Origin of the sequence: Spirosoma endophyticum (assembly GCF_900112365.1) — a bacterium.
Classification (GTDB): domain Bacteria; phylum Bacteroidota; class Bacteroidia; order Cytophagales; family Spirosomataceae; genus Spirosoma; species Spirosoma endophyticum.
Genome location: NZ_FOLQ01000010.1, coordinates 1 through 115,343 on the forward strand (window position 1 = coordinate 1; position 115,343 = coordinate 115,343).

General features: G+C 49.4%; 97 protein-coding genes, 1 tRNA gene and 1 pseudogene. 36 read left to right on the plus strand and 63 right to left on the minus strand.

All coding sequences use genetic code 11. The annotated features are described in order from the left end of the window. Positions 1-319, plus strand: a 319-nt coding sequence (locus BM202_RS22065; RefSeq protein ID WP_143100726.1) for an integrase core domain-containing protein, incomplete at its 5' end; no start/stop codon positions are given. A 554-nt stretch (positions 320-873) separates the two neighbouring features. Here the strand turns inward: BM202_RS22065 and BM202_RS22070 are convergent. From BM202_RS22070 to BM202_RS22130, 13 genes are all read right to left on the minus strand, one after another. Beyond that, positions 874-1,677, minus strand: a complete 804-nt coding sequence (locus BM202_RS22070; RefSeq protein ID WP_093830186.1) for a helix-turn-helix domain-containing protein — start codon at positions 1,675-1,677, stop codon at positions 874-876. 452 nt (positions 1,678-2,129) lie between these two features. Beyond that, complete coding sequence (locus BM202_RS22075; RefSeq protein ID WP_093830188.1) at positions 2,130-2,597, minus strand: hypothetical protein; 468 nt, start codon at positions 2,595-2,597, stop codon at positions 2,130-2,132. Between the two features lie 534 nt (positions 2,598-3,131). Further along, positions 3,132-3,950, minus strand: coding sequence for a DUF4595 domain-containing protein (locus BM202_RS22080; protein ID WP_093830190.1), 819 nt, complete (start codon positions 3,948-3,950; stop codon positions 3,132-3,134). 97 nt (positions 3,951-4,047) lie between these two features. Continuing rightward, complete coding sequence (locus tag BM202_RS22085; RefSeq protein WP_093830192.1) at positions 4,048-4,458, minus strand: hypothetical protein; 411 nt, start codon at positions 4,456-4,458, stop codon at positions 4,048-4,050. Between the two features lie 163 nt (positions 4,459-4,621). Beyond that, positions 4,622-4,987 (minus strand): hypothetical protein, encoded by a 366-nt coding sequence (locus BM202_RS22090; RefSeq protein ID WP_143100727.1) that lies wholly within the window; start codon positions 4,985-4,987, stop codon positions 4,622-4,624. Positions 4,988-5,125: 138 nt separating this feature from the next. Further along, the gene (locus BM202_RS22095; RefSeq protein WP_093830196.1) at positions 5,126-5,662 is read right to left on the minus strand and encodes a DinB family protein; all 537 of its coding nucleotides are present in this window, start codon (positions 5,660-5,662) and stop codon (positions 5,126-5,128) included. Between the two features lie 150 nt (positions 5,663-5,812). Further along, on the minus strand, positions 5,813-6,559 hold the full coding sequence (locus BM202_RS22100; RefSeq protein ID WP_093830198.1) for a hypothetical protein: 747 nt from the start codon (positions 6,557-6,559) through the stop codon (positions 5,813-5,815). After that, positions 6,559-7,074: a GNAT family N-acetyltransferase gene (locus tag BM202_RS22105; protein ID WP_093830200.1), complete on the minus strand. Its 516-nt coding sequence runs from the start codon at positions 7,072-7,074 to the stop codon at positions 6,559-6,561. The genes BM202_RS22100 and BM202_RS22105 overlap by 1 nt, the downstream gene beginning before the upstream one ends. A gap of 9 nt (positions 7,075-7,083) precedes the next feature. Beyond that, positions 7,084-8,049: a cytochrome-c peroxidase gene (locus BM202_RS22110; protein ID WP_093830202.1), complete on the minus strand. Its 966-nt coding sequence runs from the start codon at positions 8,047-8,049 to the stop codon at positions 7,084-7,086. After that, positions 8,046-8,426: a hypothetical protein gene (locus tag BM202_RS22115; protein ID WP_093830204.1), complete on the minus strand. Its 381-nt coding sequence runs from the start codon at positions 8,424-8,426 to the stop codon at positions 8,046-8,048. The genes BM202_RS22110 and BM202_RS22115 overlap by 4 nt, the downstream gene beginning before the upstream one ends. A gap of 44 nt (positions 8,427-8,470) precedes the next feature. Beyond that, positions 8,471-8,860, minus strand: a complete 390-nt coding sequence (locus tag BM202_RS22120; RefSeq protein ID WP_093830206.1) for a hypothetical protein — start codon at positions 8,858-8,860, stop codon at positions 8,471-8,473. 51 nt (positions 8,861-8,911) lie between these two features. After that, positions 8,912-9,301 (minus strand): hypothetical protein, encoded by a 390-nt coding sequence (locus BM202_RS22125; RefSeq protein WP_093830208.1) that lies wholly within the window; start codon positions 9,299-9,301, stop codon positions 8,912-8,914. A 242-nt stretch (positions 9,302-9,543) separates the two neighbouring features. Further along, positions 9,544-10,062 carry a hypothetical protein gene (locus BM202_RS22130; RefSeq protein WP_093830210.1) on the minus strand — a complete coding sequence of 173 codons (519 nt, stop codon included), beginning with the start codon at positions 10,060-10,062 and terminating at the stop codon, positions 9,544-9,546. Positions 10,063-10,065: 3 nt separating this feature from the next. Between BM202_RS22130 and BM202_RS37330 the strand changes: the two genes are divergently transcribed. Beyond that, positions 10,066-10,281, plus strand: coding sequence for a hypothetical protein (locus BM202_RS37330; RefSeq protein WP_177236650.1), 216 nt, complete (start codon positions 10,066-10,068; stop codon positions 10,279-10,281). Here the strand turns inward: BM202_RS37330 and BM202_RS22135 are convergent. The 6 genes from BM202_RS22135 to BM202_RS22160 all read right to left on the minus strand — a co-directional run bounded on the left by BM202_RS22135 (position 10,233) and on the right by BM202_RS22160 (position 18,354). After that, positions 10,233-13,256 (minus strand): ATP-binding protein, encoded by a 3,024-nt coding sequence (locus tag BM202_RS22135; protein WP_093830212.1) that lies wholly within the window; start codon positions 13,254-13,256, stop codon positions 10,233-10,235. The two genes, BM202_RS37330 and BM202_RS22135, sit on opposite strands and share 49 nt — an antisense overlap. 562 nt (positions 13,257-13,818) lie before the next feature. After that, a complete protein-coding gene (locus tag BM202_RS22140) occupies positions 13,819-14,187 on the minus strand; it encodes a M48 family metallopeptidase (protein WP_093830214.1) in 369 nt (122 codons plus the stop codon). A gap of 38 nt (positions 14,188-14,225) precedes the next feature. Further along, positions 14,226-14,933 (minus strand): hypothetical protein, encoded by a 708-nt coding sequence (locus BM202_RS22145; protein WP_177236651.1) that lies wholly within the window; start codon positions 14,931-14,933, stop codon positions 14,226-14,228. 430 nt (positions 14,934-15,363) lie between these two features. After that, positions 15,364-15,438: transfer RNA gene (locus tag BM202_RS22150), tRNA-Arg, on the minus strand. 58 nt (positions 15,439-15,496) lie between these two features. Continuing rightward, positions 15,497-16,780 carry a GTPase HflX gene (gene hflX, locus BM202_RS22155; RefSeq protein WP_093830218.1) on the minus strand — a complete coding sequence of 428 codons (1,284 nt, stop codon included), beginning with the start codon at positions 16,778-16,780 and terminating at the stop codon, positions 15,497-15,499. 188 nt (positions 16,781-16,968) lie between these two features. Beyond that, positions 16,969-18,354: an MATE family efflux transporter gene (locus BM202_RS22160; protein WP_093830220.1), complete on the minus strand. Its 1,386-nt coding sequence runs from the start codon at positions 18,352-18,354 to the stop codon at positions 16,969-16,971. A 428-nt stretch (positions 18,355-18,782) separates the two neighbouring features. Here BM202_RS22160 and BM202_RS22165 point away from each other — a divergent pair, with 428 nt between their 5' ends. Beyond that, on the plus strand, positions 18,783-19,562 hold the full coding sequence (locus tag BM202_RS22165) for a Nif3-like dinuclear metal center hexameric protein (RefSeq protein ID WP_093830222.1): 780 nt from the start codon (positions 18,783-18,785) through the stop codon (positions 19,560-19,562). On the opposite strand, the gene BM202_RS22170 is transcribed toward BM202_RS22165, so the two are convergent. Next, complete coding sequence (locus tag BM202_RS22170) at positions 19,559-20,377, minus strand: aldo/keto reductase (RefSeq protein ID WP_093830226.1); 819 nt, start codon at positions 20,375-20,377, stop codon at positions 19,559-19,561. The two genes, BM202_RS22165 and BM202_RS22170, sit on opposite strands and share 4 nt — an antisense overlap. A gap of 235 nt (positions 20,378-20,612) precedes the next feature. Here BM202_RS22170 and BM202_RS22175 point away from each other — a divergent pair, with 235 nt between their 5' ends. After that, positions 20,613-22,154, plus strand: coding sequence for a DUF4394 domain-containing protein (locus tag BM202_RS22175; RefSeq protein ID WP_245776743.1), 1,542 nt, complete (start codon positions 20,613-20,615; stop codon positions 22,152-22,154). Positions 22,155-22,242: 88 nt separating this feature from the next. On the opposite strand, the gene carB is transcribed toward BM202_RS22175, so the two are convergent. After that, on the minus strand, positions 22,243-25,119 hold the full coding sequence (gene carB, locus BM202_RS22180; RefSeq protein WP_093830231.1) for a carbamoyl-phosphate synthase large subunit: 2,877 nt from the start codon (positions 25,117-25,119) through the stop codon (positions 22,243-22,245). 467 nt (positions 25,120-25,586) lie between these two features. Here carB and BM202_RS22185 point away from each other — a divergent pair, with 467 nt between their 5' ends. After that, the gene (locus BM202_RS22185; RefSeq protein ID WP_093830233.1) at positions 25,587-25,985 is read left to right on the plus strand and encodes a DUF983 domain-containing protein; all 399 of its coding nucleotides are present in this window, start codon (positions 25,587-25,589) and stop codon (positions 25,983-25,985) included. 146 nt (positions 25,986-26,131) lie between these two features. Here the strand turns inward: BM202_RS22185 and BM202_RS22190 are convergent, their stop codons facing one another. Beyond that, complete coding sequence (locus BM202_RS22190) at positions 26,132-26,947, minus strand: ferritin-like domain-containing protein (protein WP_093830235.1); 816 nt, start codon at positions 26,945-26,947, stop codon at positions 26,132-26,134. Positions 26,948-26,971: 24 nt separating this feature from the next. Further along, positions 26,972-27,637 (minus strand): ferritin-like domain-containing protein, encoded by a 666-nt coding sequence (locus BM202_RS22195; protein ID WP_245776744.1) that lies wholly within the window; start codon positions 27,635-27,637, stop codon positions 26,972-26,974. A gap of 447 nt (positions 27,638-28,084) precedes the next feature. On the opposite strand from BM202_RS22195, the gene BM202_RS22200 reads away from it, so the two are divergent. After that, a complete protein-coding gene (locus BM202_RS22200; protein ID WP_093830239.1) occupies positions 28,085-28,540 on the plus strand; it encodes a ferritin-like domain-containing protein in 456 nt (151 codons plus the stop codon). A 62-nt stretch (positions 28,541-28,602) separates the two neighbouring features. Here the strand turns inward: BM202_RS22200 and BM202_RS22205 are convergent, their stop codons facing one another. The 6 genes from BM202_RS22205 to BM202_RS22230 all read right to left on the minus strand — a co-directional run bounded on the left by BM202_RS22205 (position 28,603) and on the right by BM202_RS22230 (position 34,194). After that, a complete protein-coding gene (locus BM202_RS22205; protein WP_093830241.1) occupies positions 28,603-29,469 on the minus strand; it encodes an aldo/keto reductase in 867 nt (288 codons plus the stop codon). A gap of 109 nt (positions 29,470-29,578) precedes the next feature. Continuing rightward, on the minus strand, positions 29,579-30,436 hold the full coding sequence (locus BM202_RS22210; protein WP_093830243.1) for a prephenate dehydrogenase: 858 nt from the start codon (positions 30,434-30,436) through the stop codon (positions 29,579-29,581). Between the two features lie 56 nt (positions 30,437-30,492). Continuing rightward, complete coding sequence (locus BM202_RS22215) at positions 30,493-30,891, minus strand: GxxExxY protein (RefSeq protein WP_093830245.1); 399 nt, start codon at positions 30,889-30,891, stop codon at positions 30,493-30,495. 81 nt (positions 30,892-30,972) lie between these two features. Beyond that, positions 30,973-32,181 carry a pyridoxal phosphate-dependent aminotransferase gene (locus BM202_RS22220; RefSeq protein WP_093830247.1) on the minus strand — a complete coding sequence of 403 codons (1,209 nt, stop codon included), beginning with the start codon at positions 32,179-32,181 and terminating at the stop codon, positions 30,973-30,975. 131 nt (positions 32,182-32,312) lie between these two features. Next, positions 32,313-32,891 (minus strand): NUDIX hydrolase, encoded by a 579-nt coding sequence (locus BM202_RS22225; RefSeq protein ID WP_093830249.1) that lies wholly within the window; start codon positions 32,889-32,891, stop codon positions 32,313-32,315. A gap of 19 nt (positions 32,892-32,910) precedes the next feature. Further along, the gene (locus BM202_RS22230) at positions 32,911-34,194 is read right to left on the minus strand and encodes a glucuronyl esterase domain-containing protein (protein WP_093830251.1); all 1,284 of its coding nucleotides are present in this window, start codon (positions 34,192-34,194) and stop codon (positions 32,911-32,913) included. Positions 34,195-34,330: 136 nt separating this feature from the next. Here BM202_RS22230 and BM202_RS22235 point away from each other — a divergent pair, with 136 nt between their 5' ends. Beyond that, entirely contained in the window at positions 34,331-34,756 is a 426-nt protein-coding gene (locus tag BM202_RS22235) for a hypothetical protein (protein WP_093830253.1), read from the plus strand. Between the two features lie 200 nt (positions 34,757-34,956). Continuing rightward, positions 34,957-35,538, plus strand: a complete 582-nt coding sequence (locus BM202_RS22240) for a hypothetical protein (protein WP_093830255.1) — start codon at positions 34,957-34,959, stop codon at positions 35,536-35,538. Between the two features lie 60 nt (positions 35,539-35,598). Here the strand turns inward: BM202_RS22240 and BM202_RS22245 are convergent, their stop codons facing one another. Continuing rightward, positions 35,599-36,528 carry a nucleoside hydrolase gene (locus BM202_RS22245; protein ID WP_093830257.1) on the minus strand — a complete coding sequence of 310 codons (930 nt, stop codon included), beginning with the start codon at positions 36,526-36,528 and terminating at the stop codon, positions 35,599-35,601. Positions 36,529-36,713: 185 nt separating this feature from the next. Here BM202_RS22245 and BM202_RS22250 point away from each other — a divergent pair, with 185 nt between their 5' ends. After that, a complete protein-coding gene (locus BM202_RS22250) occupies positions 36,714-38,381 on the plus strand; it encodes a M28 family metallopeptidase (protein WP_093830259.1) in 1,668 nt (555 codons plus the stop codon). A 13-nt stretch (positions 38,382-38,394) separates the two neighbouring features. Here the strand turns inward: BM202_RS22250 and BM202_RS22255 are convergent, their stop codons facing one another. From BM202_RS22255 to BM202_RS22270, 4 genes are all read right to left on the minus strand, one after another. Continuing rightward, positions 38,395-39,243 carry a peptidoglycan recognition protein family protein gene (locus BM202_RS22255; protein WP_317039710.1) on the minus strand — a complete coding sequence of 283 codons (849 nt, stop codon included), beginning with the start codon at positions 39,241-39,243 and terminating at the stop codon, positions 38,395-38,397. A gap of 75 nt (positions 39,244-39,318) precedes the next feature. Next, positions 39,319-40,875, minus strand: a complete 1,557-nt coding sequence (locus BM202_RS22260) for a SusD/RagB family nutrient-binding outer membrane lipoprotein (RefSeq protein ID WP_093830261.1) — start codon at positions 40,873-40,875, stop codon at positions 39,319-39,321. 12 nt (positions 40,876-40,887) lie between these two features. After that, positions 40,888-43,320 carry a SusC/RagA family TonB-linked outer membrane protein gene (locus tag BM202_RS22265; protein ID WP_177236652.1) on the minus strand — a complete coding sequence of 811 codons (2,433 nt, stop codon included), beginning with the start codon at positions 43,318-43,320 and terminating at the stop codon, positions 40,888-40,890. Next, positions 43,271-43,930 carry a carboxypeptidase-like regulatory domain-containing protein gene (locus BM202_RS22270; protein WP_093830265.1) on the minus strand — a complete coding sequence of 220 codons (660 nt, stop codon included), beginning with the start codon at positions 43,928-43,930 and terminating at the stop codon, positions 43,271-43,273. Before BM202_RS22270 ends, BM202_RS22265 begins: the two co-directional genes overlap by 50 nt. Before the next feature lie 282 nt (positions 43,931-44,212). On the opposite strand from BM202_RS22270, the gene BM202_RS22275 reads away from it, so the two are divergent. The 3 genes from BM202_RS22275 (at position 44,213) to BM202_RS22285 (ending at position 49,689) form a co-directional block, all read left to right on the plus strand. Next, on the plus strand, positions 44,213-45,457 hold the full coding sequence (locus BM202_RS22275) for a TolC family protein (protein ID WP_245776745.1): 1,245 nt from the start codon (positions 44,213-44,215) through the stop codon (positions 45,455-45,457). A 2-nt stretch (positions 45,458-45,459) separates the two neighbouring features. Next, positions 45,460-46,416: an efflux RND transporter periplasmic adaptor subunit gene (locus BM202_RS22280; protein ID WP_093830269.1), complete on the plus strand. Its 957-nt coding sequence runs from the start codon at positions 45,460-45,462 to the stop codon at positions 46,414-46,416. A 90-nt stretch (positions 46,417-46,506) separates the two neighbouring features. Continuing rightward, positions 46,507-49,689 carry an efflux RND transporter permease subunit gene (locus BM202_RS22285; protein WP_093830271.1) on the plus strand — a complete coding sequence of 1,061 codons (3,183 nt, stop codon included), beginning with the start codon at positions 46,507-46,509 and terminating at the stop codon, positions 49,687-49,689. A 147-nt stretch (positions 49,690-49,836) separates the two neighbouring features. Here the strand turns inward: BM202_RS22285 and BM202_RS22290 are convergent, their stop codons facing one another. Together BM202_RS22290 and BM202_RS22295 are read right to left on the minus strand one after the other, a co-directional pair. Further along, the gene (locus BM202_RS22290; RefSeq protein ID WP_093830565.1) at positions 49,837-51,411 is read right to left on the minus strand and encodes a Na+/H+ antiporter; all 1,575 of its coding nucleotides are present in this window, start codon (positions 51,409-51,411) and stop codon (positions 49,837-49,839) included. Positions 51,412-51,741: 330 nt separating this feature from the next. Then, a complete protein-coding gene (locus tag BM202_RS22295) occupies positions 51,742-52,605 on the minus strand; it encodes a restriction endonuclease (RefSeq protein ID WP_093830273.1) in 864 nt (287 codons plus the stop codon). A 139-nt stretch (positions 52,606-52,744) separates the two neighbouring features. On the opposite strand from BM202_RS22295, the gene BM202_RS38275 reads away from it, so the two are divergent. Both BM202_RS38275 and BM202_RS22305 read left to right on the plus strand, forming a co-directional pair. Next, positions 52,745-53,194: a helix-turn-helix domain-containing protein gene (locus tag BM202_RS38275; RefSeq protein WP_093830275.1), complete on the plus strand. Its 450-nt coding sequence runs from the start codon at positions 52,745-52,747 to the stop codon at positions 53,192-53,194. After that, entirely contained in the window at positions 53,191-53,790 is a 600-nt protein-coding gene (locus tag BM202_RS22305) for a PIN domain-containing protein (protein ID WP_093830277.1), read from the plus strand. The genes BM202_RS38275 and BM202_RS22305 overlap by 4 nt, the downstream gene beginning before the upstream one ends. Positions 53,791-53,929: 139 nt before the next feature. On the opposite strand, the gene BM202_RS22310 is transcribed toward BM202_RS22305, so the two are convergent. The 3 genes from BM202_RS22310 to BM202_RS38280 form a co-directional block, all read right to left on the minus strand. Further along, positions 53,930-54,652: an RluA family pseudouridine synthase gene (locus BM202_RS22310; protein WP_093830279.1), complete on the minus strand. Its 723-nt coding sequence runs from the start codon at positions 54,650-54,652 to the stop codon at positions 53,930-53,932. Positions 54,653-54,803: 151 nt separating this feature from the next. After that, positions 54,804-55,043: a 50S ribosomal protein L28 gene (gene rpmB / locus BM202_RS22315; RefSeq protein ID WP_093830281.1), complete on the minus strand. Its 240-nt coding sequence runs from the start codon at positions 55,041-55,043 to the stop codon at positions 54,804-54,806. 60 nt (positions 55,044-55,103) lie between these two features. Then, on the minus strand, positions 55,104-55,373 hold the full coding sequence (locus BM202_RS38280; protein ID WP_143100728.1) for a C1orf53 family protein: 270 nt from the start codon (positions 55,371-55,373) through the stop codon (positions 55,104-55,106). Between the two features lie 17 nt (positions 55,374-55,390). Between BM202_RS38280 and rocD the strand changes: the two genes are divergently transcribed. Continuing rightward, positions 55,391-56,644 (plus strand): ornithine--oxo-acid transaminase, encoded by a 1,254-nt coding sequence (gene rocD / locus BM202_RS22320; RefSeq protein ID WP_093830283.1) that lies wholly within the window; start codon positions 55,391-55,393, stop codon positions 56,642-56,644. Positions 56,645-56,720: 76 nt separating this feature from the next. Here the strand turns inward: rocD and BM202_RS22325 are convergent, their stop codons facing one another. The 6 genes from BM202_RS22325 to BM202_RS22350 all read right to left on the minus strand — a co-directional run bounded on the left by BM202_RS22325 (position 56,721) and on the right by BM202_RS22350 (position 62,193). After that, positions 56,721-57,785, minus strand: a complete 1,065-nt coding sequence (locus BM202_RS22325) for a M48 family metalloprotease (RefSeq protein WP_093830285.1) — start codon at positions 57,783-57,785, stop codon at positions 56,721-56,723. Between the two features lie 117 nt (positions 57,786-57,902). After that, positions 57,903-59,018: a glycosyltransferase family 4 protein gene (locus BM202_RS22330; RefSeq protein WP_093830567.1), complete on the minus strand. Its 1,116-nt coding sequence runs from the start codon at positions 59,016-59,018 to the stop codon at positions 57,903-57,905. Between the two features lie 47 nt (positions 59,019-59,065). Next, positions 59,066-60,091, minus strand: a complete 1,026-nt coding sequence (locus tag BM202_RS22335; RefSeq protein WP_093830287.1) for a WD40/YVTN/BNR-like repeat-containing protein — start codon at positions 60,089-60,091, stop codon at positions 59,066-59,068. A 79-nt stretch (positions 60,092-60,170) separates the two neighbouring features. Then, entirely contained in the window at positions 60,171-60,668 is a 498-nt protein-coding gene (locus BM202_RS22340; protein ID WP_093830289.1) for a hypothetical protein, read from the minus strand. An 11-nt stretch (positions 60,669-60,679) separates the two neighbouring features. Beyond that, positions 60,680-61,084, minus strand: a complete 405-nt coding sequence (locus BM202_RS22345) for an RNA polymerase sigma factor (RefSeq protein ID WP_245776746.1) — start codon at positions 61,082-61,084, stop codon at positions 60,680-60,682. Between the two features lie 308 nt (positions 61,085-61,392). Then, complete coding sequence (locus BM202_RS22350; protein WP_093830293.1) at positions 61,393-62,193, minus strand: Rossmann-like and DUF2520 domain-containing protein; 801 nt, start codon at positions 62,191-62,193, stop codon at positions 61,393-61,395. A gap of 200 nt (positions 62,194-62,393) precedes the next feature. On the opposite strand from BM202_RS22350, the gene BM202_RS22355 reads away from it, so the two are divergent. From BM202_RS22355 to BM202_RS22405, 11 genes are all read left to right on the plus strand, one after another. Next, positions 62,394-63,884: a cellulose synthase family protein gene (locus BM202_RS22355; protein WP_093830295.1), complete on the plus strand. Its 1,491-nt coding sequence runs from the start codon at positions 62,394-62,396 to the stop codon at positions 63,882-63,884. A 314-nt stretch (positions 63,885-64,198) separates the two neighbouring features. Beyond that, positions 64,199-71,785: a T9SS outer membrane translocon Sov/SprA gene (gene sov, locus BM202_RS22360; RefSeq protein WP_093830297.1), complete on the plus strand. Its 7,587-nt coding sequence runs from the start codon at positions 64,199-64,201 to the stop codon at positions 71,783-71,785. A gap of 89 nt (positions 71,786-71,874) precedes the next feature. Next, positions 71,875-72,933: an aldo/keto reductase gene (locus tag BM202_RS22365; protein ID WP_093830299.1), complete on the plus strand. Its 1,059-nt coding sequence runs from the start codon at positions 71,875-71,877 to the stop codon at positions 72,931-72,933. 88 nt (positions 72,934-73,021) lie between these two features. Next, the gene (gene gcvH, locus BM202_RS22370; RefSeq protein ID WP_093830301.1) at positions 73,022-73,405 is read left to right on the plus strand and encodes a glycine cleavage system protein GcvH; all 384 of its coding nucleotides are present in this window, start codon (positions 73,022-73,024) and stop codon (positions 73,403-73,405) included. A gap of 84 nt (positions 73,406-73,489) precedes the next feature. Then, on the plus strand, positions 73,490-74,845 hold the full coding sequence (locus tag BM202_RS22375; protein ID WP_093830569.1) for a dihydroorotase: 1,356 nt from the start codon (positions 73,490-73,492) through the stop codon (positions 74,843-74,845). Then, a complete protein-coding gene (locus BM202_RS22380; protein WP_093830303.1) occupies positions 74,842-75,393 on the plus strand; it encodes a DUF4199 domain-containing protein in 552 nt (183 codons plus the stop codon). The genes BM202_RS22375 and BM202_RS22380 overlap by 4 nt, the downstream gene beginning before the upstream one ends. Before the next feature lie 28 nt (positions 75,394-75,421). Beyond that, the gene (locus BM202_RS22385; protein ID WP_177236653.1) at positions 75,422-75,958 is read left to right on the plus strand and encodes a DUF4199 domain-containing protein; all 537 of its coding nucleotides are present in this window, start codon (positions 75,422-75,424) and stop codon (positions 75,956-75,958) included. A 46-nt stretch (positions 75,959-76,004) separates the two neighbouring features. Further along, entirely contained in the window at positions 76,005-76,730 is a 726-nt protein-coding gene (gene gldF / locus BM202_RS22390; RefSeq protein WP_093830305.1) for a gliding motility-associated ABC transporter permease subunit GldF, read from the plus strand. Next, a complete protein-coding gene (locus tag BM202_RS22395) occupies positions 76,727-77,086 on the plus strand; it encodes a VanZ family protein (protein ID WP_093830307.1) in 360 nt (119 codons plus the stop codon). The genes gldF and BM202_RS22395 overlap by 4 nt, the downstream gene beginning before the upstream one ends. 70 nt (positions 77,087-77,156) lie before the next feature. Further along, a complete protein-coding gene (gene gnd / locus BM202_RS22400) occupies positions 77,157-78,053 on the plus strand; it encodes a phosphogluconate dehydrogenase (NAD(+)-dependent, decarboxylating) (RefSeq protein WP_093830309.1) in 897 nt (298 codons plus the stop codon). 151 nt (positions 78,054-78,204) lie between these two features. After that, positions 78,205-79,287 carry a fatty acid desaturase family protein gene (locus BM202_RS22405; RefSeq protein ID WP_093830573.1) on the plus strand — a complete coding sequence of 361 codons (1,083 nt, stop codon included), beginning with the start codon at positions 78,205-78,207 and terminating at the stop codon, positions 79,285-79,287. Positions 79,288-79,357: 70 nt separating this feature from the next. Here BM202_RS22405 and BM202_RS22410 read toward each other — a convergent pair whose 3' ends face one another. After that, on the minus strand, positions 79,358-80,230 hold the full coding sequence (locus tag BM202_RS22410) for a DNA/RNA non-specific endonuclease (RefSeq protein ID WP_245776747.1): 873 nt from the start codon (positions 80,228-80,230) through the stop codon (positions 79,358-79,360). Positions 80,231-80,334: 104 nt separating this feature from the next. On the opposite strand from BM202_RS22410, the gene BM202_RS22415 reads away from it, so the two are divergent. Further along, positions 80,335-82,359 (plus strand): hypothetical protein, encoded by a 2,025-nt coding sequence (locus tag BM202_RS22415; RefSeq protein WP_093830311.1) that lies wholly within the window; start codon positions 80,335-80,337, stop codon positions 82,357-82,359. A gap of 269 nt (positions 82,360-82,628) precedes the next feature. Continuing rightward, positions 82,629-83,702 carry an NHL repeat-containing protein gene (locus BM202_RS22420; RefSeq protein ID WP_093830313.1) on the plus strand — a complete coding sequence of 358 codons (1,074 nt, stop codon included), beginning with the start codon at positions 82,629-82,631 and terminating at the stop codon, positions 83,700-83,702. A gap of 181 nt (positions 83,703-83,883) precedes the next feature. Here the strand turns inward: BM202_RS22420 and scpA are convergent, their stop codons facing one another. Together scpA and BM202_RS22430 are read right to left on the minus strand one after the other, a co-directional pair. After that, positions 83,884-86,121: a methylmalonyl-CoA mutase gene (scpA, locus tag BM202_RS22425; RefSeq protein ID WP_093830315.1), complete on the minus strand. Its 2,238-nt coding sequence runs from the start codon at positions 86,119-86,121 to the stop codon at positions 83,884-83,886. A gap of 74 nt (positions 86,122-86,195) precedes the next feature. Further along, positions 86,196-87,527, minus strand: a complete 1,332-nt coding sequence (locus BM202_RS22430; RefSeq protein ID WP_093830317.1) for a methylmalonyl-CoA mutase family protein — start codon at positions 87,525-87,527, stop codon at positions 86,196-86,198. 314 nt (positions 87,528-87,841) lie between these two features. Between BM202_RS22430 and dnaA the strand changes: the two genes are divergently transcribed. Continuing rightward, on the plus strand, positions 87,842-89,251 hold the full coding sequence (dnaA, locus tag BM202_RS22435) for a chromosomal replication initiator protein DnaA (RefSeq protein WP_093830319.1): 1,410 nt from the start codon (positions 87,842-87,844) through the stop codon (positions 89,249-89,251). A 71-nt stretch (positions 89,252-89,322) separates the two neighbouring features. Then, positions 89,323-90,297 (plus strand): GNAT family N-acetyltransferase, encoded by a 975-nt coding sequence (locus tag BM202_RS22440; protein WP_093830321.1) that lies wholly within the window; start codon positions 89,323-89,325, stop codon positions 90,295-90,297. Positions 90,298-90,386: 89 nt separating this feature from the next. On the opposite strand, the gene BM202_RS22445 is transcribed toward BM202_RS22440, so the two are convergent. The 10 genes and pseudogenes from BM202_RS22445 to BM202_RS22485 form a co-directional block, all read right to left on the minus strand. Further along, entirely contained in the window at positions 90,387-91,178 is a 792-nt protein-coding gene (locus tag BM202_RS22445) for a DUF3108 domain-containing protein (protein WP_093830323.1), read from the minus strand. A gap of 29 nt (positions 91,179-91,207) precedes the next feature. After that, positions 91,208-92,254 carry an aminopeptidase gene (locus BM202_RS22450; RefSeq protein WP_093830325.1) on the minus strand — a complete coding sequence of 349 codons (1,047 nt, stop codon included), beginning with the start codon at positions 92,252-92,254 and terminating at the stop codon, positions 91,208-91,210. A gap of 142 nt (positions 92,255-92,396) precedes the next feature. Further along, positions 92,397-93,038: a cysteine hydrolase family protein gene (locus BM202_RS22455; RefSeq protein WP_093830327.1), complete on the minus strand. Its 642-nt coding sequence runs from the start codon at positions 93,036-93,038 to the stop codon at positions 92,397-92,399. Positions 93,039-93,091: 53 nt separating this feature from the next. Next, positions 93,092-93,430 (minus strand): annotated as a pseudogene (locus BM202_RS38760) (serine hydrolase domain-containing protein); the annotation flags it as partial. Between the two features lie 26 nt (positions 93,431-93,456). Continuing rightward, complete coding sequence (locus BM202_RS22460) at positions 93,457-94,374, minus strand: serine hydrolase domain-containing protein (RefSeq protein WP_262507701.1); 918 nt, start codon at positions 94,372-94,374, stop codon at positions 93,457-93,459. A gap of 86 nt (positions 94,375-94,460) precedes the next feature. Beyond that, a complete protein-coding gene (locus BM202_RS22465; protein WP_093830329.1) occupies positions 94,461-95,021 on the minus strand; it encodes a GNAT family N-acetyltransferase in 561 nt (186 codons plus the stop codon). Positions 95,022-95,025: 4 nt separating this feature from the next. Beyond that, entirely contained in the window at positions 95,026-96,126 is a 1,101-nt protein-coding gene (locus tag BM202_RS22470; RefSeq protein ID WP_093830331.1) for a mandelate racemase/muconate lactonizing enzyme family protein, read from the minus strand. 96 nt (positions 96,127-96,222) lie between these two features. Beyond that, the gene (locus BM202_RS22475; RefSeq protein WP_093830333.1) at positions 96,223-97,353 is read right to left on the minus strand and encodes an amidohydrolase family protein; all 1,131 of its coding nucleotides are present in this window, start codon (positions 97,351-97,353) and stop codon (positions 96,223-96,225) included. A 19-nt stretch (positions 97,354-97,372) separates the two neighbouring features. Further along, positions 97,373-97,852 (minus strand): 2-C-methyl-D-erythritol 2,4-cyclodiphosphate synthase, encoded by a 480-nt coding sequence (ispF, locus tag BM202_RS22480; RefSeq protein WP_093830335.1) that lies wholly within the window; start codon positions 97,850-97,852, stop codon positions 97,373-97,375. Then, a complete protein-coding gene (locus BM202_RS22485; protein ID WP_093830337.1) occupies positions 97,849-99,084 on the minus strand; it encodes a M16 family metallopeptidase in 1,236 nt (411 codons plus the stop codon). The genes ispF and BM202_RS22485 overlap by 4 nt, the downstream gene beginning before the upstream one ends. A gap of 100 nt (positions 99,085-99,184) precedes the next feature. On the opposite strand from BM202_RS22485, the gene BM202_RS22490 reads away from it, so the two are divergent. Next, a complete protein-coding gene (locus BM202_RS22490; protein ID WP_093830339.1) occupies positions 99,185-100,303 on the plus strand; it encodes a tetratricopeptide repeat protein in 1,119 nt (372 codons plus the stop codon). A gap of 149 nt (positions 100,304-100,452) precedes the next feature. Beyond that, the gene (locus tag BM202_RS22495; protein ID WP_177236654.1) at positions 100,453-101,019 is read left to right on the plus strand and encodes a DoxX family membrane protein; all 567 of its coding nucleotides are present in this window, start codon (positions 100,453-100,455) and stop codon (positions 101,017-101,019) included. 11 nt (positions 101,020-101,030) lie between these two features. Here BM202_RS22495 and BM202_RS22500 read toward each other — a convergent pair whose 3' ends face one another. Beyond that, entirely contained in the window at positions 101,031-102,974 is a 1,944-nt protein-coding gene (locus BM202_RS22500) for a DNA polymerase III subunit gamma/tau (protein WP_093830341.1), read from the minus strand. A 263-nt stretch (positions 102,975-103,237) separates the two neighbouring features. Further along, the gene (locus BM202_RS22505) at positions 103,238-104,560 is read right to left on the minus strand and encodes an MFS transporter (RefSeq protein WP_093830343.1); all 1,323 of its coding nucleotides are present in this window, start codon (positions 104,558-104,560) and stop codon (positions 103,238-103,240) included. A gap of 366 nt (positions 104,561-104,926) precedes the next feature. Here BM202_RS22505 and BM202_RS22510 point away from each other — a divergent pair, with 366 nt between their 5' ends. The 4 genes from BM202_RS22510 (at position 104,927) to BM202_RS22525 (ending at position 110,565) form a co-directional block, all read left to right on the plus strand. Next, positions 104,927-105,637: a GNAT family N-acetyltransferase gene (locus tag BM202_RS22510; protein WP_093830345.1), complete on the plus strand. Its 711-nt coding sequence runs from the start codon at positions 104,927-104,929 to the stop codon at positions 105,635-105,637. A gap of 101 nt (positions 105,638-105,738) precedes the next feature. Next, entirely contained in the window at positions 105,739-107,055 is a 1,317-nt protein-coding gene (locus BM202_RS22515; RefSeq protein WP_093830347.1) for a cryptochrome/photolyase family protein, read from the plus strand. 112 nt (positions 107,056-107,167) lie between these two features. Then, positions 107,168-109,528 carry a TonB-dependent receptor gene (locus tag BM202_RS22520; protein ID WP_093830348.1) on the plus strand — a complete coding sequence of 787 codons (2,361 nt, stop codon included), beginning with the start codon at positions 107,168-107,170 and terminating at the stop codon, positions 109,526-109,528. 2 nt (positions 109,529-109,530) lie between these two features. After that, the gene (locus BM202_RS22525) at positions 109,531-110,565 is read left to right on the plus strand and encodes a DUF4249 domain-containing protein (protein WP_093830350.1); all 1,035 of its coding nucleotides are present in this window, start codon (positions 109,531-109,533) and stop codon (positions 110,563-110,565) included. Here the strand turns inward: BM202_RS22525 and BM202_RS22530 are convergent, their stop codons facing one another. From BM202_RS22530 to recQ, 3 genes are all read right to left on the minus strand, one after another. Beyond that, positions 110,566-111,696, minus strand: coding sequence for a lytic transglycosylase domain-containing protein (locus tag BM202_RS22530; protein WP_245776748.1), 1,131 nt, complete (start codon positions 111,694-111,696; stop codon positions 110,566-110,568). It lies immediately after the preceding gene. Positions 111,697-111,953: 257 nt separating this feature from the next. Further along, positions 111,954-113,018 carry a lytic transglycosylase domain-containing protein gene (locus BM202_RS22535; protein ID WP_093830354.1) on the minus strand — a complete coding sequence of 355 codons (1,065 nt, stop codon included), beginning with the start codon at positions 113,016-113,018 and terminating at the stop codon, positions 111,954-111,956. Positions 113,019-113,199: 181 nt separating this feature from the next. Continuing rightward, positions 113,200-115,332 (minus strand): DNA helicase RecQ, encoded by a 2,133-nt coding sequence (recQ, locus tag BM202_RS22545; RefSeq protein ID WP_093830358.1) that lies wholly within the window; start codon positions 115,330-115,332, stop codon positions 113,200-113,202. Positions 115,333-115,343: the final 11 nt, after the last annotated feature.

Consider the following 115,343-nt stretch of genomic DNA (forward strand, 5'->3'; position numbering starts at 1 on the left):
TAAACTTCTATTTCATTCAGATCGTGGTGTCCAGTATGCCTGCACTGAATTTCGGGATCAGTTGAGAGGCCTGCCTGTCGTGCAAAGTATGAGTCGTAAAGGCAATTGCTGGGACAATGCAGTAGCTGAGAGCTTTTTCAAAACATTCAAAAGCGAATTAGTGAACCATACTGACTTTCCAACGCGGGCCGCTGCCCGGTTAGCCACCTTCGAGTATATTGAGGGCTGGTATAATCGTCGGCGGAGACATTCAAGCTTGAATTACCAAACTCCCGCTCAACAGGAATCTTATTTTTACACCTCTCAGATGGCTGCCTGAAAAATATCTCCAGTATACTATTGCAAGTCCACCGGATCAACTTGAATGGCCTCAATTTTCTGACTATTCTGTGTAGTCGGTTGACTACAGAATGCCTCGCGCATCTGTTTCTCGTAAGCCTCCTGTCACGTAACGAGTAGGCAGTTAGTTCTCTATCAGGTTGCACGATTTCGCCCCTTATGCTTCTGCTTTTGTGAGAGTCATTGAATTTCGGGCTAGACTCACCTCGGTTAGTCTCCAGTTGGGTGGCAAACTGACAGTATTTGTAGTCTATGGCTAACCCCTTCACCGGCTAGACAACCCTTATTAAAACCTGATCCCCTTAAATCCCTTTTTCAATGGGAAGCACGTTTAAAAGCGATACCAGACCTTTGGAAATTGGCGTTCAATTCGGCGTGGCTGTGCGTTTCTACCTTCTAGGTTTGGTTAAAATAGACAACCTAACAGCAGGCTACTGTTTATTTTCAAGATAAAAGATGATCGAGAGGTGTGCTTAAGACAATGAGGACTACGAAAGAGTATCCATAGCCTAATTAGTTTTCGTGTAAACGTATTTATACCTCTTCGCTCAGCGAGGGTGAGATTAGCTGTATGTCCGGTAAATTTTTCAGTAGAAAAGAAGCGTTACAGCCAAAAAGACGTCTGAAAATACGACCGAAATGGGACTGATCGGCAAAACCAAACCGAAGGGCGGCCTCCCCAAAATCCATTTTATCCCGCTTAACAGCGCAAACTACCGACTTGATACGCTTCCAAAGTACATACTCGCTAAAGGGGGCACCGACTTGTTCAATAAACAAATGACGCGTTCGCTCGGGCGATAAATTGATCAAGTCCGCAATCTCTTTTAGCATTATGGTTCGGTGCAGGTTGGCTTCGATATAACTCAGCGCTAAGTTGACCCGTCGGTCTAGCACCGGCGTTGGCTGACTGCGCAGCTTAGGAAAAAGGGTTAAGATAACTTCGTCAGCAAAATCAGCTATGGTTCCGGCCTGTAAAGCCGGGAAGCCGGTGGCCAGCAGGGGTTGAAACGGATCGGTAGCCAGCAAGGACGAAAGGTCGATGTATTTCGACTCGCCAAGCATGGATCGAATAGCCTGACCGATTCGGCCTTCCAGCTCAATAAAGTAGATGAGGACACTCGCTCCCCTGGCATCAGCGCTATGAGGAACATTACTCCCCAGCAAATAACCCGTCACATTGGACAATGCCTCCCCATTGACGACTGCGGAATAGCTTCCGTTAAAGCAGATGACTAGTTTATAACTGTGGAGAATTCGTTCCGGTATGACCGAATTATGATCGACGAAACAGATCGTTTCGGTTAAACTGATAAACCGTTCGGTCGTCGTGCTCATATAGTTCAAGTTGGTAAAGAGTTATGCATGGCAGATAAAGAAGATATTCGATTCAATATATAACCCGTATTAAATGTAGAACCGATTACTTATTAATCGGCTACTTAGACAGGACCACCCGAACTGCTTCGTTGAGATGAACACCTATATAGTCCACGCAACTTTACCAATGTTTTGGTTAGTCCATGCGCGTCTACAAAACAGATTGTTTATGGGTAACGTTAGAAAGTAGCCCACAGGGCTTAATGCCTCCCGCGCTTTGCTCGCCTTTTTAAACCACTTTTGGGCCTCTGTTCAGGGCTTGTATGAAGTGGTTGATCGTAGGATGTTCCCTTAACATATTACTCGTCAAACGTAGTCCCAATTTACTTCTTTATAATTTGACCCAAAGGAAAAGCAACCTGTGTTAGTCAGGCCGACGATCCTTACGACAACCACACCGGCGGACGGGCCTATGCTAAGTCGTTTTGAATCGATCGCTGAAACGGCCGCCCAGGTATTTTTGAACGTTGAAATACACGTACTGAAGTATTCGATTGCATGATAGCGTAGCTAATCGACAGGAATGCCTGCTTGTTGTGAACGTACGGCGCTGGCAGCCCGCTTGTCGCTGGGCTATAATAACACTGAACCCGTAGAACAAATTTAGTATACAAATCGGACAAATCCAGTGTGTCACAAAACTGTACCAGCTGGGTGGATTTAGGGAAATAGATTTCCTGTTGCAGATAGGTGCCATTGGTTTCGCTTTCAATCATCATGGTTGGGCAAACAGACAAGTAGTCGATATCTAGTGGGGCTACATGGGTGTACGATTCCCCGTGTTCGTCGCGTTGGTGTTTCAGAAATTCCGGCTGGCCAGGTAGGTCACGATGCAGGGTGTTGGGGTCATTCAGGGTAAGGCCCGAGTCGCTAATCAAAATCAGCCGCTGTGATGGGCTTACTACTTTGGCCAGTTAGTCTGGCCAGTAGAGCCACCACGTGGGTTGAATCGTTGGCCTACCGCCGATTTGTGGTGATAATCAGCAAAAAAAATTGTTCAGGTAAACCTCCGAATAAAAACAGGACAAGACAGTAAAATTTTAATTGGGGGCACACCCTTCAGTGTTGATAATCACGCCTAAATAGTGACTTGGTAGCCAAGCTCGGTTGGGCTGTTTTTATGTCGTTGTCACTTTTGGTCAAGTTTCGATTTAGTGAACTACCTAATCAGTTTGAGCACAAACGGTACAAACAGCTGTTTTTCAGGAAGAGAAATCATTTCGGGATAAAGAATTAGTGTTCTGGGTATGTTTGCCGATTCGGTGCGACTCGTTCAGTTGATCGTCCATTTCGATTGTGCCACCTGTCAATACCGTTTCGCTCTCTCAAGGGTCTACACTGACAACCGCTCTGATCGTTCAATAACATCACTCGCTAGTCCCTACACAGGTACCCGGCCGATTCGGATCAACTTAGGGGCAGTGATTCTCCAACGAACTGGTGATGGAATAGACGCCGGTACGGTTGACGCCGACTAGGTTCCCACTCGGGTCAACTTGGTAGGTGTAGGCCGTACTGTTCGTCGGCCGACCCGCTTGCTGGTTGTCCGAGGCCGTGAGCAGGCGCTGGGCAGGCTTGCCCAAAAAGGGTTGTAGATAGCGGGAGATGTTAAACCCAAACGGATTGAATTCCAGTAGAAAAGGAATTTTCAACGGATTGGCCTGTTGACCATACCGATTACTGATGGTGCTCACTGACGGAGCCGTTCCCGCTGTTGAAAGCGCGACCTCAATGGTAACTGGGTTGCCATCCTGATAGGTTAGATGCGCTGCTGAATGTTTGATAATTTTAACTCCTCCGGGCGGATAGGAAAATTCATCGGCCTGGTGATTAACCAGGTAGCCCTGGGCGTCGTAAGCAAAGGTGTGGGTGGCCGTCACGGATTCCTGGGTAGTGCCGTTGGCCAACTGGTTATACATCGTCTGCTGAGCCGTTACGGCGTATCCGTCCAGGTTCAGCGTTAAATCATACTGAATCCGAAGCCAGCTTGAGGATGGGTATGTCACATCGATCGTCGCTTTATTACCCTGATAGGTATAGCGGAAATCAGCAGAACCACCAGCCGTGATCGTTTGACTAGCGATCAATTTTCCCGCTTCATCGAACTGATACGTGTACGTGTCGGTATTCTCCCGGATGGTCAGCCGACAATCCGACGCCGGTTCCACGCGCGGTTGGCAGGTTATAAACAGGAGCGTGATCGCTACCCAAAGCTTGGCTAGGTTGGTCATGATGTTATGCGTTTATTACTTTGATCGTCTCCCAATCGGCTGACATCCCAACGGTAACGGGTACAAACAGCCGGTTAACCCGCTCACTAGTTTCCCGTTACTTCACCCGGAACGCTACTTTTTTGAACGTTACGCGCGCATGAGCACCCGCACGGGCTTCGCAGGCATCGTCAACCACATTGAGTGTCATTTCGTTACGGCTAATGGTGTATCGCCAGGTTCCGGGCGTCTCCGTATCACAGGGGCTACCGCCACTCACTTTCTTCCAGGTGAACGTATCACCCTTCGTGGTGTAGGTCATGGTTTCCAGCAATTTCGTCTCAGCCAGGACATTATCCGGAACCGAATACATCCGAATGGTGTCCTTGTCGAACTGCAAAACGATATCCATAACCCGATATAATTGAACCGTGCCTTGCCAGGCCGTACTGGCCAACGTATACTGCGCCTGCGCACCGACTATTACGCCTACACAGGTTAGGCAAGTCAGGATGATTTGTTTTTTCATCTGATATACTAGTACGAGTTTCCTGATCAGGTCAAATCTATTGCGTTAAAACGACTAAATTTGGTAAATAAATAGCTGAATAATAAATATTAAGAGTAATTAGTTGCGTGTTTACAAACTGACATTACCCGTACTATCTCGTTACCTTTAACGGGGACGTATGTTAGTCAACCCGACCCATCGTCACGCCGTCCATGCCCAGGCGTCGCTCGCGGCAAGTGTCCTCCAGAACGCTAAACTGAACCGAGTCATGGGCAAAAAAACTGAGCCGGTAGGTGCCGGTATAGGCCCCGTTGCACGAGGCATATGACAGGCCAAGCGTATCCTGTTGGACGTAATAGCGGCCACGGCCAGAGGCCTTCCAGTTGACAAAAAAGTCCAGCGTACTATCGGCCCGAAAGACGGCTAGTGCCCTTCGGCCATCAGAAAATTCCTGCTGCCAGCGGCCGATCATCGGGTTGGGCAGCAGACTGAACCCTACACGAAGGATCGCTACGCACAGGAGGGTTAGGATGGATGCGTTTGTCATCGATTTGTTAGGTCATGGACGGGTTCCTCCGCCCGCTCTTGGAGTTAGGTGGCTACCTGATTCATGGTTTTATGTTGCTAGTTGACTGGCTGTTGATTGACTAGCGTTGGCCTACGAAGCGGGACTGGTTCTCATTAGCTACAAGTCATTGGTGAAAAGCGCACCAATCTGCCGTCGGTGCCTGTCGATGTGAAAGCGCAGAAACGCAAACCGCTGCCCGATGTCCAGCGGGCCGGAAATGGGGTGGGGATGAATAATGGCGTCCAGATCTTCTCCGTCCACGGCGTAGCTGAACGCTTTCAACAGGGATTGTAAACTCGCCAGCGAAGCACACCAGAACGCCAGTGTCCCGCCCAGGCGCGGGGCGGCATTGGCCGGAACGGTTTCTTTGGGTTGCCAGGTCTGCTCAATCACGTCCTCAATAGAGCGTCCCCGGTTCGTGAGTTCCCCGGACCAGATGGGTGTGCCCTGGCGGTAAGCCTCCAGGGCCCGCCACATGCCCCAGATACCGCCCTGTTCGGCCCAGAACAGGTGTTCGGTGTTCTCCAGGGCGCTCCATACCTCAGGCGTGGGTTTATACTGCGCCTGCTGCTCGGTCAATTGTGTCACCGTGCTGATGTAGCGGGTGCGGGCCGTGGCGATCTCAGACAGAAGGGGTTTCAACTGGGGATGCATCGAAATGGGTTTATTGGCTGGGTTTAGCAGGATTGTTTGTGTTCAGCCGAAAGCGCCCCAACTTCTGCCATGTGTAGTTGGGAATCGGGTGAGAATAGTCATTGATAACGAGCCTTCATGAGTCGTTTGGCGTGTTTAAGCTAATCCTGTTCAAAATATAGACCCAATCAGCGTTAACAGCAGGACGATACCGATGAGCAGTCCCCATGCCCGCCAGAAACGTCGGCTTGTTCGTCGGCGTTGGTCGGGCGTCATCTGCCGAAGTTTCCGGATTGGTTTTTCCCGAAGGCGACCCAGGAAAAAGAGGCCGCCCGCCAGAAAACCTAAGCCCAGCAGGTAAACCACGGCTGCCAGAAATCCGTAACCCGAGCAGGCGATGCTACAGGCCAGGGCCATCGATCCGTACAACAGAACTAAGCTCAGTACAAACAACAGCACAAACCCGACCCGCTTGCCGGTCTGTCGCTCGGTCTGGCCCGTGTTCGCTGCAATTATCAACTGCCTGACTGGCCGCAGGGTGTCGGGCCGGATGAGCGTATCGGCCCGGCTCTCAATGATCCGACTCCCCCACGCGCTGGCCAGTACGTCGTGCGGCTGGGGGCGGGGGGTCATCAGTCCTGCTACTAGCCCGAATAAGAGAAAATTGCCCAGAAATGCCCCGAACAGGCAGCGTCGCCGAAACCAATAACCGCCCGCGCTGGTGTAATACAGCCACCGAACGGCCACGGCCCAACCAACCAGCACCGTAACACCAGCGAGCAGCCCGGCCGTTGGTACGTTGTCCAGCAGGGTAGCCCCCAGCACGAAGCCGTTGAGGGCGTTAGCTACGTCAAACAGGATGATTAGGGCAATGGCAAGCGGGGCGTGTCGGCTGGCCCATTGGGAGAGGTTCTTCATCAGATTAGTGGCTCAAACGGTGGTATCAATCGGTAATACACCGTGGTCTCGTCGGTTTCTAAGTGGCTCATGCCCAATCGATTCATTACCCGTACCGACGCCTGGTTTGGCAGGTCCGTTGCTGCGATAATCCCGGTAAACCCTACGGTTTCAAATCCGTAACTGAGCATAGCGCGGGCAGCTTCGGTGGCTAAACCCTGACCCCACCAGGCGGGCAGCAACCCATAGATAAGTTGCAGCGGGTATTTCAAGTGCTCGAATCGCCAGTAGCCACAAAAGCCGATAATGGGTCGTTGATCAGTTTGTCGAATGGCCCACAAGCCGTAACCTTGGTTCTGGAACATGCCCAGGCTTCCCTCGATCACAGACGCCGTCCAGGTCTCCTCCACGATCCGTTTATCCAGCAGGTAACGCCGGATGTCCGAATCGGTAAACAGGGCGTGCAGTTCAGCCAGATCGGTTTTGGCAAAAGGTGTCAGCGTCAGCCGGTTAGTTTGAAGAGTCAGTAAGGCCATGGTTATTGACTATGTTTTCTTCGTCGATGTAGCCTTCACCAGGAAGCGCTTGTCGGTCAGCGACCGCAAGAATTCTTTCAGATCCCCTTTCTCCTGTGGGGTGAGTCCTAACGGTTTGGCTAGCAGCGGGTCGCGGTTGATGGCGCCCGGCACCCGCTGGTCGGGGGCATTGTAATGATTGATGACCTCGGCCAGCGTTTTGAACATCCCGTTGTGCATATAAGGTGCCGTCAGGGCCACATTGCGTAAGGGGCCGATCTTGAACTTGCCCAAATCAGCCGTCCGCTTGGTGATTGCGGCCCGGCCACTGTCGGCCAGGGTTTTGCCATCGAAGAGGCCAATGTTGCGAAATTCCGAACTATTAAAGTCGGCCCCGAAATGACACTGCACGCAGTTGGCTTTGCCATTGAAGAGGGCAAAGCCCCGCTTGGCCGATTCACTCACGGCCGCTTCGTTATCGTTCATTCGCCAATCATCCAGGGGTGATTCGGCCGTTTCCAGGGTTTGCTCAAACTCGGACAGCGCTTTGGCCAGATTGGTTTTGGTGGGCAGCTCCCCAAATACCTGCTTAAAATAAGCCCGGTATTTTCGGTTAGCATTCAGGCGTTTGATGGCCAGATCAACGGGCAAATCCATTTCATCGGGATTAGCGATGGGGATCAGCGCCTGCTCTTCCAGGGTAGCGGCCCGCCCGTCCCAGAAGAAGTTCGCCTGCAAGCGCATATTCATGGCCGAAGGGGTATTGCGTTTACCTTGGCGGCCAAACACGCCCAGACTCAGCGCTGCCGTATCGGCAAAGGCGAATTCTTCCCGGTGGCAGCTCGCGCAACTGATGGTGCGGTTGCGCGAGAGAATGGGATCAAAAAACAAGCGCTTGCCCAAACTCATTTTGTCCATGGGCGGCTCGGTCACCAGCGTAGCGCCCACCAAAACGAAGGCGATAAGAGCGATTAGGAGATAGGGGTAGGTTTTCATGGCTTACCGGTAGTAACCCGACCAAGCGCCAGGGTGGGTACCGTCTCCCGGCGGTCCCGACAGGTATCCAGAATCGCGGTGAATCGAACCGAATCAGAGTTTAAAAACTGCAATCTATAGCTACCGAAGTAAGTCGGGTTACACTTACCGTCGGTGACCCCAATCGTATCCTGCCGGACGTAATAGCGACCCGTTAAATACGACTTCCCATTGACGAACCCGTCGTAGGTACCGTCAGGCCGGAAATTGAATCGTAGCGTTGCTCCGTCTATTTGCTGCCGCCAGCGCCCGACCACTGGGTTTGGAGGATCAATGACAAAAGACGACAGGACTACTAGCCCAATGAAGCCTACGGTGAGGGTTAATCTTTTTTTCATGATCGATGTGACTGTTTATCTCATTCATTTCCATACTGTTTCCGTCAGGGCTTGGCTGCTTTAACCGCATCGGCGGACCGCCTACCCACGGTAAAGTTGTGCAGATCACCGTTACGCCCCTTACAGGTATCCCGAATGGTAACGAACCGAACAGAATCAGGGGCATAAAAGCTAAGTTTGTAGGTACCATAGTAAGTCAGATTGCAACTGACGTCGGCCATCCCCAGGGTGTCCTTTCGGACGAAATAGTTTCCGTGTGTAAAGGCTTTGCCGTTAATGAACACATCAAACGTACTGTCGGCCCGAAAAACGAACAGCGCGGTTGCTCCTTTATAGAGCTGTTGCCAACGGCCTACCAGCGGGTTAGGCGGGCTGATCAACGATAGGGCGGTCAGGGCGATGCCCACCAGGGGTATGATGAATGCTTTTTTCATGGACCACTCGGGGAAAAACTGTATTGACAGGTTATGGATAGAGGTAGCTCGTCAGGGTTTGACTACAGGGACTGCATCGGTGGACCGCCGACCGGCAGTAAACTGGTGCATGTCACTCCGACGTCCGTTGCAGGTGTCGGCAATCGCCGTAAAGCGGACCGAATCGGGCGCGAAGAAATCAAGTTTGTACGTACCGTAGTAGTCCATATGGCAAGCCGGGTCAGCCAGGGCAAAGGTGTCCTGTCGAACCGTGTATTTGCCGCTGGTGAACACTTTATTATTGATGAAAATATCGAAGGTATTGTTCGCTCGAAAGACCAGTAACGCGGTAGCTCCTTTCACCGTTTGCTGCCAGCGTCCTACCAGGGTATTGGGCGGGGTGACAAATGATAGAGCAGTCAGGGCGATGAGGGACAGCAATAAGATACGTACTTTTTTCATGGATGGTTAGCTTGGGTTAAGTACTGGTTTTATACGTTTCGCTATTGACATACGCTTGTGAATTGGCTAGAAGCCTTGATCATTTACTTTAGTCGTTAAAGGCCCTGATTTGGGTAACAGTAGATACTCCATCACAGAGCCCCGACCCGTTCATTGCGAATGGGTACACCAATTCGTTCGTCTCCTCGCAGCTAAACAGCAGGAAATGGTTTATTACTACAGGGAATGAAGACGGTGACCGCTTACAAGACCGTAGAGACGGCATTAAGCGCTACTGGGCGAACGGCTACCGACTGGAAGAAACACGTAGCCATATATAGGACGACGCCAATCTCGACAAAGAAGGCTCCTTTACGAATCCAGTCGGTTTGCCACAAACGCTCCATCAGCGCTGGGGTATAGTTACCCTGATCAAACTGTGTTTCAATGGGCACCTGAAACAAGATAGTCGATGTCCAGGCTAGTATGGCGCATATCAGCGCAGCCCCAAGCGTCCATTTGGGAACGCTTGGTGGCCGGTTAAAAAATAAAGCGAGTAGGGCAATATTACCCAGTAGAATCGGCCCCACCAGGCACGGTAATACGTTTTGGCTGGTGGCCTGGTGCCAACGCGCAAAGTCGGCGGGAGGGATCGAGCGGCCCAGATCGGCGTAGCTGAGGTACTCGACAAATTCATTCATCATGCCCCCGCCGAAGCAGTAAAACGTTAGTAGTAAGTAGGCCAGAAAGACCCGATAAGGTGAATGCGACTTGGTTTCCATGTTGTGATTAAGAAAAGGGTACTGGTCGGATTAGGACCGGCGAAACGACACCACAAAGGAAAACAAGCCGCTCGTAAGTGGCTTTCGCGTACGTTGCAAATGCATTCGAAAACGTTGCAACGGCTGCTTTTTAGCCTGTTTAGCGCACTTTCGGGGCCTGGCGGAGGGAATCAGGATACGGATGTGTCTACGTTCTTTTTCACTTCGCTGGGGGCGTAGCCGAAGTGGCGGGAGAAACTGGTGGAAAAACTGGCCGGGTTGCTAAAGCCAACCAAGTAGGCTACTTCGGATATGGTTGCTACGTTGCGGGTCAATAAATCCAACGCTCGTTGCAGTCGAACGATGCGAATTAAATCGCCGGGCGACTGGTTGATGAGCGCTTTGAGTTTGCGGTGAAGCTGGGTACGACTCAGGCCCACTTCGTCGCTGAGTTGATCGACACTGAAGCTTTCATCGTCCAGACGTTCCAGGATCGCTGCTCGAACACGATCCAGGAACGCCTGCTCCATCGACGGTAAGGCCGAGTCTGTGGTAGGCCAAATATTGTCCTGGCTATATCGTTCCCGGAGTTGCCGACGAGTGGTGATTAAGTTCGTAATCTGAGCCAGTAGCTCCCGCTGGTGAAACGGCTTGGCCAGGTAACTATCGGCCCCTATTTGCAACCCCTCGATCCGGCTGTCCAGGTCGGCTTTGGCCGTTAACATCACGATGGGAATGTGGCTGGTGCGCTCGTCCTGCTTCAAGGCCTGGCACACCTGGTAGCCATCGAGTTTGGGCATCATCAGGTCGGTAATGACCAGATCCGGTATGTCCTGCTGGGCGAGTCGAAGGCCATCCTCCCCGTTAACGGCTTCGCTGATTCGGTACTGATGCGTTAGGGACGAGCGGATGAATTGACGCACCTCGTCATTATCTTCGATCAGCAGAAGTTGGGGCGCGTCGGCGACTTCGGGCGATGGGGGGAGCGGGGCGGGCACGGGTGGTATCTCGCCGTACGAAGCGGGCAAGACTGGCTCTTTACCCGTTTGAACGGGTTGCTCCTGACGGACAGGTAGCCGGACCGTGAGGGTGGTACCAACACCCTCGTCACTGTCGATGTGAATCCGGCCACCGTGCAACTCGACTAGTTCTTTGGTGAGGGCCAGCCCAATACCGAAACCTTCCTGCTCACGGGTGTTGGAGGCATCCACCTGGTAGAACTGATCGAACACGTAAGGAAGTTTAGCAGTCGGAATACCAACGCCTGAGTCCCGAACGACCAACGTAGCCCATGGTTCCTCTTCTCCGACAACTTCATGGGTTAGCCCCACAAATACCTCGCCCCCGGCTGAGGTGAACTTGATGGCATTAGAAAACAGGTTGTAGAGTATTTTTTCGATCTTGTCCCGGTCCAGGTCCATCGCCAACTGGTCGCGGTTGGCCGTCACGTGCAGCGCGATTTGTTTCTGATGGGCCAGTGACTCAAACGAAAGCAGGGTGCCCTTTACTAAACTCACCAGATCGACGGCTGTGGGGGTTAGCTGGGTTTTGCCCGCTTCTAACTTACTCAGATCGAGCAGTTGATTGATGAGTTGGAGCAACCGCTTGGCGTTTCGATGCAGGAGCCCCACCTGCAGTTTGGTTTGGGGTTCTTCTGTTTGGGCCAACACTTGTTCAGCCGGGCCAAGCATTAAGGTTAGGGGGGTGCGAAATTCATGAGTCAGGTTGGTAAAAAAGCGGGATTTGATGGTGTCGATCTCCCGGAGTTTGTCGGCCTGCTGCTGAATCTTTTCGGTTCGCTCCTGTACGGTTTGCTCCAGTACCTCATTCTGCTCGGCCACTAATTTCAGCTTTTCGGCTTCCTGGGCCAGGGTCTTTTGGGAGAGCGCTTGTATTTCGACCAGCTTGGTTTCCAGGGTTCGGCTCGTAAAGGCAAACTCAAGGCCCAGATACAAGGAGATGGCCACGGGAATACTCAGATACCCCACGTTGTAGGGGAGGTGGAGGTACAGATAATACACCCAGTTACCCGTCAGAAAGAGTTGCTGGTAAGCGGTTGATCGAAACGAGAAGGGAAGCGAAAAAGTATACATACTGGTGAACACCAAGGCAATGATTACACCCCGCATGATAATACTGGCTCCCCGTTGCTTTTGCCTGACCGCTAGCACGGCTAGGCGGATTGACTCGCCCAAACAAACCAGGTAATACAATTCGTGGCCAATTCTCAAACCCCAGGCGTAGGGCCAGACGGTTAGGGGAATATTCACCAGACACCAACCAAACAGCAACCAGTAGGAGAAACCTAGTGGTCGTTTAAACAAACTATACAGGGCATTCAGTTGGAGCAGGTGAAACAGATTGGTTAAAATAGCGATGGCGATGAGTCGGCCCTGCAGCGAGTCAACGGACTGGGCACCCAATTGGGTTTGCAGATAGTAGGTTACCATACTGCACAGCGAAAACAGGGTAAAATACAGATTGGCTCGCTGGACGGGATAGTAGAGGAAAAAAGCCAGGTGCAGGATGGCCAGGATGAAGAAGATACCCGTTTTCGCAAAATCAAGCGGTAATATGCTTAAACCGTAGATGCGATAGAATCTGACCGCGTTGGTGACATTATTGATGCGAGCCTGAAACAGCGCATTCTTTCCGATAAATTCAGTCGTGTAGAGCAAATCCTTGTCATAAGCAAACCGAACGGCCAACGTTTGCAGTGAATCTCCGCTTAATGACAAGGAAACTGGTTCATTTCTTGGATTATAGGTCTGGGTTGCCTGCCCATACTTATTAATTTGTCCGAAGCGATGCACAAGATGACCATTTAGGAAAACTTCAGAAGCTCCAGTCTGACTAATCAGACAAGCCAATGACTCAGTTAGCACCGTAGGCTTAATCACCAATTGCAATCGAAACCAGCCTACCCCTGCTTGCCGAACATCGGGCAGTTCCATAATGTCTTTAGTGGGGTCGATGCCTTGCCAGGAGCGATCATCATATGCTGGATTCGCCCAATTCGGGTTATCGCCCGCTTTCCACCGCCAGCCCTGATTGAGAAGCACGCCTTGTAGAGGCAGACTGTCAATCGTCATTCTGCCCGTTGCTACGCGTAAGGGTTGCGCCTGACTGAAGCTCACCGCTATGGCCATCCAGCCTAGGGTGCACCAAACGAGCCAAATTCTGTTTCGGTAGGTATCCACTAACTTGTCATTCATACTTGGCTAGAAACAAGTGGGGCAAGTCCGGGAAGTTGCCGAAATCAAGTTAGTTATTCTTGCTGGTAGTTCCCTCACTCATTTCCTTTGTGTTAGCCACCGGTACTCAGGGGTTCCCACTTAAAGCTAAATGGATGGCTATTTGAGCGTTGGATTTAGTTCAAAAAAAGACTAAATCGTCTTGGGCTGCATTTAGTTAGGTAGCTATGGAACGGACAAGAGATAGACCAATTATGACCAACTATTGGTTTTGTGCGAGCTCTGCGTTCGTCATCGTCATACATCATTCTAGAACGAACCGCTTCGTCCAATAAAAGGGTAGTTTATTTAAACTACATGGCCTGTAATATTTTGTCTATGAAGGACATAGTTGAAGTTTGCAGTCCATGAAAATCGTTCACAAAACCCTCCGTTAAAATACACCGATGCCTGTATAGTAGATCAGTTTGGCAGGATAGAAGAAACGAAAGGCCCTCGGGTAGATGGCTGCGTGCAGATAGCAATATGGCGAATTTGAGAAGCAAGGCGTATTTGGCTGGTTAGATCAAGGTCCTGAGTATTATTACACCCGATACCGACTAAGCCACTCGTCTAACTCTCTCCAGTTTGGCATATAGTGAGATAGCTCGGCCCAGAATTCTTTGGCGTGACTTTTCACCTTCGTGTGGCACAGTTCGTGCACGATTACGTAGTCGATGAGCGTGTAGGGAAGTTTGATCAGATCGGGGTTGAGGATAATGGCATTGGTACGGGTGCAACTGCCCCAGCGTTTGCTCATCTGTCGGAACTTCAGTTCCTGATAGGGGAGGACCGTCTTAGCAGACCACTGACGGACGCGTACCGTTAATTTCTCGTGCGCCGTGGCCCGAAAAAAGGCATCTAATGCCTGATGAATAATCGGTTGACTATTGAGCGTCGGGTTGACTTGTATTCGGAAGCGAGATTAATTTTAATCAATGTGGACTTTATCTAACGTAGCGTTAGTAACCACTTCGGTGTAATAATACTTGCCAACAAATTGTCCAGTCGTTGGGCCAATGGTTTAAAGAAATCGGGGTTGCGGTCCATGCCCACTTTAATGGTGTATTTGAGCTGGTTACGCATCTTCAATTCCTTCGTAGCCGGTGAAGCATTCAGGATGTCGGCCCGGAATTTGTCGCGGTCGATAATGGACACGGGTTCGGCCAGTAAGTTTTCGACTCCTTCGGCAATCAGGTGCTTGTTGATCAGGACCTGAAGCATTAGGCTCTCGTCGGCACTGACTTTCAATTCCTCGTCATCGGGGTAGGCATTGCGGGCTTTCAGTTTGATTTCGTTGAATAGCTTGAAATCCGCTTCGTACTTCATGGCCGCTACGTTGGGCAGCACAATTCTGCTCGACTTATTGAATGTCTTCAGCAACTCTTTGAACGTATCGTGGTGGTGAATTGGCTCAACGTAGCGGACAAACGCGTCGATGAACACATCGCGCTGGTAATGACGATCCACTTTGATGAGTTTGGCGAACGTAATAAGTTTGGCATGATTCAGTTCCAGCTTCGGAATTTCGTCGGGGCGGAGATCGCCCGAGAAGATGTCCAGGGCCTGCATCAGCGAGGCCGTGATGCCGAAATAGTCGATAATGAAGCCAGCGGCTTTGCTGCGGTACGTTCGGTTGACGTGGGAAATGGCCTGCAATAAGTTGTGCTCGCGAAGGGGTTTGTCTAGATAGAGGCTTCAGCTTCCTCGCGGGAATAATCTTCGCGCGCTATGATGGCTTCGACTTCCTCCTCGAACCACGTCATTGGCACGTTTAAGGAACAGCATCCCGAAGATGTAATTTTTTAAAATCGGAGCTATCAATGCTGCCCCGCAGGATATTGGCCGAATCCCAAAGCTAGGATTAGAGGGTTTGTAAGTCTAGTTTGGGCATAGTTGGAAACGAAGGAACCGTATGGATTACGTTGTTTAAAGCAACGTGTATTGTCCTTTTTAACGTATCGTTTTGAAATAGATCGTGAATACAGCCTAAAGATGGCTAAGGGTCGACTGTGCTAGCTGATCAATTAGAGACGAAATAAAAGTGAAAAAGCCCAATACGCTAGGTATGTGGGCTTTCTGTCAAAAGTGGTAGTCTCGACGGGAATCGAACCCGTATCAAGCGTTTAGGAAACGCTTATTCTATCCGTTGAACTACGAGACCAAAAAAGGAGCGGTCATGTTGACCGCTCGCTTATGAATGCAAAATTGCCGAAAATCTGTTAACCTGCCAAACCGTCGCTGTATTCAGCCGATTCGCTGAGCGGCACATGAACCCAGTTGGGATAAATGTAGTAGTGCTTCTCTTTTACCAGATCATAAAGCAACTCGCGGAGTTCGCCAATGTTCTCGCCCGTTTCGGCCGAAATAAACGCTACGTAGTCTGCCTTTTGGGCCAGATACGTTTTCTTGAGGTATTCCAGGGCCGTTTTCCGACGTACCGCTACCGGAATAATAACTTCCTCACGCAGGCCATCCTCCGTAAATTCGTCCTCAGCGCTTGTCTCGTCGGTCTCTGTCCACTCCTCTTTTGGCACAAACCGGTCCATTTTATTGAAAACCAGCACCATAGGCTTGTCGGCCGCTTTGATGTCGGCTAACGTAGCATTGACGACTTCAATCTGCTCTTCGAAATTCGGATGCGATACGTCCACTACGTGAACCAGAATATCGGCTTCCCGTACTTCGTCGAGCGTCGACTTAAACGACTCGATCAGCATTGTCGGTAATTTCCGGATAAAACCAACGGTATCGGTCAGCAAAAATGGAACGTTGCCAAGCGTTACTTTGCGAACGGTCGAATCGACTGTAGCAAACAACTTGTTTTCGGCAAAAACATCAGTTTTAGCCAGCGTCCGCATGAGCGTTGACTTGCCTACGTTGGTATAACCGACCAGCGCCACCCGTACCAGACGGTCGCGCTCTTTCCGGCGAGTAACACTCTGTTTATCGATCTTGGCCAGTTTCTCTTTTAAAAAAGAAATCCTGTCTTTCACAATCCGACGGTCCGTTTCAAGCTCTTTCTCCCCCGGTCCACGCATCCCCACACCCCCTTTCTGGCTGGTTAAGTGACTCCACATGCGGGTCAGACGGGGATACATGTACTGGTATTGGGCCAACTCGACTTGCACCCGCGATTGGGCCGTTTGCGCACGCATCGAGAAAATATTCAGGATGAGCAAGCTGCGGTCAAGCACTTTGACATCTTTGAAACTATCTTCCAGGTTTCGCACCTGCGACGGTGTCAGGTCATCATCGAAAATGATGGCATCAACCGGATTGTCAAGAATATAGGTCTGGATTTCCTCCAGCTTTCCCTTACCGACAAAGGTGCGGTTATCGGGATGTTCGAGCTTTTGGGTAAACGTTTTGATCGTTTTAACACCCGAGGTTTCGGCCAGAAACGCTAACTCGTCCAGGTACTCTTTTGTCTGATCGGCGGTCTGCTTCTGCGTAATCAGCGCGACCAGAACGGCGGTTTCTTCGGGTTTATGGGTATCGTTCATGTAAATTCTTAAGGATAATTAGGTAATTTATAGCTTTGTAATAAAGGACTCCGGGTTGCGTCAGGGCTAATAACCCGACTCCACTACGTCGAATGGCCTCTTACAGATTAACTATAAGCCTGTAAATAATAACGGGTCATTTCGGGTAAAAGTTTCGGCGGTAACGAAGCCTGAATGAACAGCTTACGTTACACCTGAACTGTTTTCCATCGGCCGCGCCGAAATACTAAAACGGCAATACCGGCCAGCAATGTTTCGCTGATCGCTACCGACCAGAATACACCCGGCGGTCCCCAGTTCAGGGTATGGGCGAGGGTATAGGCCAGCGGAATTTCAACGACCCAAAAGCACACAATGTTGATGATCGTAGGTGTGCGAGTATCGCCCGCTCCGTTGAGAGCCTGACTTAGCACCATACCATACGCCATAAACAGGTAGCCGAGGCAAAATACCTGGAGGCATTCGACCGCAATGGCCACAACGTTCGCATTGTTGTCGAAAAGGCCCACAATGGTTGCCGCGCCCAGGTAAAACCCAAGCCCAACGGCCGCCAGAAAAAGCATGTTGCAGAAAGCCGCCCGCCAGGCGGAGGTTGCTGCACGTTCGGGCTGACCAGCCCCCAAATTCTGCCCAACCAACGTAGCAGCGGCATTGGCCATGCCCCATGATGGCAGAATCGTGAACACAATAATTCGGATGGCGATGGTATAGCCCGCCACTACGTCACTGCCGAATGTCGACAGAATGCGCGTCAGGAATATCCAGCTGGCTGAACCCACCAGAAACTGACTTGTGCCGCCCACCGCCAGACCGAGCAGATGCCGGATAATTCCTGTATCGGGTGAAACGTCAGACCGGAGAACCTGTATGACACCTTTTACGCGGGTAAGCGCGTAGAGTTGGTAGAGGACACCGATGCTACGTCCCGCGGTTGTCGCAACGGCCGATCCCATGACGCCAAGTTCAGGAAACGGACCCAGTCCGAAAATGAATACCGGACAAAGCGCAATGTTTATGCCATTGGCGATCCATAATGATTGCATCGCTACAGAGGCATCGCCCGAACCGCGTAGGCAACCGCTTAATGTATACAGGAGCATGATGGCGGGTGCACTGGCAAAAATCATTCGGGTAAATCCTACACCGTTGGCAATGAGCCGTTCATCGCCACCCATTAGCCGGAGAATGTCTTCGGCAAACACAAAACCCACTACGCCCATAATCAGGCCGAGCCCAAGCGAAACCAGGATCACCTGCCCAACGGCCATACTAGCACCCCGCACATTTTTCTCGCCGATTCGACGGGATACTAAGGCAGTTGCCGCCGTACTGAGGCCAATGGCCACGGAGTAGACCAGCGTTAGTACCGATTCGGTGAGGCCCACGGTGGCGATGGCCTGCGTGCCGATTTTAGCCACAAAAAATACATCGACGACCGCGAACAGCGATTCCATTACCATTTCCAGAATCATCGGAACCGACAATAGGAAGATGGCCCGGTTAATACTGCCGGTTGTAAAATTGGTTTCTGTACCGCGCAATGCAGCCAGGAATAACCGAAAGAATTTGGTCATTGAAACAAAAAACTATGCCGTAGCCTTAGGGGCTACTGACAGCGTACTGGATACTATGAAAGTAAGTGTGGCTACCCGGCTGGTCCGATAGATCGGCGGGTGGCAGAAACCAGGAGAGGAAAAGAAAAACCTCCGAAGGGTTTTTAAGCGAGGAAAATCATGGGCTTTGACGGACCGCCGTTGCGGACGCAGTTAAGGTTGCAAATCTACGGATTTCTTTTAGCGAAATCCAAATTCGTTTGAGTAAACGGTAGTACTTTAAGGGTAACTTATTGATAATTAGATGGTTTATAATTGTTCGTTTACGCCAGCCCGGTTAGAAAGTCAAACGTGAACGTGCGACCAAAAATCCGTTTGAGCAAAAGAGTTTTACTACGTTTACTGACTACGGGCAGCAAACCATAATGAGCTTGTGTAGTTAACCAAGTATGAATACGTCCCACCCTTTTCTACATGAGATTGATGATTATCTACATACTGAGTTGGCAACGGCCCGATATCCGGACGATGAGCAGGGTGGTATTTATCATTCATCCGAACGTCCGGTAAAGCGGCTTGGTCTGTTGCTGGAACCCTTTTCCGGACTGCCTGTCTGGGTAAAGGAGACCCAGGTTGACGGACTCTGGATACATCGTCACTGGCAACTTGATTTGACCGCTCTTCCGCCCGACGTAGGTATCGTGGCCCATCATTTGCCTTTCGATGAAACATTGACAATTGGGTATAATCTGCGGCTGTCCAGAAAACTTGGCGCTATTGGTGACCCTGAACCGTTGGGTTATAAACAGAGTAATTCCTCAACAGGTGAGCTACTTCCAGATCGTCCGATTGGCATGTTGATTGATGTAGCGCGTCATGAGTTTGATATATGGCTGGATACATGCAAACGTATTTTTGGTGGATATGAACGGGCAGAAGCCGGGCTGGATTCAGTTGTAGAGCAAGCAACTAGCTACCGAGTGGCGGTTGTCGGTGCGATGACGGATGCGCTTGTTCGCGAAGCTGCCGAACGGGGCGCTCAGGTTTACCTGACGGGTGCGTATCGTAAACCTGCCCAACAAGCGGTCGATGAATGTGGTATGGCCGTTGTGGCTGTTGGCCATCGACGGAGCGAAGAATGGGGCCTGAAAGAATTAGCTGATTTATTGCATGAACGCTGGTCAATTGACTGCTACATTCATCAATCAACGGCAATAAGCAGACTTTAAGCAATCGTACGCGGATCATCTGCCACTCGTGTATTGTCGTAGAAGGTATCCATCAGCGTCATGTCTTCGTCGGAAATGCTGAAATCCAGTACGTTGAAATTTTCCTGAATGCGTTCGCGCTTCACCGATTTTGGGATTGTAACGACGCCATGTTGAATTGACCACCTGACCAGCATCTGATACGTTGATTTACCATATTTTTCCGCCAGTGCGATCAACTTTGGATCATCCCGTTTCTTGCCCCGCACCATAGGCGCATAGCCTTCGGGCTGAATGTTTTTATCACGACAATAAGTAATCACCTCAGGTAAATAGCTGTAGGGACTGAATTCTACCTGATTGATAGCAGGTATGATGCGGGCCTCGGTTAAAAGTTCATCTATATGGGCTGGATAATGATTGGAGACGCCAATAGCGCGGGCGCGGCCGTCGGCATAGATTTTCTCCAGTGCCCGCCAGGTTTCGTGCCGGTGTTCCTTGATGGGCCAGTGAATAAGATACAAGTCGATCACATCAAGTCGCAGCCGTTCCAAACTCCGGTTAAAGGCACGTAGTGTGCGGGTATACCCCTGGTCATCGTTCCAGACTTTGGTTGTAATAAAAATATCGCTTCGGGGAATACCACTTTCCCGGATAGCATCGGCTACCTCGCGTTCGTTGTTGTAAGCCGTGGCTGTATCAATCAGGCGGCAACCCGCTTCCAGCGCCCACTCGACGGCCTGCTGCACCTCGCTGATATTCTTCGGGGCATGAACTCCAAGGCCCAGCAGGGGCATTTCAACGCCATTGTTAAGAGTCGTAGATGGTATTTTCATTGACTATCGTATGGTTCTGCTAGTAGAAGACTAAAATCAGCTAAGATGTTTTGTAAAGACTATGCTTTCGGGATTCCTACGTTCGATTGACCCGTAAATCGTAGTGAAGATCATTTCCTTAGGCAATCATGCTCGTTCATTTAATTAATTTTTTAATCTTTTTTTAATTTAATTAAATCCGTTTGATGCGTACAGCCGTATAGTCACTTGTCAATCAATAACTCCTTATAACGGTATGACTATGCTTTACAAAAAACAAGTTCGAAGCCTCCTGGGTATCCTGGCTGTTAGCTCATTATTACTCCTGAACGCGTGTCAGGATCACCGTTTAGCGCCCGACCCGGCTACGGTTCCTGATGTTACGGTATATGCTCTGAACGATGCCAATCAACTCCTGCGATTCAGCGTTCGCACGCCCGGTACTACAGTTCCGGTATCTATTTCGGGGACAAACCAGGATGAACGTATTCTGGCTATCGATTTCAGACCCGCTACCGGGCAGCTTTATGGCGTGAGTAACCAGAGCCGCATGTTCGTGATTAATCCGATGACAGGGGCAGCACGAGCACTCGGTATGTCGGCCTTTAGCCCCGCTATTTCTGGCACAATGGTTGGTCTGGATTTCAATCCAACGGTTGATCGTATCCGACTGGTTACCAATACCGGTCAGGATTTGCGCCTGAATCCTGAAACAGGGGGCTTAGCGGCTATTGACGGCGCTATTAATGGTGTATCGGGCGCTATGATTACGGAAGTAGCTTATACCAATAATAAAGCAGGAGCGACAACGACAACGCTGTATGACATCGATCCCGCAACGGACCGGCTCTACATTCAAAATCCACCAAACAACGGTACGTTAACCGACGTTGGACCACTGGGCCTGGACATTACGGGAGCGGCTGGTTTCGATATTTCACCAACCGATAATACGCAAGGGCTGGTGGCTGTCACGTTTAACGGTGCATCAGAATTGCAGCAGATCAACCTATCTACGGGCCGTTTACAAAAATTGGGTAATCTGCCTGGCACGATCATTGGTCTGGCTATTCCGACAGAACCGGTCGCCTACGCCATCGAAGGTACCAGCAACCTGCTGGTCTTCAATCCAATGAGTCCAACCCCGGTTTCTAAAACAATTGCGGGTTTGCAGTCGGGCGAATCGCTGGTCGGTATTGATACCCGCCCGTTAAATGGACAATTGTTGGCCCTGGGAAGCTCCAGCCGACTATATTCAATTGCGGTTACGGCTACGACTAGCTGGAGCGCTGTTGCCGTTGGTAGTGCAGGTGCATTTACCTTATCCGGTACGGATTTCGGGTTTGATTTCAACCCCACTGTAGACCTTATTCGAGTGGTTAGCAACACCGGGCAGAACCTGCGTTTGAATCCAAATAATGGGACGTTAACCGCAACAGATGGAAACTTAAACCCCGGTACGCCTAACATATCGGCTGCTGCTTACACAAACAACTTCGTAGGAACAGCCACTACGATGTTGTACGATATCAATATTATTCCTGGTAGCAGCGCTGTTTTATACACGCAAAATGCCAACCCCGGAACATTAACGATGGTCGGACCATTGGGTGTGGATGCCGAAAGCGCCAATGGATTCGATATTGGCGGCATGAGTAATACCGCCTATGCCTTACTACGTGTCGCTGGCTCAACCAAAGTATACTCGATCAACCTGGCCAGCGGAACCGCTACGGCGGGTGCAACCCTGCCAGGAAATCCAACGGTTCGTGGTTTCACGCTCGGCTTAGGGTTCTAAGCAGCCAGTTTGTTACGTTGAATGGCCCGCCTTGTCTGAGACAAGGCGGGCCATTACGTTTAGAATCAAGCATTTATGTCGGGAAATTCTACCGACTCAAATACAAATTTCTTTCGGAGTACACTTTCTGGAAGAAATCATCGGTTAAATCGTCGATGAAGTAAATGCCCTCACCGGTCGATTTCATTTCGGGGCCGAGTTCCTTGTTCACATTCGGGAACTTGCTGAACGAGAACACCGGAATCTTGATCGCGTAGCCTTTTTTAACCGGGTTGAACTTGAAATCCTTTACCTTTTTGTCGCCCAGCATCACCTTCGTAGCATAATTCACATACGGCTCCTGATAGGCTTTGCAAATGAACGGTACTGTCCGGCTGGCACGTGGGTTGGCTTCGATGATGTAAACGACCTCATTCTTGATAGCAAACTGAATATTGATCAGCCCGACGGTTTTGAGTGCAACGGCAATCTTGCGGGTGTGTTCCTCAATCTGCCGGATCACATTATCGCTCAGATCGAAGGTTGGCAATACGGCATACGAATCGCCGGAGTGGATGCCCGCAGGTTCGATGTGCTCCATAATGCCGATGATATACACATCTTCACCGTCGCAAATGGCGTCGGCCTCAGCTTCGATGGCGTTTTCGAGGAAGTGGTCGAGTAGGATGTTATTATCCGGAATATCTTCCAGAATCTTCATCACATGCTGTTCCAGTTCGTTCTCGTTGATGACGATTTTCATGTTCTGACCGCCCAGTACGTAGCTTGGACGCACCAACAGCGGGAAACCTAGTTCGCGCGATAATTCCAGCGCTGCTTCCGATTCACGTACCGTACCGAACTTAGGATAAGGAATATTCAGCGTCTTCAGCATTTCCGAGAAATGTCCACGATCTTCAGCAAGGTCGAGGGCTTCCCAGCTCGTACCAATGATTTTGATGCCGTAGCGAGTCAGCTTTTCGGCCATTTTCAGCGCCGTTTGCCCGCCTAACTGCACAATTACGCCCTCGGGCTGCTCGTGCATGATGATCGCGTGAACATGTTCCCAGAAAACCGGCTCAAAGTACAGCTTATCGGCAATGTCGGGGTCGGTTGAAACAGTTTCCGGGTTGCAATTGATCATGATCGTTTCATACCCCGCTTCCTTAGCGGCCAGTACGCCGTGTACGCACGAATAATCGAACTCGATACCCTGTCCAATCCGGTTTGGCCCCGAACCCAAAATGACAACTTTCTTCCGATCACTACGTATCGATTCATTGCCGGGCAAGTCAGAAACGGGTTCCGCGTGGTCGGTCGTGATGGGCACCTGGTTGTTAAACGTCGAGTAATAGTACGGCGTTTTAGCCTCGAATTCAGCCGCGCAGGTATCTACACATTTATATACCCGTCGGATATTATGCGCCTGTCGGTACGCGTAAATCTTGCTTTCCTTCACCTGTAGCAGGTGAGCTAGTTGACGGTCGGCGTAGCCTTTTTGCTTGGCCGTGCGCAGGAGTTCGGGTGGAATATCGTCCAGATCGTACTGTTGAATTTCGCGCTCCAATTCGATCAGCTCTTCAATCTGGTGCAAAAACCAGGGATCGATTTTGGTTAGCTGCTGAATCGTGCGGAACGACATACCGGCTTTAAAAGCATCGTAAATATGGAACAGTCGGTTCCAGCTTGGGTGCTGTAAACTTTCCGTCAGCGCGTTACGGTCGGTGAGTTCGTGACCGTCGGCACCAAGCCCGTTACGTCGGATTTCGAGCGATTGACAGGCTTTTTGCAACGCTTCCTGAAAGTTCCGGCCAATACCCATCGTTTCGCCCACCGATTTCATTTGCAGCCCCAGCGAACGGTCTGCACCCGGAAACTTATCAAAGTTCCAGCGGGGAACTTTCACGATAACATAGTCGATGGCCGGTTCGAAAAAGGCCGACGTTGTACCCGTAATGGGATTTGTTAACTCGTCGAGATTATACCCAACCGCCATTTTAGCAGCAATCTTGGCAATCGGGTAGCCCGTTGCTTTCGATGCCAGCGCCGATGACCGGCTCACTCGTGGATTTACTTCAATAACAATGATGTCATCGGTTTGTGGGTTGACCGAAAACTGGATGTTACACCCGCCCGCAAACTGCCCGATGCCACTCATCACGCGGATGGACAGATCACGCATTTTTTGGTATAACGTATCGGGCAGCGTCATGGCCGGAGCAACCGTAATACTGTCGCCGGTATGAATACCCATCGGGTCGAAATTTTCGATGGAGCAGATGATGATGAAGTTGCCGTTGTTATCGCGGAGCAACTCCAGCTCATATTCTTTCCAGCCCATTACGCTTTGTTCTACCAATACTTCGTGAACAGGCGATGCGTGCAAACCGGCGGTGAGTGCTTTGTCGAAATCTTCGGGCCGGTTCACGAAACCGCCCCCTGTGCCACCGAGCGTAAACGATGGCCGAATAACGAGTGGAAAACCGATCTCCTGCGCAATTTCTTTGCCTTCCAGAAATGAACGGGCGGTGCGTCCTTTGCAAACACCGGCACCCAGTTCAATCATCAACAACCGGAATTTCTCGCGATCTTCGGTTGTTTCAATGGCTTTAATATCCACGCCGATGATCTTGACGTCGTATTTCTGCCAGATACCCGCCTTATCGCAGTCAATGGCCAGATTCAACGCTGTTTGACCGCCCATTGTCGGGAGAACGGCGTCAATAGGCCGGCCCATTTCCTGGTGTTTTTTCAGGATTTCAACAATGGATTTCTTCTCCAGTGGCAGCAGATAAACAAAATCGGCGTTGATCGGATCGGTCATGATGGTGGCCGGATTGGAGTTGATCAACGACACTTCGATGCCTTCTTCGCGAATGGATCGGGCGGCTTGAGAGCCAGCGTAATCGAACTCACACGCCTGACCAATGACGATTGGGCCTGAGCCGATAATAAGAACGGAGCGAATTTGGGAGTTTTTAGGCATTTTTCAGTGGGACAATGAACCGCTACGGTCACCCGGCACGCGGGCGACCCCGAAGGAATAATGTCTATTGAATATTGGTAACCAAGATGAATTTACGATTCGTTAGCTGTTTATGGCTAGCCAAAAATCCTGCAAAAGTAGTGTATCCCCGCCAAAGGAGCAGGGTAATAATCCGAAAAAAAGTACGCTTCCTGACAAATTGAACGCTAAGAAGACTTATACGTTAATACTGTTTACAATAGTCTGGCAGTAAGACCGTCTGAGTACCCAGTATTCCTGACGACATTTAATGGATTGTGGCCCAAAATATTTAGTTGGAAATCTGACGAGAATCGTTGATTTGTACCATACGTAGCGTAGTCCGTCTTTGCCGATACTACGTATATCAAGTACTTTTGTTAGGTAAAATAGACGACTGAAGCAACTTCCATAGCCGCCTGTTTATTTCCCAAAACCGTCTGACAGTCATGAGAAAAGATAGCCGATTCTACAGCATATTATTCAATAAATGTCCTCGTTGTCATGAGGGCGACTTCTTTGTTACAAACAGCGCTTTCAGTCGTCACTTCGACGACATGCACGACCATTGTCCACATTGTGGGGAGAACTTCACGCCCGAACCCGGCTTCTACTGGGCATCCATGTTTGTTAGTTACGCTTTCTTTACCATCTGGACCCTGCTTACTTTCTTCGTTGCGGTTCAGTGGTTGAAAATTGATGTAGACTATTATCTGATGGGGTTAATCCCGTCCTACCTTATTCTGACACCTTATTTCTTTCGGGTAGCGCGTCGAACCTGGTTAACGTTATTTATCGCTCCAAAGCCCAATCATGTAGGGAGTTCGGTGCCGGTTACCAAGGGATAATATACAAGCAAGATGAAGAACTCGAACCTGTTCAAACTTTTTAGCGAATAGGGCGCAATGCAAACTATGCTAGCGGGTACTGTACAAAAACAAAAAACCGGTAGTGGGGATTAACCCGCTACCGGTTTCATATGTAAGCGCTACTGTTAGTTGAATTTTACAACGAACGGCGTAGCAATAGCTAGTACCTGTTCTTTGGTCAGTGGCTCATCGAATGCCTCTGAAGCAGTATCCGTCTGAATACCTGCTATAGATGCTACGTTAAGATTAGCCTGCGTAATCATGTTGTCGCCTTTGTATACAGCGCCAACACCTGGGATGTTAGAGGTATCTTCGTTGGTAATCCAGCCTTTATAGCCACGTAGTTGTCGAACACGCGCTGCATGACGAGCCTCAACCGAGTGGATTTGTAAAGCTACTTCCAGGACAGCTGGTACACCAATCAAGCGGGGAGCCTGACCTTTGTAAGCGCGAACGCCCGTATCTTCCAGTGCCTGCGATACCGCCAGATATGTATCGTAGTTCGTAAGAACGTTTGCGAAAGCACCTTTGTAGGTAAGGTCGAACGTAGGTTTTGCAATGGCACCACCCGGTTTTACACCACCCAGCGCATTGATCAACAGAGCAACGTGTGCATTTTCATGCTTGGCAATTTGTGTATATATCGTACGAGCTACACTGCCCTGGGGAAGCAAATTTGATGCAGCCAGGCCCATGTTGTAAAATTCGGCTTCCAGATATTCCAGTGTCAGAGCAAAGTTCAGTACGTCGGCAACATCCTCCGCTCCGGCGTAGGCTTTGTTTAGCATAGAGGCAAAAACGACCGGAGCACCTGCGGCAGCGCCTTTCATTGCCTTCTTCATAAAGGTTTGGAACATATTCCGACGGGAGACGTGCTCAAGGCGTTCGAACACTTCGCCATCTACCTTTTCAATATCATTAAGTATGTTTTGTAATATCATGGCTATAGGAGATTAGAAGCTGGCTTAAGCAGCGTTGAAGTTGAACTTCTGTTTGAGGAATGGAGCTACTATTGTTAGTACTTCTCTGAATGACCGTACTTTATCTAAACCAGTCGTATCATCAACCTCCGGCATTCCTGCGAACGATACTGAATTTGGATCAATTAATGCCGCAATAACCGCTGCGTGACGGGCTTCAACCGACACGATTTTTCCCGCCAGCGTTAAATAATCGGCGCTCTTGATGAATTTACCCGCACCATTGTAGGCAGATACGCCAACGTTTTCATACGTTTTAGCTACGCTTAACACAGCATCACGGCTCGAGAAGTTAATCGTGCTGAAGTCGGGTGTGAGGTCTGGAATAGCAGCGCCACCCAGCGCCGTTCTGAATAACTCGCGGTGACCAACTTCGTGGTCTCTGATATCTTTGAGAATGATCCGTTCTGCATCCGTAATGCCCGAGTAAGGCGTCATCATCACTTGAACATAGAAAGCCGCTTCAAGCTGTTCCAGCGCATACGCGTAGTTAAGGATGGCTACATCGTTTGTCTGAAGATCACCAAGGTCAACCACTTCACCTATTGCGGCTGCACGGCCAGCACCGCGCGGAACGGCTGAATCCATTACTTCACTGTGGCAGGCACTCAGGGCTACGCCGGCAGCAGCTGTTGCACCAAGATATCGCATAAAGATACGGCGCCCGAGTCTGGCCGAATCTATGCCCGTAAGTAAGCGACTAACGTCAGTCGAGTCTTTAGGAAGTTGTGTCATTGAGCTAGATAATTTATTGGAATACCCCCGTTTGTCGGAAGATTTGCATTATCTACGCGATAAAGGCCTACAAGGTTTTGGTGAAATCGAAAATATTTTGTAATAAAATTGATTATCGCGTAAACGGGCCGGAAAAGACCGTTTACGAAAGAAATAAGTGAAAAAATATTATCTAAAAAAGGTGAAATTGATTAAAATTTAGAATTTGCGTAAAATTATGAAGTCGATTACATATGTCCCCCAACCAATTCCTGAGAGAGTCTACTTTTTGAGCTTTGTTCTATAATTGCGACTTTTTTGAAAACAATCGCCTTCGGTGGTAGTTGTAAATAGAAGTTTAGAAACATCGAAAAAGAAACTGTTATGATTACGAATAAAGAAATTGTTGACGATCTCAACGATCTGGTCAAAATCAATAATGACCGTATTCAGGGATATGAAAAAGCTATTGAGGACAACGAGGACTCAGAACTGGACGACCTATTCCGGCACTACGTTATTCAGAGTCAAAATTTCCGTAGCCAACTGGCCGACCATATAGTTCGTATTGACGGACTGGCGGTGTCTGATGCTACGTCGACCGATGTGTCGAGTAAAATTCACCGCGCCTGGATTGATATCAAGTCAGCCTTGACCGGTAAGGATCGTGAAACAGTATTAAGCTCAGTCGAATTTGGCGAAAGCGCGGCCGTAGAAGCTTATCAGGACGCGATCGCGAAAGACCACATTCCGGCTTACATCAAAGAAGATTTGCAAAAGCAACTTGGTCAATTGACCGAAGCCTGGGACAAGGTAAAAGGCTTACAAAAAGTAGCCTAAAAATACATGACAAACCAAAAAAGCCAGTCAGTTGACTGGCTTTTTTGGTTTGTCATGTATTTTTAGGCGGGCAGTGGCATGTCCTGAAAGTCTTCATCTGTCAGTTTAATCGTTGCTGCCAGTACATTTTCCTCCAAATGTTTCACGGATGACGTTCCGGCAATTGGGAGCATCACGGGCGAAGCCGCCAGCAACCACGCCAGCGCAATTTGATAGTCAGTTGCGTTATGCCTTTTTGCCACTCTTTCGATGGTTTCTTCGGCTGAAATATTGCCGGCGTTAAGCGGAAACCAGGGAATGAAAGCAATGTTGTTTTGCTCGCAGTACGTCAACACATCGTTCCAGCGCTGTTCACCAAAGTTGTACATATTCTGCACCGATACAACCTCAAAATACTTTTTGGCTTCTTCAATCTGATTAACATCTACTTCCGAGAGACCAATATGCTTGATTTTCCCCTGCTGCTGCGCTTCCTGCAAAAAGCTCAGGTACTCATCGGTTGGTACTTTGGAATCGAAACGGTGAAGCTGATACAAGTCGATCTGGTCGAGTTTCAAGCGTTTCAGGCTACCGTTCAGCGCTTCTTCGAGGTGTTTGCGACTCCCGTCAACGGGCCATTGATTGGGCCCGGTACGTAGTAATCCGCCTTTAGTGGCAATCGTTAGTCCCTTAGGGTAGGGGTAGAGCGCTTCCGCGATGAGTTCTTCCGAAACATGCGGTCCGTAACTATCGGCTGTATCAATGAAATTAATGCCCAGATCGAGCGTGCGTTTCAAAACGCGAATGCTCTCATCATGGTCTTTAGGAGGTCCCCAGATACCGTCGCCGGTCAGGCGCATAGCTCCGTAAGCCATTCGGTTAACGGTAATATCTCCGCCGATGGTAATAGTACCAGCCGCGGTGGCGGGTTGTTGTTCAGTTGCTTGCATGATCTTTACTGTTGGTTGTATTTATAAACAGAGCTGGTATTCACGCCCTCTATACATAAACAAACAGAAATGTTTTTTGTATCAGCAACCCCTAAAGTTTTCGTATTTATTACCGTTTCTCAATTCCGTCCAGTACCCGTCGAATCACGTTGGCACGTTGCATGAAATCGAGTGAGGTTACTACGTCCTGATCGTCAATTACCTGCTTAAATTGCTGAAGGAACTCGATGTAAGCCGCCAGTGCATCGGATACATTCACCCGGTTCTGGTCAAAAATGGGTGCCCACATCTGCGGTGAACTCTTGGCCAGACGTACCGTTGAGCTAAAACCAGTGCTCGCCATATCGAAGATGGCCTGCTCATCTTTTTCCTTTTCCAATACGGTCAATCCGAGGGCGAAAGCACTGATATGGCTCAGATGTGATACGTAGGCCAAATGCAGGTCATGTTCCTGCGGGGTCATGTAAAATAGTTTCATACCTGCATCCCGAAATAAACTTTCGGCCAGTATCAAACTGTCGGGATTACTTTTCTCGCGGTCGCAGATGATCAGGTTTTTTCCCGGTAATAATTCCCGGAATGCTGCGCCTGGGCCCGAATTCTCGGTGCCCGCCATGGGGTGGGCGGCAACAAACTGTGCGCGTTTGGGATGCGCATCAGCTACACCGCAAATCAGCTCTTTGGTGGAGCCTAAGTCGATTACGGTTGCACCAGCGGGCAATTGGTCAAGTACGGTGGGCAACAGGTCAATGATGACGTTGACGGGTATCGCCAACACGACGACTGTACTTTGGGCGACAGCATCGGCCAGTGGCAATACTTCATCAACAATTCCTTTCGCCAACGCCAATTGACCGTTCACTACGGATGAATCTACGCCAATGAAATGCATTTTGGGGTATTTCTCGCGTACGGCCAGGGCGAAGGAACCACCCAGTAAACCTACGCCTATGATACTGACAACCATCTGAATTGCACCGGCAACCCGGCGGGATTTTTATGATTTAGCTGACTGATTTTAATTTATTTCTCAGTCTTAAATTTCTTATTCATTAATCTTTTGAACTGAAGGCTTGAGCTACCAAAATTTATGAGCATCCCTACTTCAAGATTGTAAGCTTCTAGGTAGTTGATTCCCTGAGCCAGATGATCATCATTGAGCGCAACGATTGCTTTTAATTCAACCGATACTACGTCTTCAATTAAAAAATCAACCCTGCGGGAGCCTATATGTCGTCCTTTGAAGAAAATGGGCATGTCAAACTCACGAGCAAATCCAATTCCGCATTCTTCTAATTCTATGGCTAATGCCCGTTGATATATAACTTCTTGAAAACCATTTCCTAGAATCTTATGAACCTCAAATGCGCAACCAATTACTTCACTAGTTAATTCTGAGTGCCTGTATTCAGCTTTAATCATATAAGCTTGTTTGTCTACAAATCGCAAATAAGAGTTGCAATCAATAACAAACCAGCACTAAATCAAAGTCAGTCAGCTAAATCATAAAAATCCCGCCGGGTTGCCGGTGCAATTCAGACGCATTGTAGCCTCCTCAATACGTTCTTTATTCATGCACAATGAAATCCGCACATACCGGTTCCCTTTGGGACCGAAAATAAAGCCTGGCGCAATGAAAACGTGTTTATTGACTAGTAAATCATTGACCAGCGCTTCCGCAGACTCAACCGAATCAGGGAGTTTAGCCCAGATAAAAAGACCTTCCTGATCGGTAGTGTAAGTGCAACCGAGCGCGTTCAGAAAGGCGTGAACGGCATCCAGACGACCCTGATAGACGGCGTTACGTTCCCGATGCCATTCATCAGAATTGGTAAGCGCTTCGGCGGCCGCATCCATCAGTGGCTTGAATTGTCCCGAATCGACGTTGCTTTTGATCGTTAGCACTGCATCGACATAGGGCCTGGCTCCAGCCATCCAGCCAATGCGCCAGCCCGCCATATTATGCGATTTACTGAGCGAATTCAATTCAATCGCTACGTCCTTCGCACCATCGATCGAGAGCAAACTAATAGGCGGTTTTTTATTCAGAATCAGGCTGTACGGGTTGTCGTGGCATAAGAGAATCCGGTGGTCATGCGCAAACCGAACTGCCCGCTCAAACAGGGCGTGGGTAGCGGGGGCGCCGGTGGGCATGTGCGGGTAATTCAGCCAGATAATTTTCGTGGGATTCGACGTGGCACCCGATGCGTTGGTTTCCTGAATCAGATCTTCCATTACGTCCCAGTCGGGTTGCCAGCCACCGTGTTCGAGCAACGGATACTCACGAACGTTTGCCCCAACCATACTACTTACTGCCCGATAGGCCGGGTACCCAAGTTCGGGCACCAGGACGCCGTCGCCGTCGTTCAGGAATGTCAGCGAAATATGGGTAATACCTTCTTTAGAGCCGATGAGGGGCAGAATTTCGGTATCCGCATCGAGCGTTACGCCGTAAGTATGTCTGTAAAATTGGGCAATACCCTGACGTAGATCCGGCGTTCCTTTGTAGGGCTGATAGCCGTGGGATGTCGGCTGATACGCTGATTTTACGAGTGCGTCCAACGTATTGGCAGACGGCATCATGTCGGGATTGCCAATGCCAAGATTGATGACATCGTGGCCAGCCGCCATCAGGCGACGGACTTCGGCCAACTTAACCGAAAAATAATATTCCTGCGTTTGGTCGGCGCGGTGGGCGAGAGGGATAATCATGAACCAGGATTCTTTTGATTTATTTGACTGACTTTGATTTTAAGTTGAAGTCAGGCTATCATATCAATTTGGAGGGCAAAGATACTTGTCATAAGAATCCAAAAGGTTATCGACCTCCAACATAACCAAAATCAAAGTCGGTCAGCTAAATTATAAGAATCCCGGTCAAGAAAGTATTTCAGCAAGGGCGCCAAATGCAATGCCTGGACCATTTCACCCTGATTGACAATGCCTAGCGCTCGTTCTGGCGAGACAATATGCACTGATATTTCTTCGGTCAGCTCGAGATGTTGTGCCTGTTTTACCTCAACACCCAGTGCCAGAAAAGCATGCGTCAGGTTGTTGTGCGTGCCGGGATTAGCCGAGAGTGTCATCAACGGCGACCACGTTCCTCCGCCGAAGCCGGTTTCTTCCAGCAATTCGCGCTGAGCTGCCACAAGTGGATCTTCGCCGGGATCGACAACGCCCGCACAGAGTTCGTAGTGAACACCGGCGATACCATGCCGATACTGGCGAATCAGAACCAATTGACCTTCGGTCGTGACGGCTACTACGTTTACCCAGGTGGGGTATTCGAAGATGAAGTAATTAGGAATAACGCCACCGCTATCCATGCGAATGGCTTCCTTACGAACCGTGAACCACGGCAACTGATGGATATATTCGGAGCTTTCGACCGCCCAGGGTCGAGGATCATTTTCGGGATTCATGCCGCAAAGGTAGGCATGACTAGCGGACTAATTCATCGGCGAAGCGCAGGTATTGTTCCCAATCGTAGTCCGTTACGTCGTGTTTGCCTGTTCGGTCGTGATACCGTACCGTTTGCCCGACAGACTGATTCAGGGCCGGAAATGTAGCGGTTCCTAATCCGGTTTTGCCGTACAACCTATAAACAGGCTCTGCATTTACTGCACCTAGAAACTCGCCTTTGGGGTCCGACCATTGGTCGTCATTCGCGCTGGCAACGTAGAGAGGGCGAGGTGCGATTAAGGCCAGCAGTTCGTGTTGGTCGACGGGTAAGTTGGCTACGTTCTTGTTATAGGTTTTATATCGTCCACAAAACCAGTGCGGAAAACTGGTATTGATCCGTTCAACGGTTTCGCCATACCAGCGCCGGGATAGGGCCGCTCCGCCTTCGCCCGATTCATTGGAAATGACGGCTGCGAATCGATCATCCTGGGCTCCAGCCCACACTGCGGCTTTGCCAATGCGCGAGTGCCCGATGGTAATGACTCGCTTCGAATCGATACGTGGCTCAGTTTGGAGGTAATCGAGAATTCGGCTCATGCCCCAGCCCCAGGCACCAATGGCTCCCCAATTATCAGCCTTTGTTGTGTCTCCCAGCACCGACCGAATGCCAGATCGCCAGCCTTGTGGATGATCGGGCTCAATGTCGCCGTAGTAAGCCGTTGCCAGCGCATAACCTCGTTTTATAATCATTTCGATGGGCCAGCGTCGGGCCTGCATGCCCCGGAATTTCTCGGTAGCCCGCGGTTCGCCGTTTCGATTGTTGACAGCAGCCTCACCAACCGCGCCACTGATCATCCAGCGTGTTGAAAGAGGAATATCAGCTTCAGTTGTGACGCAGTGGTTCCCGCAAAAATTTAACCCCAAAAATACGGGAGCGACCTTTTTACTTTTGGGCAGATAAAGCAGTACGTCGATGGAGGGTACTTGAGGGTAATCAACGAAGAAAATAGAGACCATTTTGCGAATGGCCAGCCCATTCAACGCCGATGAATCGACCGCTGTTGTCTGAAAACGGAGTTTGATGGTCTGTTTCGGGGTTTGACCATACACGTTTTCGGCAAAGAGTTGAATGAGTTCAGCGCGCCGATTTTCCCAATCGGCCCTGGTTTTGACTGGTTTTCCGGTGTTGCTAGTTAACGGATTCGGGAGTTTGTACGTACCAACTTTCGCTTCGTCGTAGTTAAACACTGGTTCGGGAGCTTGCGCGTTAGTAAGATGTGCCGATAAAAATAGCGGGGTCAGCCAGAACAGCATTCGATTCATGATCAGATTTGGGGAAAGTATTTGCTGAAAAGTCAAACGCCCTGTTTTTCATACTTACTAATATACGTATCAGCCATCGTCGGAACGTAAAATTCACCATTGCAACCTTTTGGAGTGTAGCAGACTCTTAATTCTTATGAAACCGATCTACTATCTGACCTTATCGATTCTTTGTTCAGGTATGATTGCCTGTAAAAGTAATTCTCCCCAGCCCGACGAAACAGGATTATCGGGTACCTGGGTTATGTTTCAACGGCAACCCCGCGAGGTAAGCACAGACAGCCCCAAACCCTTTCCTTCATCCTCTCAGCAAACGATCACCTTCACGTACCCTCATCAGTTATCGACGGATGTTGTGGACGATAGTACGTTAGCGATGGCTACCTATTTTCAAATTGCCGGGGGCACCGGCATTGTAGGACCGTACCTTCTCGTCAAAAAAAACGCTGATAGCGTTACGGGGCACACGTTTTATTATAATTTTTCAGGCAAAGCCGATACGCTACGATTGTTTGAATTTGGACAGCCAAAAGGATACCAGTACGGTTTTCGGCGTCTTTAGGTCGCTCTGCTAACACCTTATTTTCTCCCCGGAAGTGCTGGGGAAATTGCTCTAACCGCGTAGCTTTTAGAAGGAAAAAAGCTACGCAGATTATTCATTTTAGTGAGCTTTTTTGTCCAATTCATATTAACCGACCTCTCTGATTCGTTGTAGATGAGACTTTTGCCACTGCAATTTTCTCTCGTACAACTCACAACCTGATGAGAAACGCCTTTGCCCTTTCTATTGCTACGTTATGCCTTTTCCTTTCATCCTGCCATCGCCCTGTTGCTTATTTTCAGCCAACGCCCCGTCAGGCCGCTACCCGATTACCCGTTGAAAAACCATTAGCCCAGACTAACGTATCGATAACAGATTCGGTATTAACTGCCGATGAATCGGTTGCCATTGCGCCGGAAGTAGCGGTTCCAGCGGTAGCGAGTCTGAAACATAGTCCAGTTCAATCGACCAATACCCGGATGGAACAGCGAATGCACCGAATTGGCTCATTATTAGCGTCAGCGACCGAAACATCCGACAAACAGCCAGACCCGAAACCAAAGAAAAAGCTTAAACTGGGCAATCAGATTCGCCAGAGTCTGGGCATGAAACTTCGCCCGGAACTGAACTGGTGGCAACGTATCAGCTGGAAACTAAAAGCGTCGGTCATTATCCTGCTGGTAGCGGTGGTGTTCGCTATTTTGCACGTCACGATCCTGGCTATCATTTTCGGAGTTGTTGGGGCTTTCCTCATGATCAGCGGCCTGAAAAAGTCCTTCAAAGTCAAGCGCCCGTGGTTTTGATTTGAAGCTGGAACTTCCCGAAAGTTTTGAACTTTCGGGAAGTCAACTTTCCTGAGTAAGTCACGGCAACTGCCGTACGGCATTGTAAATCAGTTGAATATACTTCTTCCGGTCGATGTCGTAAACGAATTCCACATTCGGGGTTTGTTTCAGGACATCGTAGAAATCGACAACCGTCGTGCCTGTGGTTAACGTACCGCTTACCTCAACATCGACGTAGCACGACTTTGTGGTAAACATGGCCGGATCAATTAGCCAGGCGATGGCGCAAGGGTCGTGTAAAGCAGCTCCACCATCGAGTTCCTGGCGATAAAAAATGGAAAAGAAATCCATTAAATCCGCGAATACTTTCCCCGACTCATTGCCGATGGACCGGAACAACTCAATGTCTTCCTGAAACACCAAGGCCTTGTGCGTTACGTCTAAACCACACATCGTAATCGGAACGCCGGAGTTGAACACAACCGAAGCCGCTTCTGGATCGACGTAAATGTTGAACTCGGCCGTGGGGGTAATATTACCCCGAAATGCTCCACCACCCATCAGTGAAATTCGCTCGATTTTCGATTTCAGGTGCGGGTACGCCAGCAGGAACGTAGCAATATTGGTCAATGGGCCGGTGGGCACAAGCGTAATTTTTTCGGGACTATCGGTCAGGATTTTAGCCATGGCTTCTATCGCCGATAAGGGACCGGGTTTTAGCTCCGGCTCCGGCAGCGTTGGGCCATCCATGCCCATCTGGCCGTGCACGTAATCGGCAATGATAAGTTCGCGAAAAAGGGGTTTATCGCTGCCTTTATAAACTGGAATATCGACGTCCATCAGGGTTACGAGCTTCAGCGCGTTATTGAGCGTTTTTTCCTGCGTCTGATTTCCTGCCGACGTTGTAATGGCTTTAATGTCAAATAGACCACTGCCAACGGCCAGCATCAGCATCACGGCATCATCGTGGCCGGGGTCGCAGTCAATTAATATGGGTAATTTCTTCATGAAGCATACGTAGGAACTCGTTGGCAAAATGCTAGCGATTGTACCCGAATTTTGGCGACGAATATACTATATGTCTGGTAAGAGAATCGAAAAGCCCCAAAAGTAATCTCAGGCTGTCTTTTAAATTTTTTCTACTAGATCTGTCAACTATCTTAGCTAACAGTTCATAGTTTTTACACGACATCATGCGGTTATTCTTCTTTACTTTCTTTAGCCTGCTCAGTGGTCTGTGCAGTACAGGTCAATTGCTGGCTCAGTCCGATGCCATACCGGTAGAGGTTCAACGCGTCAGCCGAACGGCCCGACCCAATGCGATTCAAGCGCATATGCGCATCTTGTCTGCCGATTCGATGAAAGGTCGAAAACCGGGTACGCCGGGCTTCGACATGGCGGCTGCCTACGTAGTGAGCCAACTGAAAGCGCTGGGGATGCAACCCGCCGGAGAAAACAATACATATCGGCAGGACGTACCCCTACGTCGATGGCAGGTAAAGGAGGGAAATAGTGCGCTAACCTTACTAGTCAATGGCCGCGAGCAGCCACTGACCTATGGCAGGCAATTTATTTTCAGCCCTACGCCTGACCATCCTGTCAGCGACGTAACAGCTCCCGTAGTATTTGTCGGATTTGGCGTATCGGCGCCTGAGTTGGGTTACGACGATTATAAAGACCTGGATGTTAAGGGGAAAATTGTTCTGTATCTTAATGGGGCACCTTCTACGTTTCCATCCAATCAACGCGCTTATTACACGTCGTCTAAAGCCGAAAATGCGGCATTACACGGTGCCGTGGGGACGTTAGCGTTCAACTTGCCAACCGATTTACGCAACCGAATCGAAACATCGGCCCCCCGCGCCCGACAGGGAATTTACCGTTGGCTGGATAAGCAGGGAAAACCACAACGCACATTTCCGGCCATTAAAGGCGCAGCGTCGCTAAGTGATTCGGCCGCCCGACTGATCTTTGCGGGCGCATCCACTACGTTCAGTGATGTAACGAACAGCGCCATCAAAAATAAGCCACAGCCATTTCCGCTAAACATATCGGTTCGTATGCATGTGCAAACCGATATGGTCGAGGACGTAGCGGGTTACAACATAGTGGCCATGCTTCCAGGCTCCGATCCGGTTCTGAAAAATGAATACGTTGTTTGCGCAGCCCATATTGACCATCTGGGCGTTGGCCGACCCGTGAAAGGCGATTCGATTTACAACGGTGCTCACGACAACGCGTCGGGTGTGGCGATCAACCTGGAAATGGCACGGCTCTTTGCGTCACTTCCCAAAGCACCCCGTCGATCGATCGTGTTTGTGGGTGTAACCGGTGAGGAAATGGGCCTGCTGGGTTCCGATTATTTTGCCAGTAATCCAACTGTGCCGAAAGAGAAAATAGTGGCGAATCTGGCGTTAGACATGCCGTTTTTCTTTCATCCGCTCCTTGATATTGTACCATATGGTGCCGAGCACTCAAGTTTGAGTCAGGAAGTTCGTCAGGCGGCTGCGTTTCTGGGTGTGAAAATTAGCCCGGACCCAATTCCCGAGCAGACCGTCTTTATGCGGAGTGATCACTTCAGCTTTGTTCGACAGGGAATTCCGGCGTTGTTCATCAAAAGCGGCTCGGAAACCGGCAATCCGAACCTCGACGGTACGAAACTCAACCTCGACTGGCGGGCCACGATTTACCACACGCCCCAGGACGACATGAACCAGCCGTTCGACTTCAACTCCGCGGCTAAACATGCCCAACTACAATTCCTGATCGCCTACTTAACCGCTCAGTCCGACCAGCGACCTACCTGGAATCAAGGGGACTTTTTCGGAACAAAATTCGGGATGGGCAACGTAGTGAGATAGATGGCGCTTTTTGTCATTCCGCATCCCTGGGGCTGCCTTTTAAATTCAGATCTTTGACCTGTTTCCTGACTTTGCGCATAAACGATTCGCCGGGATCGGTTTTGCCGGTCAGGTAGTTAGGGTCGGTTTCTTTCCAGAGCGGTGTGCCAATGAAATCTTTGTATTCGTAGTGGCCAATCAGGTATTCGATTCCTTTGTAATGACGTTTGAGGTAGCGAACCAATTGAATATTGGCTTTTATTTGAGCTTTGGTCAGGTCGTTGTTACCGATGTTTTCGATACCGATGGCGCAGTAATTCAGGCCGATACAATGGCGGGCAAACGTAGTGTCGGGCAATAAGCGAAAAATAGTGCCGTCGCGGTCAACCAGAAATGGCACGGACGTATTCAGTCGACTGGCTGCCTGGAGGTCCGGACGGCCGGGTAACACACTTGGATTGAAAACGTCGAACGTCGCTTCGAGCGTTGGAATCGATGTCCAGTGCAACACGATCATTTTGGGTTTTATGAAGGGGTCAGCCTGCTGAATGCCATGTCGTTGCGCTAAATAATCGATCGATAGTTTTTTGCGTTCCTCATCAAAAATGATCGGTTTGTCAATCAGCCGAAATGTCGATTTTTGGGCGACGCAGGAATTGATTACGATTAAAGCTGCGAAGGGTAAGATGCGGGAAAGGTGTTTAAATAGTGATGCTAGTGTTTGGCCATAATCTACCCCACCCCCGACCCCTCCCCTTGAACTAAGGGGAGGGGTGTGGAATTGGCCTTTTTTAGTCCCTCTCCTTAGTTCAAGGGGAGGGGTTGGGTAAAAGGCCGCAGTATTTATGCGTAAGTACCTGGACAGGGAAACAGAACGATTCATGGTCGATGGGATTGGGAGATTGCAAAAAAAGAAAATCCTCCCAAGTCGAGAGGATTTTCTTTTAAGCGGTACGTATTACGGCTGATTCCACCACAATGGTGTTTTTAGTCGTGTCTTTTCTGTGTTGTCACCCACATTCACTGGGTTCCGGTTTTGTTCGTTCGACTCGTAAACCATCGCCTGAATCCAGTCCTTCGCGTTGTTCGCATCGAAGATTACGGTGTTCAGATTCGCTGGGCGTTGCAGGCTGGGGCCGTAGATGTCCGTGCTGTAATCCATCCGGCGCATATCGACCCAGGTTTCAGGATTCAGGCATTGCGTGATGTATTTCTGGCGCATGATATGGCTCAATCCGCCGGTCTGATTGGTGAAATGCGCAGCCAGCCCATCGGCCAGTTGAGCCGTCCAGTACGTATTGATTTCGGCCGCTGTTACACCCAGTTTGCGCATGTTCGATTTTACGCCCTCTTCGTAAGCCACCAACGCACCCGCTACGTCGTTGGAGCGCAACCGAGCCTCTGCTTCAATGAGTTTCACTTCCGAGTACGTAATGAACGGGAACGGCGAAGCGGCTTTTGTGTAGAAACCGCTGTTAGCGAACTTGCCGTAATCGTTCTCGTTCTTGAACTGACCGGTCCCGCCCTGACCACCGGCTAACCCTAAACCTGGTTTCAAACCGCGATACTTGCCATCGGACGGAGCCGGACTCATGATGCGGCTGATACGTGGGTCTTGGAATACCGTTTCCGTCACCGGAAACTTCGACAGCAAATCCACGAAAAACTGCGAGTACGTGAAATAACGCGGATCGGTGGCGCTGGTGAAACCACCCCAGCTAAACCACGGATTCTGATCGGTTTGCTGGGCACTGGCCAGATAGGCAAATTCGGCATCCATACCGTCTTTGTTGAACCCGTTTGTGCAGGCTTCAATGATCTTTTTTGAGTCATACAAACTGCCTTTTTTGGACAAGTGACTCAGGTAACGAGCCTTTAGCGACCACGCCAGCCGACGCCATTTGTCAACGTCACCCGCGTACATAATGTCACCACCGTTGGCATTCAGTCCTGTTTTGTTATTTGTGTTATTGAAGGCTACAATGGCCTCGTCCAGCAGCTTATCAATGCCAGCGTAAACCGTTTGCTGATCGTCCATTTTGGGCGTCAGTTTCACCTGCGAAACCCCGTCGTAACCTTCCGACATAACGATGGCGCCGTATTGATCGGTCAACATGCCGTAGTTGATCGCCAGCATCACTTTGCCCGCGCCAACGAAGTGCGGGGAGCCTTCTTTCTCGCCCAGCAGCGCCATATCCACACAGTTGGGAATGGCCCAGGTATAGGCATTTTGCCAGAGAAAATACGAGGCCGTGAAGCGCCAGGTTTCGGCATTTCGGTTGGTGCCAGTGGTCAGTTTCGTCACGCCATATTGCGTTACGCCCGTGATCTCGCGTGCTCCCCGAAACATGGCGGCTCCATTGGTGGTCGTGATGGTGCCCACTAACCGGCTGGCGGCTGGCACCTGCGTGGGCAGGTTTGGATCTTTGTTAACGTCCAGATATTCCTTACACGAGCTTGTCAGCAAGGCCGTACCCAGAAAAAGAAAATATAGTTTTGATACGTATGTGTTCATGAGGGAGGGCAATTAAAGAGTCAACTTCAAACCGAAATCAAAGCCGCGCGTAGCTGGAATACCAAGGTTGTCGAACCCGAACGAACCCGACCCGCCGACACCGGCACCACTTCCCGAAACCTCCGGATCTACACCTGAATAATTCGTGATCAGGATCAGATTTCGACCGGTGGCAAACAGTTGCAGATTGCTGATCGGTGTTTTCTCCAGCAGCGTTTTGGGTAGCGAATAGTTCAGTGTTACGTAGCGGAGTCGATACCAGCCGCCATCTTCGACGAAATCGTAACCCTGTTTGGTGTAAAGCGTCTGGTAGTAATTCTGATCCAGCACAACGGCCTTGGCGTTAGCTTCGCCACTCGATTCAATAACGCCGTCAAATACTTTCGTTTGCCCGCGATCGAGGGTTTTCATGCTGAGGCCCGACGAAACCAGCGAATTTTCGGTTGCATTGTAAACCTGACCGCCGATCCGCACGTCGATCATAAATGCCAGCGATAACGAATTGTACGTGAACGTATTCGTAAGGCCACCTGTCCATTTTGGTGCGCGGTCGCCGATGGATTCCAGCGTCGATTTGACCTGGGGATAGCCATTATTGTCGAGCAGTAACTGACCCTTGTCATTCCGTTTCCAGACGTTGCCGTTGATGCCAAACAGCGACCCACCCAGAAAAGCCGCTCCCTGGGCCACCGAACCGGCTACCCACGCATCCGACAGTTCGACACGGTCTAACGTACCGGGCAGTGCTTTTACCGTAGCACGGTTACGGGCAAAATTAAGATCGGCCGACCAACTGAATTTGCCCCGTATTGGCTGAACATTCAGCACAAATTCGAGTCCTTCGTTGTCGATCTGACCGCCGTTTAGGTAAGCCAGGAACGTACTGGATGAGGGCGGTGTGCGCGTGGCCAGAATCTGGTTGTCGGTGCTCGTTTTGTAATAGGCAATGTCCAGACCCAACCGGTTGCGGAGGAATCGGACGTCAGCGCCAACTTCAATCGAGTTGGTAAATTCCGGCTTCAGCGTCGGGTTACCAAAGTAGTTGTTCACATTGGAAATAAAGCCACGGGGCGCAATCGTGAAATCGTTGGTTACGGTTGCCAGCGTCGAGGTCAATACGTGCGGGGGCGCATCTTTGCCCACACGTGCCCACGAAGCCCGAATCTTGGCGAACGACAGGAAATTGTTCTCCGACATTGTGCCGAATTCCTTGAATAAATCGGTCAGGACCAGCGAGCCGCTTATGGCCGGATAGAAGAACGATTGATCGGCAACGGGTAGGGTAGAGGACCAGTCGTTACGTCCCCGGAAGTTTAGGAAAGCGATACCTTTCCAGTCCAGATTCAGATCGCCGAAAATGCCCACGATCCGCCGACGTTGCGTGTTTTGCGAGACGGTCCGGTTGGTTTCCAGTACGTTGTTGATACTGGCAAAATTGGGGTCAATGAAATTCCGGCCGAACCACGTAACGGTCTGCCGCTTCGAGTCTTCGGCGTTGTTACCGAGCGTAAAGCTGGCGTTGAAGTTGCCAAAGGATTTCTTGGCCGTAATGAGCAACGTCGACGTAGTGATCTGGTTATTGCTGCTCGACTGTGAAATCGCGCCTTTTTCATCGCCAACGACCATTGAACCCGTTGAGCGAATGCTCGTAAAATTATCGGTGTAGTAGTCCGTTCCCAATCGGTACGTAATGTTCAGGAAGCTAAACGGATCGTACGACAGATTCCCGATGGCGATAATCCGGTCGACATCGTCCGTAATGGGCTTATTCCGGATGCTCCATTGCGGGTTATCGTTGGCGGCAATGGTGCGTTGGGTTCCGTCGGGTTTGAGGTAATTGGTCATGTCGTCGTTGCGTGGCCAGTAAACGGCCCCCATCACGCCATTTGCGCTTCCCTGCGACACATACGCCCGATTCGTTTTGATGTAGCTGGCGCTCCCACCCACCGATAATCTAGTGCCCACTTTCGTGTCGGCTGCAATGCGGAACGAGTTACGAACAAAGTCCGTGTTTTTCACAATTCCTTTCTGGTCGAAGCGTGACGCCGATGCGTAGAACGTAGAGCGTTCGCTGCCGCCACTAACCGATACGTCGTGTTTCTGCGTGAAACCCGTTTGGAACATGGTGCCAAGGTTATCGTAAATCGGTTCGTTGGCATCGAATTTTGGTCCCCACGATCCCACCGATGCCGGATTGAAAACGCCCTGTTCTCCCTGTTTATAGACCGATTGGAGTTTGGGCAATCGGTTTGCTATGTCGAACGAAAAGCTATTGGAGTAGTTGATTTTTGCTTTGCCGTTCGTGCCTTTTTTCGTCGTGATCACCACGACACCCGAGGCCGCCCGCAAGCCATACAGAGCCGCTGCCGCTGGTCCTTTCAGCACTGTTACTGTCTCAATATCCTGCGGATTGATGTCGACGGCACGGTTGGAGGACGGCGCCATATCGGCCGTCAACCCCCCCCTGACCAACGGGCGTCGTGTTATCGATTGGAATGCCATCCACTACGTACAATGGCTGGTTATTTCCACTCAACGACGTACCACCGCGAATGAGCATGATGGACGATGCACCCGGCGCACCGCCCGAATTTGTGATCTGCACCCCCGCTACTTTGCCTTGCAGTGCATTCACGATGTTCGGTTGTTGCGAATCGACAATCTCCTTGGCTTTCACATTCTGCACCGCATAACCGAGTCCCCGCGTTTCCTGCTTGATACCGAAGGCCGTAACAACTACTTCGCTCAGGCTTTTGGAGTCGTCCTGCAAAACCACATTGATCGTGGATGCACTGCCAACGGTGATTTCCTGGGTTGTGAATCCAATATGGCTGAATACCAGAATTTTTCCAGGTGCTACGTTGATGGTGTACTTCCCATCGGCACTTGTCGTCGTGCCGGTTGTGGTGCCTTTGACCGCCACGGTTGCCCCAGGAACGGATGTGTTATCGGTACCTGATGTGACCAGCCCCGAGATGGACACGGCCTGTGCCCACCCGTCCCGGGCGATCAACTGGAAGCTTAACAATAAGATAAAGAGTAGTACTTTTTGCATAAGTTAAAAAAGAGTTTTTGTGTAAAGTAAAGATAAGTGATGCCGGTTTTAATTCCATCTTAATGGCTTTTAAAGGTTGCTTAAATGAAATGGGCTTCAGTGACCTTCAGTAGCCCAATAGTACTAAGTATATCTAGGTATTTTTAACTATTTTTTAATGGCTGTTTTATGGGCTTTTAATCGCAATTTTACGGTTTTAGGACGGGCAAAACGTTCCTTTATTATGCCCCCGATCATCGAATGAATCTGCGAATTCCAATACCATACCTGCTATGCATCTGTATGTTATCCTGTCTGCCCGCTTCGGCACAGACGACGCTGACGTTGCAACAGACGCTTCAGCAGGTACGTACGAACAGTCCGGCGTTGCGTGTTGAGCGCCTGAATATCAACGCGGCCCAGGCCGATCAGGTAACGGCCAACCTACGCCCTAATCCGGTCATTAATAATCAAACGCTTTTGCAATTAACCCCTACACCCGGCGGAGAAGGTGTTAACATGTTAAACAGGCAACGGCGGCAGTTCTGGTTGCAGGCCACGAAAGAGTTTGACATTCATCATAAACGGGAATACCGTAGTCGCTTTGCCGAAGCCAGCACTAATCTGGCGGTACGTAGCGTGGCCGAAACCGAACGGGGGTTACTTTTCGACGCGGCCAATCGGTACCTCGATGCCTGGTACGCGCGTGTCCAGCTTAGCTTGCTGCAACGCGCCAAAGCCAACGTCGATACGTTAGTACAGCTCAATAAAGTGCGGCTGAAAAATCTGGTGATCACGAGTACCGATCTCACCCGTACGCAGTTGATCTCGGACCAATATGACATTCAGACCCGAACTGCCCAGCAGGATCTTCGCAATCGTTTGAACGAGTTGCGTTTGGTGATCGGCACAGCCGACAGCATTAACGTCGCGCTGAACGACTCGATTATTGACCCGCCGTTCACGATGCCCCTCCGGTTGTATCCCCTGTTGAAAGCCAGTTCCGACAGTTTACTTCGGCTAGCCTCCACGACGCGAACCGATGTGCGGGTGGCCGAAGCCAATCTGGAAGCCGCCCGGCGTAATGTGGATTTACAGCACGTATTGGCCAAGCCCCGTAACGAAGCGGGCTTAATATGGAACCCACAAAATGCCGTGCCTTATATGGGTGTGTTTCTAACCCTCGAACTGCCGGTGTATAGCCGTAATCAGGGCGAAATTCAGAAGTCGCGGATATTGCAGGAGCAGGCTGGCCAGGCGGCTGATCTGGTTCAGATACGCATACGGTCGGAAGTGGAAACGGCTTACCAGTCCTTCATGACCAGCCGCCAGAATATTGATCGATACGTTGGTATTCGGCGCGATGCCGACCAGGTTTTGGCCTCCGTTCGCTATGCGTATCTGCGGGGGGCTACAACACTCATTGACCTGCTCCAGGCCCAAACGTCGTGGTTCGATACGCAAACCGCTTATTATCAGACACTCTATACCTACCGTCAAAACTACGTCCGGCTATTGTATGTGACCGGGCAGATCAATTCCTACTGATAATGAAATTCCACCCTATATGCCTGCTGGCTCTCCTGGTAGTTGCCTGTAAAGAGAAACCAAAGCCCGTTGTTACGTCAATTCCCCGCCCAACGATCAGTACCGACGGCGGACGTATCACTTTCCCGGATTCGGTGATGATGCGGGCCTTCACGACACAACCCGCTCATTCGGGAGCTATCCGTACCGATTTTTCGGCGCCCGGTCACGTAGCGGCTATGGTGCTACGTTCGGTGGAGAACCCGGCTGAGCGGTTGGTTTTATTCGATGAGCCTAGTTTGTCGGAGAATTACACGGCCATTTTGCAGCACCGGATCAACATTCAGACGGAGCGCGGTAATCTGGATCGGGTGAAAGATTTGCAGGCACATGGCGCGGCATCGGGCAAAGAAGTAATTGAAGCGCAGACTCAGTTGGCCAACGAAGAAGCGGCTATTATTTCGGATGAAGCAACCCTGAAACTTGCTGGTTTTGATCCAAAAGAGTTGCGACAGTCTCCGCCAAATACAATTTTGGTGGTTTGTGAAATACCTGAAAATCAGTTTGGTAGCATTCGGAAAGGGCTCGCTTGCTCGCTTAATTTCACGGCTTTCCCGAACGAGCGATTTGTTGGTCGAATCGATAACGTCAATGATTACGTCGATAACACCACACGTCAGATTAAGCTACGTATTTCGGTGGCTAACCCCGATGGTCGACTCAAAGCAGGCATGTTCGCCACGGTGGAATTTGGTGTTTCAGAAGGTCAGTCTATGACGGTCTCGCGCGATGCCATCGTCACGGTACAGGGTCGCGATTACGTATTTGTGCAGGCCGGACCACAAGCTATTGAGCGTCGTGCGGTGCAACTCGGTCAGCAACGGGTCGATCGGGTAGTGGTGCAAAATGGCTTGAAGGAAAACGACCAGGTTGTGACCGCTAATGTCATGCAATTGAAGGGATTGAGCTTTGGGTATTAACGTCAGCCAGGTTTTAGCCTGGCCTTTGTAGCACCTTGTTAAGGGATAAACGAGAACGGTTCGCCGTAGCGGCTTGGCCCAGATGAATAGATGATTCAGAAACTAATCGAATTTTCCCTCAAAAATCGCTGGGCCATTGTGGGCATGGCGGTGGCCGTAATGGGTCTGGGGTTGTGGTGCTTCAAACTACTGAAGATTGAGGCCTATCCCGATATTGCCGATACCAACGTCATCGTCATTGCTAAATACGACGGTCGCGCGGCAGAAGAGGTGGAGCAGCAGGTAACGATCCCGATCGAGCGGGTGCTTAACAGCGTCCCACACGTAACGGATCGGCGGTCGCGGACCATCTTCGGGCTGTCGGTGGTGCAGTTGAATTTTGATGAAACCGTAACGGATTACTTTGCGCGTCAGCAGGTTATCGAAAGACTTACGGGTGCCCAACTACCGGATGGCGTTTCGCCCGAACTGGCCCCGCTGACCACAGCCGTTGGCGAAATTTACCGCTACGTGATCGAGGCTCCGTCGAGTATGACACCTATGCAACTGCGCGATTTGCAGGATTGGGTCATTATTCCGCAACTGCTGCAAGTACCGGGCCTGGCCGACGTAACGACCTTTGGTGGCCCCATCAAGCAATTTCAGGTTATTCCTAACCCGGCCAAGCTGCGCAAATTCAGCCTGACGCTACAGGATGTTATCGAAGCTGTTCAGAAAAACAATCAGAATACGGGTGGTAATGTCATTTCGCGGGGTGGACAGGGTTTTGCGGTGCGTGGATTGGGGGCGCTGAAAACGCCCGATGATGTGCAGCATATCGTCCTGAAAGCCAACGAAGGCGTACCCGTGTTGGTGCGTGATGTGGCCAGCGTCGAGATTAATCCGCCGTCGCCGTCGGGTATTTTGGGTTATCGAATTCCTGATGAAAATCTGGACGTAATAGGCGCGACCGAAGGGATCGTTTTGCTACGTCGCGGGGAAAATCCGAGCGAAGTGCTGGAACTCCTCAAAGAAAAAATCGCCGATCTCGAAGCGCGTGAACTCCCCAAAGGCGTCCATCTGCGAATACTCTACGACCGGGGCTTTTTGATCGATCACTCGCTCGAAACGGTTGCTCACACGCTGATCGAGGGAATTTCCATCGTGGCGATTCTGCTCGTTCTGTTTCTGGGAAGTTTGCGGGCGGCTTTGGTCGTTACGGTCACGATTCCGTTCTCGCTGCTGTTTGCGTTCATTCTGATGAAACTGGTCGGCATTCCGGCGAACTTATTGTCATTAGGCGCTATCGACTTTGGTATTATCGTGGACGGCGCCAGCGTCATGGCCGAACACCTTCTCAGACGATACCGGTCGGCGGGTCCGGCCGATCGAAATCAGGGCGTTGTGAACGTAACAGCGCGATCAGCAGGCGAGGTGGCACGGGAAATTTTCTTCTCCGTCACCATCATTATTTTGGCCTACATGCCGATTTTGCTGATGCAACGCGTTGAAGGGAAGTTGTTTAGCCCGATGGCGTTGACACTGTCGTTTGCCGTAATCGGTTCGCTGATTTGTGCGCTAACGATTATTCCGGTGCTGATTTCGTTTGCCTTTCGGAAAGCGCTCTCGCCCGGCGGCAAACCACTAAAAGAACACAAAAACTTCCTGCTGTCACCACTGGAAAAAGGATATCAATGGTTGCTCCGTTCGACGCTGATGCGGGTGCCGGGGTTAATTGTCGGTGTTGGCATGGCGGTTGTGCTGGTCATGATTGGCTTTGGTCTGAAGCTTGGTACTGAATTCCTGCCCGAGCTGGATGAAGGTTCCATTTTCATGCGGGCGTTCATGCCGTCGGGGATCACAATTCAGGAAAATGCGAAAATCTCGCCCAAGATTCGGGATATTATCAGTACGTATAAACCCGTCAGTTTTGTGATTACACAAGCCGGACGTAACGACGACGGCACCGACCCGTTCCCAACCGACCGGACCGAAATTCTGATTGGTCTGAAAGATTACAGCACCTGGTCGGATACAATTTCGAAGAAAGAAATCGTGCGGTCGATGCAGAGCAAGTTGCAGGAAGCCTTTCCCGGTGCTTTCTTCTCGTCGGGGCAACCGATTATCGACCAGGTGATGGAAATCGTGACGGGAAGCGCGGCCGACTTAGCCATTTCGGTAGTCGGCAACGACCTGACGCTGATGCGTGCCAAAGCCGATAGCATTTCTGCTCTGGTGAAAGGAATGAGTGGTGCGGTTTCGGTTAATATTGAGCAGGAAGGTCCGCAGGATCAGTTAGCCATCAAGATCAATCGCCCGGCTGCGGCCCGCTACGGCATCAACGTATCGGAAATCGAGAACATGATTGAAGCGGCCATCGGTGGCAAAACCGTTGGGTCGATCTACGACGAAGCCAAACGTTACGACATTGTAGTGCGCTTCACGCCCGAAAGCCGGGGAAGTATTGACGCTGTTCGGCAGTTGCAGGTACCCTCGGCAACGGGTGCGCTGATTCCCATGAACGAGCTGGCCGACATTCGCTACGTGCAGGGACAGACCAATATTTACCGCATCAATGGCAAGCGCATGGTCACGGTTAGGACCAACATTCGGGGTCGCGATCAGGGTGGATTTGTGAAGGAAATCAGTGAGAAAGTCCGTCAGCACGTTAAAATCCCCGAAGGTTACAGCGTCATCTACGGCGGTCAATACGAAAATCTGGAACGGGCGGGCGGTCAGTTGCTCATCTCTATTCCGCTGACCATTGTGGTCGTGTTCCTGTTCCTGTTTATGCTGTACGGCAACGTCCGCGATACGTTGCTGACGCTCACCTGTTTGCTGTTTGCCTTAGGTGGAGGTATTGGCGCGCTGTTGCTACGGGGTTATAACTTCAACGTATCGGCAGGGGTAGGTTTCGTGTCGATCTTTGGTATTTCGGTGATGGCGGGCGTATTACTCGTCTCGGCCCTGAATCGAAATCTGCTGAACAATCCGAAATCGTTGCTGGAAATCACCATCGAGACGGCGCAGGAGCAGTTCCGGGCCATCATGGCGATCATGGTCGTGGCGATTATCGGTCTCGTTCCGGCGGCTATTTCAAGCGGCATTGGTTCCGATGTGCAGCGCCCGTTGGCAACGGTCATCATCGGCGGCCTGACCACTACGTTGTTTTTCGCGCCATTGATCATTCCGCCCTTATTCTACCTCGTCAACCGCAAACGGCCTCGCCCAACGCCACTCGACTCAACGGGTCATCATATTCCCGAACCGATTGAGGAAGGGACGGAGATATAACGTAGCTGCTTTTACCCCACCCCAACCCCTCCCCTTGAACTAAGGGGAGGGGCTACTAGCACTGCCGGGCTAATTTCCGCAAGTCACCCCTCCCCTGTTTTTCAGGGGAGGGGCCGGGGGTGGGGTAGATTACCACATGCTTCCCCATTACCTCAAAAACAACCGTTCCTCTTCGTGATCCAGGTAGTAGAGATGCTTGCGGACAATGTCTTCGTCGAGGGTCATGACGCTTCGGTTTTTGTCGACCAGCCATTGCCGTTGACGATCCAGAATATGCTGGTAAAGGTCTTTGACCGGCTCACTAAGGGTAAACGCTTCATCGCCCGATAATTGACGCGAATTGTGGTCGATTAGTTTTTTATAAATAGGCTGGGTAAGTTCGGCCTCGCTCAGATTTTCCCGCATGTATTGCAGGGCCAACGTAGCAAGCTCTTTTTCAATAAAGGCATCGACCTTCTCCTCTGGCTTGACATAATCCCGTTCTTCAAAGGCGAATTTTTTTATGATAGCGGGTAACGTAAGGCCCTGAACAACAAGGGTCAGCAAAATCACGACGAACGTAATAAACAGGATCAGGTTACGCTGGGGGAAAGCCGCTCCGTTACCCATGTGAATGGGAATGGATAAGGCGGCTGCCAGCGAGACCACACCCCGCATACCCGTCCAGCCCAGGAACAGGGGCGTGGTCCAGCCCGGATTTGTGGAATCGGCCACGGTTATGAAGTTTCGCATCACGAGGGTGGTGATGACGGCCCCGTAGCACGATAAAATCCGGACAACAATCAAAGACACCGTAATCAGTACGCCATAGCCAATCGCTTCCCCAATACTGGTATGGCCCAGCCCGGCAACAATTTCCGGTAGATCGAGTCCGATCAGAATAAAAACAAGGCCATTCAGGATAAAGGACGTGCTTTCCCAGAAATTGTAGCCTCTTATTCTGGATCGGCCGCTCAAAAAACTGAATCGGTGGTAGGACATGAGCAGTCCCCCACTCACGACCGCCAGCACCCCCGAGCTATGCGCTTCTTCGGCGGCAATGTACATGGCGTAGGGCGTGAGAATGGACAGGGCCATATCGATATTAACATTGGTCGGCAGTAGTTTATGCGTTTTCATAAACAGCCAGCCAACCAGCAGGCCGATTCCTACGCCACCGATCAGCATCCACAAAAAATTGATAGAGGCATTCTGCACGTCAAACGTACCGGTCGACACAGCTATCAGCGCAAATTGGAAGATAATCAGCGAGGACGCATCGTTGAGAAGGCTTTCACCCTCCAGAATGGACGAAATACGCTTGGGGACTTTAACGAATTTCATGATGGCGGCCGCACTGATCGCATCGGGGGGCGACACAATACCGCCCAGCAAAAAGCCCAGTGCCAGGGTAAAGCCGGGAATAAAATGGCGGGCAATCAGGGCGGTGCTCAGGGCCGTAACGAAGACGACCAGAAAGGCAAACGAGAGGATAATACGTCGCCATTTCCACAGTTCTTTCCAGGAAACGGCCCAGGCAGCCTCGTACAACAGCGGTGGTAAAAAGATGATGAAGATCAGCTCCGGGTCCATGTTGAGCACCGGTACGCCGGGGACAAAGCTAATGCCCAGGCCAGCCACCACCAGCAACACCGGATAGGCCACTTTTATTTTCTGAGCCAGGATGATCAGCAGCAACATGACCAGCACCATCCCCAGATAAAACGTAACGTGTTCAAGCATCGTACTGAAAATTAGGGTGTAGAAGCTAAAAAGTAGCATAAAAAAACAGGCTGAATACCTGCTTTATGTCTATTAATATATTGATTTTTGGAGTTGAATGTGAATTGGGTACTATCTCTAAGACGTAGCAATGTGGCCATTGAAGAAACCACTATTGAAGTTGACTTCACCGGTTAGCAGTATATGGGAATTAGTGCGAAAATGCGCTGGGGCAAGACATAGGAGAAGTGTGCATTGCGGCAACCACTGTAGTTAATGCTGTCTTCAATGATACTGACAAGCAAATTAATGAACTGCCACCTTGACATAAAATTAACAATAGCACGTGCTCTATATACTTTTAAACCAATCAGATTTGATAAAAACTTTTTCTACTAATTCAATTTCAATTCCAAGTTTCAATTCCTTTAATTTTTCGGCAAGGTCATTACCGTCCATTAAATCAATCGGAGGAGCACCGTCGCGAGAAGCTTCTCGTTTTGCCTCTCTCGAAAAGTTACCAGTAGTTATAATTAATCCTTTGTCAGCACGTCCTACCATTGCACCTCTAAAATCTCTCACAATTGATGGCGATACAGTTCCTTTATATCGTTTAGCTTGAAAGATTACATGAAACGATAAAACACCGCCAAGTCGCAACGTACCTTTTCCATCAATACCACCATCGTTTGACCGTCCGGTTACCTCAACATTTTGGAATCCAAGTTCACGTAATAGTCTCTGACATAGGCGCTCAAATGCAGCTGGGTTAATTTTTTGAAGTTCTTCGATTAATTGCTCTTGCCACGAGTATTTCTGAAGCTCTTCGTCTGCTCCCGCATCATCTGGAATATCGTTTGATTTTGTTTTGTCTTTAAGCCTTTGTTGTTTGTCTTCTGCAACAACCTTCCTCTTAATTGCCTCTTGGTCTATTGAAGGTGTTTTTAAACCCCTTTCTGTCAAAGCCCAAATGCCACGAGATGAGTTTTCTAAAAGTCCATAGCGCTTCAAATAATTTCGAGCCCAAGCAAGACGATAAGAAAGTTTGCTTGTGTTGCCTCTGTGAATTTCATTGACTTGGCCGTCTGTCAGATTTAAAATTTTTGCAACCTCTTCTTCAATTTCCTCTATTGAACCTGACCCCCCAAGCTTATGTAGAGCTGTTAATGTTGGATTAAATAAGTCGTCATATTTATACTTGAATAGTTCTGGCATGATGGCGTCTGGAGATTGATGCTAGCTCCCAAATATACACAACTCAATTGCAGCAATCTATTTCCTGATGAACGTAATAGATCAAGAACTTTGTTTCGTTTATTTCGTTTACTAAACTTGTACAAAGTTTAGTAAATCTATGGAAACCGTTGTTGAGAGACCAACTTTGAAGGACCAGCAGGTAGCCCGTGAATCACTTCCGCTATTTACTAAGGCGATTGCTCAGAAGGAATCAGAGCAGGGTAGTATCCAGATACAAGCTAATTCGCTGTCAATCAACATACCTATAAAAGCGCTGCATTTGTTGGCCGTTATTCTTTCCAGCATGGCTCAAGGAAAGGCTATTTCACTCATTCCGTCCGATTCAGAGATTAGTACGCAACAAGCGGCTGCTATCCTCAATGTGTCTAGGCCGCATGTGGTCAAGCTTCTCGAAGAAGGAGTTATTCCATTTAAGAAGGTAGGTAGCCACCGGCGTATTTTGCTGGAAGAGGTATTGATCTATGCAAACCAGCAAAAGGATATGCGTAAAGAAAATTTACAGTTTTTAACCCAACAAGCGCAAGAGCTTAACCTGGGTTACGAATGATTCAATTTTCAAAGCTTACAGCCCTGCTGGATGCCTGCGTACTTTATCCTGCTCCAATACGTGATTTGTTGCTTTACTTAGCGGATGCCGGGCTATATATGCCTAAATGGACGGACATAATTCACGAGGAATGGACTCAGAATTTGTTGCTCAATCGGCTCTATATAACCGCCGACCAACTTTTGCGAACGACTAAAGCTATGAATGTAGCTTTTCCTGATGCAACCATTCGTCATTATGAAACGCTGAGCAATTCCATCAATCTCCCTGATCCAGATGATCATCATATTCTGGCGGCTGCCATTCGAGGGCAGGCTCAAGTAATTGTGACGGCTAATCTTAAAGACTTCCCCAATGACTATTTGAGCCAATTCGATATAGAGGCACAGCATCCATTCGATATAGAGGCACAGCATCCAGATGAGTTCATTACCTATCTGCTCGAACTGAATCCTGAAGAGGTGTTGCAAGCCTTTCAGGCGCAGGTGGCGAATCTCAAAAATCCACCAAAGACCGCTCAAGAAGTTATCCAAACCTTACGAAAAACCGGACTCGGCAAAACAGCCGATGGGCTTATGCTTTTATTGCCAGAATGATCTATTTACTCTATTTCTCCGCCACCCACACCTTATACGGATAAACCCCCGATTGCCGAAGGTGTGAAAAGGGATAGCAATGAAGTAAACCGGCTTCGCGTTTTTATTATTTTATACTCACTACTCGGCAACAGGTCGTTTAGGCAAACTTTTCTAGTTGCTTCACCAGTACGCCAAAATCCTTTGGGTAAGGGGCTACGAAGGTTTGCTCTTCACCGTTCAGCATGGTGAACGTTAGCGAGTAGGCATGAAGGGCAACGCGGTTGATCAGAGGTAGTTCTTCCGTGCCTTCTTTCAGGTTGAATTTTCGCTTTACTTCCGATAGATAGACCGGTTTTCCGCCATAAGTCGCGTCGTTGACAATGGGCGCTTTCAGGCACATCAGATGCACGCGAATCTGGTGCATCCGTCCGGTGACAGGCATACATTCCACCAGCGTCGTGGTGCGGTATGCCTGCAACGTATTGAAAATCGTTTCGGCAACTTTCCCATGCTCGCGATCAATCCGAACGGCGGTTCCATCCTTGAGGGGCGAGATGGGCAGATACACCGAAATGCCTTCGAAATTATGCACCCCATTCGTAACGGCGTGGTAGCGTTTTGTTACCTCCCGGTGTTCAAACTGCATCGCCAGATGTCGGTACGCGTCCGGATTTTTGGCAATCGCCAGAATGCCCGACGTTTCTTTATCCAAGCGATGACCGAGTTGGGCATCAGCATGATAGGCTTTCGCCAGTCGGATAATGCTCTGTCCACCCCGATCAGCCGTACGTTCGTCGAGCGACGCTACACGGGGCGGTTTATTGATAAGTATATAATCCTCATTCTCGAACACAATGAGGTCTTCAAAATTCAGTTTCATGGGTATAAGTCAAGAGTCGATAGTCAATAGTCGGCAGTTTTGATATGTGTCATAAACACTATTGATCAACGACTGCTGACCATTGACTGAAAGAAACACAAAAAGCCTCCTCCTGATCGGAAGAGGCTCAGAGATACTATCTTGCGAAAGACTATACCGTCAGCGTACCACGCTCGTAAGCCTTCTGAAGCGTTGCTTCCAGACCGTTTTTGTTGATGGTCTTAATGGCTGACGTAGCCACTTTCAACGTAATCCATTCGCCGGTTGATTCAACAAAGAACCGCTTCTTTTGCAGGTTCGGGAAGAATTTACGTTTCGTTTTATTATTAGCGTGAGAAACGTTGTTTCCCGTGCGTGTGCGTTTTCCTGTGATTTGACAAACTCTGGCCATTACCGTACTCGTTTTCCGTATGAGGGCGCAAAATTGGCTAATTAATTCATAATCTGCAAGTCATTCTTCCTTTTTTTTGAATCCATAGGGACAGTGACGGCAGCCACTCCGGCAGCAATACCCCCGTTTGAGGTGATATGTAGCGGTAAAAACCACAAACCCTTCGGGCGTGTAGTAATAGTCGTCATTGGCCAGACCGGGAATTTTCTTTTGCTTCGACGAGGGCATCGGGTTTTGGGCGTCTGTGGAAGAAACTGTATTTTTGAGAGGAAACGGACCATGTCGCCGGTTAGTTGCAAAACACGAATTGACTTCATCAACGTCTTTCACTTTAACCGCTTATCGCCATGATACACGAACCAACAACGCCCATCTCGTCTGCCGATCAGGCCATGCAATTAGAATGGCAGTACGGTGCACATAACTACCATCCCATTCCGGCAGTGCTGACGCGGGGCGAAGGCATCTACGTTTGGGACGTGGACGATAAACGGTATTTTGACTTTCTGTCGGCCTATAGCGCGGTGAGCCAGGGACATTGTCACCCACGTATTATCAACGCCATGATTCAGCAGGCGCAACAGCTTACGTTGACCTCACGAGCGTTCTACAATGATAAAACCGGCCTGTGCGAAAAATACCTGTGCGACTATTTTGGTTACGAAAAAGCACTGATCATGAATTCGGGCGCTGAAGGGGGAGAAACCGCTTTGAAGCTAACCCGCAAATGGGCGTACAAAGTCAAAGGTATTCCGCAGGATCAGGCCAAAGTCGTTTTTGCGGCCGGAAACTTCTGGGGGCGCACACTGGCGGCTATTTCATCGTCAACTGATCCCAGTAGCACCAATGATTTCGGCCCATTATTGCCAGGCTATGTCATTATTCCATATGACGACCTTACTGCGCTGGAAGATACGTTCAAACGTGATCCGAATATTGCCGGATTCATGGTGGAGCCCATTCAGGGCGAAGCGGGCGTTGTGGTGCCGAATGAAGGCTATCTGCGCGGGGTACGTGACTTATGCACAAAATACAACGTACTGTTCATTGCCGACGAAGTGCAGACGGGCATCGGACGAACGGGCAAACGAATCGCTTGTGATCACGAGAACGTAAAACCTGATTTGCTCGTGCTGGGCAAAGCGCTTTCTGGAGGCACCATGCCCGTATCGGCCGTGATGACCTCCGACGAAGTGATGCTGACAATCAAACCTGGTGAACATGGTTCGACCTACGGCGGAAATCCGCTGGCCTGCGTCGTAACGATGGAAGCGCTTCAGGTCGTTGAAGATGAAAACTTAACCGAGAACGCAGCCGTGATGGGCGATATTTTCCGTGCCCGTATGACAGCGTTAACCCACAAAACAGACCTCGTTAAATCAGTACGTGGGAAGGGCTTGCTCAACGCCATCGTCATTAGCGAACGTCCTGATCTGGGTGAAGAAACGGCCTGGGAAATCTGCCTGAAATTGAAAGACAACGGCCTGCTCACCAAACCGACCCACGGCGATAAAATCCGGTTTGCGCCCCCGCTCGTCATCAACGAAGATCAGATGCACCAAGCGTGTGATGTGATTGAGAAGACGATGCTGGCGTTTTAACAATAAAGGGTAAATCAGGGAATGGAGATACTCTCTGAATGAATATTGTCTATTCACTCTTTCAGAGAGTAGTATTCTACCGAATCGGATCACCGTTTTTGAACGTAGCGCTGATGCGCTCCCCGTCGGCAAAGTAATACGTCCCTTTACCATTGGGGAGGTTTTTCTGGAACCAGCCTACATATTTATCGCCGTTCTGGTAGTAGTAAACACCGTAGTCGGAGCGCAGATTATCGCGGAAATTGCCTTTATATTTCAGCTTTCCGTCGGCGTAATATTCCAGGCCTTCGCCGTGCTTGTCGCCTTCTTCAAACTCACCAACGTAGCGTTCACGGGTTGGGTAAACAAACACACCGGTTCCATCTTCGCAATCGCCGGAAACACAACCGACTGTTGCGGTCTTCCGGGCAGGTGCTTTGGGTGCAATAACAGACCGCGCTGCAACTGCCGGAGCGTTCGTTGGTACGATGGCTCTTGGCGCCATAGCCACTGGCGTTTTGATGCTGGTTCTACTTTTGGGGTACATTGATTCGGCCTCCAGCCAGCCTTTGCGAATGGCGTCCAGACGGGCCAGTTTCGCGGGGTGCGTCGACGTAGCGTTTTCGTCACCCATTGCCTTTACGGCAACCATAGACTCCGGTAACGACGCTCCCAATTGGTGTAACACAAAGCCCGAAAATTTATCCGCTTCAATTTCCTTTTGCGGCTGACCACCATGCCCGTCAATGGTGTGCCCTTGCAGGTGGTGCCCAATTTCGTGCGCCATGATACTAATGGCCGACCAGTCGGTTTCAGTTTCTTCTTCAATTTGCGCCATGAAGGCGCCATCGTAAACAATGAATCGCTGACCTTTAAGCACCGTAGCGAAGCAATTGTCGGTATTGGAGCACTCAATGACTTTAAAGTTGCGCATCAGCCCGATGGGTTTTAAAATTCGGTCGACAACCCGTTCGGCGTGCCCGTTGGACTTAGTTGTAGGTGAGCAGATAACTTCGGGGCTAACTCGTCCGCCGGTATAGTTGCAGATAAAGGCGCTGGAACCGAAGGGACGTATCGGTCCGCTTTGTTGGGCTACTAAAGGGCTACTGATAGCCGCACTTAACAAAAGAATGGGTAGGGATAAAGCCGCTCTCACAGGCATAACCAAGTCAGGTTAATCGTTCAACACGGCAGAATAACGAATGAAATAGGGAGCGTAGTTTGTAACGTTTTTAAAAAATGTAGTTGTTGCTATTCGATTAATATGGGCAGTAAATGCTTAATGACTCATAGTCAGCACACGTTGATAAACTTCCAGGGTTTGCGTCACCACTTTTTCGGGCGAAAATGCTTCCTGCCGAACGTAGCCTTTCTGACGTAACGATTGGCGAAGTGCATCATCCAGTATAATCGTTTCGATCTGTTGCCGAATGGACGTCTCCGATTCGGGGTCGAAGTAGAGTGCGGCATCCTGTGCTACTTCTGGAAAACAGGACGTATTGCTCAACACAACCGGGCAGCCCGTGGCAAAAGCCTCCAGAATAGGAATACCAAATCCTTCATAAAGTGACGGATAGACGAAGGCCAGCGCGTGTTGGTATAAACGGTATAAAATCTGATCGTCAATGGAATAATACATTACCTGACTGGCTACTCCCAGACTATCAATAAGTTGGTTCTCTTCTGGATTAAACTCCCCACCGCCCCCGCAAATCAGGTGGAGGTGGGGATATTTTTTGAGGAGTGGAGCAATAGCCTTAAGAAACGGCAGGAAGTTTTTATAACTACCCCGTGCGCCTACATAGAGTAAGTAAGACTTGGGCGTCTTGATCTGAAACGTATCGGGTACAGACAGGCTTCGGAAATTAGTCGCGTGATGGATCGCGGTAATTTTATCCGGCTTAATCTGGAAAATTTCGATCAGGTCGTTTTTTGTGTTTTCTGAAACGGCAATTATATGGGCTGATCGGTCGAGAAGAGCCTGCTTTAGTTCTTTAGACGCGTTATCTAAATGACCGAATTTATCTCCGAATTTGTCTTTGGTCGCATCATGATACGTTAGGACGAAGGGCTTATTGCCAATGAATTTCAGGAAATAAGGGTGGAAAAACGTAGGATGGAACAAGTCATAATCTTTTTGCATCAACTGAACCGAGCTCCATAACCGATTGATCTGCGAAAACAACATGCTGGTGGGCATATAGCCCAGAAAGTACCGGAACGATTGCGTGTGGAACCAGGGGCTGTTTTGCAGGTATACGTTGTTAGAAAACCGGATGGCAAGTTTGGTTTCAACACCTTTTTGCCGAAGCGCCACCATCAGGTTGTAAAAATACCGGGCTACCCCTCCAAATCGCGACGCTGTAAAAGCCTGATGATCGTATAGTATCTTCATTACAGTCGCAATTTTACGCATAAACTTACTGTCATTACTAGCCACAGTTACTTAAACCGCTGTATGGCTACTTTTCCTTTTGCACCAACAGCATAGCAAGTGCCTTTTACACAGGCCATTGAATGAAAGCCTTCTGTATCGAGTCGTTGCCAGGTTTGGCCCTGATCGGCGGATAAACTCGTTCCCGAAGGACCAACGGTAAGCAGACGGTCGCCAGGAAGCAGAGCAACCGCTTCTTTCAGGCCGGGCGGGTCCGTTTGCGCAACGACTTGCCAGGTTTTTCCACCATCGCGGGTGATAGCCGCGTTCGGGCCAGGTTGCTGTTCCTGTTTGTAATTGCCACCCACAACCATTCCATTTTTATCCGTAAAAAAGTGCATGCCAAACAAGCCGGTAGCTTCGCCAGCTGGCAGGGCTGTATTGCTAACTGCCCAGGTTCGGCCCCGGTCGCTGGAATGGAATACGCGCCCAACCGATCCGCCCCCCGACGCAAGCCAGACATTACGTTTCCCCTGAACAACCAGACTGGTGCCGCTGGCGGCAAAGGCGGCTTCGTTGGCGTCTAGTCTTGGAAGGGCATCCGGCGAAACAGGTTGCCATGTTTTGCCACCATCATCCGTCGTGAGTATAAACCATTTTCCGTCAATGGGATCGCTAAATACGATGCCATGCGTGGCATCCCAAAAATCCATGCCATCAAAAAATACGCCTTGCTGTTGGGTCTGATATAGTAACGACCAGCTCTGACCGCCGTTTGTAGTCTTATAAATTCGGGCCTGACCTTTCTCGGCCGGGCCAGCACTCATCAATATGGCCGTCTGGGCATCAAAAGCCTGTACATCCCGGAAGTCACAGTCGTTTGCATCAGGTACGGTGCCTGTCTGCCAGGTTTTCCCCCCATCTGCCGTTCGAACGAACGTACCTTTTGTCCCACCAATCCAGGCAACGTCGGGATTGGCGACACTGACGGCCCTAAAACTGGCATCGGTGCCAACCGTTTGGGGCTGCCATTGGGCAAGTGCCGGAAAAAACACGAATAGGTAACAGCAAAGACCAGGTAGAAAATAATTCATAGCAAAGAAAAAGCCAGTCAGTAAATGGCTGGCCGATAGTTAATTAGATAAATAACCTCAATGTATTTCGCTTGCTTTGTCAGCGGCCCAAAGGAGCTGTCTGTTGAGTTGCTGCTTTCAGGCGCTCAACTTCCTGCGCCAAACTATCTGCTTTGAAATAGTAATACAGACCGAGTATCAAAAATACTTTTGACAGAATAAAGACAGCGATGAAAGCAGTTTTCCAGTGTTTATGGACCTGAATGTGCGTATTATTTACCTCGACATTTACGTAGTGAGGCTCATTTGAACGGGATTCGGTCGATTTCTGCGTGAATTCTTCACGAGTAGGTTCCTCCCATTTTTTGATTTCTGTTTCGCTGATACGTAACTCAATTTTTTCCCGTATCTCCGGTGGAGGAGGCACAGAGTTTTTCAGGAAATAGGCTTCCATTTCCGTTTCGAGTTCGGCTAGCTGGTTTAATACATCTGCATCAGTGGCCAACAGGTGCTTTAGTTCCTCTTGTTCTTTTTCAGTAGCCAATCCTAACAGATGCGCTTCCAGAATACCACTTGTCAAATATTGATAGTTCTTCAAAGTCAATTCAGTTAAGACGAACGAAGTTGCTTAAAATACGTGTAGATAGTTTTCAATACGTTCGTTTGCGAGAGTTGCAGTTTATCCGCAATTTCCTCGGTCGTATATCCCTGATAAAAGGACAGATTGAAAACGAGTTTTTCTGTATTTACGTTCGTTTCAGGCACTTGGATTGGTTGCGGCTGATTTAGGGCTGTAGCTCTCGGTCTTGCGTCGAGTGCTTTGGCCCTGGCTAATCGAATGATTGGGCCAATTGCCTGAGTAGAGCCTTCAGCAAGCGAATTAATCTGTGGCGATGAGAATACATCGATCAACACCGTTTGCGCTAACTCCGGTTCTGGAATTATCTGTAAAATAATTCCATAGGCTATAGAGCCATAACGATCATACAGCGAAAGCCGGTCTGCACTTCGCATGACTTCCTGAGCATTCCGTTTCCTATCTGGTTGTTTCAATGCACCCATCCAACTTCATTCATTAAAAAAACAATGCGGGCTAACGGTAGGCGCACTACCGTAAACATCAAGCGTTCCATAGAGCTTGTACCGGAAGCCACGCACGGTTCCTGAGTATATTGAATTTAACCGTGGCATGGGATAAAGCGGAAGGCCTACTAACTAGAGCAATGCAAGTTATCTAAATATGTTAACTTTTGTATTATGTTCGTCATAAAAGTAAACTTAAATTGATTTTTCGGGCTCCTCTGCTATATTTAGACTGCCACTTATTTACCGTAATGGTGTCGAATACTATCGCTCATGACTTGATACAGTTCGGCTAATTTCGGCTGGTCAGCTAAAAAAGCCAGATGATTTTCAATCGTTGTCAGGTCACCACGACGGGCCGGTCCCGTCTGCACGTCAGCCGGATTACTGGCGGCTAGACCTTTTCGAAATGTCTCGGCAATAATTGGCCGGAGCAGATCGAATTCCAGATCATCCCGGATCGTCAGCTCCCGGGCCAGTGTTAGTAAATGATTGGTGAAATTACAGGCCAACACAGCCGCTACGTGCAAGGCCTGGCGTTCTTCGGAGGTGATCAGGTAAACAATGTCACTGATGTTCTGGCCCATTTGAACCAACAATTCTTCCGTTTCTTTGTCGGAGGCTTCAAGGCAAAGTGGAATTTCATCGAACGCCATAAAAGACAATCCCTTTGTGAAGGTTTGAAGCGCGTAGAAAACACCCGTGTGGACAGGTACGTCGCTATAAATGGCCATCCACTGCTCCAGCAGTTGAAGTGATTGCCCACCCGACGTATGCACGAGAATCGCGTCTTCGGGCAGGACCAGCCGTGAGCAAACGTTTTCGAGGGCATCATCAGAAACGGCCAGGATAAATAATCTCGATGGGCTGTCGGCAAAGTTCAAGTCCGAATGCGTGTGGGCGTCAAACAGATTACTAACGAGTTGACGACTATGCTGAAGCTGACGGCTAAAGACCTCATTAATATGATGACCGGCATTTTCCAGCGCCGGGGCGAGATGCCAGGCGAGGTTACCTGCACCGATAAACGAAATTTCCATACTCAAGTATAGACTATTTTCAGTAAATCAGCGCCGTAGCCTCGCAGTTAAGTGTATTTGAGCCTAAAATGGATAAGATTTCCCGCTTATATCCATCAATTAGAAACAGTTGACTAACCATTTGCTTCCTCAACGAGTTATCTCGGTTACCAGGCATTCCAACTCTTGGTTCAACGCTATAAAACGCTATTATCCTCAATATGGAAATTCTGGTCCTGCTTTTATACGGACTGGCACTGATGTTGTTGTTTTTTTACAACTGTGGTCAGTTAAGCCTCATTATCATTTACATACGTTCGGAACAAGAACGAAGGAAGGCCGCTCATTCGACTAATATACTGTCGCCAGATAAACTGCCTCGTGTAACGGTACAATTACCCATCTACAATGAACTGTATGTTGTTGAGCGATTAATCGACGCCATCGTACGGTTGGAGTATCCAAAAGATAAGCTCGACATTCAGCTCCTGGATGACTCGACGGATGAAACGGTTGAGTTAATCGCCCGGAAAGTAAACGAATACAAACAGCAGGGCTTCGATATCGAACACGTCCGCCGACCGGTTCGCACGGGTTTCAAAGCTGGGGCTCTTGCCTACGGACTTGAGTTTGCCAAAGGCGAGTTCATTGCCATTTTCGATGCTGACTTTGTGCCTGATCCGGAATTCCTTATTAAGACGATACCGAACTTTGCTGATCCTAAAGTGGGTATCGTCCAGACACGCTGGGAACACCTGAACGAAGATTTTTCGCTGATGACCCAGTTGCAGGCCTTTGGACTGAATGCTCATTTCACCATTGAGCAAAGCGGACGTAATGCCGCCGGATTTCTGGCCAATTTCAACGGTACGGGGGGCGTTTGGCGTAAAGTGGCTATTGCCGATGCGGGTGGTTGGCAGAGTGATACGTTGACAGAAGACCTGGATCTAAGCTACCGGGCTCAACTGCGGGGCTGGAAATTCGTTTACCGCGAAGACATCGGTTCCCCTGCCGAATTACCTGTAGCGATGAATGCGCTGAAATCGCAACAATACCGCTGGATGAAGGGCGCGGCCGAGTGTGCCCGGAAGTTATTCGGTAAAGTACTTCGAACGCCCGGAGTATCCTTCACGATGAAACTGCACGCGTTTTTTCACCTGTTCAGCAGTGCTACGTTTATTCTAGTGCTGATTCTGGGCGTCATGAGCGTACCCCTTATTTACATTCGCAGCCATCATCCGGAATGGGAATGGGTTTTCTATGTCATTAATCTGTTTCAATTCAACTTACTGATTCTTATTACCTTTTACGGTATTCCTCTTTGGTTCCTGAAGCCAACGACTAAAACCAAACTGGTGTGGTATTTCCCAATGTATTCTTCTTTGATGATGGGCTTGTCGTTGCACAATACCATTGCGGTTATTGAAGGATATATAGGCCGAAAGACTCCGTTTGTGCGGACGCCAAAATTCAACGTTACCACATCTGCCGATCAATGGGATGCGAATGTATACGTAAGTCGTCGAGTGAACTGGCTGACGGTAGTGGAGGGATTTCTGTCTATATATTTTTTAGGTGGCCTGGTTCTGGCTGTTTATATCCATGATTTCCGCATGTTCTTTTTGCACATCATGCTCATGGTTGGCTTTGGGATGGTATTCATCTATTCGATCGTTCAGGCCGGGCGTCGACCGGGGGTAATTCGTGCTTGAGAACCAATGGTATAGGACTTACTAAGGAGTATAAAAATTAACGTACAATGGGCTAAGGCTCGGTGCAGTGTCTCAACAGGAGGACATTCGTGCTGAACTTTAGCCCATTGTGCATTAACATAAGGTGACATTATTGGTAGAACATTGTCTTATATTCGTACTTTTACGATTCATTTTGGTGAAAAATGGCTTGCCAGGCTTAAATACTACCGAATAAAAAAATCTATCATTGGATTAGACGATTGGCCTGATTTTGGCCGTTTGTTAGAAGAACGTACCGTACGCTACTTATACTGAACCTGAAAGTACCCTCAATGGTGAACCCCTACTTTGTTCACAATCCTATTGTCAACCACTTTATTCCCACTGTTAGCCGGCTTCTGTTCGCTCCGAATGGATGGTTAATGCTGGGATTCTGGTTGCTTTTAGGGGTGGGCACAAGTGTCGGGCAAGACCAGCCCGCAACAGCGCCCACCCGCCGAGCGGCCCCTAGCCGCCGACAGCAACAAGTCGCTACTGACTCTGCGAGAGCCCAGGCTCGCCGTCGAGCAGTTGTGCGGGCAGACTCTGCTAAACAAGCGCTTCAAAATCGTACCGATAGCATCAGAGCATTACGTAGTGCTAACCGCCGGGCCACCGTTAACTGGGCTGACCGGCGAGCGACGCGTTTTTCGGAACGACCGTCTAAATCACCATTTATCCTACGCGACCCGAAAGGGATCGCAACGGAATTTCAGCTTAGTCCCGATGGGAGCATTGGTGTAGCCGAACGGGTAGGAGGTGCCACGAGTCCGGGCGCTGGTACGCTTACGTCGGGAACTGCCGTGCCCGGTCAGTCTGTGCCGGGATTGGCCTTGCCGCCCTCTCAATTTGGATTGCCGTATCGACCCGCTGAGACCATTCCCTTTTCGACCTATAACCAGTTACAGAATCAGCGCGTTGAGAATACACTCTGGCGTGAATACAGTGCTAAACGTGATGGCCAAAGTGCCTTAAGCGGACGTGGGCTGATTCCCAAACTCGAACTACCACCGGTTATTGATCGACTCTTTGGAGGTAGTAATGTGGATTTCAAACCCAATGGTTTCGTAACGCTCGACTTTGGGTACCTCTATCAATTTATTGACAATCCCGTATTGCCGGTTCGGCAGCGTCGGAATGGTAACTTCCTGTTCAATGAGCAGATCAATATCAACTTCAATGGCAAGATCGGAGAGAAATTAGGCATTCTGGCCAACTTCGATACGAAAGCCAGTTTCAATTTCGAGAATGCCCTCAAACTCAATTACAAACCTGGTGGAGGTCTGCCTGCTTTCGGGTCAGGGCAGGGGTTGCCCAGTATGCCGGGTTTGCCTAACGCACCAACGTTGCCGGGTTCCAGTAGCCTGACAACACCCGGCGGTTTTACCCCTCAGAATGAAAGTATTCTGCAAGGACTTGAAGTGGGTAATATCAACTGGGCCGTTAATAGCCAGCTGATTCCGGGTGTCCAAAATCTATTTGGTATTAAAACCCAACTGCGTTTTGGCCGACTCAATGCTACGTTGGTTGCGTCGCAGCAGCGTTCACGGAAAAGCGAGATCGTCCTACAGGGTGGTACGTCGAACCGCGTCTTTGAAATCCGGGCTGATCAGTATGACGAAAACCGACACTTCTTCCTGTCGCAGTTTTTCCGGTCCCGCTATGAATCCTCACTGAAGACATTGCCGCAGGTGACGTCGGGTATCAACGTAACGCGTATTGAAGTCTACGTTACGAACCGAACGAATACCACCACGGCCCTGCGCAACATCGTTGGATTTCAGGACATAGGCGAAGGCAATCCCTATAGTCAGACAAACCCCAACCTGCTGCCATTCTCACGTAGTAACCTGACCCCCACCGACAACGCGGCCAATGGACTTTACAGTAAACTAACGGCCAATTCAGCGAATCCGCTACGTCAGGTGGACCGCACAAACGATGTGCTGACGTCTACTTATGGCTTGGCGAAGAGCACCGATTATGACCTGCTACGTACGGCAAAACGCCTGACCGAAGCCGAATTTAAACTCCAGGCCGATCTGGGCTATATATCACTCGTTACGCCCCTGCGTAACGACGAAATTCTGGCTGTTTCTTATGAATACACCTACCAGGGCCAGAAGCATAAAGTGGGTGAACTAACCGAAGATTATCAGGCGCGCAAAGATGATGAGGTGTTGGTAATGAAGCTGTTGAAATCAGCTACGTTGCGCAACAACCTTCAGTTACCGATGTGGAACCTGATGATGAAAAACATCTATTCGCTTAATACATCACAGATTACCCGGCAGGGATTTCAGTTGCGAGTGATTTACAAAGATGACGTAACGGGTATCGATAATCCCAACCTTCAGGAAGGCCGGAGAACGCAGAACCGACCGCTGGTGCAACTGTTTGGCATGGACCGGCTCAATCAGCAGTTGGACGCCCAGCCCGATGGTAATTTCGATTACGTCGAGAATTACACCATCGACAGCCGGTATGGAAAGATTATTTTCCCGACGCTGGAGCCGTTTGGGTCGTATCTGGAAAAGCAATTCGATCCTGATGAGGATAATCTTAAAGCGAAATACGTATTTAGACAGCTATACAGTGGCACTCAAACGGATGCCGCACAGATTGCCGACAAGAACAAATTTTTCCTGAGGGGTTCGTTCCAGTCGAGCAATGGAGCCGAGGTGCAACTGCCTTATGGAGTCAATGAGCAGTCGGTTACGGTGACGGCGGGTGGTGTGGCATTGATGGCTGGCCAGGACTACGTGTTTGATGCCCAGACGGGAAGGCTACGTATCACAAACCCGAGTGTGAGCAACTCGGGCCGCGAAATCCGTATCGGCTACGAACAGCCGGATTTGTTTCAGAACCAGATTCGGACACTTATCGGTACACGCTTGGATTATGCCGTTAACCGCGACATAAGCATTGGTTTGACGGCCATGCACATGAAAGAAACCCCCGCTGGGTTCCTGACTCGTGTGGCGCTTGGTAATGAACCAGTCAACAACACCATTTTAGGATTGAATGCCACCATTCGTAAAGATGTACCCAGTCTGACGCGTTTGCTGGATAAATTGCCCATCGTACAAACCAAAGAGCTATCGACCCTACAGGCTACGGGCGAGGTAGCTCAATTGTTTCCCGGTACGAATCCGCGTGCCAACAATGAAAGCTTTTTGGATGATTTTGAAGCCGCCCGGACGATTTTTGACCTCACGCGTCAGCCAATACGGTGGCGGCTTGGCACGACACCGCAGCAGTTTCCCCAGGGCTCGTTTTCTGATCCATTGCCATTTGCCTACAACCGTGCCCGCATATCGGTTTACTCCGTCGACCCGAGTCTCTACGCGGCTGGTTCGCTGGGTGCCGTGTCGACTGTCGATCCCGACGATGCGAGGAAACACGTATACGAACGCTATTTTCTGCCTCAAGACTTGTTCCCCGGCCGTTCAGCACGGCCCGTGCAGTTGCCCGAAACCATCCTGGATGTAGCCTATTTCCCCAGTGAACGGGGAATGTATAACTACAATACCAATCTGACGGCGGCCGGTCTGCTGACGAATCCAAGAGGTAATTTCGGCGCTGTAACACGGGCTATTTCTTCTGACAATGATTTCGACAATGCCAACATCGAGAACGTAACGTTCTGGCTTATGGACCCGTTTGTGCAGGGTGAGGCCGGGAAAGTTCGTGCCGGTCCCGATGCCACTCAACAAACCAATAATACAACGGGTGGTAAGTTGCTCTTTAACCTCGGCGATATTTCGGAAGATGTTATGAAAGACAGCCGTTACGAATTTGAAAACGGCTTTCCGCTTAGTGATGATGTCAACAATCCCCGGATTGGCGGAGTTGAAACAACCAATTGGGGGAAAGCGCCCACGCAGCAGTTTGTAACGAATGCCTTCCAGAGTGGCTCCCGGGAACGGCAGGATATTGGTCTGGATGGATTGAGCAGCCAGCCGAATATTCCGACGGGCGTTACGTCAGAGCAGGACTTCTTCAGAAATTACCTGGCGGCCATTCAGACAAGAGTTACCGATCCTAATGCACTGGCCGAGATTCGAAGAGACCCTTCCGGGGATGATTTTCAATTTTATCTTGGTGAAGAAGCAGACCAGCAGAAGTACGTAGTCGCTCGCTACAAGAGGTTTATGGGGATGGAGAATAACTCGCCCGAAAACACGACGACGAACCAGTACCTGACGCCTGCATCCTCGACGCTGCCTGACATTGAAGATTTGAATATCGACAATACCATCAATGACAACGAGGCCTATTATGAATATGAAATTGACCTTCAGCCGGGGAAACTCGAAGTTGGTCAGAAATACATTGTTGATAAGGTAACCGTTCCATCGGAAGGGGCACCGGGTGGCGTAGTGACCTGGTATCAGTTCCGGATTCCGGTGCGGGAACCCGCGCGCAAAGTGGGTAGCATCAGTGGCTTCAAATCCATTCGATTCATGCGGATGTACCTGACTAATTTCGCTGAACCAGTGGTGCTACGTTTCGCGGAGTTGCAGATGGAGGCCAACCAGTATCGTAAGTACACGGGTGACCTTACACAGTCTGGCTTACAGGAGGTTCCCGAACCTTACGATGCCAATTTTACCGTTTCAACGGTTAACGTTGAAGAAAACAGCAGCACGGCAGTCACCGTTGCGGGGAACGATAAATATATCTACTCAGTGCCACCGGGTTACGTTCGTGACCGCGATTATACACAGGTCACTACGGTAGAACTGAACGAGCAGTCAATGCGCATGAGCGTAACAAACCTGCGTGATGGTGACTCGCGCGGAGCGTTCCGAAATACTAATTTTAATCTGTTATTCCGGGAGCGGCTGAAAATGTTTGTGCACATGCACAACCCTGATAACGAGAGTGGACAGGTATCTGCCTTTGTTCGGCTTGGTACAGATTACACGAACAATTACTACGAAATCGAAATTCCGAACTTGATTGCGACCCCTCCCGGTACCTCGGACGCGGCTGCGGTCTGGCCTACCTCTGGCGGGCTATCGGGCGGAAATGATCTGGATATAGCCTTAGAAGAATTGATTAACCTTAAAGCCGATCGCAATCGCCAATTGACGCGCCAAACGTCATTGGCCTTTTCGGAAATGTCGGCCAGTGGTCGTTATCGACTTACGGTCGTGGGCAACCCGGATCTGAGTTCGGTACAGTCCATCATGATTGGGATGCGTAATCCGAAAATGGCTGGTGACGGTGAGCGGCCAAAGTCATTTACAATTTGGGTCGATGAACTGCGGGCTAATGGCTACGATCAGCATGCGGGGATGGCCGCCGTTGGATCGGTGAGTGTGAAACTGGCTGACCTCGCCACGGTAACCGCATCGGGTCGCGTTACTACGTTCGGGTTCGGGGGCGTTCAGACGCGCATTGGAGAACGAGCCCTGTCAACAACCTCGGAGTTTGGCTTTTCGTCGGCTATTTCAGTCGATAAATTTCTGCCTGCGACCTGGGGATTACGTATTCCGCTTTATGTCAACTTCGATCACCGGAATATAGATCCTCATTTTGATCCGCTCGATCCTGATACACCGCTGGAGACCTCACTGTCTACCAAATCGGAATCCGAGCGGGATAGCTACCGCCGATTGGTGCAGGACAACACCATGCGCCGGGGCTACAATTTCTCGAATGTCAGGAAAGTGAAAACCAACCCGAATGCCAAAGCGCACTTCTGGGATATTGAAAATTTTGCGTTTACGTATGCCTTCAACGATACGAAACACACCAATATTCTGACCCAGGAGTACCTGCAACGGCAAAATAGAGGAGGCATTACGTACACGTACGCGGCACAACCGAAACCGTTTGAACCCTTCAAGAACGTAGCGTCGTTCGAAGCGCCTTATCTGCGCTGGCTCAAAGATTTTAATATAACGTTGCTGCCGTCTTTAGTATCGATTCGAAGCGATATGGATCGAAGTTTTATCAAGACTCAACTTCGCTCGTCGGATCTGACAACCAATGGAATTGTACCGCAGTTTGAGAAGTATTTTCTGTTCAACCGGTATTATGACCTGACTTGGAATCTGACCCGAAACCTGGTGCTGACGTACCACGCGCAGGCGAATGCCATCATCGACGAACCATCGGGCGATATTAATACCAAGGCCAAACGCGATTCGATTATCAATAGCATTAAGCAGCTTGGCCGGATGAAAAACTTCGTGCAGGACATTCGGGCTACGTATCGATTACCGCTGGACAAGATTCCATTGCTCGACTGGATGTCGGCCGATGCTATCTATGGCGTGGGCTATCAGTTTCAGGCCAATTCGTTTGGTATTGCCGATACGCTTGGCGTGCCGTTTGGTAATGTTCTGCGGAATAATCGCGAACGAGGTATAACAGGTCGGGTGGATTTGATTCGGCTGTATAATAAGATTCGCTACCTGCGCTTTGTTAATACCCCATCGCCGGTACGTAAAAACTTCGCCCGAAATCCGGGAGACATCGAAGACATTGTGCAGGGGGAGAGCAAAGTGCTCAAGAACTTTACGAGGGCCTTATTGACGGTGCGCGGGATCAACTTCTCTTACGTCATTCAGGAGTCTACGATTTTGCCGGGCTTTCTGCCAACACCACGATTCTTTGGCCTGGACCGAAACAACGCGCCGGGTCTGGGGTTCGTGCTGGGTAGTCAGGACCATAATATAGTCTACAAAGCCGCCGACAAGGGCTGGCTTTCGCCGAGTACGGTACTCAATACTGCTTTTCAGCAGAACATTACGAAGAAGTTTACGGCTAGCACGACACTGGAACCGTTCAAAGATTTTCGAATGCAGATAAACTGGCGTCTGGACCGTACAGATGCCTATCAGGAATACTACCGGCCGGGCTCACAGGGTGGTCCGTTCGAGACGTTTTCGCCGGTACGTAACGGGCAGTTCAGTATGTCGTTCTGGTCATTCCGGACCGCATTTATTGGCTTGCGTGGGGACAATACGTCTCCAATTTTCGACCGTTTTGAAGCCTACCGGAAGTTTTTTGTTGATAAGTTGACAGCCGCCAATGCCGAGAAGACGGGTAAGTATGATATTACCTCACAGGATGTATTAATTCCCGCATTCTTTGCTGCTTATAGTGGTCAGCCGATTGAAAAAGCACAGCTTTCACCTTTCTATAATTTCCCCTTACCGAACTGGCAGGTAGCCTATAATGGGCTATCGGGATTAGGCTTTATTCGGAAAAAATTCAGTGCGTTTACGATCAACCACAGCTATTCGTCAACGTACAGCGTCGGTAATTTTATCTCGAACCTGGATTACGGTGCCGCTTACGTCAACTTATCTGTTCAGGACGCTCCACTAGCTACGTCAATCAATCAGCAAGGGCAATTTGTGCCGGTGTTTGCGATGAGCACGATCACCATGTCGGAGAAATTTGCTCCGTTGATTGGAGTGCAGTTTCAGACCAAGAGCCGGGTTACGGGCCGACTTGAGTATAATCAGAGTCGCGACGTAGCACTGAGTCTGTCTAACTCACAAGTGGCCGAGTTGAGCAACAAAGATTTAACTGCTTCCGTAGGGTTTACGAAACAGAATTTCCGTATTCCATTCCGAATCAACGGAGCCTATAAAAAGCTGAAAAACGACCTGACGTTCTCCTGCAATGTGACCTTCCGCGACACTCGCGCCATTCAGCGCAAATTAGATGCTGAGCAGATCATTACGGCCGGAAACGTAAACTTCCAGCTACGCCCGCAGGTCAGCTATATCGTTAGTCGTCGGTTAAATTTCAACTTCTATTTCGACCGCACCTTCAACGATCCTCTTGTGTCGAATTCCTTCCGACGGGCAACAACTTCGGGAGGTATACAGGTGAAATTCAACCTGGCTGAGTAAGGTACTAAATCGACTTACAGCCAGCTTTCGTTCAACAATCTTTCTGTTTGCTGGTTGATGCTACCAACACCTTACCAACAGCATGCCGTATGAAATATAACCCGCTCGGAAATACCGGCGTATTAGTGTCCGAAATTTGCCTTGGTACCATGACCTTCGGCGGAACTGGTTACTGGAAAGCGATGGGCGAACTCCAGCAAAACGCCGTTAATGACATTGTTAAAACCGCCCTTGATAACGGTATTAATTTTATTGATACCGCCAACGTCTATTCGTTCGGTGAGTCAGAACGATTGCTGGGCCAGGCGATCCAGTCGCTCGGGATATCGCGGGATGAACTCATAATTGCCACTAAAGTGCGGGGGCGTATGGGTGAAGGCAAGAATCAGGTTGGGCTGGGACGTCTGCAAATTATGCAGCAGATTGAGGGGAGCCTGAAACGACTCCAAACCGATCATGTAGACTTGTATCAGATTCACGGATTTGACCCAATGACGCCCCTGGAAGAGACCATGCGTGGGCTGGAAGACGTAGTAAGGAGCGGCAAAGTCCGGTATATCGGTTGTTCGAACCTGGCTGCCTGGCAGGTGATGAAAGCGAATGGCATTGCCGAGAAGAATGGCTGGACGAAGTTTGTGTCTACCCAGAATTATTATTCCATTGCCGGTCGTGATCTCGAAAATGAGATTGTTCCGATGGTGCAGGATCAGCAGATGGGTATTTTGCCATGGAGCCCATTGGCCGGTGGATTTTTGTCAGGGAAATATACGCGGGATAACAAACCCGAAGGCGATTCACGCCGATTAGCCTTTGATTTTCCGCCGGTCAATCAGGAGAAAGCTTACGATATTATTGAGGCTATGCAACCCATTGCCGAGGCTCATGGGGCTTCCGTAGCGCGAATTGCACTGGCGTGGGTATTAGCCAAACCGGGCGTTACGAGCGTCATCATTGGTGCAAAAAATACGGATCAGCTATTGGACAACATCAAAGCCGTTGACCTGAGTTTAACAACGGAACAGCTTGAAGAGCTCGATGAAGTAAGTGCGACAAGTAAGCCTTATCCGCAGTGGATGATTCAGCGGCAAAGCAGTGATCGCCTTGGCGCCTATAATTTCTCGCCAAACCAGTCGGCCGTCGTTAAGTAATTATGTGGACGGGTGCCCGTCCACATTACCGTTTGCAATTTTGGCCCCTTCTACCGTATTTTGTGCGTATAAATTAATTCTTCCAATAATGAATTTTCCCGCAGAACTGAGCTATACAGAGGATCACGAATGGATTCGAATAGAAGATGATGGTACGGCCGTAGTGGGCATTACCGAATTTGCACAGAATGAACTGGGTGATATTATCTTCATAGATGTCAACACGGTTGGACAGTCGCTTGCAAAAGGTGATGTGTTTGGCGCTGTTGAGGCTGTAAAAACTGTGTCGGATTTGTTTTTGCCGATTGAAGGTGAAGTTCTTGAATTGAATCCAGCTATCGAAAAAAGCCCTGAGCTGCTGAATAGTGATCCATATGGGGATGGCTGGATTATCCGCCTGAAACCCGCAAGTGCGGTTGAGCAGGACGGCTTACTGACTGCCGATGCGTATCGGGATTTAGTAGGTGCCTGATTGACTATATTTTAGACCAGAAGGCTCCGAGAGGGGCCTTTTTTGTGAACCAGATTGCTCATTTATTGAGCCATGCCACTGCCCATGCAATTCTTAATCCGTGCTGCCCGCGTTGTTGATCCTGCTTCTGCCTTCAATGGGCAAGTAGTTGATATGTTGATCGGAAACGGTCTTATTCAGCAAATCGGCGTAAATCTGGAAACCAATGCAACAGTACAGGTAATCGAAGCCGATGAATTGCACGTATCGACGGGCTGGGTAGACATGCGCGTGTTGGCGCAGGACCCTGGTTACGAACACAAAGAAGACCTGACGAGCGTTTGTCAGGCGGCTGCGGCCGGGGGATTTACCGACATTGCCGTATTGCCCAATACGCAGCCTGTGGTTGATGCCAAAGGAACACTTGGCTACGTTCGGCGCATGGCTGAGGGGCAGGTGGTAAATGTTCACGTAATTGCCGCCGTAACAAAAAAAGCAGCAGGTGAAGACTTTACGGAGATGCTCGATCTACATCATGCCGGGGCCGTCGCGTTTTCAGATGGAACGCATCCCCTCCAGAATCCTGATTTGCTGCTGAAAACACTTCAGTATCTGCAACCTGTCAATGGACTCTTGATGAATCGTCCCGAAGAGCAGTTGCTTACGAGTTTCGGACAGATGCACGAAGGTGTTCAGAGTACGTTGCTTGGCCTGAAGGGAATGCCCGCCTTAGCCGAAGAGCTTATGGTTGAACGCGATCTACGCTTGCTGGATTATGTTTTGGGCGTGGAGCATGGGGCGTGGAGCATGGAGTCAGAAGCTAAATCGAATCTGGAGCCTCTAAGCCCCAACCCCCATGCTCCAAGCTCCACGCCACCTGTGCTGCACTTTTCCACTATCTCGACGGCTCGTTCAGTTGAGCTGATTCGGCAGGCGAAGGCGCAGGGAATGCCCGTCAGTTGCGACGTAGCGGCTCACCAGTTAGTTTTTGATGATTCGGCTTTGGCTGGATTTGATACCAATCTGAAAGTAAATCCGCCGTTCCGGTCTCCGGCCGACGTAGCGGCTCTCTGGGCAGGGCTGGCCGATGGCACTATTGATGCCATCGTATCGGATCATTCACCTCAGGATGCGGAAAGCAAAAACCTGGAGTTCGATCAGGCCGAATTTGGGGTGATTGGCCTGGAAACTGTATTTGCTGCGGTCATGACCCATAATCAGGACTTACCGCTGACGCAGGTAATCGAAAAACTCACCAGCAGACCCCGGCAAATTCTACGACTGTTGCCGGTACATATTGCCGAGGGACAACCCGCTAACCTGACGCTCTTCGACCCAACCGCTACGTGGACTTACGAGCATACGCTATCGAAATCGAAGAATTCGCCGTTTCTGGGCCAGAGGCTTACGGGCCGCGTTATTGGGACCGTACATCACGGTCATTTTAATAAATCTGTATGAAAAGTATTCTTTCTTACTTCGGAAATCCGTTGCTGAAAATTCCGCTTCTGGCTGGGTTGGCAACGGGGGTTCTGTGTTTCCTGTATTTTCTGGGGTTGTATGCCGCTGGCGTCCCTGCCTTGGGTAATATCCGTGTGCTCGACTACGGCATTCATATTATCGTGATGGTAGGAACGGTCTGGTACTACCGGAAATACATTGGTCATGGTCGGCTGCATTTGTGGGAAGGCCTGACCATTGGGTACGTACTCAACACCATAGCCGCTTTGGTGACGGGCTGGCTTATTTATTTATTTGTAACGCAGATTGATCCGGGCGTCTTTGCAGAGTACGTAGTGAATTCTAAAAAACTGCTGCTGGAGGGCAAAAAACAGATCACGGATCAGTTTGGCCCGGAAACGTTCGCCAAGCAATGGGATAAAGTCATTACTATGAAACCATCGGTACTACTGCCCGATGAACTGACGAAGAAAACAGCCTTAGCGGTACTGCCCGTGCTCATTATCTCGCTTATCTTCCGAAAACAGGATTATAGCGTATTGGAATAAACGTATCATTGGATTACAGATCACAATCATGAATGAACAGCCTTCTGCTGCACGTATTGCTTTAAAATGGGGTTTCCTGACGGCGCTGGTCGAATTGTTGGTAACATCAATCCGGTACGCGCTAAATCAATACGTAAATTTCCTGTTTCCTGTCCTTACCGTCCTCATCCTTGCGGCTGGCACTGTGTTGGCTATGCGGGAGTTTCGTCAACAAAATAAGGGCTGGATGACGTACGGAGAAAGTATTAGCCTGACGTTGCTACTGTTTGCCATCATTGGCATCATGGATTCTACCTATCAACAAGTCTATCAGACCTATATTGATCCGGCGTATACAGAAAAAACGCTCAGCCAGACCCGGGATATGATGGAGCGGTTCGGGGCTAAAGATGAGCAATTGGAGCAATTTGATGAGCAGGTTGAGGACGCTGGAAATAAGCCAAAGAAAGGCATGGCAGGCATATCGTTCATTGGGAGTATTTTGTTTTGGGTGTTTGGCGGATTCCTGATGTCACTGATTGTTGGCGCATTTATGCGAAAGACCAAAACCAATCCGTTTGAGTAGAAAAAAGTGTACAGGTTACGGTATACCGTAAACCCAAAACCGCACTATGCTGGCCATTTTTCGCAAAGAAGTCAATCAGTTCTTTTCATCGCCTATTGCGTACATCATCATGGGCGTGTTCCTGACGGCTCTTGGATTGTTGCTCTGGGTGTTTCCCGACACGAGTCTGCTCGAAAACGGGTACGCCGACATGGGCACGTTCTTTAATCTGACGCCCTATGTCATGCTGTTTCTTGTACCCGCTATCACGATGCGCGCCATTGCCGATGAAGTTCGGTCGGGTACACTCGAATGGTTGTTGACGAAACCCGTTAGCCGGTGGGGCGTTGTGGTTGGGAAGTTTCTGGCGAGCTGGCTTTTAGTGGCCCTTACGTTACTACCAACCCTGCTGTACTACGTTTCACTTTATCAACTCGGTTCGCCTGCTGGCAATATTGATTCAGCGGGCGTATTTGGTTCATATATTGGGCTAATTTTGTTGTCAGGCGTGTTTGTGTCCGTTGGTTTGTGGGCGTCGTCACTCAACGATAATCAGGTAGTTGCTTTTGTGCTGGGCGTATTTTTCTGCTTTCTGCTTTACGCTGGGCTGAGTGCGCTGGCAGGCTTGTCGATTCTTGGTAGCGTAGCCTATTATCTGTCCTCATTCGCGTTAGACGAACAATACCGGGCCTTGGGAAGGGGTGTAATTGACTCGCGCAACGTTGTTTACTTATTTAGCCTGATTATACTTTTTCTACTACTGACAGCCAACCGACTGAAAGCTTCCAAATGAGAATTAATCCAATACTGCTACGTGGGCTAGCCATCACCTGGACAATCATTATATTGATTGGCTGCCTGGCTCCCCACGATGAAATACCCGGCCCAATCATATCCTGGAACGATAAACTCATGCACGTAGCCATATTTGTGCCATTTTCCCTGCTGTGGATGATGACGGGTATGAGACTACAAACTGCACTCATTATTGGAGTACTTTTTGGCGCCTTAATCGAAGGGCTTCAATACATATTACCCATCAACAGAAGTTGCGATTTTGAAGATCTTGTTGCCGATTCTATTGGCACGCTGGTGGGAGTGGGGCTGGCTCTGGTCTGGTATCGGCTGTTTCCAAGGCAGGATTTTTAAATTCTATTGGCTCATCAGAAGGTGATTAAGGAAAAAATCACCAAATTAACCGCTCAAATCATTGATCATTATGCATATTGGATTCATTGGCTTAGGAAAGATGGGGTTTAACCTCGTCAGTAACCTGGTAAAGCACGGTCATACCGTTGTTGGCTACGATATTAATGAGACGCTGGTCGAAGCTATTAAAACTGAAGGCGCCCAGGGAGTCAATACGCTACAGGACCTTTATAATGCGCTGCCCGAGAAACGGGTTTTGTGGCTAATGATACCGGCCGGGCCCCTGGTCGATAAAGTCATAGAACAACTGTTAACCGTAATGCAAGCGGGCGACATTGTTATTGATGGTGGAAACTCGCATTATAAGGATTCGCTGCGTCGTCACGAATATTTGAAAGAGAAAGGTATCGGTTTCCTGGACTGCGGTACCAGTGGAGGCATCAGCGGGGCTTTGAACGGAGCCTGTACCATGGTTGGTGGCGACGCCGACGTAATTGAGCCCTTACATGGCGTGTTCAGAGATATTTCGGTTGAAGATGGGTATCTCTATACCGGTCCTGCGGGTAGTGGCCACTTCACCAAAATGGTACACAATGGAATCGAATACGGCATGATGCAATCCATTGCCGAAGGGTTCGAGGTATTGGAAAAAAGTCAGTTCCCGCTCGACTTTGAAGCCGTTGCCAAAATGTGGAGTCACGGCTCCGTTATTCGGGGCTGGCTGATGGAACTGACCGAAAATGCCTTTAGTAAAGATCCTAAACTGGATGCGATTAAGGGCAAGATGTTCTCTTCCGGCGAAGGCAAATGGACGCTCGAAACAGCACTCGATCTGGGTGTTCCAACACCCGTAATGGCTCTGTCACTCATCATGCGCTACCGGTCGTTGCAAGATGATACGTTTACCGGAAAAGTAGTAGCAGCTTTACGGAACGAGTTCGGTGGGCACGCTGTCGAGAAAAAATAAATTTCATCCTAAAAAATTATTACTCAATCCAATTGCCTTTTTTTTCGTTAGTATTATATACCGTAAGGTTCGGGCAGTTTCGATTGTCATTTATAGTACAATCGAAACTGCCCGAACTTATTTTAAACTTATAGAACCACTGTACGCATACATGAAGGTACTGAGCGCCATCAGCGACCCCGTTTTCACAGGGCGTGAGTATAATCGGTTTGACCGATTTTTCCTCCAATACATCAAAGACGAACGAGATCTACCCTTTATTTATCTTACCATTCGGATTAGCCTTATTTTAATTCCGCTTAGTGTTTTATTGTTTATGCCCTTTCTGACGGGCTGGGCCTGGTGGGTAGTGGCTGTGGTTCATTTTGGCTTTAGCAATTTCGGTATTAAAGGTCCATTTGGCTTAATGCTTCACTGCACCAGTCACCGGCAGTTCTTCAAGTCTGAATATGGCTGGATGAACAACTACCTGCCCTGGATACTGGCTCCCCTTTTTGGGCACACCCCCGAAACCTACTACAGTCACCACATTGGCATGCACCATCCCGAGAACAATCTCGAAGATGATGACAGCAGTACCATGACGTATCAACGGGATAGCGTTCGAAGCTTTATCGCTTATTTTGGACGTTTTTTTGTCGTAGGTGTTCGTAATCTGTTGGGTTATCTCCGGAAGAAGAACCGGTCTAAATTAGCCACTCGTGCCTTTGCCGGTGAAATGATATTCGGCGTCGTTTGCATAGCACTTTGTTTTGTGAGCTGGCCTGCGGTAATCGCCGTCTTCGTATTCCCGCTCTTTATTTACCGCTTGATTGCTATGGTGGGGAATTGGACACAACACTCGTTCGTAGATGGTGAAGACCCCGGTAATGCCTATAAAAATAGCCTTACGTGCATCAATGTGAACTATAACAAAAAGTGCTGGAATGATGGCTACCACATTAGCCACCACGTTCGGCCTGGTATGCACTGGAGTGAACACCCCACGTTTTTCCTAAAAACGATCGATAAATACGCTCAAAACCAAGCCATTGTTTTTGATGGCCTGGACTTTGGAAACGTTTTCTTCCTGCTGATGCGCGGCCGATATGATATACTGGCCCAGCACATGGTTAATATCAATGGTACGTTTGCCAATGATGAAGAAGCGATTGCTTTATTACGTCGGCGTACGAAACGGATTCCGTTCCGTACTGAAAGTTTGACGATGGCCAACGTAGCAGTCGCTGCCTGATCAGTGCCATATATAATTCTGTAGATTCTTTAATAGACTATTCTCTAAAGAATCTACAGAATCAGCTAGTCTAGCTATTCCCGCCGTCGATTCGCATTTCAATGATACGCTGGATGTCGACGGGCACATTCGAGAGAAAATCATAGCCCGTCAGGGTTTCCAATGCATCGACGCTGGTTACGTAAGCTTTCCAGGGTTTATCCGCAGCCGATTGATCGTTAGGAATATTTACGGCAATAATTCGGGTATTGGACGTAAGTTGAAAAGAATCATCAGAACCAACAGGAACGACGATCAGTATTTTCCAGAGCGTTGCCGGAACGGTCAACTTGCCATTAGCCAGGGACGTAGCATAGCCGTTTTGCCCAGTGCCTCCCGTTCCACTTGTGCCCGCGACAATGTAAACGTCATTACCACCGCCCATCAATTGCCGTTCGTAATCTTCCAGGCTTTTCCATACTTCCCGATTATGACGAGGGGCCTGCGGAACTATGTTAGTTAGAATAAACGTAGCGGCATTGTCTTCGGGCGTATTGTCGCGGTCGTCGGAGGGGCAGAGGTGTCCCCGGTCAAAGCCCGTGTTCGTGTAATCGGACGTGCGGACGGCATACCAGCCAGTCGGTAACGTAGCGTCAGGCCGAAACTCATTGGTCCGTTTTGCATCACCTTTCCAGGCCGTACTCAAGCGCCAGCTGACCCAGTTCGCAATTCCCCGACTGCGATTGTACGACACAACGTATTGAGGCTTTGTCAGCAGGTAATTATCAGGATTATCGGTCGATGCACCACTCGGATTACCAAGGGCGAGATTATCCGTGCGGTGTAGGGAAGCGGGCGCTATGACTGGGCGTACAGTTCGGCACCCATCCAGTAAGAGCCCCAAGGTAACGGCTAAGAGGATTGTTTTCAGTTGATACATCATATTGATTGATTTTGCTAACATTCTTGCAGAACTTTACATGTCTATAAATGTAATGAAACTCTACTTAGCCTATTAGAACTAAGTGGAAAGATAAATTGCCCTGAAACAGACGTATAATTGCTATCATGGCCAAAAAAAAGCAATCATCAGGTAACGATACTCCACGCCCTGTAGTACCTAAACTTACTCCGGCACCAGCCCCTGGTTCTGTTCGTCCTGCTTCAGTTCGTCCCGCCGAAGCTGCCCAGCGCCCCATAACTCGTCCAACGGCAACGAAACCTGTTAATGGTCCCCCTGCATCTAACCTGCCGATTGAGGAGCGACCTGTCGTTTGGTGGCCTCCGCTTGCTTTGGCTCTACTTGGGTTTGCTTTGTACATCAATACGTTTGGGCATCAATTTGCGCTCGATGATATTGCGGCCATTGGGCAAAATCTATTCGTTAAAAGAGGGATTGCGGGTATCCCTGATTTGCTGCGTACTGAGTTTTGGCACTTTAGCAATATCTCACTAGGGTATTACCGACCGTTGTCGCTCATTACGTTTGCGCTCGAACAGGAGTATTTCAATGGTGACCCCAACATCAGCCATATAATCAATGCTGGGTTGTACGGCCTGACAGGTTTAGTGGTTGGCATCTTACTCCAGAAATGGCTCTCTGCCCAAACGATTACCGCTTTTCTGATCGGGCTGGTTTTCATGGCGCACCCCATCCATACCGAAATTGTTGCCAACATTAAGGGCCGCGATGAGATATTAAGTTTTCTGTTCATTGCCCTGATGCTGCTGTCCTATTGGCACTACCTGGAAACAAACAAATGGGGCTGGATAGCAGGGGCTTGCGTATCGCTCTACCTGGCATTTCTCTCAAAGGAATCATCTATTGTGAGTCTGGCGCTGATTCCAGCCATGCAATATTGGTTTGCCCGACGGTCCGTCTGGCAGTCGCTCATTAGTTTATGGCCTTTTCTGCTTGTGACCGTCCTGTTTTTCTATCAGAAGCAGAAAATGATTGGTACATTGAGCGGCACGCCACCGGTCGACTGGGCCAACTACCCGTATGCAATCGAGAAGACGCAAAAATCCACTACGTTTAAATTTCTGGAATACTACATCCGGTTGCTGATTCTGCCGCATCCGCTGGTGTATGATTATTCCTACAATGTAATCCCGTCGGGTGGAAAGGGCGATTTACTGACATGGGCTGGCTTTATCACCTTTGTTGGATTGATCTGGTTAACCTGGAAAGGATTCGTGAAACGTAGCTTGTGGGGTTTTGGGTTGTTCTGGTTCCTCGTTACAATGACGCCAGGTTTGGGTTTCATCTGGTTGCGGGGCGGCATATTCGCCGAACGCTTTACCTACGCAGCCGTAATGGGCTTCGGATTTGTACTCATCTGGGCGTTGCAGAAACTATTGTTACGTAATTTCGTCGATACCAGCAGTGAATCGTCGTCAAAACCAATGCTGGTCCGTTACGCGCCTTTGTTCGGATTGATGGCTATTATTACGGGTTTATACGCCTTCAAAACCATCGAGCGTAACCGCGATTGGGAAAATAATTTTGTTCTCTTTAACTCGGCCCTGCCTTATGCACCCAATAGCTGCCAGGTGCAACGGCACGTAGCGAATGAGTGGATTGAAAAAGGGTTGAAAGATCGCACGGAGGTTGATTCGATTGCTAACGCTACCAATGCCATAAAGCCCAAACCGTCGCCTGATCAACTAAAGAAAGCTCAGGTTCTGATTGACACCAACGTTGCCCGGGCCAATATACATGGCCGATGGGCGCTCGATCACCTGCAGGAGTCAACCCGTATTTATCCCAGTTTCGGTGAAGCGTATTTTTCGATGGCCTATGTTTTTCAGAAGATTACGCCGAATGTGGACTCGGCTAAATATTACTACAAGCAAACCATTCGGGCGGCCAATGCCTATGCGCCAGCCTACAACAACCTGGGGGTGATTTATCAGGGAGAAGGTATCGCACAGAATAGTCGTCAGAAGCTGGAATTGGCTTCCTACTACTATAACCGATCAATGGTAGTTAATCCGGCCTACGTGGATGGACAGAACAACCGGGCTAACCTTTATAAATCAACGGGCATTGATGTCAAATTCCTGCCCGATTCGGTGCTGAATAAGTATTAACGAGTAGCTGAATAGCTAAAATATTACCATTCCACGTTGCTACGTAGCAACGTGGAATTTTTTGTTATAGCCGATTTATAATCGCTAATATGTCAAATTACTAGCGCTTGATGAGCCTGGATACGTAGTGGGTTAATCGAACGAAGCGACATCTTGCGAAAAAGTGAACTCAACGGTAAAAAAAAGAAAGAAGAGACTTTGGTTTGTACTGACGCTGAATGTGAGATTCTTATCAAAACCAGTAAACAGGATTATTGCCGAACCCCATTATGAAAAGTACGCGCCGAACCTTTCTTGCTCAGGCAGCCACCACAGCGGCCGCTGGAATCGCCATCCCCACGATCCTGTTTGGTGCCAGGCCAAAAGTTTCAGAAACTGTTGTTGGGCACGGTGGCTATCGGTACCGTGCCGTACCAAACTGGGGTATACTCGATTCCAGCAAGAATCCGGTGAACGATTGCCACGAAATGGTGCAGGATGCAAAAGGCCGCATTATTTTGCTGACGAACGAGACTAAAAACAACGTACTGATTTACGATAAATCGGGAAAGCTGCTCGAAAGCTGGGGAAATTCCTATCCTGGCGCACACGGTCTGTCTCTAGCGAACGAAGGGGGGCAGCAGTTTCTGTTCATTAGTGATACCGACCGCCATCAGGTTATCAAAACAGACCTGAAAGGCCGCGAAATCCTGAAAATTGACTACCCGAAAGAAACGGGCGTTTATGCGCATCCGACACAGTTCAAACCTACCGAAACGTCCATCAATCCCACTAATGGCGATATCTACGTAGCAGATGGTTACGGCGAAAATTATATTACGCAGTACGATAAAACGGGACAATACATTCGCCATTGGGGTGGTAAAGGAGCTGATAATGAACAATTTGACTGTTGCCATGGGATTTTAGTCGATACCCGGAAAAATCAGGTAGCCGGTATTTCCGGCCCTACGTTGCTTATCACGGACCGCCGACATAATTGCCTGAAACGCTTTTCGATGGATGGGAAATATTTGTCTACTATTGCACTACCCGGATCATATATTTGTCGCCCTGTGTTGCATAATGACATGATTTACGGCGCTGTTTTCCGTAGCACGTCCGACTCGTATCCCGATTCGGGCTATGTTCAGATTTTGGATAAGGCTAATAAAGTTGTGTCAACACCGGGTGGTTCAGAGCCAATTTATAAGGACGACCAGTTGCAGGAACAGCGAAAAGACCGGGAGTTTGCCTCATTTCTGCACCCCCACGACGTATTAGTCGATGAGGACGAGAGCTTGTATGTTGCTCAGTGGAATTCCAAAAAAACGTATCCGATAAAATTAGTGCGGGTGAGCTAAATAAGTGTGTAATTCAACGAAGTGTCCCAGCGAACATGCGTAGTAATTGATATTACTGTTTGAATTGCCGAATACACCAGCGAATGACAGCTGCCAAAACCAAAACGGTCAAACCAATGCTAAATACTTGCCAGAGTATGAGTCCAGCGTCTGGCGTTAACGAATTCATATAGATTTTCATCTAAAGGGTTTCACCCATCAATTCCCGCAAAATCTTCTGAGCGGCTATCGAAATGACGGTTCCTGGGCCAAAAATACCGCGAACGCCCGCGTCGTAGAGAAACTGGTAGTCTTGGGCGGGAATGACGCCACCTGCAATGACCAGAATGTCGTCGCGACCGATTTTCTTTAATTCCTCAATCAGTTGGGGTACCAGTGTTTTGTGACCCGCGGCCAAACTTGATACGCCCACGATATGGACGTCGTTTTCGGCCGCTTGCTGAGCGACTTCGCCCGGTGTTTGAAAGAGCGGTCCCATGTCTACGTCGAAACCCAGATCGGCAAAGCTTGTAGCAATGACTTTCGCACCCCGATCGTGGCCATCCTGACCCATCTTGGCAACCAGAATTCGGGGACGTCGACCGTCGAGTTCCGCAAAACGGTCGCTCATTTCGCGGGCCAGCCGGAAGTTCTCATCGTCGGAGACTTCAGCCGAATAAATACCGGATATAGCCCGAATCGTGGCCTTGTGACGGCCGAAAGCTCTTTCCATAGCGTCAGAAATTTCACCTAACGTAGCGTGGTGGCGAGCCGCTTCGACGGCAAGGGCGAGGAGGTTTACCCCACCCCTAACCCCTCCCCTGTTTTCAGAGGAGGGGGATAATTCCGAAGAGGTCTTCCCCTCCCCTGAAAACAGGGGAGGGGTTAGGGGTGGGATAGACGCTGCGTCCGTAATAGCTGCCAACGTTTTCGCTACGTTGTCCTGATTTCGATTTGCCTTTAATTCCTCCAACCGCTTTATCTGCGTGTCACGCACTGCCTGATTGTCAATATTGAGCAATTCGATCGTTGTTTCGGAGTCGGGTTTATAGCGATTAACGCCCACAATTATGTCTTTGCCTCCGTCGATTCGGGCTTGCTTACGGGCGGCTGCTTCCTCAATACGTAGTTTGGGTAGCCCCGTTTCAATAGCTTTCGTCATGCCGCCTAACTGCTCAACTTCCTCCATCAAGGCCCATGCTTTTTCAACTAATTGTTGAGTCAGAAATTCAACATAGTAGGAGCCACCCCAGGGATCAACGGCGCGGGTAATGTCGGTTTCGTGCTGTAAATAAAGTTGCGTATTGCGGGCAATTCGGGCCGAGAAATCGGTTGGTAAAGCGATGGCTTCGTCCAGGGAATTGGTATGTAAACTTTGCGTGCCGCCCAATACGGCTGCCAGCGCTTCAATGGTTGTTCTCGCTACGTTGTTGAATGGGTCTTGCTCCGTCAGACTGTAACCGGACGTTTGGCAGTGCGTACGCAACGCCAGCGACTTTATGTTCGTTGGGGCAAACTGCTTCACGATTTTAGCCCAAATCAGACGTCCAGCCCGCAGTTTGGCAATCTCCATAAAGTGATTCATACCAATGCCCCAAAAGAACGACAGGCGAGGGACAAAGTCATCAATGCCCATACCAGACCGCAGTCCCGTACGAATGTATTCAAGTCCGTCTGCCAGTGTGTAAGCTAGTTCCAGGTGGGCTGGCGCGCCCGCTTCGTGCATATGGTAACCGCTGATACTGATGGAGTTGAACTTTGGCATGTGTTGAGCCGTGTACGCAAAAATATCCCCGACAATACGCATGGATGGTTCTGGCGGGTAGATGTACGTATTACGTACCATGAACTCCTTCAGAATGTCATTCTGAATGGTTCCGGAGAGTTTCTCCGGCGTTACACCCTGCTCCTCGGCGGCTACGATGAAGAAGGCCATAATTGGTAATACGGCCCCGTTCATGGTCATCGACACTGACATTTGATCGAGTGGAATCTGATCGAACAGAATTTTCATATCCTCAACCGAATCAATAGCAACGCCCGCTTTCCCCACATCACCCACCACACGCGGGTGATCAGAATCATAGCCCCGGTGAGTGGCCAGGTCGAAAGCTACCGACAATCCTTTCTGTCCGGCTGCCAGATTACGCCGGTAAAATGCGTTCGATTCTTCGGCGGTTGAGAAGCCAGCATATTGCCGGATAGTCCACGGCTGACGGACATACATACTGGCATAAGGTCCACGCAGAAACGGCGGAATCCCGGCTGCATAATTCAAGTGATCAGCCTCTGCTAAGTCCACCATTGTGAAATGGGGTTTCAGTTTGATGCCTTCGGACGTAGTGAAGAGTGTAGGGCGTGGGGCAGAGGGCAGGGGGGGCGTGCCTTTCTCACTACCTGGTAATGATGTATTCTGTATGTTGGTGAAGTCGGGTCTCATGTTTGTTATGGGCAATAAACCTACAAGTCGGACTGCCGATGCTGTCTTTAAAACGGTATAAGTTTGACTTTGATTTACTCAAACTCCTCGGCTAGTCGTCGATTGGGGAGTGAACCTGTGCCATTTTTAGAAACGTGGTGAGTTTGGTTAGAAGATTCATCAAACCGGAACTTCGTGACGCCCACTAAAACCTTTCCACTACGTATCGCTTCGACTTTTGCCTGATAGGATCGCTCAATTTCCTGTTGAATAAATCCAGCGGCAAGGGCTTTTGTAAACCCTCCTCGTTTTTCAACATCCAGAAACAACGTCCAGGCGGCATCAACCAATTGGCTCGTCAGGGTTTCGATATAGTAGGAGCCCGCTGAAGGATCAGCCACTTTGTCAAGATAGCTTTCTTCTTTTAACAAAACCGATACGTTGCGGGCGATGCGGTCGGCGTGATTTCGATCAGCGGAGCCATTGCTTGAGGTGTCCAGAACGTTATCGTATGGGTGAACGGTTAGTACGTCACAACCACCAATAACGGCTGCCATTGCTTCGGTCGACGACCGAAGCAGGTTAGTGTAGGGTGTGGCCGCAGAGTCATAGAAGGTGGATGTTTGTGTATGTATGGTGTAGGATATAGGATGTGTGATACTGGAATAAGCTGAAAGAAAGCGATTCATGAGTACCCGGAGGGCTCGAAGTTTAGCGATTTCCAGAAAATAACTCGTGCCTACTGAAATAGATAATAGCGTTTTAGGGACGAGTTGGTCAATCGGCAGTCCCTCATTTGTGAGTTGGTCGTATGCATCAGCCAGAGAGGCCAGGGTAAACGCCAGTTCCTGCGTAGCGTTGGCACCGGCATTATGAAATTCGTGACTGCCAACGCTTACCGTACGAAACAGGGGCGAGTCTGCTGTTAATCGGGTAATCTCCGCCATTGACGTGCGAACACCGGTTAGTAAGCCCCCTTTGAGTTGGTAAGGCGCAACGATTTTTAACGCCTTTACGAAATCAGTAGCTGCTACGTTGTCATCCAGCCGGAAAAAGATGGGCGTATCGCTCAGCTTGATGCCATTCAGCAAGCGGGATAAATCGGTTTGAGAAGAAAGGCGAAGAACGAGTGCATCGGCACCGCGGGCGAGTACATCGCGCAGGAGTACGTTATCTGATTTCTCGTCGGAGATCTGTTGCTCAGGGGCATTTAACCAGCCGGGTGCCTGTTTCTGACTATCCTGAACCGTTTTAAGTGGCCGGTGGTGCATTTCACCGGCTGTGTAATAAGGTTCTACCGTAAATCCTTCCTCTGTTTGCCACAACAGATTTTCATAAGCTGATTCGTTTTTTAGTTCCTTTTGGACCTGTGCCAGCCAGGCCGCTTTGTCGGCAGCAGGAAACAGAGTTGAAAAAAGCGGCTCCATCAGATGAGTTCGGGAAAATGTGTTGGTAAAAGTAGTCTTTTTCTTTTCTCAGGGAATAACCGCATTTGTAGTTACTATTGGAGATCTCCGTTGCATTATTCAAAGGGATTGATTTGTTTCCTTGACGTTCCGTATGAAACGCGTAATTTTAGCTTAACATTGAGAAAGGGAAAGGCATATCTCAGGCAGACCGTTAAAAAAAACGTTTACTGCTTTACGGAGTACGGTCAAATAATTTTCTACATTTGTCTCCCTTTTTTGCGACCCCGACGTAACTGTGATGTACCCCCGTGAATGTAACAACCCAGACAGGCATGCAGCGTGAAGTAACGACGGTGTGGAATCGCTGTCTGACCGTTATCCGGGAAATCGTACCCGAACAGAGTTTCAATACGTGGTTCGAGCCAATTGTGCCGCTGAAACTCAATGGGCATGTGTTGACGATTCAGGTACCGAGCGAGTTTTTTTACGAGTGGCTCGAAGAAAACTTTGTGCATGCCCTACGGAAAGCCCTCGACACAGCTATCGGTCGCGATGGGCAGCTGGAGTATTCCATTATTGTTGATAAAGGCAACGAGCAGAACAGACCACTGACCGTTAATATCCCAACTACGAAATCGACGCAAACGGCTAAGCCTGATAATGTTAACCCTGACCTTATCAAAAGTCCGTTTATTTTTAAAGACCTTGATTCGCTTACGCTTGATTCATACCTGAACCCAAGCTATACATTCGATAATTATGTTGAAGGCGATTGCAACCGACTGGCCCGGTCAGCGGGCTATGCGGTGGCCGAGCGACCGGGTATTACGTCGTTTAATCCGCTGATGATTTACGGGGGCGTTGGACTGGGCAAAACGCACCTGGTACAAGCTATCGGAAACTTCATCAAGAATAATAATCAGAACAAATTTGTCCTGTACGTAACGTCGGAGAAATTCACAAACCAGTTTCTGAATGCGGTCCGCTCAGACGGTATTCGCGACTTCACGGCGTTTTACATGCAGGTGGACGTACTGGTAATTGACGACGTGCAGTTTTTGCAAAAGAAGGAAAAAACGCAGGAGATATTCTTCCATATTTTCAACCATCTTCACCAATCGGGTAAGCAGATCATCATGACCTCCGATCGGGCTCCACGGGCACTGGATGGACTGGAAGATCGGTTATTGTCCCGCTTTAAATGGGGGCTGTCCGCCGATTTACAAACGCCCGACCTTGAAACGCGGATCGTCATTATCCAGAAGAAACTACAAGCTGAAGGTGTCTATATCGACAGCAATGTGATCGAGTACATGGCCCATAGCGTCAATACCAACGTTCGGGAACTGGAAGGTGTCATTGTCTCGCTCATGGCGCAGGCATCGCTGAATCGGCGCGAGATTGACCTCGAACTGGCCAAACACACACTACGTAACATTGTAGTCGATTCAGAGCGCGAAGTCACTATCGATACGGTTCAGGAAGCCGTGGCCAGTTATTTTAACGTGACGATTGCCGATCTGAAAGCCAAAAGTCGTAAGCGCGAACTGGTACATCCCCGACAGGTGGCTATGTATTTGGCCAAAGAAAAAACGGACTTGTCGCTTAAGTCCATTGGGTATCATTTCGGTGGACGTGATCATAGTACGGTCATTCACGCCATTCAGACTATCAGTGATTTGGTGATGAAACACCCTGAAACGCGTGAGATCGTTGAGAAACTGAAAGCGCAGTTTAAGTAGCTTTCTTTTTGACAGGATTGACAGGATAAAAGGGATTTTTTATGTCTGTTTTATCCTGTTAAAAAATAAAAATGCTGAAAACTTTACCGCGCCACCAAATCAATTCTTCTGCCTGGGATGCCTGCGTGGCTGCTTCTTCACAACGAATTCTATATGGTTACTCCTGGTATTTAGACGCCGTTCTGCCCAGCCCAGACTGGAAGTGGTTTGGTCTTGTAAATGTAGACAAAAATGGTCAATATCAGGCTGTTATGCCCATCTCACTACGTCGGAAGCGGGTGGCTGGTATCGCGTATCGTTGGGTCGTGCATCAGCCATTCTTTTGTCAGTTTCTGGGCATCTTTAGCCGGGAGGAAGCAATTAATTCTATGCCGTTTCTCCAACTCATGCAACAGGCGTTTCGCTACGGATCAACGTTTAGTATGCGTCAACCATTGGACAATCCATCGCTGTTTGATACGTTCCGAGCACAAACGACGCATGTTCTTGATCTGTCGATTGGTTATGAACTTGTTTCGCAACGCTACTCCCGCGACCGTGTCACGAATTTACGTCGGGCTTACCTGGCTAACTGGACAGTCATTGACTCTACTGATCCAGAACCTTTGCTAACATTATTTCGCAAACATCAGGCTAATAGCATTGATGGCGGTGTGGCTGATTGGGCCTACGACATAGTCAGAAACCTGCTGATTGACTTGAACAAACGCGGACTGGCCGTGCTACGGTATGCTACCCGTGAGAATCGTATTGAAGCCGGAGCCTTATTTGTTCAGGAAGGTAATCGACTAATTTATCTCTTTAATGCAGCATCGGAAGCTGGTCGCCAGGGAAATGCGCGAACGTTGCTGATTGACCAGATTATTAGGGAAAAAGCTGGAGATCAGTTAGTTTTTGATTTTGAAAGTCCGGAGAAGTCGTCAATTCGAGATTTTTATCGGAGTTTTGGCGCTCGTGAAGAGCCGTTCTGGACAGTACGCTGGAATCGGCTAAGTGAGGTTGAGAACTTTGCCAGAAAGGTGGTGAACGTAGTGCGTGGCAGGTGAGTAATGCTAAAGCAGGCAGGCATTAAAAAGGTAAAGGCATACCACAGTTCTGAGCTGTAGCACGCCTTTACCTTTTTGAGCCCCGTAACTTAATAAAATTTCAAGGGCTGTTTAAGTCCTTCGTTGCGTTTCAGATCCATCACCATTGAACCAATCCACAAATCGACTTCAACTTTGACGGGCACTTTATTCGTATCATCGGAAACAAAAATCCGGATTGATTCTTCCTGCTTAAACATCGCGTTGCCCGGCGGCAGTACAGGATTCAATTTTATAACGTTGATCTTGCCCTGCTTCGTTTTTACTACGTCTTTGCCCCGATAGCGCACTTTCATATTATAGACCGTGTCATCGTAAAAAGCGGGCACTTCAATAACCTGACCACTACTGATCTTGTTGAAGTCGATCGTTCTCAGAAAATAATAGCCACTGATGAGGTCATGGACATTATCCGGTACGTTAAATACGTCTTTCTCAGTACGTTCTTCGGCTTTTACAGTGTTCGCTTCATGATTGAACGTAATGTTTTCTTCCTTCCGATAGCTGTTTTCCTGAAGGTTCGTGTAAAACTTTTGCGGCAATATGGCTGATGTGTCGATGTATGACCGCCACGTATCACGAACGCGGGTAACGAGATCAAACGCCCCAACCGTACGACCGTCTACATTGACACGATAGCAAGGACGATCGTTGACTTTGTAGAGGGTGGGACTAACATCTACAATGGCTTCGGCCGCGTTCAGAAAGCCATAATGAACCCGATATTCGATGTGTTCACCGGGTCCAAAACTGTTGTTCGGAACACGCCGATATGCGTTCAGCGCAATAAATCCAGTGCTCAGAACAGAAAGTATACCGATGCCAATTAAAAACTTTTTCATGCGGGTTACTACCCGTTGGTAGGGTTAATTTATAAAGATGGATAGGTTTCTTTCAGGTAAGTCAGATACCGTTTAAAATCCCCTCCGAATTTATTTTCAAATTCCTGCCGAAAACGATTCTGCTGTTTTCGATACGTTAAATACCCAATAAAGTACGCATTATTCGGTAAGTTTAGTTTGCCAGGACGCCGTTTTTTTATTGAGCGTACGCTTGACTTGCTGCGTTGGTCGGTAATTGTGTCCGACGACACAACAATTTGCTCAATAGTCTGCCACTTCAGCGAATCTTTGACGGCGATTGGCGTAGTGGGTTTAAACGTCCGGTACAAACTATCGAGCGTTTGTGTGCCGCACAAAACATGGCTGTCATATCGCTCATAAAACGCTTTAGTGGCCAGATAGTTCTGGTAGGGCGCCGATGCTTTGCCGTACTTCTGCGCCAGAAATCGAAGCGCTCCATACTCCCCTACGAAATCCGCCAAATTTTCGTTGTACTCCAGACTATTTTTCACAAACAACGTACCATGCGTTAGTTCGTGAATGATTAATTCCGCCAGACTGCCCTCAGATCGCTCCAGAAAGCTGGATAAAATGGGGTCGTTTAAGAAACCTAAAGTCGACCAGGCCGATACTTCCCCAACTCTCGTGTCAAATCCTTCCCGCTTCAATTCAGAAACCGTCGAATCGGCGCGATCTTTTTCAAAGAAACCTTTGTAGGAGAACGTACCAATTATAGGAAAATGCCACTGCCTGGCAATGAGTTGATACGGTTCGGCGGCCGTAATGACCCACAAAATGGGTTTTCCCTCCTGATCATAAAACGATTCATAACTTCCCGACTTGTCTAATCCGAGTGAATCTATAGAAAAACGCTTTATTTCTCGGATAAGTTCTATTTTTTTCTTCAGCGAATCAGGATAGGCCGGATCGGCAAGCACCTCGGCAACGGGTTTAGTGTTCCATAATATGCGCACTTGCCCACGTGCCTGCATCCAGCCGTAACTAACCAGTTCCCACTGCCAGACAACTAAAACAGCTAGAACCCCTATAGTAACCAGAGCAATTTTTCGGCGCATCGGTTGGAAAATCAAATACAAAATTCTCTGTAAAGTTAAACAACGACGGGTAGGGAATAAACGGTAAAACAAAACCGGGCCACTCATCGGAGTAGACCGGTTCTGTGAACAGGCTTATGAATTGAAAAAACGGTTAATACGTTCAGGCCGTGTAACCTCGCGTTTCTACTTCCTGAACAGTCTCGCCCGTCAGTTCATCCAGAAACTGATCATGCGTCATGGGTTTGGAAAACATCGGGAAATTTTTGGCGCAGGCAAAGGCTTGTTCTTCCTCGCTGAGCGTGGCCGTGCAGTCGGTAAGGGTGATGACTTCAAAGCCTTTTTCGTAGCCTGACCGCATCGTGGATTCTACACAGCAATTGGTCAAAAAACCACACAAAGCTATGGTTTCAATGCCTTTGCTACGTAGTATGAAGTCGAGATTGGTACTGGCGAAAGCGTCCAGGCCACGCTTTCCTTCCAGCACAATATCGTCGAATTGGGGTGTCAGTGAATCAATAATGTCGACACCCCATGAGCCTTTGCGGAACGATTGGCTATCCACTACGCCCTTCAGAATGCCATACGGATGCTTTGTGATTTCAACATAACCTTCCTGAAAACTAATAGGCGAATGAATAAGAACCGCTCCGGCCTCGCGGGCTTTTGCGACAAGATCGAGGGTGTTCTCCAGCATGTTGGTCGAGTTCATCACACCTTTGACTGCGTCGTGCAGGCTACCACCCGGCGACGTAAAATCGTTCTGATACTCAATCAGGACAACGGCAGTTTTTTGCGGATTCATAACAGCTTGGTTTTAGTGACTAATTGATAACGAAAGGTGCCGAAGCCCGGTGTTTACTCCAACGCCTGGTAGACGGCAATGCGGAATTTTTTGACGAAATCGCCATAGTAGGCATAAGGGTGTACGTTCGTGAAAATCAATAGAATAAGCTCTTCTTTCGGATCAATCGTGAATTCGGAACAGTACATGCCGCCCCAGTTATATGAGCCCGGTGATGCCTGATCCCCGTAGTGTGAATTTTCGGTAATCAACATAAAACCAAGCCCGAATTTGTCTTTCCGGTCCCAGACTTCAGCCGCTCCAATTTGATTCCGCAGCATCATGTCGATGGTTTTGCGACCTAGAATCCGTTTGTTGTTGAACGTACCGTTGTTGAGCAGCATCTGACAAAATTTGGCGTAGTCTTCCGCGGAACTGACTAATCCGGCTCCACCTGAAAAAAACGTTTTTGCTCCGGTCGTGGCAAAATTCGGTACGTTTCATTGGTGTGCAGGGTCAGCGGTTTGTCCATACTCGATTTGCTGTACAACTCAACCAGGCGGCTGGCTTTGCTGTCGGGCAGATAGAAATACGTATCGTTCATGCCGAGCGGTTCCAGTACGCGCTCGCGCATGGCTACATCAAATGGTTTGCCGGACAATATTTCGATCAATCGCCCAATAATGTCGATATTGAGACCATACGTAAAGCCTGCGCCCGTGGAGTCGGTGCCGGGATCGCGAAGGAGCGGACGCTTGGCCAGTTTGTTGATTACGTCTTCGAGTTTATCAGGCGCGGTCGAGTTGAAAAATGGCACGTTAAACTCAGGCCGCTGGTCGAGCGGATGTTCGTAGGGAAGCCCCGCGTTATGGCTCAGCAACTGCCGGATCGTAATTTCACTCTTCGCCGGACGGGTTGCGTAGGTTCCGCCAGTCGGATCTTTTTTGTCGTAGGTAACCAGCACTTTCGGGTTTTTGAAGGCCGGAATGTATTTCGAGATGGGGTCGTCTAACAGAAATTTCTCTTCCTCAAACAACGTCATCAACGTGACCGTCGTGATTGCCTTTGACTGCGAGGCAATGCGGTAGAGATCATCGCGTTTCAGCGGTGTTTTCTTGGCCAGATTGCTGTACCCGAAGGCTTTATAATGCACAATTTTACCCTTGTGCGCTACGAACGTAACGGCATTCGGCGCTATGTCTTTGTCGATTAAGTCCTGTAGCCAGCTATCTAACCGTTTCAATCGGTCGGCTGAAAAACCAGCGTCGGCGGGCGATTTAGTCGTTGTGAAGGTTTGAGGAACGGACTGGGCAAAGAGGAAAGATGTAGAAAGAAGGAAAAGAATGAGGAAGCGCATTTCGGTTTACGGTTTATAGTATTCGGTTCACGGTATACAATGATTCGACATAAACCGAATACCAAAAACCTTACACCGAAACTATTCTACTTTTGCCAATCCCAGGCAACCACCACCCAGGTTTCGCCAATAGTCGGATCGTGGAACTCATGAAGTGTCTGAAAACCAACGCGAGCATGGGCACGTAGCGAACGCGGATTATTGGCCGAAATATCGGTGATGAGTAACTGATACCGATCACTGTATACCTCGTAGTGGTGTTGGAACATTCGATCAAATACCCGCTGCCCCCGATATCCCTCGGCCACACAAACCTGCCCCATCACATACCAGGAATAGTCGCCTAAAGGTTTGCCTTCGTAAGTAAGCGTATCAATCAATCGGAAAAGTGGTAATAATTCCGGTACGTCGGTACCAAATTCGGGTAACATCGTCAGGGCGTAGCCAACAACCGTATCGCCGTCTTTGGCGATGATACTTGGGGCCGCTTTATTCATGCGAGCCAATACGTCTGGGTCGTGTTCAACCGTTACGAAACCCTGATCGACTTGCACATCAATGGGTACGTTTTTTCGGAGATTGGCTTGCTGTAATGTTAAAATGCCACGCACATCGGCGTCAGATTGGACAGTGGTAATGGTAAGCATAAACTCAGACAATAATCTGCGACGGTAGGTTTTTTAGGAAAGTTGAATCCACTTCAGCGCCGATGCCGGGCGTTTCAGGGAGTTCAATTTGATAACCATGATACGTAATGCCACCGTAAACAGGATCGTCGGCATGTTCAAAACAGCCGTCCAGGTCGTAAAAGCGCATATTTTGGCGAGCAGAGGCAAAGTGCGCGTTAGCGGTAAGAGCAAGTCTGGACTCCGACATGCAGCCGATCATACACGGAATCCCGGCCGCTTCGGCGATGGCATTGATTTTGAGCGCTTCAAAAATTCCTCCGCTTTTGGAGAGCTTGATATTGAAGTAATCAACGGCTTCTTCGCGTACGAGTCGGATGGCATCGGTCGCGTCGAACAGGCTCTCGTCGGCCATAATAGGAACCGTTGAGCTTTGACGGATTTGCCGCAAACCGGCAATGTCATAACGCTTGATCGGTTGTTCGCAATACTGAACATTCCAGTCGCCAATGGCCCGCAACACGGCCTGTGCTGTCACTACGTCCCAACCCTGATTTGCGTCGGTACGGATGGGTGTTCCGTCGCCGATAGCGTTTCGAATCGCTGCTACGCGGCCAATGTCGTCGCGCAGGTTTGTGCCAAGTTTTACCTTAATGGCTTCGGCCCCTTTTTCCTGGATACGTAGCGCGTCTTCCACCATTCGCTCGGGCGTGTTGATGTAGATTGTTTCGTCCGTGACGAGTACCCGCTTTGATCCGCCCAAAAACTGGTAGAGCGGCATTCGGGCGGCTTTAGCAGCAATGTCGTAAAGGGCCATGTCGAACGCCGAACGGGTAGTAGGATGGCCGGGCAGGTAGCGCGTCAACGTATTGATACAACCTTCAATATCGAGTGGGTCGCGACCGATCAATAGTTTTGCCATGTCGTTGGCTGCCGCCAGTCCGGATGCCTGCGTTTCGCCAACGATCATCCACAAATGCGAGCCTTCGCCCCAGCCCGTAATGTCTTCATTGGTCTGAATCTCGATCAGAATATTCCGGGCGTGTTCAATCGTGCCGAGCGAGATGGAGATGGGTGCTTTAAGGGGAATATTGTAAGCGTAGAGGGATATCTGGGTGATTTTCATATCTTCAAACACGGAGAAAACGGAGGGAAAACACGAAGAAAATAGAGACATCTCCGTTCACTCCGTGAGTCCTCTGTTTTCTCCGTGTTTAAAGATTTACTTCGGGAACTGACTTTTGTCCAGGCCGGGAATGATACGTAGCGCGTTCTTGTAATAGACTTTTTTTAGCACTTCGTCGGGTAAACCCATGCCATACATCCGCCAGAAGGCATGGTATTTTTTGTGATATGGGAAGTACTCGTCGTCGGTTTCGAGCACCCGGAAATACGTAGCGTATTCCGACGGCACCCAACTGTCTTTCCCGAACAGAATCCGATCCTGGTATTTCTCGAAAAATTTCCGGCTCGCTCTTGGCTGACGGCCTAGTTCTGCGATGACAGCGCCAATTTCGACGTTCATGTTTGGGAAAACGGTCATCAGGCTGTCGAGTTTGTTCAGGTCGTTCGGATACCAACCCATGTGCGCGGCAATGAATGTCGTTTTTGGGTGCTTGCGGAATACGTTGTGCTGTTCAGCGATGAGTTGATCCCAGGGGACAGGGTCGTTGGCAGCCCGCTTCCGACCAGCATGGAGCTTGAGTTCGAGCCAGCGTTCGTTGTAGCGGTCCATCGGGTCCCAGAACGATTTGGGATCGGCGGTGTGAATCAGTACCGGAATGCCCAGTTCGCCACATTTTGCCCAGATTGGATCGAGACGCGGATCATCGACCCGAAGCACGTGGCCGGTCTCGTCTTTGTTGGTTAGTCCCAGATTCTTGAAAATCTTGAGGCCATGAGCGCCTTTTTTGACGTCGGCCTCCAAGAGCTTGACGGCATCTTCGGTCCAGCCTTTCCGGCCGACCTCGTCGAAGTTAAGGTTTGTGAACAGCACCAGTCGTTTGGCATTCGTTTTGTTCGCGTTGGCCAGTGCATTATCGAAAAATTGAGTGCCCTGTTCTACGCTACCCCAGCCCCGGCCGCTCAGGTTAACCATGATGCCCATGTTCAGGCTATCCATCTGGGCCAGAAGCGGTTTCAGATTCGCCTTGTCCATATCCCACTGGTGGTTATGTACATCGATGAATGGATATTTGGAATGCGTAACCTTGTGCTCAGGTACTTTCAACGTCGAAACGGGGTCATATTCTTCGAAACCCAATGGTTCGGGTGGTTGGGCTGTTTTGGGCGTTTGACCACAGGCAATTAACCCCGGCAGCAGACAGGCGAAGAAGTAAATCAGGTGTTTCATGAACGGTTGTATTTACGAACTAATCCTTAAAGATAAGCGCTACGCAATGAGCGGCAATGCCTTCGCCCCGCCCAACAAAACCAATGTGCTCGGAGGTAGTCGCTTTTATGGAAATATCGTCTTCCGGAATGGCCATTACGTCGGCCAGACAGATTTTCATCGCTGGAATATGCGGATTGAGCTTTGGCTCCTGTAACACGACCGTTACGTCCACATTCGAGATTTCGTAGCCTGCGCTACGTACCATTCGGAGGACTTCGGCCAGTAGGAGTTTACTGTCAACGCCCTTCCAGCGGGGGTCTTTATCCGAAAAATGGTAGCCGATGTTGCGCATGTTGGCGGCTCCCAACAAGGCGTCGCACAATACGTGACACACGACGTCCGCGTCGGAATGACCGACTGGCCCGAATGTACTGGGAATCAGAATGCCTCCTAGCCAGAACGGACGTCCCTCTTCCAGTCTGTGGACGTCGTACCCTTGCCCTACCCGAATTTTCATGCGACTCTGTAATACAAGGTCGAACAATTTTCTTTGCGCAAAATCTGCCGGGCTGATGCCTGAATGTCGTCCGGTGTGACGGCCTGAATCTGGGCTGCTTCCTGATTCACTAGATCGGGATTGCCTGCGTTGGCCGCATAAGCGAGATTCATCGCCCGATTCAGGAGTTCGACCTCCGAGAAGGCGAGCGTAGCCTCCGTCTGATTTTTTACTTTAGCCAGCTCTTCATCCGGCACGATCTGGTCAATAAATTCCTGAATAACAGCCTCTACAGCCGCGTCGGCCTCTTCGAGCGGAACATCAGCGTTGAGTGTTCCCTGTACGATTAATAAACCGGGGTCAATGGACGACGTCAGGTAAGCCCCAACATTGCTAAACAGCGGATTGGTACGTAGCAGTTGCTGGTATAGCCGCGATGATTTACTTCGTCCCAGCATGTCGCTCAGGAGGTCGGCAGTGTGGAAACCAGCGTCGAACCGACCGGGCATGTGATACGCTTTATAGAGCCCGTTCAGCGGAACCTTCGCCGATGTTTCCAGCTTTCTGGCTGCGGTCTGGATCGGTTCTTCAGGCAGTTGCCGAATATAGGGATCACCTGCTGGAATTGGCGAAAACCACTTGTCACATAGCTGCTTGACCTGATCGACGGTTACATTCCCAGCCACTACCAGAATGGCGTTGTTGGGCAAATAATACTTGAAGAAGAATGACTTTACATCGTCTAACGTAGCGTTTTCGATGTGACTGATATCTTTGCCTATCGTGGCCCAGCGGTAAGGATGTTGCTGATAAGCCAGCGGGCGTAGTTTGAGCCAGACATCACCATAGGGTTGGTTCAGGTAACGCTGTTTGAACTCTTCGATCACGACTTTCTGCTGTACGTCGAGCACCTGCGGATCGAAGGAAAGACTCAGCATTCGATCCGATTCGAGCCAGAACGCTGTTTCCAGATTAGCGGCCGGTAACGTAATGTAGTAGTTGGTGATGTCGGGGCTGGTAAAGGCGTTGTTTTCACCCCCAACTTTTTGTAGCGGCTCGTCGTAAGTCGGAATGTTTTTCGATCCGCCGAACATTAAATGCTCAAACAAATGAGCGAAACCTGTTTTTGAAGGATCTTCGTCGCGGGAACCAACGTTATACAGAATATTGACGGCCGCTATCGGCGTAGACTCGTCTTCATGGACAAATACCCGCAGGCCATTGTCCAGCACAAATTGTTCGTAATGAATCATGAAAAAAACGGTTGCGTACAGCTCTCTTTAGATACTACGCATTGAACAAAAGTAAGGTTCTGACCGTATAGAATCAAACGACGTAATACGAACGACTGCTTTGTCTCTACTGAAAACTATTTTTCTGGCTCTTGTCTGGCTCTGTCTGCCAGTAATGGCTCCGGCTCAGGTCATGAGCGATCCCACTGCTCAACAGACCATTGTGAAGGCGCTCGACAATATTTATAATCTGGAGTTTCCTCAGGCTGAAGCGCTGATCCGGCAGCTTCAGGCCCGCTACCCACAGCACCCGGTGGCGTCAATTTTGCGGGCTACCCAATTGGATATACAGAATTTGCCGCTATCCGAAAATAAAGCCGCTGTATCGCAGTTTGTGCAAGCCGTTAGCCAGGGACTGGAGATGTCGAAGCGGATGCTGGAAAAGGATAAAAACGATCCCGAAGCAGTCTTTTTTATGCTGACCTGCCATAGTTATATGGCGTCACTTTACAACAACCAGGGTGAGTCGCTGAAAGCCGTTGGCGAGTCGAAAAAAGCGTATAATTATCTTCGGGATGGCTTTGCCTTGATGGAGAAAAATCCGGATTTCTATTTCACGAGCGGGCTCTATAATTACTACGTGGAGCGCTACCCAATGGACCACCCCGTTGTTCGGCCGTTCATGATCTTCTTTGCCGACGGCGATATTGCCCTGGGCTTGAAGCAAATGGACGTAGCGACGCGCCGGGGCGTATTCATGCGTCCTGTGGCGAATTATTACCTGTCTCATCTGCTGCTTAAGCACGAGACCAATCCGGTTCGGGCCAGTGTGTATATGAAGTATTTAGTGGAGAAATACCCGAATAATCCACTATTTGCTATGACTTATGCGGAGGCTTTGCTACTGGCTGGCCGGTATGCTGAGGCACGGCCTTATGTGCAGCGGCTCAAACAAATGCCCAATAAATTGGTGCCTCTGGCTTTCAATACGTTCTCGGGAATGTTGATGGAGCAGGCCGATAAAAACGACAAGGAAGCGGCTGAGTTCTATGAGATTGCTTTAAAGCAGCCGTCCGATGACGCTTATACCAAAGAGTATAAAGCCTTTGCCTATGCGGGTTTAGCGCGTATTGCCGCTCGTGCTAATGATCATAATCGGGCAAAAATGTATTATAAAAAAGCGCTGGCTGTGGGCGAGTATAAATCGCTGGTCAAGGAAGCGAAAGCCTTTAAAGGGTGAAGCTTGACAGATAAAAGGAACGTTTGGGCGTTCTGGACTGCTGCTAAGCGCTATTCAAAAAATACAGAAATATCCTATAGAAGTTCAAGGCGGCAATCCATGTGAGATAAATTTGCGTTAGTACCAACACATTAACTAACTCAACTCATATGAACACTGCAACAGATCTGTTTAATAGATTCGATCGTCTGGATACACGTATTAACAGTTGGTTAGTAGCCCATAGTGTCAATATTCTACGTGTTTGTCTAGGGCTTGTTTTCTTCGGCTTCGGGGTGCTGAAATTCTTTCCGGGCATTAGTCCAATAGAATCACTGGCAACACGCACGACAGCCATTCTTACGCTGGGTTTATTCACAGGCCATAACGCGATGGATTTTGTGGCTGGTTTGGAATGCGTTATCGGCGTTTGTTTTCTTACGGGCCGTTTTTTACGGGTGGGCGTCTGGTTAATGGCTGCCCAGATGATTGGTGCCATGGCGCCCGTACTTCTTTTTCCCGGTGAGCTTTTTTCGGGCCCACATCATGCCCCTTCGCTGGCCGCTCAGTATATCCTGAAAGATATTATCCTCATCGCAGCCGGTATGGTCATTGCCTCTACATGGACAGGCGCTCGCATCGTTGCAGAGCCCAAGAGCCTACGTAGTACATTGGGTACACGCGTTTCCAGGGTATACCGCACAAAGCCTATAGCTGGTCAAACCATTATAGCCTAAACGCAAATCCACTAGTAATCGACTTCCAGATTCAGCACCTTTCGTAGTTCGTGCAACGCTGGATTCTTCTCGGCCAGGAAATTGAATTTGTCCTGCGAACTGTAAATCATCTTCTTGACTTCCTGCAACGTCACTGTATGCTCCAGTTGAATCTGGCTGTTCTGGAGTTCACTACGTAGATACCCTAGTAGATCAGGTTTTAAATCGGTCAGGTAACCGGCCTGCAACGTATTGTCGAGTGTCAGGCGAATGGTTGTGCCATCCAGGACAAAATCCCGATTGAGGACTAATTGCTCTGTGGCAGAATCGACCTGTTTCAACCGATTTCGTGAAAACGTCATCCAGGTATCCTGCAATTCTTCGAACGTAAAGGGTTGATCGGGTCGGGATTGGGCCGTTGTGATTACTTCGGTAATTGTATCGGCCAATGGCTGAACCGGGCCGGTCGTCAGCGGAACGGTCGAACGTAACCGGCTACTGGCCGGGCGCGATGGCGGCACGATCTGGGGTTTGGCCGGGGCCGTTGCTACGCCGTTTGCCGCCGTTGCGTGGCCATTTTGATAGGCGGTTCCGTTAGTCGCCGAACCGTTAGGGGACGTAGCAGCCCGATAGCCATTCACGGGTTCACTCGTAACCGGGTGCGTTTCAGGTACCAGGTTTTCGGCCGGTCGGGCTAGCTCATCTGGTTCTGGTTTTAGGACGGCATCAGGCGAGGGTGGATTGGGGAGCGTCCGTTCGACGTTTTTTTTTTCAGCGACCTCTGGTCCCACTTTATCCGCAATTAATTGGCCTGTCGCATTAAATTCCCCATTTCGCGATCCATTGATTGGAAAATCGGGTAGGGCGTCCCAGTTGAGCAGGTTACGGAGGTTAGCCAGCTTCATCAGCCACAGTTCAGTGTGCAACCGCTGATCTTTAGCCTGCTTGTAATTCATGTCGCACTGGCCGCCAATACTCAGTGCTGATAACAGGAACGACATGGGCGCCCGAACGGCCTGATCCAGGTATTGCCGACGAACGTTCTCGGTCACTTGCAGCAATTGAACCGTAGCGGCATCCTTGCAGACCAATAAATCCCGGAAGTGGCGACACAGCCCAACAACAAACTGATGGCCGTCGAAACCCTTTCGCAGAATTTCGTCAACCGTTAGCAGACTCTGGGGCAAATTCCCCGCCAGCAACAAATCAGTTAGCTTGAAGTAATAATCATAGTCGAGAATGTGCAGGTTATCCAGCACTTCCTTGTAGCGAATGATCCGGTCGGCAGCGAACGTAACGTTCAGATCGAACATGGACAGCGCATCACGCAGGCCACCATCCGCTTTTTGGGCAATTAGGTCAAGTGCTTCGGTTTCAGCCGTAATACCTTCCTTTTCGGCAATACCAGCGAGATGATTGGCAATGTGCTGCGGCTGAATCCGGTTAAAATCGAAAATCTGGCAACGCGACAGAATCGTCGGTAGAATTTTGTGTTTCTCCGTAGTTGCCAGAATGAAAATGGCGTAGGAAGGGGGCTCTTCCAGCGTTTTTAGAAACGCGTTGAAAGCCGCCGACGAGAGCATGTGTACCTCGTCAATAATGTAAATCTTGTATTTTCCCGACTGGGGCGGATAACGTACCTGATCAATCAGGTTACGAATATCTTCAACCGAGTTATTCGAGGCTGCATCCAGCTCGTGAATATTGAATGAGGCATTCTGATTGAAACTCACGCACGACTCGCAGGTGTCGCAGGCTTCGCCTTCAGCCGTTAAGTTTTGGCAATTGATGGTCTTCGCCAGAATCCGGGCACAGGTAGTCTTTCCTACTCCGCGCGGCCCGCAGAACAGAAACGCCGAGGCTAAGTGATTGGTCTTGATGGCATTCTTGAGTGTGGTAGTAATATGCTCCTGGCCCACGACAGTGTCGAAGGTGGCAGGGCGGTACTTGCGGGCCGAGACCACGAAATTTTCCATACCCAAAGTTAGCACGACCGGGGCGGATTTCAAATGTTGGCGTGAAGCAGTTCGATTCAAAACGCCTTATTTAACCTCTCTGGTGAAACGGTAGGATGTGTCAGGAAAAGTGCTTCGGGACGGTAGTAATCAGGGCAAAATTTTAAATTTCCTTCCCACAATGTGGGCACACTTTCTGATGCTGTAATCTACTACGCAAATGTTGAACTTGCTTTTGCCTACACCTGACGAAAAGTAGTCAGATGTAATTTACATCTTTCCAGCTATCTCGCTGTGCGATAGTAATTTAGGGTGTATAATGCAACGAGCATAGCGATAGTCGCCAGGCCACCCGCAAATAGCCCGATTGTGGGTGCCTGAAAGTAGCTCAAGGCATGGCCTGTCAAAAACGATCCGGCAATGTCGGATAGGTTTATGAAAGCCATATAGGTTGTAAACTGCGAGCCTTCTACCCCTTTTCGGCAAAGTGTCATCAGTATAGGCATAGCCGCGACACTGATGCTGGGGTCCATAAAATACAGCGCTACCAGACCTGTCTGCGCCATTTCCTGGTGAATCCAGAAGTTTGATAGCGAATTGAATGCGAGCAAATAAACGGCAACAAGCCCCAACATGATGATCAATAAACGGCGTGGGCCAATCCGGTCAGCTACAAAGCCGCCGGTGAGTGCCACGACCGTAGCAACGATCATACCGTACGTACCCGTCAGAAGAGAAACCGACGTATCAGCCCAGCCCAGTTTCTGAATCAGGTGGTAATTATAAGCCCGCAGAAAGAGACTGATACTGACATACGCTGCCACAATGGAGCCAAACAGAAACAGACTCCGTTTGGTAAAAAGGCCTTTGAATAACTCCGTAAATAGCCATCGAAACGTAGGATCAGGTTGCGCGCTACGTTGCAGGTGTAATGGTTGAATCGTTGCCTGTGCCTGATGGCTGAATGAAGGAAGCAGCCGATCTTCCGGGCGTTCACGAATGAAGAATGTCAGTAGCGTTAGCGTCAATAAACAAAGTGATTGGGTCAGCGCTGCGGTAAAGAAACCATATGTATGTAAAAGCTGAGAAAACACGGCTGCACCGACACCGGTACCGATCAGAAAACCAGCGCGCATAAACGCATTGACGCGTCCCCGTTCGTTTTCGGATATAACCGTAATGGCCATCGCATCGACACTGGCATCCTGAATGGCGGCAAACAGGCTGTGGCCAAAGAAAAACCACGCGAGTGTACCGATCTGCATAGCAGGATCACGTACATATAAAATCCCCAGCGATGCCAGAAACGCCATAAATTGAGCACCAACAACCCAGGGTTTCCGCCGACCCATGGCCGAGCGTTGATACCGGTCAATAACGGGTCCCCATACAAACTGAAATGCCCAGGGCAGACCGACAATGGCTGTAAAAGAGCCAATGGCTGCTGGATTTACATCGCTAGCCGTTAAATAGTTGGTCAGTGCGGTTAGGGCGAAACCCGCTGGAAGCCCTTGCATGACGTATAAATAAAAAAAGACAACGTAGCGCAGTGGCTGACTTCGGCTAAGGGTTAGCGGGTAAGACGATGACGATAAGCCGCTTAGCATAAGGCAGATTGATGAGTCAGTTGTTTTAGTACAGAGTTAACAGAAATTACAGGACTTGGTGATTAATAATTATGTTTTGACCGTTCTCGAACTATCCTGTAAAAAATCCGTTATTTTAATTGCAACACCCGGATAATCTCTCTAACATTGTCCGCGTTTTCTGCGCAAAACCAATGGCCAAGCTCGTCTACTTACCGACCTTCTTCCATACTACGCCATTTCGGTTTAGGTCCGAAAGGACTATATCATTTTGTTTGCCTATGTGGTAAACTTTTTCCGCCATTTTTCTCGTTTTATTCATCAAACAAATCAGCCCGGATTGCGCTGTCTCCGTTTTGCGGCTTCACAACCGCCCAATAAACGACAATGATCACACCCGAAATAGTTAACGATAAATACATAGTTCAGGTCGCCAATGAAAATCATCTGCGGCTGGCCGAAATCATCTGCCATGAAATGGAAGAAAGTGCGAAAGCCCGGGGAACCGGTATTGCTAAGCGCTCGCCCATTTATGTGATGGAAAAAATGCTCGAAGGCAAAGCCATTGTTGCCATGACGCTGGAGGGCGAATGGGTTGGCTTCTGCTACATCGAGACCTGGGACCACGGCAAGTTCGTGGCCAACTCCGGCCTGATTGTGCACCCCGATTACCGCAAAAGTGGAATCGCTACGCGGATCAAAGCCAAAGCGTTCGAACTCTCACGCGTAACCTATCCTACGGCCAAAATCATCGGTATTACGACGAGTCTGGCCGTTATGAAGATCAATTCGGACTTGGGCTATCAACCCGTTACACTCAGCGAGTTGCCGGGCGACGAATCGTTCTGGAAAGGTTGCCAGACCTGCGCTAACTTCGATATTCTGACACGTACTAACCGCAAACATTGCCTTTGTACGGGTATGCTTTACGATCCCGAAGAGCATAAAAAAGAAGAGAAAGACGAGCAATGGAATTTCCTGAAAGAATCCAAGCTGTACGAACGCTGGATGCGGATCAAGAAACGCATTCTGATGCGCATTCACCCGACCGACCGCTCGCGGTCGCGTCGTTCTGATCGTGAGCTCGAAGCCGCCTGATAAATAAAAGCCAGTATAAACAGCCCGGAAGCCCCTTCCGGGCTGTTTATGTTTTATGGCACCTGTATCAACTCAACCTGGTGTGTCAATACCTCAACATTATGTCTGAAATGCTTTCTCTGGTCTGGCTTCGGCGCGATTTGCGTCTGCACGATAATGCGGCTTTGTACCATGCCTTCAAAAGTGGCCGTCCTGTGGTTCCGGTTTTCATCTTTGACCGGGTTATTCTTGATGAACTGGAAGACCGTCGCGACCGTCGGGTCGAATTTCTGGTTCAGGAAATAAATCGCCTGCACGATGAACTGGCGAAAATGGGGTCGACTCTTATTGTCCGCTACGGCAAACCGGTCGATGTATGGAAAGAACTTATCGGGCAGTACAACATAGGTGATGTATTTGCTAATCACGATTATGAAGTGTACGCCAAAGAGCGCGATAAAGCTATCGGCGAATTACTGACTGAGCATAGTATCGGGTTTCATACGAGCAAAGACCAGACAATTTTTGAGCGTGATGAAGTACTAACAGGCAAAAAAACGCCTTACACCGTTTTCACACCCTATAGCCGTAAATGGCGGGAAAAACTGAATGATTTTTACCTGAAACCCTATCCGACAGGCAACTATTTTTCTCAATTCTGGAAAACCAATCCTGAGAAAATTCCCACGCTGAAGGAAATGGATTTTCAGCCAGTAGGAGAACCGTTTCCTGCCCGAACTGTGCCAGATACGTTGCTCGATACGTACCGGAAAACGCGCGACTTTCCGGCGTTGCCACACAGCACCAGTGAGTTGAGTATGCACCTGCGTTTCGGTACGGTGAGCGTTCGCGAATTAGCCCGGCAGGCGAGTGAAGCTGATGAAAAAACGTATTTGAATGAACTCTGCTGGCGGGATTTTTACTTTCAGGTACTCGACCATTTTCCACATGTCGAAAAGCATTCCTTTCGGCGGACGTATGATGAGATTGAATGGCGAAACAACGAAGACGAGTTCGAGAAATGGTGTGAAGGCCAAACCGGCTACCCTATTGTGGATGCGGGCATGCGCCAGCTGAATACTATTGGCTGGATGCACAACCGTGTTAGAATGATTACGGCCAGCTTTTTATGCAAGCACTTGCTTATCGACTGGCGATGGGGTGAAGCTTATTTCGGCAAAAAACTCCGGGATTATGACCTGTCTGCTAATAATGGTGGCTGGCAGTGGGCGGCCGGTTCGGGTACCGACGCGGCTCCCTATTTTCGGGTCTTTAACCCAACGCTACAGGCCCGCAAATTCGATCCCAAAGCTGAATACATTCATTACTGGGTACCTGAGGTTGACAGCCCTGACTACCCGAAACCAATGGTTGAGCACACTATGGCCCGACAACGTGCCATTGATACGTATCGGAAAGCACTGGCGAAGGTCAAGTAGAGGTTAATGTATAGTAGCATCAGTGAATAGCTACACCAGCATCTTCACTATAGTTTATTAGCCTTTTTGTACCTTACGGGCCTTTTGCTAGACTATTCCATTACGCTACGTTATGAAATTGAGGCTCCTGCTACTTTACTTTTCTAGTCTGGTTGCTCTTTGCCCATCTGTACTGGCTCAACAACGACTCCGGTTGACCGTGGTAGTCCGCGATGGTGTATCGAAAAAGCCAATACCGGGTGCCAGCCTGCTCATTGCCGAAACTAAGTCAGGTGCCCGAGCTGATAGCGTTGGTGTTATTTCGCTTAACCATCAACCAGGCATTCTGACAATGTATGTGTCAGCCGTGGGCTACATTCGGGGGCGGGAAACCGTTGTGCTGGATTTCAATAAACGAATCGACTATTTTCTGAAACCCCGTTCTACTGATTTAGAGGAAGTAGATGTACGAGCTACGCGTGCCGATAAGAATATTAAGGCCGTGCAAATGGGCCAGATTCAGCTCAGTATGCCTGAACTCAAACGGATGCCGGTGGTGCTGGGCGAACCCGATATTCTGAAAGCCCTTACGCTTCAGGCGGGCGTGACGACGGCAGGCGAGGGTGCAGGCGGATTCAACGTTCGGGGTGGGCGGGCCGATCAGAATCTGGTGCTGCTGGATGGCGCTCCCCTATTCAATACGTCGCACTTACTGGGCTTCTACACCAATGTCAACCCGGATCTGGTGCAGGATGTGAGTCTTAACAAAGGCGCATTTTCGGCCCAGTACGGCGGTCGCGTATCGTCGTTATTGTTGATGAGTACCCGAAACGGCAACAAAGATGGCTGGCGGGTATCCGGTGGGATCAGTCCGGTAAGTGTTCGGGCAGCGATTGATGGACCAATTACCAAAAAACTAACCCTGATTGCCGGGGGACGTATTGCTTTTCCCAACTACCTATTAAAAGCATTTCCCGCAACGAGTGTTAAAAATAGTCGGGCCTTTTTCTATGATGGTAACCTCAAACTGACCTACACGCCCGATGAGCGCAATACCATATCCTTATCGGCGTATCGTAGTCAGGATAACTTCCGGTTTCCGGGCGATACGTTATATGGCTGGCAATCGAACGTAGTGACCGGCCGATGGAGTTACCTGATACGACCCAATCTGCAACTAAATCTGACGGCTCTCTATAGCGGTTATCACCTGAATGTGGATGGCGTAACACCCGGCCTGACTTTCCGCTTCACCTCATACATTGAGCAGCGCGAAGGCAAAGCCGATGTGTTTTACACGCTCCGTCAGAAACACAGGATTCACGTTGGCATAAATGGAATTTTGTACGGTGTTCAAACCGGCAATGCGCAGCCGACTGGTGAAAATTCCAGTATCAATCCCCAGCGCATTAATCCAGAGCGTGGCCGCGAACTGGGTGCGTATGTGAATACCGAGTGGGAGCTGACACCCCGAATTTCGCTACAGGCCGGCCTTCGCTATTCAGCGTTTGCGTTTCTGGGGCCGCAAACGGTCTATGCGTATGCCGAGAATGCACCACGTTCCCCCGAGACCGTCTCCGATTCGATGCGCTATGGCAGGGGGCAGGTTGTGAAAACTTATGGTGGGTTGGAACCTCGGCTGGCTTTGCGAGTACAATTGGCAAAAAATACGTCGGTTAAGGCTAGTGCTGGCAGAACGCGTCAGTATGTCAATCTTATATCGAATACAACGGCTATCACCCCCCTTGATTTCTGGAAATTAAGCGATCGTTATACGCCACCTCAGATTGCCGATCAGGTAGCATTGGGGGTATTCCAGAACTTCCGGGATAACGCCATCGAACTAAGCGTGGAAGGGTATTATAAACGACTTCAAAACCAGATTGAGTACCGTTACGGAGCCAATCTGATTCTAAATCCAACGCTCGAAACGGCTTTGCTTCAAGCCGCCGGGAAAGCTTACGGCGTTGAATTCGGTCTCGCCAGTAATAAGGGACGGCTGACGGGTCAGTTGAATTATACCTATGCCCGTTCACTCAGTGCTGTGCAAACACCGTTCGATGTGCTACGCATCAACGGTGGCAGTTATTATCCGTCGTATATCGATCGGCCGCATACACTCAATATTCAGGCTCGTTGGGCTATGTCGCACAATTGGGCGTTCTCCACGAATTTCGTGTATTACACGGGTGTACCGGCCACGTATCCCGATGGGCAATATACCTACAATGGTGAGCCCGTTCAGGATTATTCCCGACGTAATGCCGACCGAATCCCTGATTATCACCGGCTGGACGTAGCGTTTTCGAAAGATACGCGTTTCAGTAAGTCCCAAAAGCGATATGGTATCTGGACGCTGGGCATCTATAATGTTTATGCGCACAAGAATCCGTATTCGATCTATTTCACCCGGTATAACCAGCGGACTGAGTCGTATCGACTGTCCGTATTTGGTACCCTGATTCCGTCAATTGCGTATAATTTCTATTTCTGATCATGCGTCAGTTCATTCTTTATAGCCTCCTGCTGATCGCTTTCTCGGCCTGCATTGATCAGATTGAGTTACCGATCCGTGCCGAAGAGCCCCGGTTAGTTGTTGAGGGGCAGATTACAAACGAGGCTCCTCCCTACAAACTCAGATTAACCTATACGGGTAAATATGGTGGACCAACTGGGCAGAATCCCGATAATCAATACGTAAAAGAAGCGCGTGTAACGCTGGCGGATGATCAGGGCCGATCGACGCAATTTATAGCCTTGGGCCTGGGTATGTACCAAACGATAGATACTACGTTCCGGGGGCAGGTAGGCCGGACCTATAGCTTATCGGTGGTGCTGACGGATGGTAAACGATATGTTTCTAAACCCGAGCGGATGCCCGCTGTTCCCGTAATAGACAGTATTTCGACCAATGTGGTTGAAACGCAGAACCTGGCTAAACAGTATCAGGCTGCGTATTCAGTTAACACAACTGACCCCGCAAGTGAGAAAAACTATTACCTATGGACCGCTTATGGGTATACCACGCGTTTGTCGATGGGGGTGCCATGTTCGCTGAACAGTCCCAACGATCGCTGTAACAACCGCTGCTGGGTTATGCTATCAAGTGACGCTGGTAATGTATTTAGCGATGAGGCTATTAATGGAAATCCTCTTAGGGGGCGTGTGGTACTGCAATTGCCAATTTATGCTATCTGGCCGCAATTAGTTGAAATACAGCAGTATGGTATCACGCAGGCCAACTACCAGTTCTGGAAGCTCTACCAGCAGCAAAATGCCCGAACGGGTAGTATTTTCGACCCGCTGCCTGCCCCTGTCACGGGTAACGTAGTGAACGCCAGTGATCCAGCCGACATGGCCCGTGGCTACTTCGCTGTTACGTCCATTACGCGTAAGCGCGTCCGAAAGCAGACGTATAATGCGCCATTTTATGGGGCGCTAACCAGCTACCTTTCCGGTCTGATTTTACCACCGGGCGATTGCCGGAATACATACGGTCAAGTACCGGTCACGCAGCCTGATGGGTGGTGATTAGAGTTTCCACTGCACGACCCAGCCCGGCTTAATAGTCTTTGGCCGAGGGATACCCGCCAGACCCGTAGCTGGGTTCATCGCCATCAGTGTAAGCTGAATCGTGGTCTTTGTTTCGGCGGAAATTGCTTTCGTAGCCCGGAGGAATATGTTGCCGCGCGCGTCTAGGTCATCGACAACGGCGTAAATAACATCGCCTGATTTAAGGAAATCTTCACCAATCTGAACGTCTTCTGTCAGGGCGAACGACCAGCTTTGTCCTACTTTTAACGGTCCGGCCTGGATTAAACGTGCCGTTGCGTCGCCCGTAAAAACAGGTGTAGACGAGGGTTTATGTTTAAGCAGTTCAGTTAGCAGACTGTCCATGACGTAAGCTTCACTACGTAGCGGAACATCCGGTTGATATAGTGACTCAATGGGCACGCCAACAGGCTCGGGCTCGTCGTCCTTAAGCCAGCCCATGCGTCGAGCCTGCTGGCGTTCCAGCTCATAGGCGTTGCCCGCCGACGCCAGCATCATCCCAGCCGATCCGATGCCATAGGCTGGATTGGTGAATAGCTCTTTCATGGCCAGAATCCGGTAGAGATAATAGCCCGTTTCAGCATTCATGGTCATCGAATAGTAATCACGGTGGCCGGTCTTAACTATTTTTCGCTGAACCATGCCGACGCCCCCATTGTAGGCGGCTGCTACCAATGTCCAGGAGCCTAACTTATGGTATAAGAATTTGATGTACTTACAGGCGGCTTCGGTCGACTTCGAGAGATCAGTGCGTTCGTCGTTGCCCGATGCAATGGAAAGCCCCATGTCTTCGGCCGTTTCATCCATGAATTGCCAGTAACCGATGGCCCCCGCTGAGGAAACGGCATTCGCTTTCCAGGCGCTCTCAATAAGCGGCAGGTATTTAAAATCAGCAGGGATATTATACTTATTGAGTATGGGCTCGATCACCGCAAAGAACGGAGCCGAGCGTGCTTTCAGGGCATTAAGGTGCTGAACGTACCCTGAACTGCTCGCCAGCGCAAAGGCCAGCTTGGCCGATACATCTCCTTGCTGTGTAGGCACAACTTCTCCGCAAAAATGAAGCCGCTGTGGACTCAGCCGCTGTGGTTGAAAACGTGGTTGAGCCACAGCCGGACGTTTTACCGGCGTCTTTCTCTTCTGCGCTGAACTGATTGAATTTAGCCCTAAAAGGGCCCAAACTATCAGCAAGACGTATCGTGAAGCGTTTGTCAAAGCAAGTGCAATTGGTCTAACCCGTAGACAACGTACTGAAGCCAGGGTTTAGTTTGATGAAGCTAATGAATGGAATGGTTTAGGCCAAAGCGACGGCGCATTGGCTTACTTCAGCGACGAGTCACCGTAAGCTAACCACCATAAACCGTTCATTATAGCCAATCCCAGAAGTGAAGCGGTCGGCTGCTAGCTCGTTTTTTCCAGTCCAGAAAACGAGGCCGACGAAACCGAAGCACCATCAAGCCCATCATTAATTTCTTGATGGGAAAATGTGGGCCTTGTTGTTCCAGATTCGCATCAGGTACACTGGCTGCTTTTTTGATAGCCGCTGCATTAGCAATTAACTGTTGCGTGTCCGATGGCGTTTTGGTTAAAGCTATATTTGGACGGGGCCCCCAGCTTGGGTCGGCAGACTCGTCATCAACCAGTTCGACGGTTGGTGAATCTTTGATCTTTTTAGACAGAGCGAGTGGTTTATGCCAACTGGGTAACGGTTTGGTTAGCTCATCCATCGTTGAGCCACGTAGCAGTAGGGCATACTGGCGCGGGTTACTGAGTAGTTCTTTGTAGGCTAGAATCCGAAACAGATAATGGCTGGTTTCACGATGCAGCCGAAGCCGATAATAATTTGAGTGGCCCTGCTGATCTATTTTATGTCGGACATGGGTGATGCCTCCGTTGTAGGCAGCCGCCACCAGCGTCCAGGAACCTAACTTGCCATAAAGTTGATGCAGGTGCCGACAAACTGCCACCGTCGCTTTTCGCAAATTGTAGCGTTCATCTATATGGTCATTTACGATCAGCCCCAATTCACGAGCTGTACCAGGCATTAATTGCCAGTAACCCGATGCCCCTTTATAGGAAACACTCCTGTTCTCTAAAGCACTTTCGGCTAGTGGCATGAACCGAAAATCGCGGGGAATTTTGTGCTTTCGGAGAATCGGGTCAATGATATGGAAAAAGGTGGAAGCCTTATCGCGAAGGTCAAGCAAGAACTCCGGTTGTGCGCCATAGCTACGTAGCGTTTGCGCCCAGCGACGCGATACGCGCGGTTCGCCAATGGGTACTTCTTCACCGCAGAAATAAACCGGAAATAGATGTTTAGTTGAGTCAACGACTAATAATTCTGGTGTATTCAGGCCATTTGACAGGGAGAATGACCGGCTCGTATCGGCTCCTATCAGAGGCAGTGCGAGGACCGGTTTAATGGCCGCCATGAGCAGTGAGAATCCTACTTCTTTAATCAAGATACCAACAGTTATGTTCAAAAATAAGACAAGAAAACCCGTTGAAAATAACGGGCTTGTCCAATACAGTAATACGAATATAGTTGATAATCTGATATATACAAAATTTGAGCTCTGGGAATTATCCAATGGTACTCATGGAAAACAGCCTCTACCGATCTAACAAACCGGCCACGAGTGTGAGCTTGCCATAGTCGTAACGACCCTCAAAATAATCGAAAACAGGCTTTAAACGGCCTTCTTCGAGGCCAACGACGGCCAGTGCTTTTTCGATTTCCTTCCGTTCAATCGGGTCAATGAGCGAGACTAGATCAATGTCATAACCAGCCCGTGAAAGCTGTACCAGATGACCGGCAATGGAGCCGGTTGTTAGCTGACGCTCGGTCGCAATTTCGGCAATGGTCAACCCATTATTATACAGATCAAGCGTTACTAATTGGGTCGAACCTTTGGGCTTTTCACCCGCCTGTACCCGGCCCCGAACGTAGTTGAGGATCTCCTCCAGAAACTGCTTTCCGAACAGTTGCAACTTACGTTCGCCAACGCCACTTACATTCCGTAGTGCATCGGGGGTTATGGGCCGCTGGCGGGCCATGTCTTCAAGGGTTGTATCCGTAAAGACAACGTAGGGTGGCACATTCTGTTCGTCGGCGAGTCGTTTGCGCAGGACACGTAACCGTTCGAACAAATCGTCGCGCTGGGTTTCGGTCCTGGTGCGGGTTTTCTCCACGACGGGTTTCGGGGCATCGTCGGGCCGGACGAGATCAATTTTACGACCGCTATACAGCACCTGATCGGCGAGAATACCCCGGCGAAGAGCGTAGTGCTGATCGTAGGCAATTTCGATAACTCCGACGTTGATAAGCTGATGCAGGTAATTACGCCAGTCTTCAAACTTAAGGTCGCGTCCTGCACCGTAGGTTTTTACCTGGTCGTAGCCACCCTGTAACACCTGCTGACTTCGGGAGCCGCGCAAAATATCGATGAGCAGATTCATGGGTACGCGCTCGCCCGTTCGAACAAGGGCCGACAGCGCTTTCTGCGCCAGAATAGTACCGTCGAACGTAACACGCGGGTCGCGGCACACATCGCAGTTGCCGCAGGGTTCGGGCAATTCTTCCGAGAAATACGAAAGCAGAATCTGACGGCGGCAGGTGTGGGCGTCGGCGTACTGTTGCATGCGCTCCAGCTTGGCCAGTTGCAATCCCAGATTAGCCGGACTGTTTTCGGCCAGCATTTCCTTATACGTCGCTACGTCGGCAAAGCTATAAAATAGGACCGTTTGGGCAGCCGCTCCATCGCGGCCCGCCCGCCCGATTTCCTGATAGAAGCTCTCAATATTTTTGGGCATATTGTAATGGATCACCCAGCGCACATTCGATTTGTCGATGCCCATCCCGAAGGCAATGGTTGCACACATGATGCGGACGTCGTCGCGCAGGAAAGCTTCCTGCGTTTTCGATCGGTCGTCGGGGTCCATCTTGGCATGGTAAAAAGCCGCCTTGAACCCTTTCTCCTGCAATTTAGCCGCCAGTGATTCGGTCGATTTTCGGCTGAGGCAGTAGATAATCCCCGACGTGTCGGGTTTCTGCTGTAGTAACCGAAGAATCTGCTGAATGCGATTCTGGCCGGGAAGAACCTGTAAGCTTAAATTTTTTCGATTGAACGACGATACAAATATCGCTGGGTCAACCATTCCGAGCTTTGTGGCAATATCGTGTCGAGTGAGCTTATCGGCCGTAGCCGTGAGCGCAATCGTTGGTACGGTCGGGAACTGCTCTTTCAGAATGTGTAGTTGCGTGTACTCCGGGCGAAAATCATGCCCCCAGGACGATATGCAATGGGCTTCATCAATCGCAAATAAAGATATGCTGATGCGTTTCAGGAAGCTTAGAAATGATTCGGATAACAACTTCTCGGGAGAGACGTAGAGTAGTTTGAGTTTACCGCGAACACAATCATCTTCAATATCGCGTTGCTCCCGACCCGTCTGGGTGCTGTTGTAAAAAGCGGCCTGAACGCCATTCATATGTAATGCCCCCACCTGATCTTTCATTAGGGCGATCAACGGCGAAACCACTACCGTGAGACCAGACAGCATGAGAGCGGGAATCTGAAAACACACTGACTTACCACCTCCGGTTGGCATGAGCACTACCGTATCACGCCCGCTTAAAATAGACTGAATGATGTCTTCCTGCATGGGCCGGAAGCGGTCATAGCCATAATAACGTTTGAGGTAGTCGGCGGGAGTCTGAGTACCAGGTGATGTTGAGAGGGTCATTGAGTCTTTAA

Coding starts and splice junctions, on each gene's coding strand:
- BM202_RS22120 (WP_093830206.1), bottom strand. CDS start 8,860: ATGAAAAAAGCATTCATCATACCCCTGGTGGGCATCGCCCTGACCGCC.
- BM202_RS22090 (WP_143100727.1), bottom strand. CDS start 4,987: ATGACAAACGCATCCATCCTAACCCTCCTGTGCGTAGCGATCCTTCGT.
- BM202_RS22080 (WP_093830190.1), bottom strand. CDS start 3,950: ATGACCAACCTAGCCAAGCTTTGGGTAGCGATCACGCTCCTGTTTATA.
- BM202_RS22205 (WP_093830241.1), bottom strand. CDS start 29,469: ATGCAAGCAACTGAACAACAACCCGCCACCGCGGCTGGTACTATTACC.
- BM202_RS22255 (WP_317039710.1), bottom strand. CDS start 39,243: ATGAATCGTTCTGTTTCCCTGTCCAGGTACTTACGCATAAATACTGCG.
- BM202_RS22230 (WP_093830251.1), bottom strand. CDS start 34,194: ATGAATCGAATGCTGTTCTGGCTGACCCCGCTATTTTTATCGGCACAT.
- BM202_RS22330 (WP_093830567.1), bottom strand. CDS start 59,018: ATGAAGATACTATACGATCATCAGGCTTTTACAGCGTCGCGATTTGGA.
- BM202_RS22485 (WP_093830337.1), bottom strand. CDS start 99,084: ATGATTCATTACGAACAATTTGTGCTGGACAATGGCCTGCGGGTATTT.
- BM202_RS22135 (WP_093830212.1), bottom strand. CDS start 13,256: ATGAATGACAAGTTAGTGGATACCTACCGAAACAGAATTTGGCTCGTT.
- BM202_RS22410 (WP_245776747.1), bottom strand. CDS start 80,230: ATGTTAGCAAAATCAATCAATATGATGTATCAACTGAAAACAATCCTC.
- BM202_RS22250 (WP_093830259.1), top strand. CDS start 36,714: ATGCGGTTATTCTTCTTTACTTTCTTTAGCCTGCTCAGTGGTCTGTGC.
- BM202_RS22085 (WP_093830192.1), bottom strand. CDS start 4,458: ATGAAAAAACAAATCATCCTGACTTGCCTAACCTGTGTAGGCGTAATA.
- BM202_RS22285 (WP_093830271.1), top strand. CDS start 46,507: ATGATTCAGAAACTAATCGAATTTTCCCTCAAAAATCGCTGGGCCATT.
- BM202_RS22385 (WP_177236653.1), top strand. CDS start 75,422: ATGAATGAACAGCCTTCTGCTGCACGTATTGCTTTAAAATGGGGTTTC.
- BM202_RS22375 (WP_093830569.1), top strand. CDS start 73,490: ATGCAATTCTTAATCCGTGCTGCCCGCGTTGTTGATCCTGCTTCTGCC.
- BM202_RS22535 (WP_093830354.1), bottom strand. CDS start 113,018: ATGGCGGCCATTAAACCGGTCCTCGCACTGCCTCTGATAGGAGCCGAT.
- BM202_RS38275 (WP_093830275.1), top strand. CDS start 52,745: ATGGAAACCGTTGTTGAGAGACCAACTTTGAAGGACCAGCAGGTAGCC.
- BM202_RS22515 (WP_093830347.1), top strand. CDS start 105,739: ATGTCTGAAATGCTTTCTCTGGTCTGGCTTCGGCGCGATTTGCGTCTG.
- BM202_RS22220 (WP_093830247.1), bottom strand. CDS start 32,181: ATGATTATCCCTCTCGCCCACCGCGCCGACCAAACGCAGGAATATTAT.
- BM202_RS22520 (WP_093830348.1), top strand. CDS start 107,168: ATGAAATTGAGGCTCCTGCTACTTTACTTTTCTAGTCTGGTTGCTCTT.
- BM202_RS22275 (WP_245776745.1), top strand. CDS start 44,213: ATGTTATCCTGTCTGCCCGCTTCGGCACAGACGACGCTGACGTTGCAA.
- BM202_RS22305 (WP_093830277.1), top strand. CDS start 53,191: ATGATTCAATTTTCAAAGCTTACAGCCCTGCTGGATGCCTGCGTACTT.
- BM202_RS22175 (WP_245776743.1), top strand. CDS start 20,613: ATGACTATGCTTTACAAAAAACAAGTTCGAAGCCTCCTGGGTATCCTG.
- BM202_RS22070 (WP_093830186.1), bottom strand. CDS start 1,677: ATGAGCACGACGACCGAACGGTTTATCAGTTTAACCGAAACGATCTGT.
- BM202_RS22355 (WP_093830295.1), top strand. CDS start 62,394: ATGGAAATTCTGGTCCTGCTTTTATACGGACTGGCACTGATGTTGTTG.
- scpA (WP_093830315.1), bottom strand. CDS start 86,121: ATGAGACCCGACTTCACCAACATACAGAATACATCATTACCAGGTAGT.
- recQ (WP_093830358.1), bottom strand. CDS start 115,332: ATGACCCTCTCAACATCACCTGGTACTCAGACTCCCGCCGACTACCTC.
- carB (WP_093830231.1), bottom strand. CDS start 25,119: ATGCCTAAAAACTCCCAAATTCGCTCCGTTCTTATTATCGGCTCAGGC.
- BM202_RS22280 (WP_093830269.1), top strand. CDS start 45,460: ATGAAATTCCACCCTATATGCCTGCTGGCTCTCCTGGTAGTTGCCTGT.
- BM202_RS22270 (WP_093830265.1), bottom strand. CDS start 43,930: ATGCAAAAAGTACTACTCTTTATCTTATTGTTAAGCTTCCAGTTGATC.
- BM202_RS22185 (WP_093830233.1), top strand. CDS start 25,587: ATGAGAAAAGATAGCCGATTCTACAGCATATTATTCAATAAATGTCCT.
- BM202_RS22265 (WP_177236652.1), bottom strand. CDS start 43,320: ATGGCGCCGTCCTCCAACCGTGCCGTCGACATCAATCCGCAGGATATT.
- BM202_RS22290 (WP_093830565.1), bottom strand. CDS start 51,411: ATGCTTGAACACGTTACGTTTTATCTGGGGATGGTGCTGGTCATGTTG.
- BM202_RS22115 (WP_093830204.1), bottom strand. CDS start 8,426: ATGAAAAAAAGATTAACCCTCACCGTAGGCTTCATTGGGCTAGTAGTC.
- BM202_RS22415 (WP_093830311.1), top strand. CDS start 80,335: ATGGCCAAAAAAAAGCAATCATCAGGTAACGATACTCCACGCCCTGTA.
- rocD (WP_093830283.1), top strand. CDS start 55,391: ATGATACACGAACCAACAACGCCCATCTCGTCTGCCGATCAGGCCATG.
- BM202_RS22110 (WP_093830202.1), bottom strand. CDS start 8,049: ATGAAAACCTACCCCTATCTCCTAATCGCTCTTATCGCCTTCGTTTTG.
- BM202_RS22195 (WP_245776744.1), bottom strand. CDS start 27,637: ATGCGATATCTTGGTGCAACAGCTGCTGCCGGCGTAGCCCTGAGTGCC.
- rpmB (WP_093830281.1), bottom strand. CDS start 55,043: ATGGCCAGAGTTTGTCAAATCACAGGAAAACGCACACGCACGGGAAAC.
- BM202_RS22130 (WP_093830210.1), bottom strand. CDS start 10,062: ATGGAAACCAAGTCGCATTCACCTTATCGGGTCTTTCTGGCCTACTTA.
- BM202_RS22170 (WP_093830226.1), bottom strand. CDS start 20,377: ATGAAAATACCATCTACGACTCTTAACAATGGCGTTGAAATGCCCCTG.
- sov (WP_093830297.1), top strand. CDS start 64,199: ATGGTGAACCCCTACTTTGTTCACAATCCTATTGTCAACCACTTTATT.
- BM202_RS22445 (WP_093830323.1), bottom strand. CDS start 91,178: ATGAAAAAGTTTTTAATTGGCATCGGTATACTTTCTGTTCTGAGCACT.
- BM202_RS22455 (WP_093830327.1), bottom strand. CDS start 93,038: ATGAATCCGCAAAAAACTGCCGTTGTCCTGATTGAGTATCAGAACGAT.
- BM202_RS22200 (WP_093830239.1), top strand. CDS start 28,085: ATGATTACGAATAAAGAAATTGTTGACGATCTCAACGATCTGGTCAAA.
- BM202_RS22505 (WP_093830343.1), bottom strand. CDS start 104,560: ATGCTAAGCGGCTTATCGTCATCGTCTTACCCGCTAACCCTTAGCCGA.
- BM202_RS22495 (WP_177236654.1), top strand. CDS start 100,453: ATGAACACTGCAACAGATCTGTTTAATAGATTCGATCGTCTGGATACA.
- gldF (WP_093830305.1), top strand. CDS start 76,005: ATGCTGGCCATTTTTCGCAAAGAAGTCAATCAGTTCTTTTCATCGCCT.
- BM202_RS22460 (WP_262507701.1), bottom strand. CDS start 94,374: ATGCGCTTCCTCATTCTTTTCCTTCTTTCTACATCTTTCCTCTTTGCC.
- BM202_RS22100 (WP_093830198.1), bottom strand. CDS start 6,559: ATGAAGAACCTCTCCCAATGGGCCAGCCGACACGCCCCGCTTGCCATT.
- gcvH (WP_093830301.1), top strand. CDS start 73,022: ATGAATTTTCCCGCAGAACTGAGCTATACAGAGGATCACGAATGGATT.
- BM202_RS22405 (WP_093830573.1), top strand. CDS start 78,205: ATGAAGGTACTGAGCGCCATCAGCGACCCCGTTTTCACAGGGCGTGAG.
- BM202_RS22260 (WP_093830261.1), bottom strand. CDS start 40,875: ATGAACACATACGTATCAAAACTATATTTTCTTTTTCTGGGTACGGCC.
- hflX (WP_093830218.1), bottom strand. CDS start 16,780: ATGAACGATACCCATAAACCCGAAGAAACCGCCGTTCTGGTCGCGCTG.
- gnd (WP_093830309.1), top strand. CDS start 77,157: ATGCATATTGGATTCATTGGCTTAGGAAAGATGGGGTTTAACCTCGTC.
- BM202_RS22420 (WP_093830313.1), top strand. CDS start 82,629: ATGAAAAGTACGCGCCGAACCTTTCTTGCTCAGGCAGCCACCACAGCG.
- BM202_RS22125 (WP_093830208.1), bottom strand. CDS start 9,301: ATGAAAAAAGTACGTATCTTATTGCTGTCCCTCATCGCCCTGACTGCT.
- BM202_RS22325 (WP_093830285.1), bottom strand. CDS start 57,785: ATGCCTGTGAGAGCGGCTTTATCCCTACCCATTCTTTTGTTAAGTGCG.
- BM202_RS22245 (WP_093830257.1), bottom strand. CDS start 36,528: ATGAAGAAATTACCCATATTAATTGACTGCGACCCCGGCCACGATGAT.
- BM202_RS22430 (WP_093830317.1), bottom strand. CDS start 87,527: ATGGAGCCGCTTTTTTCAACTCTGTTTCCTGCTGCCGACAAAGCGGCC.
- BM202_RS22500 (WP_093830341.1), bottom strand. CDS start 102,974: ATGGAAAATTTCGTGGTCTCGGCCCGCAAGTACCGCCCTGCCACCTTC.
- dnaA (WP_093830319.1), top strand. CDS start 87,842: ATGCAGCGTGAAGTAACGACGGTGTGGAATCGCTGTCTGACCGTTATC.
- BM202_RS22295 (WP_093830273.1), bottom strand. CDS start 52,605: ATGCCAGAACTATTCAAGTATAAATATGACGACTTATTTAATCCAACA.
- BM202_RS22335 (WP_093830287.1), bottom strand. CDS start 60,091: ATGAATTATTTTCTACCTGGTCTTTGCTGTTACCTATTCGTGTTTTTT.
- BM202_RS22160 (WP_093830220.1), bottom strand. CDS start 18,354: ATGACCAAATTCTTTCGGTTATTCCTGGCTGCATTGCGCGGTACAGAA.
- BM202_RS22105 (WP_093830200.1), bottom strand. CDS start 7,074: ATGGCCTTACTGACTCTTCAAACTAACCGGCTGACGCTGACACCTTTT.
- BM202_RS22470 (WP_093830331.1), bottom strand. CDS start 96,126: ATGAAAATCACCCAGATATCCCTCTACGCTTACAATATTCCCCTTAAA.
- BM202_RS22095 (WP_093830196.1), bottom strand. CDS start 5,662: ATGCATCCCCAGTTGAAACCCCTTCTGTCTGAGATCGCCACGGCCCGC.
- BM202_RS22235 (WP_093830253.1), top strand. CDS start 34,331: ATGAAACCGATCTACTATCTGACCTTATCGATTCTTTGTTCAGGTATG.
- BM202_RS22475 (WP_093830333.1), bottom strand. CDS start 97,353: ATGAAACACCTGATTTACTTCTTCGCCTGTCTGCTGCCGGGGTTAATT.
- BM202_RS22350 (WP_093830293.1), bottom strand. CDS start 62,193: ATGGAAATTTCGTTTATCGGTGCAGGTAACCTCGCCTGGCATCTCGCC.
- BM202_RS22395 (WP_093830307.1), top strand. CDS start 76,727: ATGAGAATTAATCCAATACTGCTACGTGGGCTAGCCATCACCTGGACA.
- BM202_RS22225 (WP_093830249.1), bottom strand. CDS start 32,891: ATGAATCCCGAAAATGATCCTCGACCCTGGGCGGTCGAAAGCTCCGAA.
- BM202_RS22365 (WP_093830299.1), top strand. CDS start 71,875: ATGAAATATAACCCGCTCGGAAATACCGGCGTATTAGTGTCCGAAATT.
- BM202_RS22465 (WP_093830329.1), bottom strand. CDS start 95,021: ATGCTTACCATTACCACTGTCCAATCTGACGCCGATGTGCGTGGCATT.
- BM202_RS22240 (WP_093830255.1), top strand. CDS start 34,957: ATGAGAAACGCCTTTGCCCTTTCTATTGCTACGTTATGCCTTTTCCTT.
- BM202_RS22215 (WP_093830245.1), bottom strand. CDS start 30,891: ATGATTAAAGCTGAATACAGGCACTCAGAATTAACTAGTGAAGTAATT.
- ispF (WP_093830335.1), bottom strand. CDS start 97,852: ATGAAAATTCGGGTAGGGCAAGGGTACGACGTCCACAGACTGGAAGAG.
- BM202_RS22165 (WP_093830222.1), top strand. CDS start 18,783: ATGAATACGTCCCACCCTTTTCTACATGAGATTGATGATTATCTACAT.
- BM202_RS22310 (WP_093830279.1), bottom strand. CDS start 54,652: ATGAAACTGAATTTTGAAGACCTCATTGTGTTCGAGAATGAGGATTAT.
- BM202_RS22510 (WP_093830345.1), top strand. CDS start 104,927: ATGATCACACCCGAAATAGTTAACGATAAATACATAGTTCAGGTCGCC.
- BM202_RS22380 (WP_093830303.1), top strand. CDS start 74,842: ATGAAAAGTATTCTTTCTTACTTCGGAAATCCGTTGCTGAAAATTCCG.
- BM202_RS22345 (WP_245776746.1), bottom strand. CDS start 61,084: ATGCGAAGTGCAGACCGGCTTTCGCTGTATGATCGTTATGGCTCTATA.
- BM202_RS22525 (WP_093830350.1), top strand. CDS start 109,531: ATGCGTCAGTTCATTCTTTATAGCCTCCTGCTGATCGCTTTCTCGGCC.
- BM202_RS22190 (WP_093830235.1), bottom strand. CDS start 26,947: ATGATATTACAAAACATACTTAATGATATTGAAAAGGTAGATGGCGAA.
- BM202_RS22440 (WP_093830321.1), top strand. CDS start 89,323: ATGCTGAAAACTTTACCGCGCCACCAAATCAATTCTTCTGCCTGGGAT.
- BM202_RS22210 (WP_093830243.1), bottom strand. CDS start 30,436: ATGGTTGTCAGTATCATAGGCGTAGGTTTACTGGGTGGTTCCTTCGCC.
- BM202_RS22450 (WP_093830325.1), bottom strand. CDS start 92,254: ATGCGCCGAAAAATTGCTCTGGTTACTATAGGGGTTCTAGCTGTTTTA.